Annotated in this window: 101 protein-coding genes (2 of these 101 only partly in view); 55 read left to right on the top strand and 46 right to left on the bottom strand. The window is 61.3% G+C overall.

The features are described 5' to 3' along the window. Both E1573_RS09965 and E1573_RS09960 read right to left on the bottom strand, forming a co-directional pair. Positions 1-600: the 5' portion of a universal stress protein gene (locus E1573_RS09965; protein ID WP_133213082.1), read on the bottom strand. It extends 297 nt beyond the left edge of the window; the window shows 600 of its 897 coding nt (coding positions 1-600); the start codon lies at positions 598-600; its stop codon lies beyond the left edge, outside the window. 105 nt (positions 601-705) lie between these two features. Next, the gene (locus tag E1573_RS09960; protein ID WP_133213080.1) at positions 706-2100 is read right to left on the bottom strand and encodes an aldehyde dehydrogenase family protein; all 1395 of its coding nucleotides are present in this window, start codon (positions 2098-2100) and stop codon (positions 706-708) included. 103 nt (positions 2101-2203) lie between these two features. On the opposite strand from E1573_RS09960, the gene E1573_RS09955 reads away from it, so the two are divergent. The 3 genes from E1573_RS09955 to E1573_RS09945 all read left to right on the top strand — a co-directional run bounded on the left by E1573_RS09955 (position 2204) and on the right by E1573_RS09945 (position 4498). Next, positions 2204-3070: a LysR family transcriptional regulator gene (locus E1573_RS09955; protein ID WP_133213078.1), complete on the top strand. Its 867-nt coding sequence runs from the start codon at positions 2204-2206 to the stop codon at positions 3068-3070. 96 nt (positions 3071-3166) lie between these two features. After that, complete coding sequence (locus E1573_RS09950) at positions 3167-3535, top strand: DUF3302 domain-containing protein (RefSeq protein ID WP_133213076.1); 369 nt, start codon at positions 3167-3169, stop codon at positions 3533-3535. A gap of 3 nt (positions 3536-3538) precedes the next feature. Beyond that, positions 3539-4498, top strand: coding sequence for an HlyD family secretion protein (locus E1573_RS09945; RefSeq protein WP_133213074.1), 960 nt, complete (start codon positions 3539-3541; stop codon positions 4496-4498). A 34-nt stretch (positions 4499-4532) separates the two neighbouring features. Here E1573_RS09945 and E1573_RS09940 read toward each other — a convergent pair whose 3' ends face one another. The 5 genes from E1573_RS09940 to E1573_RS09920 are packed head-to-tail and all read right to left on the bottom strand — an operon-like array spanning position 4533 to position 9100. Continuing rightward, positions 4533-5633 (bottom strand): AI-2E family transporter, encoded by a 1101-nt coding sequence (locus E1573_RS09940; RefSeq protein ID WP_133213072.1) that lies wholly within the window; start codon positions 5631-5633, stop codon positions 4533-4535. Between the two features lie 27 nt (positions 5634-5660). Then, a complete protein-coding gene (locus tag E1573_RS09935; protein ID WP_133213070.1) occupies positions 5661-6209 on the bottom strand; it encodes a membrane integrity-associated transporter subunit PqiC in 549 nt (182 codons plus the stop codon). A 17-nt stretch (positions 6210-6226) separates the two neighbouring features. Continuing rightward, entirely contained in the window at positions 6227-7879 is a 1653-nt protein-coding gene (locus E1573_RS09930; protein ID WP_133213068.1) for an intermembrane transport protein PqiB, read from the bottom strand. Further along, positions 7860-8504, bottom strand: a complete 645-nt coding sequence (locus E1573_RS09925; RefSeq protein ID WP_133213066.1) for a paraquat-inducible protein A — start codon at positions 8502-8504, stop codon at positions 7860-7862. Before E1573_RS09925 ends, E1573_RS09930 begins: the two co-directional genes overlap by 20 nt. After that, on the bottom strand, positions 8501-9100 hold the full coding sequence (locus tag E1573_RS09920) for a paraquat-inducible protein A (RefSeq protein WP_133213065.1): 600 nt from the start codon (positions 9098-9100) through the stop codon (positions 8501-8503). Before E1573_RS09920 ends, E1573_RS09925 begins: the two co-directional genes overlap by 4 nt. Positions 9101-9341: 241 nt before the next feature. Here E1573_RS09920 and E1573_RS09915 point away from each other — a divergent pair, with 241 nt between their 5' ends. From E1573_RS09915 to E1573_RS09900, 4 genes are read left to right on the top strand one after another with little or no spacing between them, the layout of a single operon-like run. Further along, the gene (locus tag E1573_RS09915; RefSeq protein ID WP_133213064.1) at positions 9342-10259 is read left to right on the top strand and encodes an aldo/keto reductase; all 918 of its coding nucleotides are present in this window, start codon (positions 9342-9344) and stop codon (positions 10257-10259) included. A 6-nt stretch (positions 10260-10265) separates the two neighbouring features. Further along, entirely contained in the window at positions 10266-11528 is a 1263-nt protein-coding gene (locus E1573_RS09910) for an NTP/NDP exchange transporter (RefSeq protein ID WP_133213062.1), read from the top strand. Between the two features lie 23 nt (positions 11529-11551). Further along, complete coding sequence (locus E1573_RS09905; RefSeq protein ID WP_371925147.1) at positions 11552-11764, top strand: hypothetical protein; 213 nt, start codon at positions 11552-11554, stop codon at positions 11762-11764. A gap of 23 nt (positions 11765-11787) precedes the next feature. Continuing rightward, entirely contained in the window at positions 11788-12000 is a 213-nt protein-coding gene (locus tag E1573_RS09900; protein WP_371925146.1) for a hypothetical protein, read from the top strand. A gap of 92 nt (positions 12001-12092) precedes the next feature. On the opposite strand, the gene E1573_RS09895 is transcribed toward E1573_RS09900, so the two are convergent. Beyond that, a complete protein-coding gene (locus tag E1573_RS09895; RefSeq protein WP_133213060.1) occupies positions 12093-13097 on the bottom strand; it encodes an AraC family transcriptional regulator in 1005 nt (334 codons plus the stop codon). 185 nt (positions 13098-13282) lie between these two features. Between E1573_RS09895 and E1573_RS09890 the strand changes: the two genes are divergently transcribed. Continuing rightward, positions 13283-14929: a fatty acid--CoA ligase gene (locus tag E1573_RS09890; RefSeq protein ID WP_133213058.1), complete on the top strand. Its 1647-nt coding sequence runs from the start codon at positions 13283-13285 to the stop codon at positions 14927-14929. A gap of 12 nt (positions 14930-14941) precedes the next feature. Here the strand turns inward: E1573_RS09890 and prpR are convergent, their stop codons facing one another. The 6 genes from prpR to E1573_RS09860 form a co-directional block, all read right to left on the bottom strand. Then, a complete protein-coding gene (prpR, locus tag E1573_RS09885) occupies positions 14942-16897 on the bottom strand; it encodes a propionate catabolism operon regulatory protein PrpR (protein WP_133213056.1) in 1956 nt (651 codons plus the stop codon). 79 nt (positions 16898-16976) lie between these two features. Continuing rightward, positions 16977-17747, bottom strand: coding sequence for an SDR family NAD(P)-dependent oxidoreductase (locus E1573_RS09880; RefSeq protein WP_133213054.1), 771 nt, complete (start codon positions 17745-17747; stop codon positions 16977-16979). 16 nt (positions 17748-17763) lie between these two features. Further along, a complete protein-coding gene (locus tag E1573_RS09875; protein WP_133213052.1) occupies positions 17764-18948 on the bottom strand; it encodes an acetyl-CoA C-acyltransferase in 1185 nt (394 codons plus the stop codon). Positions 18949-18962: 14 nt separating this feature from the next. Continuing rightward, positions 18963-21068, bottom strand: coding sequence for a 3-hydroxyacyl-CoA dehydrogenase NAD-binding domain-containing protein (locus tag E1573_RS09870; protein WP_133213050.1), 2106 nt, complete (start codon positions 21066-21068; stop codon positions 18963-18965). A gap of 35 nt (positions 21069-21103) precedes the next feature. After that, positions 21104-22891 (bottom strand): acyl-CoA dehydrogenase C-terminal domain-containing protein, encoded by a 1788-nt coding sequence (locus E1573_RS09865; RefSeq protein WP_133213048.1) that lies wholly within the window; start codon positions 22889-22891, stop codon positions 21104-21106. A gap of 111 nt (positions 22892-23002) precedes the next feature. Further along, positions 23003-25657, bottom strand: coding sequence for a LuxR C-terminal-related transcriptional regulator (locus E1573_RS09860; protein ID WP_177494574.1), 2655 nt, complete (start codon positions 25655-25657; stop codon positions 23003-23005). A 295-nt stretch (positions 25658-25952) separates the two neighbouring features. Here E1573_RS09860 and E1573_RS09855 point away from each other — a divergent pair, with 295 nt between their 5' ends. From E1573_RS09855 to E1573_RS09790, 14 genes are all read left to right on the top strand, one after another. Next, positions 25953-27014, top strand: coding sequence for a phosphotransferase family protein (locus tag E1573_RS09855; protein ID WP_133213046.1), 1062 nt, complete (start codon positions 25953-25955; stop codon positions 27012-27014). Then, positions 27011-27385: a DUF6285 domain-containing protein gene (locus E1573_RS09850; protein ID WP_133213044.1), complete on the top strand. Its 375-nt coding sequence runs from the start codon at positions 27011-27013 to the stop codon at positions 27383-27385. The genes E1573_RS09855 and E1573_RS09850 overlap by 4 nt, the downstream gene beginning before the upstream one ends. Then, positions 27378-28097, top strand: a complete 720-nt coding sequence (locus E1573_RS09845) for a histidine phosphatase family protein (RefSeq protein ID WP_133213042.1) — start codon at positions 27378-27380, stop codon at positions 28095-28097. The genes E1573_RS09850 and E1573_RS09845 overlap by 8 nt, the downstream gene beginning before the upstream one ends. Before the next feature lie 28 nt (positions 28098-28125). Next, positions 28126-29298 (top strand): acyl-CoA dehydrogenase family protein, encoded by a 1173-nt coding sequence (locus E1573_RS09840; protein WP_133213040.1) that lies wholly within the window; start codon positions 28126-28128, stop codon positions 29296-29298. Between the two features lie 126 nt (positions 29299-29424). Continuing rightward, complete coding sequence (locus E1573_RS09835; RefSeq protein ID WP_133213038.1) at positions 29425-30546, top strand: muconate cycloisomerase family protein; 1122 nt, start codon at positions 29425-29427, stop codon at positions 30544-30546. 14 nt (positions 30547-30560) lie between these two features. Next, positions 30561-30851 carry a muconolactone Delta-isomerase gene (gene catC, locus E1573_RS09830; RefSeq protein WP_133213036.1) on the top strand — a complete coding sequence of 97 codons (291 nt, stop codon included), beginning with the start codon at positions 30561-30563 and terminating at the stop codon, positions 30849-30851. A 34-nt stretch (positions 30852-30885) separates the two neighbouring features. Continuing rightward, on the top strand, positions 30886-31821 hold the full coding sequence (gene catA / locus E1573_RS09825) for a catechol 1,2-dioxygenase (RefSeq protein WP_133213034.1): 936 nt from the start codon (positions 30886-30888) through the stop codon (positions 31819-31821). 444 nt (positions 31822-32265) lie between these two features. Next, the gene (gene iacA / locus E1573_RS09820) at positions 32266-33438 is read left to right on the top strand and encodes an indole-3-acetate monooxygenase (protein WP_133213032.1); all 1173 of its coding nucleotides are present in this window, start codon (positions 32266-32268) and stop codon (positions 33436-33438) included. A gap of 17 nt (positions 33439-33455) precedes the next feature. Further along, the gene (locus E1573_RS09815; protein ID WP_133213030.1) at positions 33456-33818 is read left to right on the top strand and encodes an IacB protein; all 363 of its coding nucleotides are present in this window, start codon (positions 33456-33458) and stop codon (positions 33816-33818) included. A 124-nt stretch (positions 33819-33942) separates the two neighbouring features. Beyond that, positions 33943-35217: a Rieske 2Fe-2S domain-containing protein gene (locus E1573_RS09810; RefSeq protein ID WP_133213028.1), complete on the top strand. Its 1275-nt coding sequence runs from the start codon at positions 33943-33945 to the stop codon at positions 35215-35217. 14 nt (positions 35218-35231) lie between these two features. Next, positions 35232-35708, top strand: coding sequence for an aromatic-ring-hydroxylating dioxygenase subunit beta (locus tag E1573_RS09805; protein ID WP_133213026.1), 477 nt, complete (start codon positions 35232-35234; stop codon positions 35706-35708). Between the two features lie 12 nt (positions 35709-35720). Then, positions 35721-36461 (top strand): SDR family NAD(P)-dependent oxidoreductase, encoded by a 741-nt coding sequence (locus E1573_RS09800; protein WP_133213024.1) that lies wholly within the window; start codon positions 35721-35723, stop codon positions 36459-36461. A gap of 51 nt (positions 36462-36512) precedes the next feature. Next, the gene (locus E1573_RS09795; RefSeq protein WP_133213022.1) at positions 36513-37472 is read left to right on the top strand and encodes a PDR/VanB family oxidoreductase; all 960 of its coding nucleotides are present in this window, start codon (positions 36513-36515) and stop codon (positions 37470-37472) included. An 11-nt stretch (positions 37473-37483) separates the two neighbouring features. Further along, a complete protein-coding gene (locus E1573_RS09790; protein WP_133213020.1) occupies positions 37484-37981 on the top strand; it encodes a flavin reductase in 498 nt (165 codons plus the stop codon). 52 nt (positions 37982-38033) lie between these two features. On the opposite strand, the gene E1573_RS09785 is transcribed toward E1573_RS09790, so the two are convergent. Continuing rightward, a complete protein-coding gene (locus E1573_RS09785) occupies positions 38034-38510 on the bottom strand; it encodes a MarR family winged helix-turn-helix transcriptional regulator (RefSeq protein WP_133213018.1) in 477 nt (158 codons plus the stop codon). A gap of 119 nt (positions 38511-38629) precedes the next feature. Between E1573_RS09785 and E1573_RS09780 the strand changes: the two genes are divergently transcribed. From E1573_RS09780 to E1573_RS09755, 6 genes are all read left to right on the top strand, one after another. Next, positions 38630-39754: an amidase gene (locus E1573_RS09780; protein WP_133213016.1), complete on the top strand. Its 1125-nt coding sequence runs from the start codon at positions 38630-38632 to the stop codon at positions 39752-39754. Then, on the top strand, positions 39751-40263 hold the full coding sequence (locus tag E1573_RS09775) for a nuclear transport factor 2 family protein (RefSeq protein WP_133213014.1): 513 nt from the start codon (positions 39751-39753) through the stop codon (positions 40261-40263). The genes E1573_RS09780 and E1573_RS09775 overlap by 4 nt, the downstream gene beginning before the upstream one ends. A 151-nt stretch (positions 40264-40414) precedes the next feature. After that, a complete protein-coding gene (locus tag E1573_RS09770; protein WP_133213012.1) occupies positions 40415-42322 on the top strand; it encodes a sigma-54-dependent Fis family transcriptional regulator in 1908 nt (635 codons plus the stop codon). Positions 42323-42332: 10 nt separating this feature from the next. After that, entirely contained in the window at positions 42333-44066 is a 1734-nt protein-coding gene (locus E1573_RS09765) for an ABC transporter ATP-binding protein (protein ID WP_133213010.1), read from the top strand. Beyond that, positions 44056-44736: a S8 family serine peptidase gene (locus tag E1573_RS09760; RefSeq protein WP_133213008.1), complete on the top strand. Its 681-nt coding sequence runs from the start codon at positions 44056-44058 to the stop codon at positions 44734-44736. The genes E1573_RS09765 and E1573_RS09760 overlap by 11 nt, the downstream gene beginning before the upstream one ends. After that, complete coding sequence (locus E1573_RS09755) at positions 44729-46033, top strand: NAD(P)/FAD-dependent oxidoreductase (protein ID WP_133213006.1); 1305 nt, start codon at positions 44729-44731, stop codon at positions 46031-46033. The genes E1573_RS09760 and E1573_RS09755 overlap by 8 nt, the downstream gene beginning before the upstream one ends. Before the next feature lie 69 nt (positions 46034-46102). On the opposite strand, the gene E1573_RS09750 is transcribed toward E1573_RS09755, so the two are convergent. After that, complete coding sequence (locus E1573_RS09750; protein ID WP_133213004.1) at positions 46103-47422, bottom strand: hypothetical protein; 1320 nt, start codon at positions 47420-47422, stop codon at positions 46103-46105. Between the two features lie 118 nt (positions 47423-47540). Next, positions 47541-49034, bottom strand: coding sequence for an aldehyde dehydrogenase (locus E1573_RS09745; protein WP_133213002.1), 1494 nt, complete (start codon positions 49032-49034; stop codon positions 47541-47543). A gap of 323 nt (positions 49035-49357) precedes the next feature. Here E1573_RS09745 and ccsA point away from each other — a divergent pair, with 323 nt between their 5' ends. The 6 genes from ccsA to E1573_RS09715 all read left to right on the top strand — a co-directional run bounded on the left by ccsA (position 49358) and on the right by E1573_RS09715 (position 58132). After that, entirely contained in the window at positions 49358-51547 is a 2190-nt protein-coding gene (gene ccsA / locus E1573_RS09740; RefSeq protein WP_256659508.1) for a cytochrome c biogenesis protein CcsA, read from the top strand. Between the two features lie 240 nt (positions 51548-51787). Then, positions 51788-53305: a quinohemoprotein amine dehydrogenase subunit alpha gene (peaA, locus tag E1573_RS09735; RefSeq protein ID WP_133213346.1), complete on the top strand. Its 1518-nt coding sequence runs from the start codon at positions 51788-51790 to the stop codon at positions 53303-53305. Between the two features lie 73 nt (positions 53306-53378). Then, on the top strand, positions 53379-54809 hold the full coding sequence (gene peaB / locus E1573_RS09730; protein WP_133213000.1) for a quinohemoprotein amine dehydrogenase maturation protein: 1431 nt from the start codon (positions 53379-53381) through the stop codon (positions 54807-54809). Between the two features lies 1 nt (position 54810). Beyond that, a complete protein-coding gene (gene qhpC, locus E1573_RS09725) occupies positions 54811-55134 on the top strand; it encodes a quinohemoprotein amine dehydrogenase subunit gamma (protein ID WP_133212998.1) in 324 nt (107 codons plus the stop codon). A 31-nt stretch (positions 55135-55165) separates the two neighbouring features. Continuing rightward, a complete protein-coding gene (gene peaD, locus E1573_RS09720) occupies positions 55166-56323 on the top strand; it encodes a quinohemoprotein amine dehydrogenase subunit beta (RefSeq protein ID WP_256659507.1) in 1158 nt (385 codons plus the stop codon). Positions 56324-56464: 141 nt separating this feature from the next. Beyond that, positions 56465-58132, top strand: a complete 1668-nt coding sequence (locus E1573_RS09715) for an AMP-binding protein (protein WP_133212996.1) — start codon at positions 56465-56467, stop codon at positions 58130-58132. Positions 58133-59580: 1448 nt separating this feature from the next. Here the strand turns inward: E1573_RS09715 and E1573_RS09705 are convergent. The 5 genes from E1573_RS09705 to E1573_RS09685 form a co-directional block, all read right to left on the bottom strand. Continuing rightward, complete coding sequence (locus tag E1573_RS09705; RefSeq protein WP_133212992.1) at positions 59581-59829, bottom strand: hypothetical protein; 249 nt, start codon at positions 59827-59829, stop codon at positions 59581-59583. Positions 59830-59882: 53 nt separating this feature from the next. Further along, entirely contained in the window at positions 59883-61631 is a 1749-nt protein-coding gene (locus E1573_RS09700; RefSeq protein WP_133212990.1) for a ShlB/FhaC/HecB family hemolysin secretion/activation protein, read from the bottom strand. Between the two features lie 2 nt (positions 61632-61633). After that, positions 61634-65629, bottom strand: a complete 3996-nt coding sequence (locus tag E1573_RS09695; protein ID WP_133212988.1) for an MBG domain-containing protein — start codon at positions 65627-65629, stop codon at positions 61634-61636. Between the two features lie 101 nt (positions 65630-65730). Further along, positions 65731-67419 carry a response regulator gene (locus tag E1573_RS09690; protein WP_133212986.1) on the bottom strand — a complete coding sequence of 563 codons (1689 nt, stop codon included), beginning with the start codon at positions 67417-67419 and terminating at the stop codon, positions 65731-65733. A 70-nt stretch (positions 67420-67489) separates the two neighbouring features. Beyond that, positions 67490-67693: an ESPR-type extended signal peptide-containing protein gene (locus tag E1573_RS09685; protein WP_133212984.1), complete on the bottom strand. Its 204-nt coding sequence runs from the start codon at positions 67691-67693 to the stop codon at positions 67490-67492. A 1100-nt stretch (positions 67694-68793) separates the two neighbouring features. Here E1573_RS09685 and E1573_RS09680 point away from each other — a divergent pair. From E1573_RS09680 to E1573_RS09645, 8 genes are all read left to right on the top strand, one after another. Further along, positions 68794-70113: an NAD(P)/FAD-dependent oxidoreductase gene (locus E1573_RS09680; protein WP_133212982.1), complete on the top strand. Its 1320-nt coding sequence runs from the start codon at positions 68794-68796 to the stop codon at positions 70111-70113. Further along, positions 70113-70523, top strand: coding sequence for a RidA family protein (locus tag E1573_RS09675; protein ID WP_007924833.1), 411 nt, complete (start codon positions 70113-70115; stop codon positions 70521-70523). Before E1573_RS09680 ends, E1573_RS09675 begins: the two co-directional genes overlap by 1 nt. A 10-nt stretch (positions 70524-70533) precedes the next feature. Then, a complete protein-coding gene (locus E1573_RS09670; protein ID WP_133212980.1) occupies positions 70534-71208 on the top strand; it encodes a DUF1028 domain-containing protein in 675 nt (224 codons plus the stop codon). After that, entirely contained in the window at positions 71201-72361 is a 1161-nt protein-coding gene (gene argE / locus E1573_RS09665) for an acetylornithine deacetylase (protein ID WP_133212978.1), read from the top strand. The genes E1573_RS09670 and argE overlap by 8 nt, the downstream gene beginning before the upstream one ends. A 20-nt stretch (positions 72362-72381) precedes the next feature. Continuing rightward, positions 72382-73875, top strand: coding sequence for an aldehyde dehydrogenase (locus tag E1573_RS09660; RefSeq protein WP_133212976.1), 1494 nt, complete (start codon positions 72382-72384; stop codon positions 73873-73875). 117 nt (positions 73876-73992) lie between these two features. Further along, positions 73993-75432: an APC family permease gene (locus E1573_RS09655; RefSeq protein ID WP_133212974.1), complete on the top strand. Its 1440-nt coding sequence runs from the start codon at positions 73993-73995 to the stop codon at positions 75430-75432. Further along, the gene (locus E1573_RS09650; protein ID WP_133212972.1) at positions 75429-76811 is read left to right on the top strand and encodes an aspartate aminotransferase family protein; all 1383 of its coding nucleotides are present in this window, start codon (positions 75429-75431) and stop codon (positions 76809-76811) included. Before E1573_RS09655 ends, E1573_RS09650 begins: the two co-directional genes overlap by 4 nt. A 51-nt stretch (positions 76812-76862) precedes the next feature. Further along, positions 76863-77903, top strand: a complete 1041-nt coding sequence (locus E1573_RS09645) for an ABC transporter substrate-binding protein (RefSeq protein ID WP_133212970.1) — start codon at positions 76863-76865, stop codon at positions 77901-77903. Positions 77904-78100: 197 nt separating this feature from the next. Here E1573_RS09645 and E1573_RS09640 read toward each other — a convergent pair whose 3' ends face one another. Both E1573_RS09640 and E1573_RS09635 read right to left on the bottom strand, forming a co-directional pair. Continuing rightward, complete coding sequence (locus E1573_RS09640) at positions 78101-79009, bottom strand: LysR family transcriptional regulator (protein ID WP_133212968.1); 909 nt, start codon at positions 79007-79009, stop codon at positions 78101-78103. A 116-nt stretch (positions 79010-79125) separates the two neighbouring features. After that, the gene (locus E1573_RS09635) at positions 79126-79833 is read right to left on the bottom strand and encodes an MgtC/SapB family protein (RefSeq protein WP_133212966.1); all 708 of its coding nucleotides are present in this window, start codon (positions 79831-79833) and stop codon (positions 79126-79128) included. 468 nt (positions 79834-80301) lie between these two features. On the opposite strand from E1573_RS09635, the gene E1573_RS09630 reads away from it, so the two are divergent. From E1573_RS09630 to E1573_RS09615, 4 genes are all read left to right on the top strand, one after another. After that, positions 80302-82449: an FUSC family protein gene (locus E1573_RS09630; protein ID WP_133212964.1), complete on the top strand. Its 2148-nt coding sequence runs from the start codon at positions 80302-80304 to the stop codon at positions 82447-82449. Continuing rightward, the gene (locus E1573_RS09625; protein ID WP_133212962.1) at positions 82439-82639 is read left to right on the top strand and encodes a DUF1656 domain-containing protein; all 201 of its coding nucleotides are present in this window, start codon (positions 82439-82441) and stop codon (positions 82637-82639) included. The genes E1573_RS09630 and E1573_RS09625 overlap by 11 nt, the downstream gene beginning before the upstream one ends. Positions 82640-82643: 4 nt before the next feature. Next, on the top strand, positions 82644-83594 hold the full coding sequence (locus E1573_RS09620) for an HlyD family secretion protein (protein ID WP_133212960.1): 951 nt from the start codon (positions 82644-82646) through the stop codon (positions 83592-83594). 81 nt (positions 83595-83675) lie between these two features. Then, the gene (locus E1573_RS09615; protein WP_133212958.1) at positions 83676-84140 is read left to right on the top strand and encodes a sterol desaturase family protein; all 465 of its coding nucleotides are present in this window, start codon (positions 83676-83678) and stop codon (positions 84138-84140) included. A 62-nt stretch (positions 84141-84202) separates the two neighbouring features. On the opposite strand, the gene E1573_RS09610 is transcribed toward E1573_RS09615, so the two are convergent. From E1573_RS09610 to E1573_RS09595, 4 genes are all read right to left on the bottom strand, one after another. Continuing rightward, positions 84203-84712: a GNAT family N-acetyltransferase gene (locus tag E1573_RS09610; protein WP_133213342.1), complete on the bottom strand. Its 510-nt coding sequence runs from the start codon at positions 84710-84712 to the stop codon at positions 84203-84205. Positions 84713-84792: 80 nt separating this feature from the next. Further along, positions 84793-87393 carry a bifunctional aconitate hydratase 2/2-methylisocitrate dehydratase gene (gene acnB / locus E1573_RS09605; RefSeq protein WP_133212956.1) on the bottom strand — a complete coding sequence of 867 codons (2601 nt, stop codon included), beginning with the start codon at positions 87391-87393 and terminating at the stop codon, positions 84793-84795. A gap of 339 nt (positions 87394-87732) precedes the next feature. After that, positions 87733-88146 (bottom strand): cupin domain-containing protein, encoded by a 414-nt coding sequence (locus E1573_RS09600; protein ID WP_133212954.1) that lies wholly within the window; start codon positions 88144-88146, stop codon positions 87733-87735. Between the two features lie 29 nt (positions 88147-88175). Further along, positions 88176-88937 carry an SDR family oxidoreductase gene (locus E1573_RS09595; RefSeq protein WP_133212952.1) on the bottom strand — a complete coding sequence of 254 codons (762 nt, stop codon included), beginning with the start codon at positions 88935-88937 and terminating at the stop codon, positions 88176-88178. Positions 88938-89143: 206 nt separating this feature from the next. Here E1573_RS09595 and E1573_RS09590 point away from each other — a divergent pair, with 206 nt between their 5' ends. Further along, on the top strand, positions 89144-90721 hold the full coding sequence (locus E1573_RS09590) for a winged helix-turn-helix domain-containing tetratricopeptide repeat protein (RefSeq protein ID WP_133212950.1): 1578 nt from the start codon (positions 89144-89146) through the stop codon (positions 90719-90721). 69 nt (positions 90722-90790) lie between these two features. Here E1573_RS09590 and E1573_RS09585 read toward each other — a convergent pair whose 3' ends face one another. Both E1573_RS09585 and E1573_RS09580 read right to left on the bottom strand, forming a co-directional pair. Continuing rightward, positions 90791-91666, bottom strand: coding sequence for a universal stress protein (locus E1573_RS09585; RefSeq protein ID WP_133212948.1), 876 nt, complete (start codon positions 91664-91666; stop codon positions 90791-90793). Positions 91667-91700: 34 nt separating this feature from the next. Then, complete coding sequence (locus E1573_RS09580; protein WP_133212946.1) at positions 91701-92270, bottom strand: GNAT family N-acetyltransferase; 570 nt, start codon at positions 92268-92270, stop codon at positions 91701-91703. Positions 92271-92468: 198 nt separating this feature from the next. On the opposite strand from E1573_RS09580, the gene E1573_RS09575 reads away from it, so the two are divergent. Next, on the top strand, positions 92469-93824 hold the full coding sequence (locus tag E1573_RS09575; RefSeq protein WP_133212944.1) for a DUF1214 domain-containing protein: 1356 nt from the start codon (positions 92469-92471) through the stop codon (positions 93822-93824). 56 nt (positions 93825-93880) lie between these two features. Beyond that, positions 93881-94918 (top strand): DUF1254 domain-containing protein, encoded by a 1038-nt coding sequence (locus E1573_RS09570; RefSeq protein WP_133212942.1) that lies wholly within the window; start codon positions 93881-93883, stop codon positions 94916-94918. A gap of 74 nt (positions 94919-94992) precedes the next feature. On the opposite strand, the gene E1573_RS09565 is transcribed toward E1573_RS09570, so the two are convergent. Further along, entirely contained in the window at positions 94993-95337 is a 345-nt protein-coding gene (locus tag E1573_RS09565) for an MmcQ/YjbR family DNA-binding protein (protein WP_371925154.1), read from the bottom strand. A 7-nt stretch (positions 95338-95344) separates the two neighbouring features. Further along, positions 95345-96253 (bottom strand): LysR substrate-binding domain-containing protein, encoded by a 909-nt coding sequence (locus E1573_RS09560; protein ID WP_133212938.1) that lies wholly within the window; start codon positions 96251-96253, stop codon positions 95345-95347. 128 nt (positions 96254-96381) lie between these two features. On the opposite strand from E1573_RS09560, the gene E1573_RS09555 reads away from it, so the two are divergent. Together E1573_RS09555 and E1573_RS09550 are read left to right on the top strand one after the other, a co-directional pair. Beyond that, on the top strand, positions 96382-96993 hold the full coding sequence (locus E1573_RS09555; protein WP_133212936.1) for an FMN-dependent NADH-azoreductase: 612 nt from the start codon (positions 96382-96384) through the stop codon (positions 96991-96993). 140 nt (positions 96994-97133) lie between these two features. Next, positions 97134-98165: a dienelactone hydrolase gene (locus tag E1573_RS09550; protein WP_165957316.1), complete on the top strand. Its 1032-nt coding sequence runs from the start codon at positions 97134-97136 to the stop codon at positions 98163-98165. On the opposite strand, the gene E1573_RS09545 is transcribed toward E1573_RS09550, so the two are convergent. The 3 genes from E1573_RS09545 to E1573_RS26700 form a co-directional block, all read right to left on the bottom strand. Beyond that, positions 98159-99349 (bottom strand): MFS transporter, encoded by a 1191-nt coding sequence (locus E1573_RS09545; RefSeq protein ID WP_133212934.1) that lies wholly within the window; start codon positions 99347-99349, stop codon positions 98159-98161. The genes E1573_RS09550 and E1573_RS09545 overlap by 7 nt on opposite strands. 149 nt (positions 99350-99498) lie before the next feature. Continuing rightward, positions 99499-101085 (bottom strand): ABC-F family ATPase, encoded by a 1587-nt coding sequence (locus E1573_RS09540; RefSeq protein ID WP_133212932.1) that lies wholly within the window; start codon positions 101083-101085, stop codon positions 99499-99501. A 388-nt stretch (positions 101086-101473) separates the two neighbouring features. Further along, complete coding sequence (locus tag E1573_RS26700; RefSeq protein ID WP_165957315.1) at positions 101474-101626, bottom strand: hypothetical protein; 153 nt, start codon at positions 101624-101626, stop codon at positions 101474-101476. 192 nt (positions 101627-101818) lie between these two features. Here E1573_RS26700 and E1573_RS09535 point away from each other — a divergent pair, with 192 nt between their 5' ends. After that, entirely contained in the window at positions 101819-102247 is a 429-nt protein-coding gene (locus E1573_RS09535; RefSeq protein WP_133212930.1) for a molybdopterin-binding protein, read from the top strand. Between the two features lie 66 nt (positions 102248-102313). Here the strand turns inward: E1573_RS09535 and E1573_RS09530 are convergent, their stop codons facing one another. Continuing rightward, a complete protein-coding gene (locus E1573_RS09530; protein WP_133213338.1) occupies positions 102314-102598 on the bottom strand; it encodes a hypothetical protein in 285 nt (94 codons plus the stop codon). 57 nt (positions 102599-102655) lie between these two features. Further along, a complete protein-coding gene (locus E1573_RS09525) occupies positions 102656-103174 on the bottom strand; it encodes a DUF3016 domain-containing protein (protein WP_133212928.1) in 519 nt (172 codons plus the stop codon). A gap of 77 nt (positions 103175-103251) precedes the next feature. On the opposite strand from E1573_RS09525, the gene E1573_RS09520 reads away from it, so the two are divergent. The 3 genes from E1573_RS09520 (at position 103252) to E1573_RS09510 (ending at position 105066) form a co-directional block, all read left to right on the top strand. Continuing rightward, the gene (locus E1573_RS09520; protein WP_133212926.1) at positions 103252-103947 is read left to right on the top strand and encodes a metallophosphoesterase; all 696 of its coding nucleotides are present in this window, start codon (positions 103252-103254) and stop codon (positions 103945-103947) included. A gap of 100 nt (positions 103948-104047) precedes the next feature. Continuing rightward, positions 104048-104674, top strand: a complete 627-nt coding sequence (locus E1573_RS09515) for a LysE family translocator (RefSeq protein WP_133212924.1) — start codon at positions 104048-104050, stop codon at positions 104672-104674. A gap of 131 nt (positions 104675-104805) precedes the next feature. After that, positions 104806-105066, top strand: coding sequence for a DUF1652 domain-containing protein (locus E1573_RS09510; protein ID WP_133212922.1), 261 nt, complete (start codon positions 104806-104808; stop codon positions 105064-105066). On the opposite strand, the gene E1573_RS09505 is transcribed toward E1573_RS09510, so the two are convergent. The 9 genes from E1573_RS09505 to E1573_RS09465 form a co-directional block, all read right to left on the bottom strand. Then, a complete protein-coding gene (locus E1573_RS09505) occupies positions 105063-105338 on the bottom strand; it encodes a peptidylprolyl isomerase (RefSeq protein WP_133212920.1) in 276 nt (91 codons plus the stop codon). The genes E1573_RS09510 and E1573_RS09505 overlap by 4 nt on opposite strands. Before the next feature lie 35 nt (positions 105339-105373). Further along, on the bottom strand, positions 105374-107335 hold the full coding sequence (locus tag E1573_RS09500) for an acetoacetate--CoA ligase (RefSeq protein ID WP_133212918.1): 1962 nt from the start codon (positions 107333-107335) through the stop codon (positions 105374-105376). A gap of 89 nt (positions 107336-107424) precedes the next feature. After that, positions 107425-108195, bottom strand: a complete 771-nt coding sequence (gene hbdH, locus E1573_RS09495; RefSeq protein WP_133212916.1) for a 3-hydroxybutyrate dehydrogenase — start codon at positions 108193-108195, stop codon at positions 107425-107427. Between the two features lie 10 nt (positions 108196-108205). Beyond that, positions 108206-109597, bottom strand: a complete 1392-nt coding sequence (locus E1573_RS09490; protein WP_133212914.1) for a GntP family permease — start codon at positions 109595-109597, stop codon at positions 108206-108208. 223 nt (positions 109598-109820) lie between these two features. Continuing rightward, positions 109821-111212, bottom strand: coding sequence for a sigma-54-dependent Fis family transcriptional regulator (locus tag E1573_RS09485; protein ID WP_133212912.1), 1392 nt, complete (start codon positions 111210-111212; stop codon positions 109821-109823). A gap of 30 nt (positions 111213-111242) precedes the next feature. Then, positions 111243-112265, bottom strand: coding sequence for an ABC transporter permease (locus E1573_RS09480; RefSeq protein WP_133212910.1), 1023 nt, complete (start codon positions 112263-112265; stop codon positions 111243-111245). Beyond that, positions 112265-113323, bottom strand: a complete 1059-nt coding sequence (locus tag E1573_RS09475; RefSeq protein WP_133212908.1) for a microcin C ABC transporter permease YejB — start codon at positions 113321-113323, stop codon at positions 112265-112267. Before E1573_RS09475 ends, E1573_RS09480 begins: the two co-directional genes overlap by 1 nt. Then, positions 113320-115167, bottom strand: a complete 1848-nt coding sequence (locus tag E1573_RS09470; RefSeq protein WP_133213336.1) for an extracellular solute-binding protein — start codon at positions 115165-115167, stop codon at positions 113320-113322. Before E1573_RS09470 ends, E1573_RS09475 begins: the two co-directional genes overlap by 4 nt. A gap of 27 nt (positions 115168-115194) precedes the next feature. Beyond that, a protein-coding gene (locus E1573_RS09465) for a peptidylprolyl isomerase (protein WP_133212906.1) crosses the window boundary here: on the bottom strand, positions 115195-115343 show its 3' portion. The gene runs 133 nt beyond the window's last position; only the last 149 of its 282 coding nucleotides appear in the window; its start codon lies beyond the right edge, outside the window — the gene reads right to left on this strand; its stop codon occupies positions 115195-115197.

Raw genomic sequence — 115343 nt, 5'->3', positions numbered from 1 at the left:
CATGTGCGTCTGTGCGCTGTCGCAGACATGCAGCAAGTGCAGTTCGGCATTGCATTGGCGTGCCAGGTCGCTGGCAGCCTGGATCACCGTTTCGTTGAGGTCGTTGTGCGGGTGTTCGGGGTGGGTCGGATCAACGGCGGCCACCACGATACGTGGCAACGGGCAGTGCACCGCTGAAACAAAGTGCATCGGGCACGGGCACTCACGCAACAGTTGCCAGTCCAGTGGGGTGAACAGCAGGCGCTTGAAGGCCGCTTCGTGCTGCACGTCCTTGATCAGCAGGTCGGGTTCGATGTCGTTGACCTGGGCCAGAATGGCGCCCACCGGGTCGCGGGTCAGGACCACGTCGGTGCTGACCCGGATACCGTTTTCATGCAGCAGGGTAGCTTCGTCGGCGAGCCACTGACGGCTGTCTTCGACACGGGACTGGTTGCGGTGCTCGTCGCCGCTGATGAGGCCGAGGGTATCGAGTTCCTCAACCACCGCGCTGACATGCAAGGTGGCACCAGTGGCATGCGCCAGGGCGGCGGCGCGTTCCAGTGCCGGGGTGTGGCGCATATCGGCGCCGACGATCAGGAACAGGCGTTGGTACTGGCTCATGGTGCACCTCCGGTCGCGTTGCCTTGCCAGCCCCCGAGCTAGAGTTTAGCCCATCGCCTGCAACGCTTGCGCCGCCAACGCCTGCCTGAACTGACCGCCGGTCACTCAGCCACGGCGGTCCAGCCACACGGTTTGCGCGTTGCAGAACTCACGCACACCAAAGTGCGACAGCTCACGGCCAAAGCCGCTCTTTTTCACCCCGCCGAAGGTCACGCGAGGATCAGAGGCGCAGACGCCGTTGATGAACACACCGCCGGTGTCCAGTTCCTTGGTCAGTTGAGCGGCCAGCTCCAGGTTTTGGGTGTAAATGGTCGAGGCCAGACCGAACTCGCTGTCATTGGCCAGCGCCAGGGCGTGGCCGGCATCGCGGGCGGTAATGATCGAGGCCACTGGCCCGAACAGCTCCTGGCGGAACGAGGTCATCTGATCGGTGACATCGGCCAGTACGGTCGGGGCGTAGTAGTTACCCGCGCCTTCGACCTTGTGGCCGCCGAGCAGTAGCGTCGCGCCTTCGGCCAGGGTGGCCTGGACCTGCTCATCAAGCTCGTCGCGCAGGTCGAAGCGGGCCATCGGGCCGAGGTAGGTCTGCTCCGACAGTGGATTACCCATCACCAGTTGGCGGGTGGCTTCGACGAACTTCTCGGTAAACGCCTGTACGATGCCTTGTTCAACGATCAGGCGCTTGGCGGCGGCGCAGACTTGCCCGGTGTTGGCGAAACGGCCAATCACCGCCGCTCGCACCGCTTCGTCGAGGTTGGCGTCGTTGAGGACGATGAACGGGTCGGAGCCACCCAGTTCCAGTACACATTTCTTCAGCGCCGCACCTGCCTGAGCGCCGATGGCCATGCCGGCACGCACGCTGCCGGTCAGGGTCACGGCGGCGATGCGCGGGTCTTTGATGGCCTGGGAGACACCGTCGGGGGTGACGTTGATGAGTTCGAACACACCTGTCGGCAGCCCGGCCTGTTTGATCACGTCGAGCAACAGGTAGGCGCTGCCCATGACGTTAGGGGCGTGCTTGAGCACGTAAGTGTTGCCGGCGATCAGTGCAGGCACCGCGCCGCGCAGCACCTGCCAGACCGGGAAGTTCCACGGCATCACCGCCAGAATCGGGCCCAGCGGACGGTATTCGATGCGTGCGGTGCCATTGTCGACCAGGGTCGATTCGGCATTGAGCATGCCTGGGCCCTGGGCTGCGTACCATTCGCACAACTGTGCACATTTTTCGACTTCACCACGGGCCTGAGCCAACGGCTTGCCCATCTCCAGGGTGATCATCTGCGCCATGGCTGCGGCGTTGTTGCGGATCGCAGTGGCCAGGCCGAGGATCAGTTGCGCGCGGTCCTTGACGGCGGTACGGCGCCACTTGGCGTAACCGGCCGTAGCGCGGGTCAGCGCCGCATCAAGCTCGGCCTCGGACTGGTAGGGATAATGGCCGATGGCTTCGCCGTTGGCGGGGTTGATCGACACAGCGTGAGTGTGGCTGGAGAACGCGGTCATGACACTGTCCTGCAAGGAGAGGGGAATGGCGCCAGCGTAGAGGGCTGTGCGTTTTGTGGAAACTGAATAATAATGAGCCTTTCATTCACGTTTGGAGAATGCTGTGGACCTGGTTCAGCTGGAGATCTTCAAAGCCGTGGCCGAGCACGGCAGCATCAGTGTCGCCGCCCAGCATATCCATCGGGTGCCGTCGAACCTGACCACCCGCATCAAGCAATTGGAAAGCGACCTTGGCGTCGAGTTATTCATTCGCGAGAAAAGTCGGCTGCGGCTGTCGCCGGCCGGCTGGAATTTTCTCGACTACACCCGGCGCATCCTTGCCCTGGTTGAAGAAGCGCGCTTGACCGTCGCCGGTGAAGAGCCACAGGGGCCGTTTTCCCTCGGCTCGTTGGAGAGCACTGCGGCCGTGCGCATTCCGGCGCTGCTGGCGGCGTATAACCAGCAATACAGCAAGGTCGAGCTAGACCTGTCTACCGGGCCGTCCGGGGCGATGATCGAAGGGGTATTGTCCGGGCGGCTGGTGGCGGCCTTCGTCGACGGCCCGGTGCTGCACCCGACCCTGGACGGCGTTCCGGTGTTCGAGGAGGAAATGGTGCTGATTGCACCCCTGAACCACGCGCCGATCAGCCGTGCCCAGGATGTCAATGGCGAGAACATTTATGCCTTTCGCGCCAACTGTTCCTACCGCCACCATTTTGAACGTTGGTTCAGCACCGATGCGGCGGTGCCGGGCAAAATCTATGAGATGGAGTCTTACCACGGCATGCTCGCCTGTGTCAGCGCCGGTGCCGGCCTGGCCTTGATGCCACGCAGCATGCTCGAAAGTATGCCTGGCTGCGCTACTGTGAGTGTCTGGCCGTTGTCGCAAGACTTCCGCTACTTGAACACCTGGCTGGTATGGCGGCGTGGGACGGTGTCGCAGAGCCTGTCGAGTTTTGTTCAGTTGCTGGAGGCCCGTCGGCAGGCATAGCGCGGCAGCCTGGCTGCGCTGAAAATCGCAGTGAGCGAGCATGGATTGACTAGACTTTGAGCACCATCTCCTCACTCTCTGCGATCTGGAGCAGCCATGCTTGATTACTTTGCATTAGGCGTGTTGATCTTCGCTGGTCTGGTGCTGTTCTACGGCATCATCGTGCTGCACGACATCCCCTATGAAATCGCTGTTCATCGTAACCACCCCCATCAGGACGCCATTCATGCCACCGGCTGGGTGAGCCTGTTCACCTTGCATGCACTTTGGCCGTTCCTGTGGATCTGGGCCATGCTCTACCGCGAAGATCGTGGTTGGGGTATCGGTAGCAGCGGCCAGCTCCACCAGACTTCGATAAACGAGCTGCAGGTTCAATTGCTTGAGCTGCAGCAGCGGGTCGCCCACCTGGAGGCTATCCAGAGCAAAGCCGGCGAGCCCCGGCATGACGCAGGCGGGGGAATCTAATCCATGGACCTGCTGCTGATTCTGACCTACGCCGCGATCTGCATTGCCATCTTCAAGATCTTCCGTATCCCCCTGAACAAATGGACCGTACCGACTGCGGTGCTGGGCGGGGTGGTATTGATTGGTGCGCTGATCTTTACCATGAACTACAACCACCCCTATTCGGAAGTCGCACGATCGTATTTCGTCTCGGTACCGGTGATTCCGGTGGTGACCGGCAAGGTCATCGAAGTGCCGGTGCAGGGCAACCAGCCGCTGGAGAAGGGTGATGTGTTGTTCCGCATCGATCCCGCACCGTTCGAGTACAAGCTGCAGTCGCTCAAGGCGCAGCACCTGGCCGCCAAGGGTGACCTGTACCGGATCAACGAGCTGATCAAGCGTAATTTTGGTACTCGCCGCGAACTGGAGTCGGCGATTGCCCGCGTCGATGACCTGCAGGCGCAGATCGACAACGCCCAGTTCGAACTCGACAACACCGTGGTGCGCGCGCCGAGCAAAGGCTTCGTGACTCATGTTTCGCTGCGCGCCGGGATGATGGCCACCAGGCTGCCACTACGGCCGTCGATGGTGTTCATCCCACAGGAAAGCCATTACTTCGCCGCCTGGATGCGTCAGAACAGTTTGCTGCGCCTGGTGGCGGGCGATGAGGCTGAAGTGGCCTTTGATGGCATTCCCGGCAAGGTGTTCAAGGGGCAGGTCAAGAGTGTCATTACGGTGATTGCCGAAGGCCAGATACAGCCCTCCGGCAATTTGATCGGCTATACCGGCTCACCGCCGGCGGGGCGAGTGCCGGTGATCATCGAAATCACCGACCCCGACTTTGTCCAGTACAGCGCACAGATGCCTGGCGGTGCTTACGGCCAAGCGGCCGTTTACAGCAAGCATTTCGAACATGTCGGCGTAATGCGCAAGATTCTCCTGCGCATGGCTGCCTGGATGAACTACATCTTCCCGTTCCATTGATAGCGGCAAGCGCTGAGCGCAGGTCTACCTGCGTTCAGTGCTGCTCAGGGCCTGGTGCGGCCTCTTCAGGCGGCTGGGCCACCCAGGACATGAACAGCTCATAACCCACCGCCAACAACACCGGGCCGATAAACAGGCCGATAATGCCGTTGGTCAACATGCCGCCCAATGCGCCAATCAACACCACCGGCATCGGTACGGCAACGCCACGGCCGAGCAACAGCGGTTTGAGGACGTTGTCCGACAGCCCGGCGAGGATCGTCCAGATGGCGAAAATGATGGTGCTGACGCCAACACCGTCATGGGCGAACACATAGATCACCACCGGCAAGGTGATCAGCAACACTGGCAGTTGGGTGATGCCCAGCAGCAACACCATCAGCGCCAGCACGCCAGCTCCGGGCACACCCATGACCACCAGACCGATACCGATCAGCAGCATCTGGATGAAGGCAATCCCGACAACGCCCTGCGCCACGGCGCGGATGGTCGAGGTGCACAGCTCGGCCAGTTGCGGACCACGTTCGGGGCCTGAGATGCGCGTGGCGATGGCCACACCGGTACGTTGACCATTGGCACCGTTGGCCATGATCAGGCCCGCGACGATCAATGCCACGATGAACACCAGGATTCCTGTACCGACGCCTGCCAATTGGGTGAGCAGGGTTTTGCTCACGCCTTTCAAGTGCGGTGCAACTTGAGACAAGGCCCAGCTCAGGTCGGTGCTGGCGTGGTTCCAGATGCCGTACAACAACCCACCGATCACCGGCCACTCTTGTATGCTCGCCGGTGGCGGCGGGATTTCGATGGCCTGGTTCTCAAAGGTGTGGATGCCCAGCTTGACCGAATCGGCCACCGAGGCGCCAAGCAGGCTCAGAGGCCCGATCAGGCAGGCCAGGCCGATCAGCACCAGGATGATCGACGCCCAGCCGGGGCGGCCACCCAGCCAACCACCGATGCGCTGGTTCAACGGGTACAGGGTAATGGCCAGAATCACTGCCCAGAGCATCAGGCTGAGGAACGGCTGAAAGATTTCAAAGCAGAACATCACCAGCACCGCAATGAGGCCGGCGCGGATCAGCACGTCGAGCAATGCCCTGGTACTGCCCAGTTGAAGGGGTCTTGGATCGTTCATACAGGTTGCCCTCGCTCAGGGGATTGCTTAATGCCCGGTAGGGCAGGTGCGGCTTCCGTTTCGCGCGGCCTGATTGACCTGCTCGGTAAAGCGCTTGAGGTTTTGCTGGTGGGCGATTACCAGTTCCTCAATGGTCGCGCCGGCCGGGGTCTGGATCACGCTACGGCAGGTCAACATGGGAATGTCGCTGCCATTGGCGCCACGCAGGCGCCATTGTGCGTCAAACAGCGCGTACTGCCCCGGTACCGAGTCAAAACGTTGCACGTCAACCCGCAGTCCCAGCCGCGAGGGCGTGCTGGCGCTGAACTGGTTGACCAGTGCGTTCTGCAGTTCATCGGCAAGGCTGGCCCCCCACCATTCGGTTTCCAGGATGGCCAGGCTGCTGTTGCTCTGGCGCACCACCATCTGCGGTCTATCGACCTGGGGCGGTACGCTGATGCGTTCGAGCTGGATATCGACGCTGCTGGACGGCGCAGGTTGTTGCGGGATCAAGGTGTGGTAGTGGATCGGATCGCTGCGGCACGCCGCCAGCAGCAACGCCAGGCCCAACAGGGCGATTTTTGAAACGGGCGCCATAGTCAGTGCTCCTGCGGTCATTCGCGCGAAGGGGACAGGTTATCGGCCGGTGCATCCTTGGGTCTGCCACGCAGCAAGGACTCAGGGTTGCGGCCCAGGTAATCGGCCAGCTCGCGCAGTGAACGCGACATACGCCCCAGCTCGTCCAGGGTCTGGGTCAATTGCTCACGCTGCGGTGAGTCGTCGGCCAGGGTCGAATTGGCGCTTTGCAAGGTTTTGCTGACTTCCTGCAGGGTGCCCTGAACCCCCGGCAAGGTCCGGCTGTTGAACTGGGCAAGGCCCTTGCGCAGCTCTACCAGGTTGGCATCGAGGTTGTTGGCAATGCGCTCGATCGGCAGGCGGTTGATGCGCTCGACCATGGCCTGGAACTGTTCCTGCAACTGTTCCAGGCTGCCCGGTACGGTGGGGATGCTGATGGGGCGTGCTGTCGGGTCGAAGGCCACTTTCGGCGCTTTCGGGTCGAAATCCAGCGAGATGTACAACTGCCCTGTCAGCAGGTTGCCGCTGCGCGCCTGAGCGCGCAGGCCGCTCTCGACAAACATGCCCAGGACTCTGACCGCACGCTCTTCATCGTTGGGGTCATGGTCGAGCGCTTTGAGCAGCTTGGTATGGGCTTTACCCAGGCGCTGAGGGTAAATGACGATGCCGACATTGAGCGGGAAGTTGCGTTTCTCGGCGTCGAAATCCAGGTTGACCGACACCACTTCACCAATCTCCACGCCCTGAAATTCTACCGGCGCGCCCGGTTTCAGGCCGCGCAGCGATTCATCGAAGCGCAGGGCCAGGTACTGTGGGCGGCCTTTCGGGGGTGCCAGAGCGGTCTTCTCATCCTCGAACAGCTCGAAGACGTTGTCTTCTGCCGCGACCTGGTCATCGGGGTTGTACTGCGGGGCACGGAAGGCAATCCCACCCACCAGCAAGGACGACAGCGATTCGGTACGCACGGCAAAACCGTTGGCGCCGGCCTCAAGGTCAATGCCGCTGGCATTCCAGAAACGGGTGTTGTTGGTCACGAATGCATCGTTGGGCGACTGCACGAACACTTCGATGTCGACACTTTTACCGTCTTTGGCCAACTGGTAAGACACCACTTGGCCTACCGAGATCTTGCGGTAATACACCGGCGAACCTATGCCCAGCGAACCCAGGTCGCTGGTGCGCAGGGTGAAGCGCTTGCCGGGTTCGCCATAGGTAATCGGTGGTGGCATCTCGAGGCCGGTGAAAGATTTGGCGCGGGTACGCGACTGCCCGGCATCGGCACCGATAAAGTCACCGGAGAGGAGTGTGTCGATTCCGGAAATACCGCCAGCACCAATACGTGCACGTACCACCCAGAACGTTGAATCTTCGCGGGTGAAGTTTTCTGCCTGTTTGTTCAACTTGACCGTTGCCGTCACGCTTTTCTGATCTTCGCTCAACTCCACAGTGGTGACATGGCCGATCACCACGTTACGGTACTTGACCTCGGTTTTATTAGCCGTCAGGCCTTCACCTGTCTTGAACGAAATCTGGATGGTGGGCCCCCGTTGCATCCAGTCGTGAACCACCAGCGAAATACCGACCAGTACCGCGATAATCGGCACGATCCACACCAGTGACACGCTGAAGCGTCGGGTTTTGACAGTTGATGCGCCTGGCACCGGCGGCTCTTCAGTGGCTGCTGACTTCATCCGTGCGCTCCTCGGGTTGACGGCTTTCCCAGATCATTCGGGGGTCGAAACTCATGGCGGCGAGCATGGTGAACACCACCACCAGGCCAAAAAACAGAATGCCCGGGCGCGGCTCGATGTCGCCCAAAGCCTGAAACTTGACCAGCGCCGCGACCAGGGCCACGACAATTACATCGAGCATCGACCAGTAGCCGATCAACTCGACGAAGCGGTAGAGCTTGGAACGCTCTTTCTGCGCCCAGTCACTGCCGCGTTGCACGGTCACCAGCAGCATGCCCAGGGCCACGAACTTGGTGGCCGGCACGGCGATGCTGGCGATGAAGATGATCAGGGCAATGTCCCAGGCACCGTGCGACCAGAACTCGATCACACCGCTCATGATGGTGCTGTCGTCGCCACTGCCGAGCATCTTGGTGTTCATCACCGGGAGCAGGTTGGCCGGTATGTAGAACACCAGCGCCGCAATCAAGTAAGCCCAGGTACGGGCCAGCGCATTCGGTTTACGTGCATGCATCGGCGCGCCGCAGCGATCGCAATAATGAATGTCGTGGCTGGCGTCACAGGCCTTGCCGCAGGCGTGACAGAGCATCAGCTTGAGCTCGGAAGCCAGAGGCGGGCGGTTCATGGCAGGGTGTCCCACAATTCGCGGATGTCGCGGCCTGCGACACGGATAATCACCAGGCTCAAGGCCGCCAGGGCGATCAGGCCGATGCCGGGAAGTACATCGAGCAGGCCGGCCAGTTTAAACACCGCGACCATGGCGCCGAGCAGGCAGACCTCCAGCATGCTCCAGGGGCGTAGGGTTTCCAGCCAGCGCATGCACAGGCGAAACCCCGGTGATCGCTGACCGGTCAGGGCGAAGCACAGCACCCAGATCAGCAGCAGTAACTGGAAAACCGGCGCGATGATGATCGAGATCGCCGCCACCAGGGCAATAAAGGTGATTGGGCCGCTGGCCAGCGCGCGTACCGAGTCCCAGAGGGTGGCGCTGTTGGACAGGCCTTTGAGGCTGATACTCATCACTGGATAAAAGTTGGCCAGCAGCCACAGTACCAGGGCGGTAAAGCTCAACGCCAGGCGCTGTTGCAAGGTCATGCCGTTATAACGCTGCAGCACGGCACCGCAACGCTGGCACATGGCCTTTTGGTGTTTGGCCAACGGCACTTTGTGGTAAACGCAGTCGCAATGTTCGCAGATGATCAGCTGATCGGTATTCAGCATGGTGCGGGCTCAGGCTGCGGCGGAGACTACGTCAATATAGTCGGCGGCAGCGCAGGGCCACGGATTTTTTCACCCGAAGCCGGTAGGAGCGGGCTTGCCCCGCGATTGCGGCTTATCTGTCTCATCGCATCGCGGGGCAAGCCCGCTCCTACTTACATATGCAGTAACGATTGCCGGGGCAGGTAGCAGCACCCAGGGCTAAGCTTTTTCTTTGGTCCGCAAGCTATCCAGGAGCACTGCCATGCTCATGCGTCGTGAATTTCTCACCGCCAGTGCCGCACTCGCTGCCGGGCTCGGCTGCCTGAGCCTGGCTGGTCCGGGGTTTGCCCAGGCCAGCACGATGCTCACACGCAAGATTCCCTCGAGCGGCGAGGCATTGGCGGTCATCGGCGCCGGCACTTCCGGCAGTTTCGAAGTCGACGCCGGTTCGCCGCAGTACCAACAGCTCAAGCAGGTGCTCAAGGTGTTTTTCGAGGGCGGCGGCCAGGTGATCGACACCTCGCCCAACTATAGCGGCGCCGATGCCGTGCTGGGCCAGTTGCTGGAGGAGGGCGGTTGGCGCAGCAAGACCTTCCTCGCTACCAAGATCGCTGCGGACAGCCGCGATGCTGCCCAAGCGCAGTGGGCTGGCACCTTGCGCAGCCTGCGCACCGACAAGGTCGAGTTGTTGCAAGTGCATAACCTGCGCGATTGGCAGCGCCAGCTCCCCTACGCCCGTGAGCTGAAGGCACAGGGGCTGACCCGTTATGTCGGGGTGACTCATTACGTGGACGGCGGCCTGGATGAACTGGAGCGGATCCTGCGCCAGGAGCCTCTGGACTTCATCCAGATACATTATTCGGTCAACGCACCTGCTGCGGCCCGCACGGTCTTGCCACTGGCCCAGGACAAGGGCGTGGCGGTGCTGATCAACCGCGCGTTCGACGACGGCCGGTTGTTTGCCAAAGTCAAAGACCAAGCGCTACCCGCGTGGGCGGCGCAAGCGGGCATCAGTAGCTGGGCACAGCTGTTCCTCAAGTTCGCCATCAGCCACCCGGCAGTGACGGCGGTCATTCCGGCCACCAGCCGTCCGGAGCGGCAACTCGACCAGCTCAAGGCGGGTAGCGGTCCCTTGCTCAGCGACGCCCAGCGCAGGCAGTTGATCGAGCAGTTCGCCTGAGCGGCCATGGCAATTCAGAGTAAGCGCCTGTTTAACATCCGTGCCGGTGAAATGCCGATCGTGGTGGCCGGGCTGAGTTTGTTTTTCCTGCTGTTTGCCGGCTATTTCATGCTGCGCCCAGTCCGCGAAACCATGGGGGTGGCAGGCGGGGTCGAGAATCTGCAGTGGCTGTTCACCGGCACCTTTGTGCTGACCCTGATCGCCTTGCCGCTGTTTGGCTGGCTGGCCTCGAAAGTCCAGCGACGGCGTATCTTGCCCTGGACCTACGGCTTTCTGGCCAGCAACCTGTTGCTGTTCGCGGCGTTGTTTGCGCGATGGCCCGACAACCTGTGGAGTGCGCGGGCCTTTTACATCTGGCTGTCGATGTTCAACCTGTTGAGTATTTCCCTGGCCTGGAGTGTGCTGGCTGATGTGCTCTCCAGCGAGCAGGCCAAGCGCCTGTTTGGCCTGTTGGCGGCCGGCGCAAGCCTGGGCGGGCTGGTCGGGCCGTTGCTGGGCACGCTACTGGTCGGGGTGATCGGCCATGCCGGCCTGGTGCTGCTTGCCACCCTGTGCTTGTTGGGGTGCGTGGTTGCTGCAAGTGGGTTGCAGCGTTTCAGGGATCGGCATCCGCTGCCCGCCGATACCGAGCTGCCGCGTTCGCGGCCCTTGGGTGGTAATCCGTTCTCGGGGGCCAGTGAGGTGTTTCGGTCCCCGTATTTGTTAGGTATTGCGCTGTTTGTGGTGTTGCTGGCCAGTGTCAGCACGTTCTTGTATTTCGAGCAGGCCCGGCTGGTGGCTGAGCATTTCACCAGCCGTACCGAGCAGACCCAGGTGTTTGGCCTGATCGACAGTGTGGTGCAGTTTCTGTCGATCCTGACGCAGGTGTTCATCACCGGGCATCTGGCGCGCAAGCTTGGGGTCGGGATTTTGTTGGTGGCGGTGCCGTTGCTGATGGTTGTCGGTTTTCTCTGGTTGGCGCTGGCGCCGTTGTTTGCAGTGTTTGTGGTGGTAATGGTGTTGCGTCGGGTGGGGGAATACGCGTTGGTGCGGCCTGGACGCGAGATGCTCTATACCGTGGTGGAGCCGGAGCATAAGTACAAAGCCAAGAACTTTACCGATACGGTGGTGTACCGCGGTGGTGATGCACTCAGTGGTTGGGTCAAGCGTGGGCTGGACCTGATCGGCGATCACCCGGCGTTGGCGATGTTCATCGGCGCTGCAATTGCCTTGGTCTGGGGGCTGACGGGGGCGTGGCTGGGCCATGTGCAACGCCGCCGCGAAGGCTAGCCAGCCTTGCTGTAGGAGCGGGCTTGCCCCGCGACTGCGCTTTGTCAGGTAAAACGCAATCGCGGGGCAAGCCCGCTCCTACCCTGGTGAGTGCACTCAGTGGTTGGGTCAAGCGTGGGCTGGACCTGATCGGCGATCATCCGGCGTTGGCGATGTTCATCGGCTCTGCAATTGCCTTGGTTTGGGGGCTGACGGGGGCGTGGCTGGGCCATGTGCAGCGCCGCCGCGAAGGCTAGCCAGCCTTGCTGTAGGAGCGGGCTTGCCCCGCGACTGCGCTTTGTCAGGTAAAACGCAATCGCGGGGCAAGCCCGCTCCTACCCTGGTGAGTGCACTCAGTGGTTGGGTCAAGCGTGGGCTGGACCTGATCGGCGAGCACCCGGCGTTGGCGATGTTCATCGGTGCTGCAATTGCCTTGGTTTGGGGGCTGATGGGGGCGTGGCTGGGCCATGTGCAGCGCCGCCGCGAAGTCTAGCCAGCCTTGCTGTAGGAGCGGGCTTGCCCCGCGACTGCGCTTTGTCAGGTAAAACGCAATCGCGGGGCAAGCCCGCTCCTACCCTGGTGAGGTCACGGGCGCTGCTGTTCAGCGCGCCACACGGCAGGTGATTTACCGAACTGGGCATTGAACCAGCGGGTAAATGAGCTGGGCATCGAATAGCCGAGCATGTCGGAAATTCTGCCCAGTGAATATCCCGGATTGCGCAGGTAGCGCACCACGAGGTCGCGGCGAACACCGTTGAGCAGTTCGCTGAAACTGCTGCCGTCGGCCTCCAGGCGCCGTTGCAGGGTGCGCACATTCAAGCCCTGGCTCTGGGCAATCTGCTCAGGCGTGGCTTTACCCATGGGCAACAGCAGGTAAATCGCTTTGCGCACTTCGAACGATAGCGAATGCTCGTTCTTGCCCCTGAGCGACTCCAGGTAGCGCTCGGCATGCCGCGCCAGGGCTTCGTTACCCAGCGGGTTGGCAGCGTCCAGATTGGCGGCGGGGCAGGCAATGCCATTGAATTCGCAGCCAAACTCCACCTTGCAGCCGAATACCCGGCGGTGCACCGACAAGTCAGCTGGTGCCTCGTGGGTAAAGCAGACATACAGCGGGTGCCAGTGCGCGCCCAGCAACGCCGCACAAAAGCGATGGACAATGCCAATCACCAGTTCGATGGACTGGCGGTTCTGGGTGCCGGTCTCGGTGATCAGTTCCTGGCGGATGATCACTGTCTTGTTGGTTTCTTCAATGAAGATCGCCACACAGTCATTGAGCAAATGCCGGTACTGCACGATCACGTTGAGCGCGTCGCGCAGGGTGTGTTGATGGCTGAGCAGCAGGCTGACTTCGCCAAAGTCAGCCAAATGACGCAATTCGGCCATGCGCAGCCCGAGGGTTTCACAGCGGCTGAGCTGCGCTGTGTGTTCCAGCAATTCGACGGCAGTGTGGGCGGGGATATGCTGCTTGTTGTCGCTGACAATCGCCGGGTTCAAGCCAGCTTCGCGCAACAGTTGGTCGCCATCGAGCTGCAAATGGCGAGCCACTTCCAGGTAGTTGGTCAGCACGGCGGAACGGGCAAGTAAAGTCATGGCGCAGGTCGCCTCCATTTGCTGACAACTGACATCAAGCACGCACGGGAGCAACGTTATAGTCTGTTCACAGGGCGATCTGAAGCGTGCGTCATCAAATGAGAAATGGATGGCGCTGAAAGTGAAGCGCAGCGCTGGGGCGAAACTTACTGTGAGGGCATCGACCAGAAGCAGGAAGTCCTTCCGTGGTGACAACAAAAATAATTCCACCGGCGCACAATGCCTATAGCTACCCATTACTGATCAAAAGCCTGTTGCTCTCTGGCGCCCGCAATGCCCCGGAACAGGAAATCGTCTATGGCAACCGGCTGCGCTACAGCTATCGCACGCTCAATGAGCGCATCCGCCGCTTGGCCAACGCGTTGACCGAGGCCGGGGTGAAGGCCGGTGACACGGTGGCAGTGATGGACTGGGACAGCCATCGCTACCTGGAATGCTTCTTTGCCATACCCATGATCGGTGCAGTGCTGCACACCGTGAACATTCGCCTGTCGCCGGAACAGATCATTTACACCATGAACCACGCCGAAGACGATCTGGTGTTGGTGCATGATGACTTCTTGCCGATGATCGAGCCGATTGCCGATCAACTCAGCACCGTCAAAGGTTACATCCAGCTCAGTGACGACGGCGCGGCGGCAACCGGCCTGCCGGTGCTGGGCGAATACGAGAATCTGCTGGCCCAGGCGGGCTGCCAGTTCGACTTCCCGGATTTCGATGAGCAGTCGGTGGCCACGCTGTTCTATACCTCGGGCACCACTGGCAATCCCAAAGGCGTGTACTTTTCTCACCGCCAGTTGGTGCTGCACACCCTCAACGCAGTGGGCACCCTGGGGGCCTACACCGGGTTGCCGTTGCTGCGCTCGGACGATGTCTACATGCCCATCACGCCGATGTTCCATGTGCACGCCTGGGGGGTGCCGTACGTTGCAACCTTGATGGGAATCAAGCAGGTCTACCCAGGGCGCTACGAGCCCAACAACCTGGTCAAACTGTTCCGTGAAGAGAAGGTCAGTTTTTCCCATTGCGTGCCGACCATCCTGCAAATGATCATCGACAGCGATGAAGCCGCCACAACGGACCTCAGCGGCTGGAAAATGTTGCTCGGTGGCAGTGCCTTGACCCATGGCCTGGCCAGTCAGGCCACGGCGCGGGGCATGCAGATTCATTGCGGCTACGGCATGTCGGAAACTTGCCCGATGCTGTGCAGCACCTTACTGCGCGAAGCCGACTTCCAACGCCCGGCACTGGAGCAGGTGGCGGCGCGGATCAAGACCGGCGTACCGGGGGCGATGGTGGACTTGAGAATCGTCGATGCCAACGGCCAGGCTCTGCCCCACGATGGCACCGCGCAGGGTGAAATCGTCGTCCGCGCGCCGTGGTTGACCCAGGGTTACCTGAAGGAGCCTGAGCAGGGTGAGCAGCTCTGGGAAGACGGTTGGCTGCACACGGGTGACATTGCCTCTATCGACGCCCTGGGTGTGGTGGAAATCAAAGACCGGATCAAAGACGTGATCAAGACCGGTGGCGAATGGATCAGCTCGTTGGAACTGGAGACCCTGATCAGTGAGCACCCGGCGGTTGCTTCGGTAGCAGTCGTCGGCGTGCCTGACCCGCAATGGGGCGAGCGCCCGGTGGCCTTGGTGATCTGCACGGCGACTGAGCAGGTGGACGCCAGCGCGCTGAAAGCCCATTTGCATCAATACGTGGAAAGCGGGCGGATCAACAAGTGGGCGATTCCGCGAGAGATCCGCTTCGTAGCTGACATTCCCAAGACCAGTGTCGGCAAGATCAACAAGAAGCTGATCCGCGAAAACGAACTGTCCCTGTAAGCCATCAAGGCCTCACTGATGCAGTGAGGCCTTGGCCTTGTTGTCACGCAGGCGCCGCCATAGCGTCGTGCGACTGACACCCAGACGGCGCGCCGCTTCATTCAAATCACCCTGGCAGTTGCTGACCACCTGACGTGCGTGCGCTTGCTCGGCGGCCTTGCCGTGGTGGCGCAGAAGATCGGGCGCGCAGTCGGGTACAACCGTGCTCACCGACGCGGGTTCGAACAGCTCGGGGAACAGCGTGCTCAGGCTGATGGCCGCCTCGTTGCCCTGCAACTGCGCAGCACACACCGCAGCTCGCTCGACAATGTTTTCCAGCTCGCGAATATTGCCGGGCCAGGCGTGTCGCTGCAGGTAGGGCATCAACGGTTGCAGTACTTGCGAGCTGGCACCGGTATGGCGTGCGAACAAGGCGGTGGCTAACAAGGCGATGTCCTGCTGGCGCTCGCGCAGGGGGGGCACCACCAAGCGCAGGATGTTCAGGCGATAGTACAGGTCCTGGCGGAAATCCCCTTGCTCGGTGCGCGTGCGCAGGTCGCAGTGGGTGGCGGCGATTACCCGGATATCCACCGGCGTTGGTTCGCTGGCGCCCAGGCGCAGCACCTCGCGCTCTTGCAGCACGCGCAGCAGACGGGTTTGCAGAGAAACCGGCATGTCACCGATTTCATCCAGAAACAAGGTGCCGGTGTGGGCACTTTCAATCAGGCCAACCCGGCCGCCCTTGCGCGAACCGGTGAACGCGCCTTCTTCATAGCCAAACAGCTCGCTCTCCAGCAGCGATGCCGGAAAGGCTGCGCAGTTGATGGCAACAAAGGGGGCGTGCTGGCGGGCGCCGGCGTTGTGCATGCTTTGCGCAAGCAGTTCCTTGCCGGTGCCACTTTCACCGGTGATCAACACCGTCGAGTCGGTTTGTGCGTAGCGGCGGGCCAGTTGCACTGTGGTGCGAAATGCTGGGGCGTCGCCGAGGATCTGCTCGAAGCGATAGCGTGCGGTGAATTGGCGCGGCCGGGCCTGGATGCGGATCCTTCGCTCGGTACGCTGAATCACATTGGTTTCCTGGCAGGTGATCACCAGGCCATCGGTTACGCCGCCCTCGATGATCGGTGTCAGGCTGGCCGCGAGGGCTCTACCGCCGACGTTGATCAGTTGGTTGTCTTCCTGCTCTGCGTGCGGTTGCACAGCGGCAGACAAGCCTGGCATGACGACGTTGATGGCTTTGCCCAGCGCCCAGTCAGCACTGACCTCAAGCAACGCGGCCATCTTCGGGTTGATTGACTGCACCAGACCGTCGGCGTCCAGGGCAATCACCCCGTCAGAGAGGTTGCGCAGTACGGCGTTGAGGCGTTGTTGCTGAAGCAGGCTTTGCGCGCGGCTGCGGCACAGCGACAAGGCATTGTCGAGGGTACGGCGGATGCTGTCGGTGTTGAGTGCCAGCAGCCCCTGAACCCCAGCCTCGGCTGCCAGTTGCACGATGGTCGAGGACCCGACAATGACCTGGTAGCCGTCGTTGGCCAGGCACTGCACCTGCTGCCGGGCCTCTTCGAAGGAGGTGTAGGTGGCTTCGCGCACCTCCACAGTGAACAGCGAGCGTATCGCCGCCAGTTCCGGATGGGCCTGGCGAAAGCTCAAGATACCGACTTTAGTGGCTTTGGACTTGGCCAGGTCGAGGGCGCGAATCAGGTCGAATTCGCCCATGTGAATCGACAGCACAGAGGTCGAGAGGTGATGGCGCAAATAGTCGGCGGTGGCACCGGAGCAAATGATCATGTCGGCGCGCTGGTCGCGTTCAAGCGCGCGAGCGGTGTCCAGTAGCTGTGCCAGCGGGGTATCGACAATCTCGATATGTGCGCGTTGTTGGTAGTCAGCGGCCACCTGCTCGATGATGCGCGCCATCGGGCCTGGCCCATGCGTGTGGCGACGGTGGGTGAGGAGGGCGATGATGCGGGGCTGGTAGGGCGTTTCAGGCATGCGGGGTTCCCTTTGCGCGGTCTAGTCTGTTCGCGGCGCAAGGCCGCTCCCACGGTTCAGTAGGAGCGGCCTTGCGGGGTTACAGTGGGTTGACCAGATGGCCGCCGTCCACCGCGAGAATGCTGCCGGTCATGAATGCGCCAGCCTCGCTGGCCAGTAGCAACATCGGCCCGTTGAGTTCATCCAGTTGGCCCAGGCGTCGCATAGGCACCCGTTCGCGAATGTAACCTTGACCGGCCTCACTGTCGAAGTAGTCATCGTTCATCTCGGTCTTGAAGTAGCCAGGGGCGATGGCGTTGACGCGGATGCCGTAGCGGGCCAGTTCCAGCGCCATGGCCTTGGTCAGTTGCACCACCCCGGCTTTGGCGGTGCAGTAGTGGCTCAGGCCCTGGCCCACGCGCAACCCGAGAATCGAGGCGATGTTGATGATACTGCCGCCGCGTGCGCCTTTGATCAGGCGCTGGCTGGCGCACTGGGCGACGCGAAACACGCCGTCGAGGTTGGTCGAGAGCATGCGCTGCCAGTCGTCTTCGGACAGTTCGGTAAAACGCCCCGGGTCGCCGATGCCGGCGTTGTTGATCACCACATCGATGCTGCCAAAACGTTCCTGGGCCAGGTCGAAGGCCTGTTCGACGGTGTCACGCCGGGTTACGTCGAGGGCTACGGCGAGCACTTCGCCGTGGCCTTGCAACGTGCTGGCCAGTTGTTCAAGGCGTTCGACGCGGCGTGCGCCAACCACCACGTTGGCACCGGCGTAATAGGCGACGCGGGCGAAATGGGCGCCGAGACCGCTTGAGGCACCGGTAACCAGAACGGTCTTGCCGTTCAGTGAAAAGCCATTGTCGAGCATTGTGCTTACCTTTCGTTCAGAGCACTTCAAACAGGCCTGCAGCACCCATGCCGCCGCCGACGCACATGGTCACGACCACGTACTTCACGCCACGCCGTTTGCCTTCGAGCAAGGCATGGCCGACCATCCGTGCGCCGCTCATGCCGTATGGATGGCCAATGGCAATGGCGCCGCCGTTGACGTTCAGGCGCTCAGGGTCGATGCCCAGCGCCTGTTGGCAGTACAACACCTGGCAGGCGAACGCTTCGTTGAGTTCCCACAAGCCAATGTCATCCACCTTGAGGCCGTGTTGCTTGAGCAGTTTGGGCACCGCCAGCACTGGGCCGATGCCCATTTCTTCGGGGGCCAGGCCCGCCACTGCGATGCCGCGGTACAGGCCCAGCGGCGCAAGGTTACGTTGCTCGGCCAGGCGCGCGTCCATCAGTACGCAGGCACTGGCACCGTCGGACAGTTGGCTGGCGTTGCCAGCGGTGATGCAGCCGCCGTCGATCACCGGTTTCAGTCCGCTCAGGTCTTGAAGTTGGGTCTGTGGGCGATTGCCTTCGTCCTGGCTCAGGGTGACCTGTTCCAGGCGTTCTTCGCCGCTGGCCTTATCGACCACCTTCTTGATGGCCGTGACCGGCACGATTTCGTCCGCGAACAGCCCGGCGTGCTGAGCCGCCGCTGTGCGTTGCTGCGAGGTCAGGGCGTAGGCGTCCTGGGCTTCGCGGCTGATGGCGTAGCGGCGCGCGACAATTTCCGCGGTTTGCAGCATCGGCATGTAGGCGTGGGCCGCGTAGCGCTCGACTTGTTCGTCGCGCTCGGCCATGGCCCAGTCCATGTTACGGGCTTGCACCAGGCTGATGTGTTCCTGGCCGGCACCGATGGTCACCTGCATGCCGTCGACCATGATCTGTTTGGCCGCCGTGGCGATGGCCATCAGGCCTGAGGCGCATTGACGGTCCAGGGTCTGGCCGCTGACGCTGTTGGGCAGGCCGCTGGCCAGTGCAGCCATGCGCCCCAGGTTCCAGCCGGCAGTGCCACTGGGCATGGCAGTGCCCATGACCAGGTCGTCGATTTCATCGGCTTCAATGCCGGCGCGGATCACCGCGGCACGAATGGCATGGCTGGCCATGCTCGGTGATTTGAGGTGGTTGAAGGCACCGCGAAAGGCTTTGGCAATCGGGGTGCGCGCGGTGGAGAGAATAACGGCTTCGCGCATGTCGGGCTCCTTGCTTAGCGTTGGGCGATAAGGGTGTGTTGCCGGGCAACCAGGCGTTCGAGCAAGGGCGCCGACTGCAACCACATCTGGCCGTAGGCACCCAGTGCCTCGCGGTAATGCTCGATACCGGCCAGCACGGCGTTCAGGCCCAGGTGTTCGGCATAGTGCAGCGGGCCACCGCGCCAGGCCGGGAAGCCGTAACCGTTGGTCCATACCAGGTCGACGTCGCCGCTGCGCAAGGCAATGCCTTCGTCCAGCAGCTGCAGGCCTTCGTTGATCAACATGAACAGGCAACGGTCATGGATTTCCTGATCGCTGATCGAGCGTCGTTCGATGCCCAGTTCAGCGGCCAGACGTTCGGCAATCTCCACCACTTCCGGGTCGTCCAGACGTTCGCGGCCTTCATAGCGGTAAAAACCACGGCCGCTTTTCTGACCATGACGGCCAAGGCTGCAGAGTTCATCGGCCAGGCGGAAATAGCTGGGGTCATGGGCGATGTATTCACTGCGTGCCTGACGCACCTGGTAACCGATATCGATGCCGGCCAGGTCGTACATGGCAAACACCCCCATGGCCAGGCCAATGCCGGTCAATACGCCGTCAACCTGGGCAGGCGTTGCACCTTCCAGCACCAGGCGATGAGCTTCACGGGCGTAAGGTTCGAGCATGCGGTTGCCGATAAAGCCGAAGCACACGCCCGACACCACCGGCAACTTGTCGATGCGTTTGGCGATGTTCAAGGTGGTGGCCAGCACGTCTGCTGCGGTGGCCGCGCCGCGCACCACTTCGAGCAAGCGCATGACGTTGGCCGGGCTGAAGAAGTGCAGGCCGACCACATCTTGCGGGCGGCGGGTGACGGCGGCGATCTGATCGACATCCAGCGTCGAGGTGTTGCTGGCGAGGATCGCGCCGGGTTTGCACACCTCATCCAGGGTACGGAACACCTGCTGTTTGACTTCGAGGTTTTCGAACACGGCTTCGATCACCAGGTCGGCGTCGGCCAGGTCGGCATAGTCCAGGGTACCGTGCAGCAGCGCCATGCGCTGCTCAAGCTGAGCTTCAGTGATCTTGCCGCGCTGGCGGCTGCTCTCATAGTTTTTACGGATCTGCGCCAGGCCGCGGTCGAGGGCCTGCGGCGACAGCTCCAGCAGGGTCACGGCAATGCCGGCATTGACGAAGTTCATGGCGATGCCGCCACCCATGGTGCCGGCACCGACAACCGCCACGCGGTTAATGGGGCGCAGCGGTGTACTGCGGTCGATACCGGGGATTTTCAATGCTTCATTTTTGGCGAAGAACTGGTGACGCAAGGCCAGGGCTTGAGGGCTTTGCAGCGCCTTACGAAACAGCGCCTGCTCATAGGCCAGCCCCTCGGACAGGTTGAGTTCGCAGGCGGCGCGTACTGCGTCGAGCACCATTTGTGGGGCGAGTTGCCCCGGCTTGCGTGCCGTCAGTTGCGCTTGCTGAGCCTGGAAGAAGTCTGCCGACGGTGCTTGGGCCGGCGCAGGTCGGTGGCGCCGGGCAGGCGATTGGTCTGCCAGCAGTTGGCGGGCGAAGCCACAGGCGCTTTCCAGCAGCGCATGCCGTTGTTCGACCAGGCAGTCGATCAGCCCCAGCTCATGGCCGCGTTGCGCGCTGATCGGCTGGCCGCCCAGCATCATGTCCAGCGCGGCCTCGACGCCAATCAGGCGTGGCAGCCGCTGCGTCCCGCCAGCACCGGGGATGACCCCGAGGGTGACTTCGGGCAAACCCAGGCGCGCGCTGGTCACCGCGACCCGGTGGCTGCATACCAGCGCCAGCTCCAGCCCGCCGCCCAAGGCCACGCCATCAATGGCAGCGACCAGCGGTTTGTCGATCTGTGCCAGTTCCGGCAGCAAGTCCGGCAGGGACGGTGTTTGCCAGGTCAAGGGGCTGCCGAATTCGCTGATGTCGGCGCCGGCGCTGAACGGCAGGTCGAGGCCATACAGCACAATAGCGCGCACGTGCGGGTCATTGGCCGCCGTGCTGCAAGCCTCGGCCAGGGCCTGGCGCAGGGCGTGGCCCAAGGCATTGACGGGGGCGTTGGCCAGGCCGATCAAGGCCAGTTCCTGGTCGCGGTGGTAGTCGATCAACGGCGTCATGAGGTACCTCGTATCAGTAAGGTTGCAGGCAAGGTTCAGCGGGCGAAGGCGCTGTCGCTGATGCTCATCAGGTTGGCGCTACCGCTCTCGATCAGGGTGCGGTGCAGCGAAGCGCGAGGTAGCAGGCGTTGCAGGTAGAAACGTGCAGTTTCACGCTTGCCCTGGTAGAAGGCCTGCTCGGCGCTGCCGCTTGCCAGCGCCTGTTCGGCGACACAGGCGGCGCGCAGCCAGTGGTAACCGAGCACCACGTAACCGCTGAGCATCAGGTAATCGAAGGCACTGGCGTTCACCAGATGGCTGTCGTGGGGGTGGCGCGCCTGCAGCTCGGCGCTGACTTCGCGCCAGGCTTCTACTTGCGCGAGCAGCGGTTGGGCCAGGTCCTTCGGCACGTGGCTTGCGGTGGCGAAGTGCTGAATTTCATCGAGCAGTTGCGCCAAGGCCTGGCCGTTGTCGGCGAACACCTTGCGGGTTAGCAGGTCGATGCCCTGAATGGTGTTGGTGCCTTCGTAGATCGTGGTAATACGCACATCGCGGGCGATCTGTTCCATTCCCGACTCGTGGATGTAGCCGTGGCCGCCGAGCACCTGAATGCCCAACTGCGCCGCCTCGTTACCGGCTTCGCTGAGAAAACCCTTGGCAATCGGCGTGAGCAGCGCCAGGCGCCGGGCGGCAGCGTCTTGCACTGCCGGGGTGGCACCGTGGTGCAGACGATCGACGTCCTGGGCGCAGGCGTAGGTGAGCATGCGCCCCCCTTCGGCGAAGGCTTTTTGTGTGAGCAGCATCCGCCGGACGTCAGCATGGCCGATGATCGGGTCGGCCGGCTGTTCAGGGTGCAGGCGCGGGTTGGCGCGCATTTGCACGCGCTCACGGGCGTAGTGCAGAGCGCCCTGGAAGGCTGCCTCGGCGTGGGCCTGGGCTTGTTGCGCGACGGCCAGGCGCGACTCGTTGATAAAGGTGAACATGGCGTTCATGCCGCGGTGCGCTTCACCGAGCAAATGGCCACAGGCGTCGTCGAAGTGCAGCACACAGGTGGCATTGCCATGAATGCCCATTTTCGCTTCGATGGCGCCGCAGGTTACCCCGTTCGCGGCACCCGGCTGCCCCTCGGGGCTGAGCTGACGCTTGCTGACGGCAAACAGGGAAATCCCTTTGACACCCGGCGCTGCACCTTCGATGCGGGCCAGTACCAGGTGCACAATGTTCTCGGCCAGATCGTGTTCACCGGCGGAAATGAACATCTTGCTGCCGCTGATCCGGTAGCTGCCATCGGCCTGCGGCACGGCGCGGGTGCGCAGCAAGCCCAGGTCAGAGCCGCAGTGTGGCTCGGTCAGGCACATGGTACCGGTCCAGCGCCCGGCCATCAGTGCGGGCAGCAAGCGCTGTTTGAGCGTGGTATCGGCGTGGGCGCTGAGGGTACTGATGGCACCGCCGGTGAGGTTGGTGTACATGCTCCAGGCGTGGTTGGCACTGCAGAGCATTTCATGAATGACGAAACCCAGGGTTGGCGGCAGGCCCTGGCCACCGTAGGTGGGGTCTTTGTCCAGGCCCAGCCAGCCGTTGGCGGCATACTGGTTGAAGGCTGCGGAAAATCCCGGCGGGGTCGTCACCTTGCCATCTTGCAGACGGCAGCCGTGTACATCGCCCACAGCGTTCAAGGGTGACAGTTGCTGCTCGGCAAACTTGGCGCCTTCTTCGGCAATGGCATCGAACGTGCTGGGATCGAGTGCTTCGCAATCGACCAGTTGCTGATAGTGGCTGCTCAGGTCGAGCATTTCGTGGGCGACGAAGGCAATGTCGCGAAGGGGGGCCTGGTAGGCGGGCATGCGGCGCTCCGGGGTGGATTGACGATGCCCTGTTGTAACAACTGATGGTGTGTGTGGCGTCCACCCCCCCGGTTGATTGGAGGGTGGAAATTGCCGGGGTGGAGGTGGAGGTCAGTCCAGCAGGCCGAGTGTCTGGGCCATGCGCCGGGCGCTGTCGCGATCGGCAACATCCAGCTTGCGGAACAGGTTGTTGATATGAGTTTTGACGGTGCTGAGGCTGATGAACAGGGCTTCGGCGATCTGTTGGTTGGTTTGCCCGCGGGCCAGCCGCTGGAGCACCGCCAGCTCGCGCTTGGACAGCGGGACGATCAGCGCCGGGTGAGCCTGCTCCTTGCTCGCCAGCAGGCGCCCGAACAGCTGATTGAGGCGTTCGCGCGATGGTGCAGGGGCAGTCAGCCGCAGTTGTTCACGGGCTTGGGGTTGCAGCAGCAGCTGCACCGATTCCAGCATGTCGTGCCCTTCGTAATGCAACAGCTGGCCAAACCCGTGTTCGCTGGCTAATTGCACGGCCTGTTCCAGGCAGCACAGCGCCGAGTCGCGGGCAGTGCTGTCGTGCGCCAGTGCGGTTTCCAGCATCAGCGTATCGAGCAACAGGCGGTGATTGCGCTGTGCCAGGGCTTGTTCCTTGAGGTTGGCGTGGATCTGCCAGGCTTTGCGATGCTGGCCCAGATGGCGCTGCACCCAGGCGTACGCCAGCCATTCTTCCGGCAGCAGGTATTCACCATAGCGGGCAAAGCAGCCATGCCATTCATCCAGCCAGAGCAGGAGAAAGGCCTGGTCATCGTCACGCAGCGCCAGGCGTACGCGCCAGGCGCTGGCTTGCCGGTACAACAGGAACAGGTTGTATTGGCGCGCCATACGCCTGACCTCGTCCCAGCGTGCTTTGGCCAACGGCGCTTCACCCAGCGCCCAATACAGGCAGGCCTGGTGATGGAAAACCCAGGCCAGTGCAGCGCAATGAGGAAAATCCAGCGCCAGCGTTTCGGCCTGGTTCAGACACTGGCGGGCCTGCTCCAGCTGATTGGCCTGCAGCAGTACCAGGCCTTTGCCCATGTGGTGGAACAGGGTGTAGAAAATCCCTGAGCTGCTGTGCTGGTCGTCGCTGGCCATGCTCAAAAAGCGTTGCCAGGCCGCTTCACCCTTGCCTTGGGCCAGCTCGATCTGCCCCAGCAGCAACTGCAACAGGTTGGTGTAGCCGCTCAAACCAAACGCTTGCAGTTCGCTCAGGGCCTGTCTGGCCTGGATCTCTGCCTCATCCAGGCTACCCAGGGCATACAGGCAACAGGCCCGGTCAAAGCGCAGCACCGAACTGGCTGCGTTGGCCTCGGGTATCTGTTGCAGGGCATGCTCAGCGATACGCAGGCTATGCATCAGGTTGCCACCGAGGTACGCCAGGCGGGTGCGCAAGAACGCCAGGGTTTGTTGCACCCGCTGCGGATGGCGCGCGGGGGCCTGTTGTCGCAGCAGGCCTTGTACCCGCCGCAGGCATTGGCGCAAATGCGCCACGTCATTGGTGACGATGACGATGGACGCCTCGGTGGTGGCCAGGGTCAGGCTGTCACTGCCGGCTTGCCCGGCCATTTCGGCGAGGAAGTCCACCAGGGTGTTGATCTTGCCCTCGCGCAGCAGCTCGAAGGCATGTTGATCGACGATCGACAGCATCGCCTCGAAATTTTTGGCGCGCACAAACTGGTGCAGGGCTTCGGTGAAGTGGCGGTGTTCCAGCAACCACTGCGCTGCCTGCTGATGCAACTGACGCAGTTGCTGTGGATTGCGCTGTTCCAGGCGCTGGCACAGGCAGGTGCGCAAAACCGGGTGATAGCGGTACTCGCGGTGCTCGCCCGGGCGGGTCTCGATGAACAGGTCCAGGCGTTGCAACTGTCGCAGCTGCTCGCGCACGTTCAGGCCAGCGCTGAGCCCTTGGGCCAGCTCCAGATCAAAGGCCTGCACCACCGAGGTTCGCTCAAGCAAACGCAGCAGCTCAGGTTTGAGCTGGCGCAGGCGTTCTTCCTCAAGAAACTGGCGGGCATGCGCGTAGGACTGCAAGGTGATCGCGCGCAAGTCGCTGGGCGCTTGGCCGCTGGTGGCAACCTGGCAATAGGCGTTGAGCCACAACAACACACCGCTGATCCAGCCTTCGCTGCCAGCGCGCAGTTGGTAAATCGCATCGGCGCTCAGCTGTACGTTCCGTTGCTCGGCTAACTGCCGGGTCTCATCACTGTCCAGCGCCAGGTCGTGGGCGTTGATCTGCACCAAGCGGGCATCGCGGCGCAGGTGTGCCAACGGCAACCGTGGCGGGCCTTCACTGGCGGCCAGCAGGCGCAGGTTGGCAAGCGGGTAGTGAAGCAATTGCTCAAGGTAGTGACAGGCCTGGGGTGACTGCAGCAGGTGCAGATCATCCAGCAGTAGATTGAGCGGTGCCGTCAGCTGTTCGAGGTGCTGCTGAATGTCGCGCCACAGGCACTGCGCGTCGCTGGTTGCGCCAGGGGGCGGCATGCCCAGCGCGGCCTGCAGGTGCACCAGCAGGCTTAATGGCTGGTTGTCGACGGCGCTCAGACGCAGCCAGGCGCTGCGTGCATCCTGACGGTGGGCGAACTGACTGAGCAGGGTGCTCTTACCGTAGCCCAGGGGCGCCTGCAGCAAAGTGAAGCAACCGGCGTCAACCGCCTGGGCCAGTCGCTCAAGCAAACGCCCGCGTGTCAGTGCACGGGCTGGCTCGGCGGGGAGGCGCAGTTGATAAGGCTGAAGCACGGGCAGGGCTATCACGTTCTGTTTCCTTGCAGGCAAGTACGAGCAGTCGAGCGCGCCCATCCTAGCCGAGAGCGGCTGCGTGGTGGGAATTTCTGCAAAAGGCGCAGGTGCGGGGTTCAAGGATGAAACACTGGTTCATACCTGCAACAGGCGTATTCAAAACTGCAACAACGAAAAGCCGCGGAATCAGCCAAAGGGTTGTTGTGGTTGGGTAACTCATTGTTATTGCTGGATTTATTCCTAGCGCTTGATGCGTGGCATTGATCTTGCTCCAGCACGGCAGCAATCAATCGGCCAGATCGAGTCAACTATGCCAAGTAACAATGCCGTGCGGCGTGACAACGCCCGAATCGATATCGCACAGGCCCATGAGGCACTGGCGGCCTACCTGAGCGAACAGCTCGGCGGTCAGCGGGTGGTCATTGAGCGAAGCGAGCGCCTGTCCGGTGGTGCCATTCAGGAAAACTGGCTGCTGGAGGTCAGGGTGGATGACAGCCCAACGCCGGGCCACCAGCGCTGGGTGCTACGCACCGATGCCGCCTCGGCGGTGGCGGCGAGCATGAGCCGTGAGCAGGAGTTTGCAGTGCTGCGCTGCGTGCATCAGGCCGGGGTCAAGGTACCCGAGCCCCTGTGGCTGTGCCTGGACCTGCAAGTCATTGGCCGAGAGTTCTTCGTCATGCAGGCGCTGAGCGGCAATGCCAGCGGCTTTGCCCTGAGCAACACGGCATTCACCGGAGCTCAGCGCAGTGCCCTGTGCCGGGCGCTGGGTGCCAACCTTGCGCGGCTGCATCAGGTTACACCGCCGCACGCCGGCCTGAGCTTCCTGCCCGCGCCGGTGAGTGATCCGGTGCAGGGCAGCGTCGAGCACTATCGAACCTTTCTCGATACCTTGCCGGAGCGCCATCCGGTGCTGGAGTGGGGCCTGCGCTGGTGCGAGTTGAACAAGCCTGCAGCCTTGGCGCCCTGCTTGATCCATCGTGACTACCGCAGCGGCAACTACCTGGTGGACAACGCGGAGCTGACTGGCGTGCTGGACTGGGAGTTCGCCGGCTGGGGTGATCCACGCGAAGACCTCGGCTGGTTCTCGGCACGCTGCTGGCGCTTTGCTCGACCCGACCTTGACGCGGGGGGCATCGGCGCACTGGACGACTTCCTGGCGGGTTACCGCACGGTCAGCGCGCTGGATTTGAATGCTGAAGCACTGCGCTTCTGGCAAGTAATGGCTCACTTGCGCTGGGCGGTTATCGCCCTGCAGCAATACCAGCGCCACCAGTCTGGCCAGCAGCGTTCGCTGGAACTGGTGCTGACCGGACGCCTGGTGCCCACCCTTGAGCTCGAAATTCTGGCCTTGACCCGAGGTACCTGCGCATGAACCCGTTGACGACCTGCGATCTGCTGGCCTGCGCCCGTGAGTTGCTGCTGTCCGAACTGCTGCCGGCACTGCCGCCGCAACAGCACTATGAAGCCCGGATGATCGCCAACGCGCTGGCCATTGCCGGGCGCGAAATCGAGCACTCGCCGGCCTGTGCCCAGGTGCAGGCCAGCGCCTTGAATAGCGTGTTGGCCCTGCAAGGCCAAGGGCCGTTGCCGGGGGTACAGGCGCAAGTGCTGGTCAGCGAGCAGATCCGCCAGGGGGAGTATGACGCCCCTGGCGCTGCGCAGCACAGCTTGCTGGCGGCACTGCAGTGCATCACCGAAGCACGTCTGAACATCAACAACCCCAAGGCGTTGCGTCATGAATGACATTTCGTTGGGCGGCCTGCGTCGCCGTCGTTGCTACTTGGTGCGCCATGGTCATGTGAGCTATTTCGATGCGGATGGGCGGCCCCTTGATCCGCGCAACGTACCCTTGTCGAGCAAAGGCCTTGCGCAGGCACAAGCACTGGGCCGGGCACTGAGCGAGGTGGCAATCGACCGCGCCGTGTGCTCGGACTACCCACGTGCCCGGCAAACCCTGGATCAATTGTTGGTCGGGCGTACACAGCCGGTAGCAATGCTCAGCGGCTGGCGCGAGATCCGTGCGGGACGCTTGCGTGATATCCCGGAGCACGCGCTGCAGCAGGAAGTGACGCAAGCCTACGCGCTGGCGGCGCAAGACGGCGCCACGTTTTTGCGGGGCGAAGGCTGGGAATCGTTCCAAGCGCGCATCCTCGCGCAATTGAACGCGCTGTTGGCTGACCCAGATTGGTCGAGCGCCTTGATCGTCAGCCATGACGCCGTCAATCGCATCCTCCTGGCATGGGCCACAGGCGCCGGCTTGCAGGGGCTTGCAGCCTTCGAGCAAGACCACGCCTGCCTCAATGTGCTGGACATCGACATGGACGGCCCGCGCGTGGTGCGCGCGTTGATCCGCACCCAGAACTTCACCCCCTACGACCCCGTCAAGACCGGCATCGGGCCGACCGTCATGGAGCACCTGTACAGCGCCATCGACCCGCGTCGGCTGCACGCCTGATTTGCCCCCGAATCCAAGGAACCTGAGCATGAATTTCGAACTCCCTGCCGAATTGCTGGCCCTGCAAGCCAAGGTTCGCCGTTTTATTGCCGAAGAAATCGTGCCCATGGAGCACGACCCGCGTCAGACCCCGCACGGCCCCAGCGCCGCGTTGCGTCAGGACCTGGTAGAAAAAGCCCGCGCCCACGGCCTGCTGACTCCGCACGCCTCCATAGCGATGGGCGGGCTGGGCCTGAGCCACATTGAAAAAGCGGTGATCTTCGAAGAAGCCGCCTATTCGCCGTTGGGGCCGATTGCCCTGAACATTCATGCACCTGACGAAGGCAACATCCACTTGCTGGAACTGGTGGCCACGCCGGAGCAGAAACAACGTTGGCTGTTGCCCATGGTTCAGGGGCATATCCGTTCCTGTTTTGCCATGACCGAGCCAAGCCCCGGTGCGGGCTCCGACCCTTCGATGTTAAGCACCACCGCAGTTCGTGATGGCGACGACTACCTGATCAACGGCCACAAGTGGTTCATCACCGGTGCCGAAGGCGCCAGCGTTGCAATCATCATGGCGCGCATGGAAGACGGCAGCGCGACCTTATTTATGACCGACACTGACCGGCCGGGCTTTATCCTCGAACGCATGATGGATTCGCTCGACAGCTGCTTTGCCGGTGGCCATGCCGTATTACGCCTGGAAAACCTGCGCATACCGGCCAGTGATGTGCTGGGTGAGGTGGGCAAGGGTTTCCGCTATGCACAGGTGCGCCTGGCACCGGCGCGCCTGACCCATTGCATGCGCTGGCTCGGCCAGGCACGTCGTGCTCATGAAGTGGCGTGCCACTATGCCAGTCAACGCCAATCGTTCGGCAAGGCACTGGGCGAACACCAAGGGGTGGGTTTCATGCTCGCCGACAACGAAATGGACCTGCACAGCACGCGCCTGACGATCTGGCATTGCGCCTGGATGCTCGATCAGGGCGAGCGCGGCAATGTGGAGTCGAGCATGGCCAAAGTCATCAGCTCGGAAAGCATCTGGCGGGTGATTGACCGTTGTGTGCAGGTGCTGGGCGGGCAGGGCGTTACCGGGGAAAGCATCGTTGAACGGATCTTCCGTGACGCGCGCAGCTTTCGTATTTATGACGGCCCCAACGAGGTACACCGCATGAGCCTGGCCAAAAAGGTATTGGCGCGGAGCGTCCATACCTCCTGAGTATAGTTGAATATTCAATTGATATTGGACGTAATTGAGGCGGTGTGCAAAGCTCGGCAAGGCTCATAAAAACAACAGTCCAGGCCATCAAACGGTGCCTGGACGCTTTGCCCTCGGAAGCTTGCCATGACACCTGCTGCGATCGAACGCATCGAAACCCTCATTGTCGATCTACCGACCATCCGCCCGCACAAGCTGGCCATGCACACCATGCAGGCGCAAACGCTGGTCATCATCCGCGTGCGTTGTGCCGATGGCGTAGAAGGCATCGGCGAATCCACTACCATCGGTGGCCTGGCCTACGGCTACGAAAGCCCGGAAAGCATCAAACAGAACATCGACTCGCATCTTGCCCCGGCACTGATCGGCATGGACGCGAGCAACATCAACGCCGCCATGCTCAAGCTGGAGAAGATTGCCAAGGGCAACACCTTCGCCAAATCCGGCCTTGAATCGGCACTGCTCGATGCCCACGGCAAGCGCCTGGGCTTACCGGTCAGCGAACTGCTCGGCGGCCGGGTACGCGACAGCCTGGAAGTGGCCTGGACCTTGGCCTCCGGTGACACCGCCCGCGACATCGGCGAAGCCGAACAGATGCTCGAACAGCGCCGGCACCGCATCTTCAAACTGAAGATTGGCGCCAACCCGGTCGACCGCGACCTGGCCCACGTGATTGCGATCAAAAAAGCCTTGGGCGAGCGCGCCAGTGTGCGCGTCGACGTCAACCAGTACTGGAACATTTCCCAGGCCGTGCGTGCTTGCCGGGTGCTGGGCGATAACGGTATCGATCTGATCGAGCAGCCCATCTCGCGCAACAACCGCGCCGGGCAAGTGCACCTGAATCAGGTCAGCACAGCTCCGATTATGGCGGACGAATCGATTGAAAGCGTGGAAGACGCGCTGAGCCTGGTGATCGACGGCGCAGCCAGCGTCTTCGCCTTGAAGATTGCCAAGAATGGCGGGCCGCGCGCGGTGTTGCGTACTGCCCAGATCGCCGAGGCCGCCGGTATTGCCCTGTATGGCGGCACCATGCTGGAGGGCAGCGTCGGCACGCTGGCTTCGGCGCATGCCTTTATTACCTTGAATCAGTTGACCTGGGGCACCGAGCTGTTCGGGCCGTTGCTGTTGACCGAAGAAATCGTCACCGAAGCGCCGGTGTATCGCGACTTCCACCTGCATGTACCCCGTACCCCAGGCTTGGGGCTGACGCTGGACGAAGAACGTCTGGCCCGCTTCGCTCGCCGTTGACAGAGGCAAACACCATGCTTTTCCACGTAAAGATGACGGTAAAACTCCCCCTCGACATGCCTGCCGACACCGCCGCTGCGCTCAAGGCGAACGAAAAGGCCCTGGCGCAACGCCTGCAGCAAGAAGGTACCTGGCGCCACTTGTGGCGCATTGCCGGGCACTACGCGAACTACAGCGTGTTCGATGTGCCGAGTGTTGAGGCGCTGCATGACACGCTGATGCAACTGCCGCTGTTCCCCTACATGGACATTGAGATCGATGGGCTGTGCCGCCATCCGTCCTCAATTCATGCTGACGATCGCTGATCACACCCAACAACAATAAAGTCAGGTGATACCTATGACCGTGAAAATTTCCCATACTGCTGACGTCCAGCGCTTCCTCAACGAAGTGGCCGGGATTGACAATGACCAAGGCAACCAGCGCTTCAAACAGATCATTCTGCGTATCCTCCAGGACACTGCGCGCCTGATCGAAGACCTTGAAATCAGCGAAGACGAGTTCTGGAAAGCCGTCGACTACCTCAACCGTATGGGCACCAATCAGGAAGCCGGCTTGCTGGTGGCCGGTCTGGGTATCGAGCACTTTCTCGATCTGCTGCAAGACGCCAAAGATGCGCAGGCCGGGTTGACCGGTGGCACCCCACGGACCATCGAAGGGCCGCTGTATGTCGCGGGTGCGCCGCTGTCTGAAGGTGAGGCGCGGATGGATGACGGCACCGATCCGGGTACCGCACTGTTTTTGCACGGGCGTGTGGTCGATGCCCAGGGCAATCCGATTGCCGGTGCCACGGTTGACGTGTGGCATGCCAGCACCCAAGGCACCTATTCCTACTTCGACGGCAGCCAGTCCGCGTACAACCTGCGTCGACGCATCCTCACCGACGCGCAGGGTGGCTATCGTGCGCGCAGCATTGTGCCGTGTGGCTATGGCTGCCCACCGAGTGGCACCACGCAAGAAGTGCTGAACCAGCTTGGCCGCCACGGCCAGCGTCCAGCGCATATCCATTTCTTTATCTCCGCGCCTGGCTACCGTCACCTGACCACGCAAATCAACTTCGAGGGTGATCAATACCTCTGGGACGACTTTGCCTATGCCACCCGTGATGGCCTGGTGGGGCGTCTGAACTTTATCGACGATGCGCAAGCGGCGCAGGCTCGCGGCCTGGATACCGGCTATTTTGCCGACCTGGAATTCAGCTTCCAGCTGCAGGAAGCCAAAGACGCCAGCGCCACCGAGCGCAGCCAGCGCCCGCGCGCCCTGCAAACCAACTGATCCCTCCCCAGTGGGAGCGGGCTTGCCCCGCGATAGCGGCGTGTCTGTCACACCGCATCGCGGGGCAAGCCCGCTCCTACAGCCATTGTGCAGCCCAGAATAATACGAGAAAAATCACCTGTTCCAAGGTGTGCTCTAGGTATTAAGTCAGCCTGTTTTCAAGAATAAATTCCAAGTAAACCAGTGGTTTAGTGATGTTTTGCGTGCATCGAACATGGTTTTCATCATCGGATAAATGGCGTTTTAATACGTGAAAAATCCATTGACTGTTCACGCAAACAGATGCACATTTACACCACGGCACCAAAACAAAAAAAGGTACTCGACCATGCCGACTCATCCCGCTTGTCCCTCTCTGTCTGACGTCTGTGCCCAGCTGTCAGCATCCGCAGCATCTCCATTTGCTCTTTGCCCTTAAACCGTGACTGAAGACGGAGTTTCTCTATGAATCCGCTTAGCGTATCGGACGCTCCTGCTGCGTCTGCGCTTGCCAGTGGTCCTGCCTTCGAAGCGCTGCTAGACGGTGTTCGGGACCGAGCCCGAAGTGGTGAGTTTGATCGCCAGCGTCATATCTCCCGTGACGTGATCGATGCCTTCAAGGCGTTGGGTGTGTACCGCGCACTGGTGCCAAAGCGCTTCGGTGGTAGCGAGTGCTCGCCGGCCGCGTTTTGCGAAATGATCGAGCGCATTTCCCATGCCGATGGCTCTGCCGGCTGGGTCGCCAGTTTTGGCATGAGCCCGGTGTACCTGGCGGCGTTACCGCTGGAGACCATCGCGCAGGTCTACGCCAACGGCCCGGACGTGGTGTTCGCTGGCGGGATCTTCCCGCCGCAACCGGCCGAAGTGGTGCCGGGTGGCTTCAAGGTCAAAGGCCGCTGGAAGTATTCCAGTGGCTCCATGGGCGCCGACATTGTCGGTGTCGGGATTGCCCCAAAGAACGGTGACGCCTTCGACCTGCCGCGCATTGCGGTGATGCCGCAGTCCAAGGTGCGTATCGATGAAACCTGGGAAACCGTCGGCCTGCTGGGTACTGGCAGCCATGACCTGGTGATCGACGATGTGGTGGTCCCGGAACAGTGGACCTTCGTGCGCGGTGGTGCGGCCAATCTGGACGAACCATTCTTCCGCTACCCCTCGCTGTCGTTCGCGACTCAGGTGCTGTCAGTGGTGGGGCTGGGTGTGGCGCGTGCGGCGCTGGATGAACTGGCCGGCATGGCCAGCGGCAGAATTTCGGTGACCGGTGCCCCGGCATTGGCCGACCGCCCGTTGGCGCAAGTCGATATTGCCAAGGCAGAGGCGGCATTGCGTTCGGCGCGGGCGTTCTTCTACGAAGCCATTGAGCAGGCCTGGGCTCATGTGCTGGCCGGCGATCCTGTACCGGCGGCTACCACCAACTTGCTGCGTCTGTCTTCAACCCACGCCACCCGTGTAGCCGCAGACGTTGCGCGCAGCGCGCAGATGCTCTCGGGCATGACCGGTGTGTACAACGAAAGCCCGCTGGCGCGCTGCGTCAATGATGCGCAGGTCGTCACCCAGCATGCGTTCATGGGCGATGTCACTTATCAGAATGCCGGAGCGATCTTCTTCGGCAAACAACCCCTTCCTGGCTATATCTGATTACTGAGGTTTTTAGCATGAGCGAGAAAAAAGCATTACGCGTGCTGTTCTGCATGGGTATCAACCAGAACTTCTTTGATGCACCGCGCGAAGAACAACTTCAAGTTTGGGCGGCCTTCAGTGAAATGTGGAATGGCATCCATGACCTGCCCGGTGTTGAAGTGCTGGGCAACATGGATGACGACCAAAGCATGGTCGGTCCATCCGATGGTTTCCCTTGGACCACGTACTTGCTGGCCGATGTGCCGAACATCGAAACCGTGCATGCCGCCTGCAACCTGTTCAGAACAACATCAGTGGGCGAGGGCACTTACAAGTTGTGGCGCTACGCCAAAGTTGAAGCACGTGTGGGCCGCGAGCTGATTATTCAACGTGCCTGATTGACGGCAACTTCGCCGCGCGTTGCTTGATAACGCATTTATAAAAACAAGTGTCCGCTGTTGCGACTGTGAAGTGCAGCAGAGGGTCAAGTGTTGCCGGAATTCGTCCCGGCAAGGAGATACCGTGAGCAATCTGATTCCCGCCGTAAACCTGGCGGTCGACCCCGCCGAGCTGGTGCAGGCTGATCGTGTCCATACTTCGTTGTATACCGACCCGGCGCTGTTCGATGCCGAACTGGAAAAGATTTTCTACAGCACGTGGGTGTGGGTCGCACACGAGAGCGAAGTGCCGGAAGCCGGCAACTACAAGACCACCTACGTCGGCAAGCAGCCGGTGATTGTGGTACGTGATCGTAAAAAGAACATCAACGTCTTGCTTAACCGCTGCCGCCACCGTGGCGCCACCGTGTGTGAGCACAAGAAGGGCAAGACCGCCAGTTTCGTCTGCCCTTACCACGGTTGGGGTTATGCCCTGGACGGTTCGCTGCGCGGTATTCCGCATCCGGAAAGCTACGGCGACTGCATCGACAAGGCTGAGCTGCCGCTGGTCAGCCTGCGGGTGGAAAGCTACGCCGGCATGGTGTTCGCCACCTTCAAAGACGACATCGAGCCGCTAAGCGACTTCCTCGGTGCGGCGAAAAAGTGGATGGACCTGTTCATGAAACAGGGCGCGGGCTACGGCATCAAGGTTCCTGGCGAGCATCGTTTCCGCTTCCCCGGTAACTGGAAGATCCAGCTGGAAAACACCACCGACGCCTACCACTTCCCGCTGGTGCACAAGAGCTTCCTGTCTTCGGTCGACGAACAGACCCTGGAGCTGTTCGACTTCGTCGAGGGGCCGGGCTACGTCGAAGACCTGGGCAACGGCCACAGCGTGATGGTGATGATCCCTGATCTGGTCGACCTGGAAGCCGATCTCGACAAACCGATCCCTGAGCGCTTCGAAGCCCTGGCCGCCGAGCTGCGTGACGAGGGCATCGAGGAACAACAAGTGCGCCGCATTGTGCGCGCTGTGGGTGGGTCGGGCTTCAACCTCAACCTGTTCCCCAACATTGCCTGTTCGATGGCGTTCTTCCGGGTACTGCAGCCGATTTCGGTCAACGAAACCGAAATTCATCACTCGGTGATCACCATGGACGGCGGCCCGGCAGCCGCCAACCGTTACCGCCTGCGCCTGCATGAGCACTTCCAGGGGCCGATGGGCTTTGGCACACCGGACGACTCCGAAGCCTGGGAGCGCGTGCAGAAAGGCGCCAATGCCGGTGAAGAGCTGTGGATCATGCTCAACCGTGGTTTGCCTGGCGAGAAGCGCAGTGAAGACGGTCTGGTGTCCGACGTGAGTGCCGAAACCGGCATGCGTGCGGCTTACCAGCAGTGGAAAAAGATGATGTCGGCTTGAGTGTGGAGAACCTTATGAACCTGCAATTGTTGCAAGAAGTCACCGCTTTCATCTGGCAGGAAGGCGACATGCTCGACCACGGCGAATACGACGCCTGGCTTGACCTGTGGACGGAGAAGGGCACCTACATCATTCCGATCAACCCGAAGGAAACCGACTTCGAAAACACCTTGAACTACGCCTATGACGACCATCATATGCGCAAGTTGCGGGTACAACGCCTGATTGGCGGCGAGTCGATCTCCACCAGCCCGCAGCCGCGCACCGTGCGCACGCTGTCGCGCTTTCGCGTGCTGGCCGATGACGGCATGAACCTCACTGTGCGTTGCGCACAGAACCTGCGCGAATTCCGCAAGGAAAGCCTCAAGCACTACAGCGCCGACCTGACCTACGAACTGGTTCGCGCCGACGGCAGCTTCAAGATCCAGCGCAAGCTGATCAGCCTGATCAACAGCGACGATACCCTCGCCGGTATCGGCTACATCCTTTAAAGGAGCCGTGCGATGAGCCAAGTGGCATTGGTTACTGGCGCCGGGCAAGGCCTGGGGCAGACGTTCTGCGCCCGGTTGCTGGCCGCAGGCTTTCAGGTGGTGGTCACCGACCGCAGCCTGGACGCGGCGCAAGCTTCGGCGAAACAGCTTGACCCGACTGGTGAACGCACCTTGGCGGTGCAGCTGGATGTGGGCAGCAAAGCGGATTTCGAGCAGGCGTTGAGCCAGGTGCTGGCGCGTTTTGGTGTGCTGCACGTGGTGATCAACAACGCGGCAGTGACCAAAACCACGCCACTGATGCAGATCAGCCCCGAAGAGTTCGATGCCGTGGTGGGCCTGAACCTGCGCAGTATCTTTCTGGGTTGCCAGGTGTTGGGCGCTTACCTGGCCGATGCTGGCTACGGGCGGATCATCAACATGGCCTCGCTTGCCGGGCAGAACGGCGGCACCGCCACTGGTGCGCACTATGCAGCGAGCAAGGGGGCGATTCTGACCCTGACCAAGATCTTCGCCAAAGAGTTCGCCAGCCGTGGGGTGACGGTCAATGCCATTGCCCCGGGGCCGATCGACTCGCCTGCCGTGCATGCCGCCGTACCGGCCGACAAGCGCGATGCACTGCGCGCCAACATCCCGGTGCAGCGCTTTGGCGATGCCGACTTTCTCGGTGATCTGATCGTGCAGTTGGCGCGCCCTGAAGCCTATTTCACAACCGGGGCCACCTGGGATGTGAACGGCGGCTTGTTCATGCGCTGAGCTGACACCGGGCCACTGCGGTGGCCCCTCTGACTACATGGAGCAATTGCCATGACTGAAGCACTTTTGAATGTGGTGGTGCGCAAGCGCGAACTGCAAGGGGACGGCGTTATCGTTCTCGACCTGGCCAGCGCCGACGGCGCGCCGCTGCCGGCGTTTGACGCCGGTGCACACGTCGATATTCACCTGGCCCCTGGCCTGGTGCGCCAGTACTCGCTGTGCAGCAACCCCGGCGACCTCAGCACGTACCGCTTGGGGATTCTCAAGGACCCGGCGTCGCGCGGTGGTTCGGTCGCCGCGCATGAGACCTTGAGCGAAGGCCAACAGGTGCAGATCAGTGCACCGCGTAACCTGTTTCCCTTGGTTGAACAGGCGCAGCGCACGCTGTTGCTGGGCGGCGGTATCGGTATCACGCCGATGATCGCCATGGCCTATACCCTGCATCAACGCGGTGAGCGCTTCGAATTGCACTATTGCGGGCGCGCCCGTCAGCGCAGTGCATTTCTTCAGGAACTGGGCAACGCACCGTTCGCCGCGCAGGTGGTCACCCACTTCGACGACGAAGCGGATGAGCAGAAACTCGACCTGGCGGCGGTGCTGGGGCGCGGTGAAGCCGGTGTGCACCTGTACACCTGCGGCCCTTCAGGTTTTATGGATTGGGTCATCAACGGCGCGCGCGAGCAAGGCTACGCCGAAGATCACATCCATAAGGAATACTTCCAGGTCGAAGTGGACGCGAGTGGTGCCAGCTTCGAAGTGGTCGCCGCGCGCAGTGGCAAAACCGTTGAAATTGCCGAGGGCCAGTCGATTCTCGATGCCTTGGCCAAGGTCGGTATCAAGATTGAGAAATCCTGCGAGCAGGGGGTGTGTGGCACCTGCCTGTGCGACGTGCTCGAAGGTGAGCCGGACCACCGTGATGTGTACCTGACCGACGAAGAAAAAGCCGGTAATGACCAGATTCTGGTGTGCTGCTCGCGCGCCAAGTCGAAAACACTCGTGCTGGACATTTGAGGAGAACGGGCATGGTTGACGTAACCAGCTTTCGCAATGCAATGGCGCTGTTGGGCGGCGCCGTATCGGTCATCACTACCGATGGTGTCGCCGGTCGCTTCGGTTTTACCGCCTCAGCGGTGTGCAGTGTCACTGACTCGCCACCCACCCTGTTGGTGTGCATGAACCGCGCCTCGCAGTCCAACGCGCAGTTTCAGGCCAACGCGGTGGTGTGCGTGAACGTGCTGGCCGGTTCACACCAGTCGCAGTCAGGTGCGTTCGCCAACAAGGCGCTGACCATGGACGAGCGCTTTGCAACGGCGTCCTGGACCACCTTGGAAAGCGGCGCGCCAGTGATGCTCGACGCGCTGGTGAACTTCGATTGCCGGATTGCCCAGGTACACGAAGTGGGCTCGCACAGCATCTTCTATTGTGAAGTTCAGGCTATTCGCCACGGCGGGGCAGAAGAAGGCCTGGTGTACTTCAACCGTGCCTACCACCGTCTGGGCGAATGCTCCAAGGCGTGCTGAACAGTAGGAGCGGGCTTGCCCCGCGATAACGGTTAGTCAGGGAACGGCTTCGCTAAAAGCTTTCCAGATTATGGAAAACGGTTTCGAGCGTGCGGTTGAAGCGCTCGACCTGGCTCTCGGTGAGGCCAGCGAAGCTGCGTTTGAACAGGTCGCTGGTGACGCCTTGCATACGTTCGATGGTCGCCAGGCCCAGCGGTGTAATGCAAACCTGGGTGACTCGGCCATCTTCGGTGCTGGGCGCGGTATCGACCAGGCCGTCTTCCTTCATGCGGTAAACGATCTTGGTGATGGTCGACAGCTTGGCGATGGCGTGGGTCGAAATCTCGGAAATGCTCGACTGGCCGTTCTGATTGAGGATCCACAACACGCGCCAGCGGGCGACGTCGAGGTCAACTTTTTTAAGCAGCCGTTCCATGTTCTGGGTGTATTGGCCGTGTACACGCGCCAACCAATAAAACGGAAAGTCCTCTTTACGGAAGTCTTCACTGGAAGGGTCGTAGCGGCTGTGGCGCTTCTTCGTCGGGCTCATAACTGACTGGCTGAGGTAAGTGAGTGCCAATAATAGACTTTTCCCGTAATGAGGACACCTGATGCAAAGCAATTTTTACCCCATCGGCGCTGCAGGCGTCTTTGCGAAGTGAGGTTTCAATGGCAATCGTGGTTGAGTCTTTGAACATAGGCGGCAGCGGTCCCAGTGTGATGGTAAAGGACACCATCGACATCGCAGGCCTGCCAACACGCGCCTCCAGCCGCGCCCTGGCGCAGGCCGAACCAGCCCGGCAGCATGCCGATGTAGTCAGCCGGGTACTGGCCGCCGGTTGCCGCATCACCGGTAAAACCAGCCTGCATGAGCTGGCCTTTGGTACCACCGGCATCAACCATTACACCGGCACGCCGATCAACCCGCGCTTTCCGGCACTGATTCCCGGCGGATCTTCCAGCGGTTCGGCAGCGGCGGTGGCGGCGGGGTTGGCCGATTTCAGCCTGGGTACCGACACCGGTGGTTCGGTGCGGGTGCCGGCCTGTTGCTGCGGGGTGTTCGGCTTCAAGCCCACTTTTGGTCGTGTCAGCCGTCAGGGCGTGATGCCGGCCGCGACCACGCTGGACTGCGTCGGGCCGTTTGCCGCCTCGTTACCGATGTTGATCCGCGCCATGGCGATCATTGACCCGAGCTTCACCCCTGCGAGCGCCCCGGCTGCGGTGAAGATAGGCGTGCTCAAGGTGCCAGCCAGCGAAGCGGTGAATGCGGCGGTACAGGCGGCGCTGAACGCCAGCGGCCAGCACCTTGAGACGGTTGAATGCGCAGACTTCGAAGCGGCCTACAGCGCCGGCATGGTGATCATCAACCGTGAAACTTTTGCCGCCTGCGGCCATTTGCTCGCCAGCGGCCTGGTCGGCGCTGATATTGCCGGGCGCTTGCAAGCGGCCGGGACCATGACCGACGCCGCTATCGCTGAAGCTGAGCACGTACGTGAGCGATTCACCACACAGGTCGATGCCGCTCTGCAACGCTGCGATGTTCTGGCGCTGCCCACCATGCCTGATTTCCCGCTGCGGGTTGAAGACGCCGCTGACACCCGTGCGGTGCTGGGCATGACTTCGCTGGTGCGTCCGTTCAACCTATCCGGGCATCCGGCGGTAACCGTGCCTTTGGCCAGCAAGCAAGGTCTACCCGTGGGCTTGCAACTGGTCGGCGCAAAAGGCGCGGACGAAGCCTTGCTGGCGGCCGCCACATTACTGCTGCAACGCATCAGCGGCGGAGCACAGTCATGAGCGACCTTCAGCAACTGGAAGCGCGCCTGCGTGTCTTCGAAGCGCAGCAGGCTGTGCGCGCCTGCATGAACCGTTACATGGCCCTGTGCGATGCGCTGGATGCCAACACGCCGCTGGAAGAACTGGCCGGTTTATTTACCCGTGATGCGGTGTGGGAGGGCAAGGGCGCCAAGTACGCAAAAAGCTTTGGTGGTTACCGGGGGCGCGAAGCGATTCGCGCCATGTTCGCCACCTACATGCAGCCGCCTGCGCACTTTGCCCTGAACGTGCATTTTCTCACCAGTGAACTGATCAGCGTGGACGCTGAACAGGCCAGCGGTAGCTGGATCATGTTGCAGACCAGTACCTTTGCCAACCAGACCTCGCACTTGAATGCGGCACGCCTGACCGTGCGTTTCGCGGTGGAAGAGGGCCAGTGGCGCATGGCGCACTTTCAGACCGAGAACCTGTTCGGACGGCCGATCAGTGCCTGGAACAGCGAAGCGCCATTGCCGGTACCCAGCCGCTGACCGTAGGAGCGGGCTTGCCCCGCGATAGCGATGTATCAGTCACATCGTATCGCGGGGCAAGCCCGCTCCTACCGATTTTGGTCCACCCGTGGGGTTTGTATTTAGAGTAAAGTCAGCGCTTACCCGGTCGTACTTCGCACTGGAGTGAGAGATGCCGCGACATATACCAATAATAAACGCCACCGACCCCGTGCAGACCTCGCGCATGGTCCGCCTGAAACTGATCAGCGAAGGCGCGTTGCCGCAAGGCATGCTGCGCGAAGAAATCGATGCCTCCTGGCGACGCAGCCTGGATCACGGCCTGAACTGCCTCGAAACCGAGCAGGTGGAGTTCAACGTCCGCCACCGTTTGCAGGAGCTGCTTGACGGCAACCGCCTGCTGATCGACGCCGCGACGCCGGAAATGGAATACCTGGTCGCCCGCCACGGGCACAGCGCAATCATCATCCTCGGCGATGCCCAGGCCAATATTCTTGCAATCGGCGGGCAAACCGACGACCTCAATCAGGTCGGCCTGCGTGACTTGCATCCCGGGAGTTGCTGGAGCGAGTCGAGCCGTGGCACCAATGCCATCGGCACGGCGGTAGTGGAGGGGCGCCCGACTTTGATCAACTGCGGCGAACATTATCTTGATCGTCTCAGCCCGTTTTCCTGTACATCGGTGCCGCTACGCGACCCCCTGGGGCATGTGATCGGCGTGCTTGACCTGACCCGCGAAGGGGTCATGGCGCAACCTCAGGACAACCTTTCAACCCTGATTCTCGCCGCCAGTAACATCGAGAGCCGGATGTTCGGCCTGTGTTACCCCGATCAGTTGGTACTGGCCTTTCACAACCGGCCGCAGTACTTGGGCAGTGCCTGGCACGGGCTGCTGGCCCTGAGCCTGGATGGCGAAGTATTGGCGGCCAACGAGCGTGCCTGCGAATTGTTACAACTGCAGCGCCCGGCCCTGATCGGCCGACGTTGCAGTGACCTGATGGGGGAGCGTACCTCGGCGTTCCTGACACGGCTGTGGTCTGATCGGGTGAGCAGCGTACAAACCGCCAAAGGTGAGTTCTTTTTCCGCGCCGTGCACCTGCCGCGCCGCGCCGGTATGGGCCCGGTGCAACCCACTGTTAAAGCGCTGCCGGCGGCGAAAACCGTAGAGCTGGAGTCACTGGCGGGGCGTGATGAGCGCCTGGCCAGGGCGCTGCGCATGGCGCGCCGCGGCTTGAACAACGATTTACCCGTGCTGTTGTTGGGCGAAACCGGTACCGGTAAGGAAGTGGTGGCGCGTGCCCTGCATCAGTCCAGCCCGCGTGCCGACAAGCCTTTCGTTGCAGTCAACTGCGCGGCTATTCCGGAAGGACTGATCGAGTCCGAACTGTTTGGCTACCGCGAGGGTGCTTTCACCGGCTCGCGGCGCGGAGGCATGGTCGGGCGTCTGGCCCAGGCCCACGGAGGCACGTTGTTCCTCGATGAAATCGGCGATATGCCGCTGGCCTTGCAAGCGCGTTTGCTCAGGGTGCTGCAGGAACGCCGGGTGGCGCCACTGGGTGGCGGTGACGAGCAGGACATTGACGTCGCAGTGATCTGTGCCACCCACCGTGACTTGAAACGGCTGGTGCTCGATCAACATTTTCGCGAAGACCTCTACTACCGCATCAATGGGGTGAGCCTGCAGCTACCGGCGCTGCGCGATCGTGAGGACCTCAATGAGGTGATCGACAGCCTGCTGAGCAAGTTCGGCGCTGAGCAGGTCAGCCTGGACAAGGGCTTGCGTGAGCTACTGGGCAATTTCGACTGGCCGGGCAACATCCGTCAATTGGAAATGGTCTTGCGCTCGGCCTTGGCCATGCGCGAGCCCGACGAGCACGTGCTGAGCATGGATCACCTCACCGATTGCCTGCTGGATGAACTCAGCGGCACTGCGCCAAACAGCGGCAGCATTCGTGAAAACGAGGTGGAGTTGATCCGTGGGGCGTTGGCTCGCCATCACGGCAATGTGTCGGCTGCTGCCGATGCCTTGGGGATCAGCCGCGCCACTCTGTATCGAAAACTCAAGCAACTGCGCGAATAAGGGGCGGTTAATGGCGGGTATTTTTCTCAGGCTGATCAACGCCTCTGACCCGGAGTTGATGCGCCACGCCCTGGCCTGGCTGTACGGCTTTGTACGCCCGCACTGGCGTGCGATTGCCACGCTGCTGGGGCTGTCGCTGGCCGCGTCGCTGCTGGTGCTGGCGCAACCCTGGCTGGTCAAGACCCTGATCGATCAGGGCTTGCTGGCCAAAGATTTCGACGTGCTCTGGCACATGGCGCTGATCATGATCGCGGTGGGGATCGTCGGCATGCTGCTGGGCGGGATCAACCGTTATCTGCACACGCGCCTGTCCGGGCGCATTCTGTTCGCCTTGCGCGATGACCTGTATCGCCATTTGCAGCAGCTGTCACCGGCATTCTATGGGCGCAAGCGCATCGGTGACATCCTGTCGCGGCTCGATGGCGATGTCGCCGAAATTCAACGCTTCGCCGTGGATTCATTGTTCTCGGCAGTGTCCAGCGTGATCGGGCTGATCGGCGCGGTAACCTTGATGCTGATGCTGTCTTGGCAGCTGTCGCTGTTGCTGGCGCTGTTGATCCCCGTCGAAGTGCTGTGGTTGCGCTGGATGCGGCGCAAAGTCGAACGCGAGGTGCGCAACCTGCGCGAACGCTCCGCCGATGTCTCATCGTTTCTGGTCGAGACCTTGCCGGCGATGAAGTTCATCCAGGCCGCCGGACAGCAGCGACGCGAGTCCGAGCGCCTCGATCACTTGGGCAAGGGCTATATGGGCCAGTTGTTGCGGGTCCAGGTCACTGAGTTCTTCACCCAGGCGGTGCCGGGCACACTCACCTCGTTGTGCCGCGCCTGTGCCTTTCTGGTGGGGGGCTACTGGGTGATTCAGGGCACCTGGCAACTCGGCGCATTGATCGCATTTTCTACCTATCTGGGCATGGCAGTCGGGCCGGTGCAGAGCCTGCTTGGCCTGTACGTGGCGGTGCAGCGCATGGCCGTCAGCCTCGGGCGGGTGATGGAGCTGCAGCAGGAACCGGTCACGGTACGCCCGCCAGCCGTGCCCGTATCACCGCCGCAAGGGCCAGGGGAACTGCGCCTTGAGGGCGTGCACTTTGCCCATGAACAGCGCCTGGGCATGGTGTTGGCTGGCGTTGACATTGCCATCCCTGCCGGTGTGAAAGTGGCCATCAGCGGCGCTTCCGGTGTTGGCAAGTCAACTCTGATCGATCTGTTGCAACGCTTCTATGACCCTGACCAGGGGCGCATTCTGCTCGATGGCGTGGATCTGCGTGCGCTCGACCTGTTGGCGTTGCGCAAGTGCATCGCCGTGGTCAGCCAGGACATTGTGCTGTTTCGCGGCACCCTGGCGCAGAACCTGGCCTATAGCGTACCGGAGGCCAGCCGCGAAGACCTCGAACGGGTGGTGCGCCTGACCCGCCTGGAGGCGTTGGTCGAAGCATTGCCACTGGGGCTGGACGGCATCCTCGGTGAGCGTGGGCAGCAGTTGTCGGGCGGACAGAAACAACGTATTGCCATTGCCCGCGCGTTGCTGCAGAACCCGCAGGTGCTGGTGCTCGACGAGGCCACCTCGGCGGTGGACGAAGCCACCGAACGCGAAGTGATCGCGGCAATCGACCAACTGTTTGCCGGGCGCACGCGCATATTGATCAGCCACCGTACCAGCACCCTGGCCGACGCCGACCTGCACCTGCATCTGGAGCAAGGGCGCTTGCAAGCGGTCTGGCAGGAGTCCATGCGCCATGGTGAGTAAAGTGCGTGTCGGGGTGATCGATTCGGGCTGTTCGGCACTGCAGGGCGCACGCCTGGACGGCGCCCGGCGTTTTTGGCTGGAGCAGGGCATGCTCTGTGAAGGTGAGCTGCAGGCCGACGCCCTGGGGCATGGCAGCGCTGTGCTTGCGCGGCTGCTGAGCCAGGTTGACGACGTGTCCGTGAGTATTGCCCAAGTGTTCGACAGCCGTGGCGCGACGTCGGTGTTGCAAGTCAGCGCGGCGTTGTTGTGGTTGGTAGAGCAAGGCGTGGATGTGATCAATCTCAGCCTGGGGCTGACCCAGGACCGCCCGGTGCTGCGCCAGGCCTGTGCACAGGCGCAGGCGGCGGGAGTGTTGCTGTGTGCCTCGAGCCCGGCGCGCGGCGGGCCGGTTTACCCGGCCAGTTACCCCGGCGTTGTGCGCATTACAGGTGATGCCCGCTGTGCCAACGGGCAATGGTCGTGGCTGAATACTGCACAGGCCGAATTCGGCGCCGCAGTGGGCGAGCAGGGCGGGCCAGCCGGGGCCAGCCTGGCGTGCGCAGCCTTGAGCGGGCAGATGTGTTCTTGGTTGCAAGCGCACCGCGGCGCCAGTCACGAACAACTGCTGGGGTACTTGCGTGACAACGCCACCTTCGTGGGGCCAGAGCGCCGAGGAGTCGAACATGTCTGAACCGCGTATTCTGATCCTCGGTGCTGGACCTGCAGGCGCCGCCACCGCCATCGGTTTGCGTCGTTTGGGTTATGCCGTCGACATCGTCGGCGACTGGCGCCGCTTCGATGCCGTGGAAGGTGTATCGCAACGGGTACTGGAGGGCCTGCGCCATGCCGGGCTGAGCCGTGCCCTGGAGCAGGCGGCAGTGCCTGCCCGACGCCGGGTGCACTGGAACGGTGTGAGCCAACAGCTTAATCAGGAATGCCTGTTGGATCGCCAACTGTTCGATCGGGCACTGCGCGATGATTTGCGTGATGCTGGTGTCGAGGTGATCGAAGGGCGGGTTCGCGAGGTTGACAGTGACGCACACGGCCACCGCGTGCGGCTGGATACCGGCGAGGTTCTGCTGGCAGAGTTTCTGGTCGAGGCCCGCGGGCGCCAGGCGCCACTGGCCAGCAATCGCTTGCGAGGCCCGGAGAGTGTCAGCCTGCTCAACCTGTGGCAAGGTGCCCCGGGCGAGCCTTTTTCGGCTGTGGAAAGCCTGCAAGATGGTTGGGCATGGATGGCGCGCCTGGCGGATGGGCGTTGTTATTGGCAGGTCAGCTTGGATGTGAGTAGCAGCCGGGTGCCAGCCAAGCCGCAATTGCCGGAATACTGTGCTCAACGGCGACGTCAGTCAGCACTGGTGGCTGAGCTATTCGGGGCCGATGCCTGGCAACCTGCAACGGTGCATGCGCGTAGCAGTACGGCGATCCTGGCGGGTGAATGCTCGGGCGACAATTGGCTACGGGTGGGCGATGCGGCGATGGCAGTGGACCCGCTGTCCGGCAATGGTATTTTCCAGTCGTTGTCGTCTGCGCTTCAGGCGCCGGCGGTTATCAATACTTTGCTGCGCCGGCCTGAACAACGGGCGTTGGCCCGGCGCTTTCATCAGGCGCGTATTGAGCAGCTGTTCCTGCGCTTTGCCCGTATTGGTCGGGACTTCTATGCCCAGGAACAGGACAAGGTCGCGCAACCGTTCTGGGCGCAGCGCCAGGCCTGGCCAGACCAGCAGCCTATTCATGTACCGAGTGATTTTCGCCAGTTGCAGGTGGTGCAGCGGCCAGTGGTGCGTGATGCGTTCATTGAGCCTGCCGAGGTGGTAGTGAGCCCCGATCAACCGTTGGGCGTCTGGCATTTGCAAGGTGTGCCGTTGGCGCCGCTGGTGCACGGCCTGCAAACGGGGCAAGGGCTGGATGAGCTGCTGAGGGGGCGCTCGGCAACAGAGCAATCAATGCTGCGTGGCTGGCTGGCCGCACAGGGCTACCCAGGGTAGGAGCGGGCTTGCCCCGCGATAGCGGTGTGTTAACCACATCGCCTCGCGGGGCAAGCCCGCTCCTACACGCTAAAAGAAGGTGCCGACCAGCAATTGCAAGTAGGTGTTGGTGTCGAGGCTGCCCAGTTGCAAACCGCCGTCTTCGGCGCTGCGTTCGGGTTTGTAGAAGCCGATCAGCGGGCTGATCAGCAGGTGGTCGTTGACCATCCATTCCACGTACAGGTCCAGCTCCCGCCCGCCCAGGTTGCCGCGGTCTTTGTCGAGCGTGGCGAAGTCAAAGTACAACGCACCCAGGGTCAGGTTCTCGCGAGGCGTTGCTTTCAGGCCGACATGATGGACCTGGCTGTTGCTGTTGAAGGGCCCGGCGTAGTTGGCGGCGACTTCACCCTGGAACCAGGTGCCATAGCCACGGCTGGCGCCGTAGAACAACGGGTCGAAGGTTTCCGAGAAGCGGCTGTAACGGTAGGTCGCGGTGGGGCTCCAGAGCACATCGGAGAAGGTCCAGGCGCTTTCCAGGTACCAGGCGTTTTCGCGGCCGCTGTCCTTGTCTTGGGTCACATATTCGCCGGCTACTTGCAGGTCTTTGATGCCCAGGCTGCTGCGTCCGCGCAGGCTGACCGTGTCCATGCCGTCGCGCTCGGTCAGGCCGAGGATCGAAGCGTAGCGCTGGTCAACGTCAAGGCCATGAATCCACGACAGGCCAACGGTTGTGGTTTCGCTGACGTGCTCAAGGTTGGCAATGGCCAGCTCGGTGTCGGCTTGATAATGGTTGTCAGACTTGAGCCACATCAGGTCGCCCCGTAGCCCATCGGCACCGCCCAGGCGCAGTACTGCTGTGCGGTCGAAGGCTTTGCGCGCGGCCAGGTAATAGGCGCCACCGCGGTTGAAGTTGGCGCCCAGGTCGACCTTGCCGAGGTTGACCGGGTCGCCCTGGATCAGGAAACCCTCTCCGAGGGTAAGCATCTGACGGCCGCCGGAAATGTCCACGCCATTCTCACCCAGCGCCGGGAACAGGCTGGCGGATCGCCAGCCCAGGTACGCATCTTCGACAGCAGTGCGGCGTTCGCTGCCAAGGGTCAGGCCGGCAGCGTCGCCGTCGCCCCACGTGGCCGAGCTGAGCAGGTTGAAGGCGCCATACAGGCTGCCTGTGTCGGCCAGGGTCTGGCTGGCACTCAGGCCGTACTTGACGTAGCCCTCGCGCCAGGCGCTGCTGCCGGGTTGGCGGCTGCTGCCAATGGCGTAACTTTCGTCGCTGTGAAACACCCCGAACAGCGCTTCGAGGTCAGCATTGAGCACGCTGCCGTTCTGGTTGTAGAGCTCATGGGCCTGGCTGCTGCCGGCCAGTAACGCCAAGGTCAGAGCCAGGCGCGTTCGAGGGGAAGGGGTCATCGGGGTGCTCCTTGTTGTTTTTATTGGTGTCGGACGCTGAAACTTCGAATAGCTGGCCACAGCCGTACCTGGCGCCAAATCGCCAAGGCGTTTACAGGTACGGTGTGCGGTGAGTGACTTAGAGCTTGATCAGCACCGACTTCAGTTCGGTGTAGTGCTCGATGGCTGCCGCGCCCATTTCGCGGCCAACGCCCGACAGCTTGTAGCCACCAAACGGCAGCGACGGGTCGAGGGCGCTGTGGCAATTGACCCATACCGAGCCCGACTTGATCCGCGGGATCATGCGGTGCACGGCCGCGAGGTCGTTGGACCAGATGCTGGCACCCAGGCCATAAGGGTTGTCGTTGGCCATACCAATCACTTCATCGATGTCATCAAACGGCATGGCTACCAGCACTGGGCCGAAGATTTCTTCCTGCACCAGCCGGTGGCGTTGGTCGACGTCAACGATAACCGTGGGCCTGACGAAATAGCCTGGGCCAAAGCCTTCGCCACCACAGGCAACGGTGGCACCGAGTTCACGGCCAAGGTTGATGTAGCCGGTGACGCGATCCTGTTGCTTGGCGGAAATCAGCGGGCCCATCTGCACCTTCGGGTCGAGGCCGTTACCGAGGGTCATGCCGTTGGCAATCGCGGCGATATCGGCCACCACGTTGTCAAAATGCTTGCGGTGTACGTACAGGCGCGAGCCGGCGCAGCACACCTGACCCTGGTTGAAGAAGATCGCCGTGGCGGCACCGGCAGCAGCTTCTTGCAGGTTGGCGTCGGGCATGACGATGGTCGGTGACTTACCCCCCAGTTCCAGGGTAACGCGGGTCATGTTTTCCATCGCTGCTTTGCCGATCTGCTTGCCGACCTCAGTGGAGCCGGTGAAGGTCAGCTTGTCGACGCCTGGGTGGCGGGTGAGGGCAGCGCCGGCGTTCAGGCCAGTGCCGGTGATGACATTGAACACGCCGTCCGGGTAACCGGCCTCTTGCACCAGTTCGGCCAGTTTCAATGCGGTCAGCGGGGTTTCGTCCGCCGGTTTGAGCACCACGGTGCAGCCGGTGGCCAACGCCGGGCCGAGCTTCCAGCAGGCCAGCAATAGCGGGAAGTTCCAGGCGACGATAGCGCCGACCACGCCGATCGCTTCGCGGCGGATGAAACCATGAAACTGGTCATTGGGCATCAAGGGCAGGGATGGCTCAACTGTGGTGCCTTCGATTTTGGTGGCCCAGCCAGCCATGTAGCGCAGGAAATCAATTGCCAGTTGCACGTCCATGACTTTCGCCACGGCAGCGCTTTTTCCGTTATTCAGGCACTCCAGCTCGGCCAGTTCCTGAGCATCGCGCTCCATCAGTTCGGCCAGGCGCCACAGCAGGTTTTGCCGCTCACGGGGGCGCATGCGGCTCCAGGGTGAGTCGTCGAATGCCTGGCGCGCTGCCTGTACGGCGCGATCGACATCCTGTGAATCTGCAGCAGGGACGTTACCCAGGATTTCACCCGTAGCCGGGTTGCGAAAATTCATGGTCTGGCCGCTTGCAGCGACTGACCACTGCCCGCCGATCAACATCTTCAGTGGTCGAGCGGTGAAGGCACGTGTTTGCGCAAGGATAGGTAGCTCATTGGACATGATGTCAGGGCTCTGTGGGGAGTGTTGCGCAGTCCCGACGCAACTGCCGTGCCAAACTTCTCCAGGCCCTCTAGGCCAGGGGTCTCCCGGAGGTGCAGCGTCCGAGTGCGCGGCCCGCAGGCGCTTGGACTGTAGCAGTTTGAGATGCATCAGACGCGTGATGAGACAGTGTCTCAGTCTGGCACTGGCTGTCGCAGAACAACACAGAATCGCTTAGTGACGCGTTTGCGCTTTCCACCTAACTACCTGTTTCAAAAGCATTAAATCAGCTTGGCACACAATTTGTCTGGTCGCTTGGATAACAACAAAAAGGAGATCCACTCGTGAGTGACCTACGATTCGATTCACGCTGGCGATGGGGGCTGGGGTTGTGCCTGTCTTGTGCGCTGCTCTGGTTCCTGCCACAAACCGGCAACCTGCTGTTGGTGCTGGTGGCCGTACTGATTGCGCTGGGCACACTGCGACCGTCGCGGCGCATTGTGCTCTGGCAGTTGGCCTTGATCATGCTCTTCGGCGCTTGTTTAAGCCTGATTCTGCACCTGCTGGCTGACCATTTCCATTTGCGCTACATCTGGCTCTACAGCAGTGCGGCGTTGCCGGCTTACCTGAAAATCGCCAATCTCTGGGGCGGGGACGAAGGTACGGTGCTCCTGCTAGCAACCATTTGCATGACCATCGGATTGCGCAACGCGTCGTTACCCGGGTGGGCCGGGCGCGCCAATGCTCTGGTTGCTGCCTGGTACGCACTGGCCGCCGCTTGGCTTGGGCCCTTCACCGCAACACCGTCGGACTGGCTTGCCGCTCAAACGAGCCAAGGCATGAATGCGCATTTGCAGACCATTTGGATGGCGTTTCATGCGCCGCTGATTCTTGCTGCTTACGCGTGGGCAATAGCCCCCGCCGGTGCCGCGCTCGATGGATTGGGGCGCGCCAGCGGCGCGTACGGGCGGATTGCGTCCACCTACAGCAGGCGCGCCTGGCTGGTACTGACCGCCGGTATCGGCATGGGCATGGTCTGGGCGCTTGAAGACTTTACCTTTGGTCAGCTCTGGCACTGGGACCCGGTACAAACGGCCGCCTTCGCGGTGTGGGCGATGCTTGGGGCTGTCTTGCATGGGGCTCGGCGCTGGCGCGCAATGGGCAACAATTGGCGACTGCTGCCGATACTGAGCCTGCTGACCGCAGCATTAGCTTGCATTGCCATGTCGGTGACGCGCAGCGAGGTCGTGGCCAGCTCGCACCGCTACATCGGTACGACTTCTTGGCTGAGCCATCTGGCATTGGCGGTCGTCATCCTTGGGTTGATGGTCGGCTATGCCTGGAAGGCGTTTACGCGATCAGTCCCGAGGGTGAAGAAGATACGCCGGTCGGCCTCTGACTGGGGCCTTGATCTCTCGATGTGGTTGTTTGCCGGTGCAGCATTGCTGGCAGTCGCTGCGCTACTCAGCGCGCATATTGGTGAGTGGCTGCAACTTGAGAAAGCCTCGGAGCTCAAACCCTTCTTCGAAACGCTGGTCACCTGGGCCACTGCTGAAGAGTTGGCGGGATTGCGCAGGGCGTTCGACCATTGGGATGTCAATGGTCACACGCTCGGCATATGGCTGACGCCGGTGATCATGTTGCTGGGCTTACTGGGGGGCTGGGTGTTTCTGCGCCGGTGCATGCGCACACGGATCGCCAGCGTCATCACCTTGGTCATGAGCCTGTGGGTGGCGCTGACCGCTTGGCGCGGTGCCTGGCTGACCTCGCGCTACACGGGGGAAGGGGTATTGTCGCAAAGCATTGTCGACGTGCTGCCCTGGCTGGATGCGGCCTTGCTCGCGGCAATGTTCTTGCTCTCAGCATGCGTGGCTTGGGGCGCATCAGTGCTGTGGCGCAGCCGCCGACTCGGAACGCTGCGCCACACAGGCCCTCTGGCATTGATTCATGGCGGGGCGGTGGTAGCCCTGATCGGCGGTCTGCTGGCAACTGCGCTCAACTCTTATATGCCGATCAATATTGCTTCCGCTTCTGCACCGCAGGAGTGGCATCGAGTAGCGGACCAGATGCAGGTACGCATTCTGCCCCTGAGCAGTGAGGCGAACTTCTCGGGTTACCAGGCGGTGGCCCAGGTGGAGTTACGCAGCGAGGGCCAGGTGGTCGCCGGGCAAGCCTTGTTTCAGGATCGGCGCGAATTGCCGCCGGGCTATCAGGGTCCGGTTCGGCAGCTGTGCGAGATACTTGATTACCGTTATGCACGTCACGTGGGCGACCCGGGTTATGTACTGCACCCCTTCATTGTGCGTGGCTGGGCGCAGGACCTGCAGGTATGGGTACCGGCTTCGCCACGGTTGATGCAGGTCGGCAGCCAAGCTGAAGGCAGCAGCCATGAGATTCAGGGGGTCGTTGTGATCCGGCGCTATCCGTTTGTATCGCTGGTCTGGGTTGGCTTGTCGGCGATGGTGCTTGGCATGCTCGCAATGCCAGGCCACGGTCATGCTTCCCGAAACGAGACACCGGTGTCTCAGAGTTAGACAGTGATCGCGAAATAAGACGCCGTCATGCGTGTGTAAAGCCAGCCTGTCCATGCCATTTATAAGTAACTAACTGTTATGTAAGAGAAAAAATATCTTGGCATGTGATGTGCTTTACATGATGCAGATGTGCTGAATAGCCCTTCGCCGGGCGCGGAAGATTTATAACAACAATACCGTGGAGGCTTGACCTTGAAGACAACACGACTCCGGCATTACCTGAGTGCTTGCACGCTGGCCATGATGGCCAGTGCGACATTGCAGCCTGCGTTTGCAAAGGATGGCCAGGCCATTCTCAACGCCAAGTGCATGGCCTGCCATACCCCTGAAGGCAATGATGCTTTGAGCCGGATCAGCCATCAGCGCAAAACACCCGAAGGGTGGTTGATGAGCATTGCGCGGATGCAATTGATGTACGGGCTGAAAATCAGCGATGAGGATCGCCGGTCGGTGGTCAAGTTCCTGGCCGACAAGCAAGGCCTGGCGCCCAGCGAAACTGAAGGCGTGCGCTACGCCATGGAGCGCCGTTTGAACACCGTCGAGAAGATCGACGAACCCCTCAACCAGATGTGTTCCCGTTGTCACTCAGGCGCGCGATTCGAGCTACAGCGTCGACCGCTCAAAGAATGGGAGCGTCTGGTGGACTTCCACCTTGGCCGCTGGCCATCGCTGGAATACCAATCGCTGTCCCGCGACCGCGACTGGTACGGTTTGGCACACAAAGAAGTCGCACCGCTGCTGGCGAAAAACTACCCATTGGAAAGCTCAGCCTGGAGCGAATGGCAGAAGAACAAACCCAAAGCTGAAGTCCTGCCCGGGCAATGGAGCTTCAGCGGCCACATGCTGGCCAAGGGTGATGTGCATGGAGTGATGACGGTGACTCAGGATGCCGGCGATACCTTCAAGGTCCAGGTCAAGGGGCAGTATGCCGACGGCACCCCGTTCAACGGCGAGGGCTCGGCGATTCTTTATAACGGTTATGAATGGCGCGCCAGCCTGCAGCTTGGGGATGTGCGTATGCGTCAGGTGTTTGCGGCCCTTAACGGCGAGATGAAAGGGCGTATGTTCGAAACCGAGCATGATGAGCGTGGTCTGGATTTCAGCGCAGTAAAAAATGACAACGCCAAGCTGCTGGCGGTGCAACCGGCTTTCATCAAGGCCGGGAGCGAAGCTGAGCTGACCTTGGTGGGCAGCGGCCTCTCCGGCACGCCGGATCTGGGTGCCGGTGTCGAAATCCTGAAAGTGCTGGAAAACACCCCGCAGAAACTGCGCGTCAAAGTCAAAGCTGCCGCTGATGCTGTGCCGGGCGCGCGCAGCGTGGTCCTGGGTTCGCTCAAAGGGGTTGACTTGGTGGTGTACAAAGACATCGACCAGGTCAAGGTAGTGCCTGAGTATTCCATTGCCCGGGTCGGTGAAAACGGCGGTGCAACACCTAAGGTGCAAGGCCGCTTTGAGGCTGAGGCCTGGGGCAAGGGCGCTGATGGTCAGCCTTACCGCATCGGTTATCTGCCGGCGAAATGGACGGTCGAGCCGTTCGATGAGCAAGCCAAGGAAGATGAAGATGTGAAGTTTGCCGGCGACATGCAGCCTGACGGCGTGTTCGTACCCGGTGGCGCCGGCCCGAACCCGCAACGCAAGATGATGACCAACAACGTTGGCAACCTGAAGGTGATCGCCCAACTGGAGGACGGCGGCATGAAAGGTGAAGGACAACTGATCGTCACGGTCCAGCGCTGGAACAATCCGCCGCTGCCATAACCGCTAGAGGCTCGGGCGGGGTTGCCCCGCCTGGAATCGTAACGACGATTTAGCACATTTCCGGGAGATCGCCATGGTCGCAATCTTGAATCTGGTCGAGCGTAACCTGCACGAAGTGCGGGTGGACGACGATCGCATGCTGTTCCACATTCCGAGTAGTTCGCTGTTCGCTACCGACGACGTGACCGGTGACATCATCGACGCCTTGCGCACGCAGAGCTGTACATCGGAAGACCTGGTGCAACGTTTGGCCGGGCGCTTCGCCGGGCAGGACGTCAACGAAACCTTGCGCGAACTGATCGCGCTTGAGCTGGTCAGCGATGGTTCACCGCTGACCCCCGAACTCGGTGTCAGCAGGGTAGAGCGGACGGCGCTCAATACTGTGGTACTGAACGTCAATACCGGCTGCAACCTCAGCTGTACCTACTGCTACAAGGAAGACCTGGACAAGCCTTCGGCCGGCAAGAAAATGAACGCGCAAACCGCTGAAGCTTCGGTGGAGATGCTGCTCAGGGAGTCGCCGGATGAGGAGCGCTACAGCGTGGTGTTCTTCGGCGGCGAGCCGTTGTCCAACCGACCGTTGATCGAGCACATGGTCGATTACTGCGAGCGTCGTTTTGCCGAAGCAGGCAAGCAGGTGGAATTCATCATGACCACCAACGCCACGTTGCTGACAGAAGAGATCATTGACTACCTCAATGCCCACCGCTTTGGCCTTTCGGTGAGTATTGACGGGCCGAAGACCGTGCACGACCGCAACCGCATTACCGTTGGTGGGCAAGGCACTTATGACGTGGTGCGGCGCAAGGTCGATTTGTTGCTGTCACGCTATCGCAGCCGTCCAGTCGGCGCACGGGTGACGCTGACCCGTGGCATCACGGATGTAGAGACGATCTGGAATCACCTGTTCAATGAGCTGGGATTTGCCGAAGTCGGCTTTGCCCCGGTCACCTCCGGTGATATGTCTGATTTCAACCTGACCAATGAAGAGCTGGTCGAGGTCTTTGCCAACATGAAGGCCTTGGGCCGGCGCTACCTGGAAGCTGCGCTGGAGCACCGCAATATCGGCTTCTCCAACCTGCATCAGTTGATCACCGACATCCATGAGGGGCAAAAGAAAGCGCTGCCCTGCGGTGCCGGGCTGAAAATGCTGGCGGTCGACCACAAGGGTGAACTGAATCTCTGTCACCGCTTCACCGGTTCGAGCATGCCGACCTTCGGCAACGTGCATGGCGGGGTGAAACAGGCTGAGTTGAACGACTTCCTCTCTCAGCGCCTGGACCGTACTGGTACCGGCTGTGACAGCTGTCATATCCGCAACTTGTGCTCCGGCGGTTGCTACCACGAGAGCTATGCCCGCTATGGCGACCCGACACATCCTACTTACCATTACTGCGAGCTGATGCGTGACTGGGTGGACTTCGGTATCGAGGTCTACAGCCGCATCATGGCCGTCAACCCGGCCTTCATCAGCAGTTACATCTCTCCGCGGAAGGCGCATTGACATGAAACATCTGAAGCCGCTCAACAATAAAGCATTGATTCTCGAACAAGCTGCTGCCGAAGATCGTCTAGAAGAAGTCGTGGCCATGAGCAGCGTAGCCGGATGCACGGCGACCACCGATCCAGGCTGGGAGGTGGACGTGTTCGGAGGGGTCGCTTCGCTCTGTCAGCCGATGGAGGCTGACCTCTACGGCTGTTCTGACCCATGCTGGTGGCCGGCACAGGTGCCGGACATGATGAGCACCTACCAGGATTGGAACAAGGACGGGCAGAGTTCCGGTGAAGGCTGGCGCAGCCTCAGCACCGTGTTCCCGAACGACAAGTGACCTGATGACAAGAATAAAAAAGGATACCGCTATGAAGCTTCAGTTCATCGGCCGTCTGGCTGCCACGAGCATGTGTCTGTTTGCCATCTGTACCGCTACCGCTGTCAGTCTGGCGTTCGGCGTGCCAAGCGTGGTCGCTGCCGAGAGTGGGCCTGCGCTCAAACCCGGTAGCGAATACCTGCTCGCCACCAATTACCCGAACAACTTGCATTTGATCGAGGTCGCAACCGACAAGGTCTACAAAACCTGCCAGATGCCTGATGCCTTCGGCCCTGGTGCTGCCCAGGTAGCACCGGACAAGAAGACCGCCTACGTGCTCAACAATCACTACGGCGATATCTATGGCATCGACTTGGACACCTGCAAGACGGTGTTCCATGCGCGTTTGGCATACAAGCCGGGCGAGCAGGCCAAGTCGATGCTGTCCCTGACGCTCAGCCCGGATGGTAAGGAGCTGTACACCGTTGCCAACCCTACGCAGATACTCAACGACCACTATGCGGTACAGGCGCCACGTTTGCAGGTGTACGCCACTGACGCTGGCCTCAATGCCCAGCCAGTGCGGACTTTTCCGGTTCCACGGCAGATTTCCATCATGCAGGCCGGGGACGACGGTAGCTTGTACATGGCCGGTCGCGACATCTACAAGCTTGATGTAAAGACCGGGCATTACAGCATCGCGTTGCCTACCGGCAGCTGGAAGCGCCCGCTCTACAGTGCGCCGGATTTGCTGTACATCTGGTCGCATCAAAGCCCGCTGCGAGATTTCTCGCTGCTCTATACCGCCGCGAAATTCAAGGACGACAAACAGGATCCGGCCACGGCTGACTATGTGTACGGTTTTGTCAGCGTCGATTTGGCCACAGGCAAGACGCAGACGCAGGATTTTGCTCCGTTGACGGAAGTCTATTTCACCGGCATGCGTTCGCCCAAAGACCCTAACCAGATGTTCAGCGTACTCAATCATCTGGCCAAGTTCGACATCAAGGAGCAGAAGCTGATCAAGAAGTCCAACCTGGCGCATTCCTACTACTGCATCAGCTTCAACAAAGCCGGCAGCAAGCTTTACCTGACCGGGACCTTCAATGACGTTGCAGTCTATGATCCAGAGAGCCTGGAACGGGTTGGCACCATCAATCTGCCGGGTGGTGACATGGTCACCGGTACTGCGCAGGTCTTTACACGCTAAACCTTTCCGCGCCAGGCAGCGGCGCGTTAGTGAGCAATAGCAAACTACCCGGCGCACTCCGGGTAGCTTGCTGTCTGAACTGTTTTGAGCGTCTGACGACAAGCCGTCGACGATAGCCCACAACAAGCATAAGGGGCATCTATGAATCACCTGAGCTATACCCAGGGGCGGCAGGACAAGGACTTGCTTGACATGACCATTGGTGCGGCGTTCGATGCCACTGTGGCCCGATTCGCCGCGCGCGAGGCGCTGGTCGTCCGTCACCAAGGGCTGCGTTACAGCTGGCAGCAGCTGTTCGATGAGGTTGAACGCCTTGCCCGCGCGTTGCTGGCGCTGGGCCTTGAACGTGGCGATCGCCTGGGAATCTGGGCACCCAACTGCGCGCAGTGGTGCATCACCCAATTCGCCAGCGCGAAAATCGGCGTCATCCTGGTCAACATCAATCCCGCTTACCGCAGTAACGAGCTGGCGTACGCACTGAGCCAGTCGGGTTGCCGCTGGGTCATCTGTGCCGATGCCTTCAAGACCTCGGACTACCACGCCATGCTACTGGAACTGGCGCCGGGTCTGGCGGCGTGCACGCCGGGCGAACTGGCATGCGAGCATCTGCCGGAGCTGCGCGGGGTGGTCAGCCTGGCCAGTGAACCGCCCGAGGGCTTTCTTGCCTGGCAGGCACTGTTGGCGCGGGCCGAGGAGGTCAGCCCGGCGACGCTGGCGGCGCGCCAGGCCAGCCTGCGCTGCGATGAGCCGATCAACATTCAGTACACCTCAGGCACCACCGGCTTTCCCAAAGGCGCGACCCTCAGTCACCACAACATCCTCAACAACGGCTACCTGGTCGGCGAAAGCCTTGGCCTGACCGAGCACGACCGCCTGGTGGTGCCGGTGCCGCTGTATCACTGCTTTGGCATGGTCATGGCCAACCTCGGCTGCATGACCCATGGCGCCACCTTGATTTACCCCGGCGATGCTTTCGATCCACTGACCACCCTGAGCGCCGTGGCTGAAGAACGGGCAACAGCGTTGTATGGGGTGCCGACCATGTTCATTGCCGAGCTCGATCACCCGCTGCGCCACACCTTCGACCTGTCCAGCCTGCGCACCGGGATCATGGCCGGGGCCAACTGCCCGATTGAAGTCATGCGCCGGGTCATTGATGAAATGCACATGAGCGAGGTGCAGATTGCCTATGGCATGACCGAAACCAGCCCGGTTTCGCTGCAGACCGGCCCGGATGATGACCTTGAGTTGCGAGTCACCACGGTTGGCCGTACTCAGCCACATCTACAGAGCAAGATCATCGACAGCGCTGGCAACTGTGTGCCGCGTGGCCAAGTAGGCGAGTTGTGTACGCGTGGCTATAGCGTGATGCTGGGCTACTGGAACAATCCGCAGGCCAGCGCCGAGAGCATCGACGCCGAGGGCTGGATGCACACCGGTGACCTGGCGAGCATGGACGAGCAGGGCTATGTGCGTATTGTCGGGCGCAGCAAGGACATGATCATTCGCGGTGGCGAGAACATTTATCCGCGTGAACTGGAGGAGTTTTTCTCGACGCATCCGGCAGTGGCTGATGTGCAGGTGATCGGGATTCCCTGCAGCCGCTACGGCGAAGAGATTGTCGCCTGGATCAGGCTGCACCCCGGTGAGGGCGTTGATGAAGCACAGTTGCGCGACTGGGCCAAGGCCCGCATCGCGCATTTCAAGGTGCCGCGCTATTTTCGCTTTGTGGAGCAGTTCCCGATGACCGTCACCGGCAAGGTACAGAAGTTTCGCATGCGCGAGATCAGCATCGAGGAGTTGCAGTAGGAGCGGGCTTGCCCCGCGATTGCGATTTGTGAGTTACATCGCAATCGCGGGGCAAGTCTGCTCTCATCAAACAAGTTATAAGATATTGATATCTAAGGTTATTCGCGGGGTCAGGGGAAAATAGAAAAACGTCGGTTGGCTTTGGCTTAGAGAGCTTATCCACTGGGTGGGGTGGATTTGCTGGCCCCTTCCGCCCTTACGGCGGGTCCCTTTTGTCTTGGCAAAAGGAACCAAAACCGTTGGCTCCTACATCCGGCCCTACGCTGCGCTCCGGGTCCCCTCGCTCCGGCGCCTTCCAGGCCCGCGCGGCCTACGACTTGCTTCGCCAAGTCTACATCTCGCGCCTTCGGCATAGCCGAAGGGTGCTGACGCACCTGGCCCTCCAGGCACCTCCACTCGGCCTCCTGAAGTCGCTAAGTTACGGGCAGCGCCTGTACTGGCGGTATCTTCGATAGCGGCAAGCTTGAAGCTCCAAGCTTGAAGCTTTTGTGGACTCGATAGTCCAGACGCTGCGGCTTGCGACTTCTGCTCTCATCAAACAAGTTATAAGATATTGATATCTAAGGTTATTCGCAGGGTCAGGGGAAAATAGAAAAACGTCGGTTGGCTTTGGCTTAGAGAGCTTATCCATTGGGTGGGGTGGATTTGCTGGCCCCTTCCGCCCTTACGGCGGGTCCCTTTTGTCTTGGCAAAAGGAACCAAAACCGTTGGCTCCTACATCCGGCCCTACGCTGCGCTCCGGGTCCCCTCCCTCCGGCGCCTTCCAGGCCCGCGCAGCCTACGACTTGCTTCGCCAAGTCTACATCTCGCGCCTTCGGCATAGCCGAAGGGTGCTGACGCACCTGGCCCTCCAGGCACCTCCACTCGGCCTCCTGAAGTCGCTAAGTTACGGGCAGCGACTGTACTGGCGGTATCTTCGATAGCGGCAAGCTTGAAGCTCCAAGCTTGAAGCTTGAAGCTTTTGTGGACTCGATAGTCCAGACGCTGCGGTTTGCGACTTCAGGAGGCCGAGTGGAGGTATTGCGTAGTGAGGTGACGGGCAGGAGCCCGTCAAGCGCTTCGGGCCATGGATGGCCCGTTAGCGCGGTCCTCGCGGGAGCAATGCCGGAGCGAGGGAACCCGGAGCGCAGCGTAGGGCCGGATGCAGGAGCGAGCGGTTTTGCCTACTTTGCCCAAGAGCAAAGTAGGCCGCCGTAAAGGCGGAAGGGGCCGGCAAGGCCGCCCCACCCAATGGATAAGCTCTCTAAGCCAAAGCCAAAGCCAAAGCCAAAGCCAAAACCCCGGCATTTTCGTTCTTGTCTTCTGAAGGCGGCAGGCCATACCCGGCCAGCCGCCATTTGCTTTTCAACATGTCAGTGCCACTGCAGACCTGAAGTCATGTGCTTAATGTTTGCTGCGCGACAGCGCAGCCCGGAGGACTGGGTGATCTCCCACAGAGGTCCCCAGCCCTATTGAGGCGTCGACAGGTAGCCCGCCGAACTTGGCACTACGAGCAGTTCGCCATTGCCGATGGCATTAGCGATCCGTTCGAGATCGTCAGCGTCCTCATTGATCAGCTCAACCAGGTTCATGGCGCGGTAGGCCAGCCTGGCAGTCGGGACCAGTTTGCTCATTTCCAGCAGCAGTTCGGCAGCCGCTTCGGCGTTGAACGAAGCGGTACGCACGGTATGCAACACGTAGCGGGTATTGAATTTCATCGGAGCATCTCCCCACCGTGCACAAGGCAGGCCTTGCGCACGGTCAAACAGGTTCAGAACAGCTTGAGGAAGTTGATGTACAGGCGCGGCGCTTTGCCGTTGTCGTCATCGAGCTCTTCGGCTGAGACTTTGTGGGTCAGGGGGAAGGCCAGCTCCGGCGAAATATAGGTGTCCTTGAACACTTGGAAGTGTACGCCCACACCCGCCGATGACAGGCTCTCGGTGCTGGTCCAGCTTGGGTCTTCGCTCCAGACCTTACCGAAGTCCCAATAGCCGTAGTACTGGGTAGGCACCGTCCAGTTGGCCAGGGTATGCAGGCGGTTGTACTGCAGTTCGGCCTTGGTGGCGAAGCCTCTGTCACCGGTGATCTCCGACGGGTCATAGCCACGGCCAAACTCGCTGCCACCAACGCCGAACTGCTCGGGGCTGAGCAGGGCCTGACCGAATGAAGTCTGGGCAGTCATCGCCAGGTACAGGTTCAGGCCCTCCATCAGGTGCGTGAGGTCTTGCATACGTTGCGCGTCGACCTGGAGTTTGGTGAAGTCGGTGCGACCGCCTTCGCGGGACGGGTTGGCGCGGCCTTCATTACTGGCACCGAGAATATCCAGGCCCTTGCTCAGCTCGGCTTTGAGCAGGTTCTTACCGCCATAGTTATCGGCAAAATCGTAGCTGGCCCCCAGGCGCAATGCGCGGATACGGTCGTCGCTGGACGGCGGATTGTCAGGGTCGTCCAGGTATTCCGATTTACCGTTGAAGTAGGTCAGCGCCAGTGAGGTCTTCAGGGTTTCGTCGCGCTGACGGATCCACGGCCGGGTAATGCGTACGGCCAGGGTGTCGCCCGAGCTGTTGGCATTGAGGAACGAGAAGGTGTCGGCATGCCCTTCGTTATGCTGGGCCAACACACTGAGCACGTCACCTTGGGCGCCGACCGGCAACTCGTACTGGCCTTCGAAGAAGGTCATCTTGTTGCCTTCGATCGACTTACCGGCGCGGATGCCCAGGTGATCGCCGTTGCCGCTGAGGTCATTGATGCCGAAACCACCGTAGGCCTGCCAGGGGCCGAAGTAGCGGCTGTCTCGGTTGTCAAAGCCAATGAAGCCCTCGTATTTGCGTTGCTCGTTCTGCACGGTGAGGTCGGTGCCGTTGGCCACTGGCGAGGCGGAGAGCACCGCGCGACTGTCGTTGCCGGACACATCGTTCATCAACAGCAGGTTGCGCTCCAGCGTTGCACTTTTGGGTGGTACCTCCTGGCGAATGTTATCGGCGTAGCGCTCCAGGGCTTTGTTACCGGGGCCTTTGAAACGCACTTCATTGACCTTGCCTTCGAATACCTGAATCAGCAACTGCCCACCCTCCAGACGCTGTTGGGGTACGTAGGCGCGCGCCAGCAGGAAGCCGGCCTTGCGGTAACGCTGGGTGATCTGAGCCGCTACCGCATTGACTTCGGCCAGGCTCACCTGGCGCCCTTGCAGGCTGCGGGCGAGCGGGTCGAAGGTACCGCTGGGATAACTGTCGGCCCCGCGAATCACCACGCGACTGACGTTGAAGCGCCGGGTATCACCGGGGGTTGCCTGCATCTCAGCAGGTTCTGGCCCGACGTCGGGTGTGACGATGGCGTCCGGTAACTGCAATGTGCCGGGCATTTGCAAGGTCGGGGTGCGGCTGCCATCGGGGTTGGGCAGCTCTACACGCCCAGGGTCAAGTTGGCCACGTGGCCCGGCATGCACTGCGCCGGTAACCAGCAGCAGTGCGGAACAGACGGCCAGCGTCACGGCCTTGAGGTGGCTAGGAAAGCGTTTCATGATTATTTCTCTCCCTTGGCAGGGCTGCTGATGTCGTGAGGTATGACGCTGCGGTTCCAGTCGGGAACGATGAAGCGGCCGTCTTTGAGCAGGCCGTTGGCGTAGGTCAGCACGTCGCTGAGTTCCGGGGTGGTACTGACTTTGTCGCCGTAAGCGCGCGGCTTGCAGATCAGTTGCACGGCATAGGTGCGGATCACGGCGGGCGATACCGAGTAGTTGGCAGACACCGCTGATGGCGACTCCAGCGCCGTGCAACGCACGTTGCCTGGGGCCTGGGCCTGCACCGGAGCAGGGCGCTGCGGTACGGCCGGGTCGGTCGGCTCGATCACCGGGCCGCTGATGGTCAGCGTGCCGTCCTGGAACACCACGTTGTAGTTGGCGCCGGCAGTGAACTGCTGACCTTGGCCGATGCCATAGGCACCCGGTGCCTCGCCGGCGTCGCGGGTCAGGTTGCCTTGGGCGATGTCGGCACTGTCGCCGTTTTTCATGCCACTGACCGAATAGGTCAGGCGTGGGTCAGGCTGGCCTTGTTGCTTGCTCTTGTCGTCGGCCTTGACCAGCAACTGTGCCGGGGTGATCTGCAGGTTGCCGTCGCGGAACACCAGGGTGTAGTTGTGGCTGCTCAGGGCCAGGTTGCCTTGACCGATGGCGTAGCCTTCGGGGCGCACGTTCTCGCCACTTTCGCGTTGCAGCGCGCGGCCATTGAGAACCGCCGCAGCACTGTCGCCGTTCTTCAGGCCGCTGACCGAGTAGGTCAATGCGGGGTCGGCGCTGCCGTAAGTCTTGGTTTTGTCATGAGCGTTGACCACCAGCGGGGCAGGGGTGATGTGCAACAGGTCTGACTGGTAGCTGATCCGGTAGTTGCCGGAGAGACTGCCGACACTGCCCTGGCCGATGGCGTAGTCACCGACATTCGCACCGGGCGCACGATTGAGTGCGCCAGCCACCAAGGTACCGGCTTGTTCGCCGAATTTCTGGCCGCTGACCTGGTAGGTCAAGGCTGGGTCGGCGTTGCCATACACCTTGGTTTTTTCGTCTGCTTTGACGACCAGCTCGGCGGGCGAGACGGTCAGGGTACCGGCGTTGTTTTCCAGCCCGTAGCGGCCTTGGGCGCGGGCGTCCTGGTTGACCTGGTTAGTAATGGCATAGCCGCCGGGTTTAACGTCACTCTGCGCTGTGGCCTGGGTAGTGGGTGTGCCTACCTGAGTGCCGCTGCGGCCGAGTTGCTGATTGACATAATCGTCGACCCCCTTCACGGCCTGGGCGTTGGCGTTGTACTCGGTACGAGCGCTCAGTGCCGGGTTGTTGTCACCGTACTCGCGTGTTGCGTCGTTCGCAGTGACGGTGACCTTGGCAGGCGCGGCGCTGTTGATGATCACACCAGGCTCGTTGGTTTTATCCACCGTTTCGTAAAAATGTACCCGGGCACGTTCCAGTGTCTGCTCGCCGCTTTGCAGGGACGGGCCATTGGCGTCTGCTTTTTGCAGCCAAGGGGTGTCGTTGATCAGGTTGGCAATCAGCGCTTGTACGCTGTCGTATTTGCCGCCAAGGTTGACCACCAGTTGCTGGCTGCTGCCATTCTGAGCGTTGTGCTGGATTTCTTTCTGGTCGGTTGCGCCAGGGGCGTAGGCGTACGACTCCACCCCCCAACCGGGTTCATGCAGCGTAGAAACCACTTGCAAGCCGCCGTTGGCACCGAAGGCGAAACCGACCGGGGCAGTGGTAACTACCGGCGAGCCACCGGGGTCGGTGCGGGTCACTTTGACCAAGTTGCTGTCGCTGGCATCGGGAGTGATCTTCCAGGCCACCCCGGCACTGTCGGTAAAGCTCAGGCCGTTGACCAGGTAGTCCGAGCTGTCGAGGTAGTTGAGCAGCACGGCCGGATCAAGTTCGCGGTAACCGCCTTTGCCGTCGGACGTGACGAAGCCGGTGGCTTCGAACACCAGATAGTCAAAGCTTGCGCCATTTTCTGCCTTCAGGTTGATCGTCTGGGTGCCTGCGCCGTAGGTTACGTTGGGGTCGGCAACCACGTCTTGATAACCGCGGTATTCCAGTTGCTGGGCGGTGACGCCCGTCAACTGCTCATTGGAATAAGGTGAGGCAACCGTTCCGGTGTGAGTGACGCCGCTGGCGTTGGTCTGGTTGAAACGGAACACGCCGTTGCTGGCCTTGCCGGCCAGGGTACCGGCATAGTTGAGGTTGCTTTCCATGCGCACACTGGCGCCTTCCAGCGCGACCTTATCGCCCATCAGTGCGGTGCCGGGTTGCTGGACGATCGAGGCAACGTTGGAGGTTTTCAGCCAGGCGATGCCCTGGCCTACGTCGATGATTGCGCGCTGGCCGTAATCGGCGCCGGTGTTGTTCAGGCGAATGTCGCCGGTGGCCGCGATGAACAGGTTGCCGTCCTTGAGCAGTATCGGGGCATTGATGTACACCGATCCGCTGGTACTGGACAGGTCTGTGCCGCTGTAGCCTTTGCCTTGTTGCGGATTGCCGGCGGCGATCAGCGCCAGGGTGTGTTTGCCATTACCGTCCTGGCCGATGTTGGTGGCGATGATTGCCGTGTTGACGTTGATCCGTTCACTGGCCGACACCTCGACGTTACCACTGGCCAGGCCGTTGACGATGGCCTGGGCAGACACGTTCCACAGGTCGGCGGTGCTTGGGCCCTGGGCGACTCCGCCCGTGACACCAGTGCCCGGATCGGCGCTGGCATCGGCCACAATGTTCACGGTTACCGGGTCAAGCAGCCATTTTCCGGCAACTTTGCCAGAGGTATCGACCTTGGCATCATTCGTCACTTGCAGTTGCTTGCCGGACGTTTCGACGACACCGCCGCGTGCCACGCCTTTGGCGCTGGCGCTACCGGCGAAGCGGGTCTGGCCGTCGGACCAGACCACCACTTGGCCTCCGTTGGTTTTGCCATCGGCCTTGAGCTGAGCGCCTTTGGCCACCGTGGTACGCGTGGCCGCCGGTTCACTGCCTTTACCTTGCAGGCTGCCACCGACCAACACCTTACCGCCCGCACCCTGGCTGCCGGAGGCATCAAGGCGGGCGCTGCTGGCCAGATTGACCTCGTCGCCGAGGGCTTTGACGGTACCGCCCGTGGCGCCTTTGGCGCTGAGTGTGCCGCTGACGTTGGTCTGCGCGGCACTGCCCAGGACAATGGTGCCGCCTTGCTCATTGACCGCGTCGGCAACCACATTGCCGCCAACGTTGATCACCGAATCGAGGTGGCGGGCGGCGCGTTCGGCGCTCATGGCCACCACGCCGTTACCCACATCGATCTGGCCGCTGTTATGAACGCCGCCTTTGACGTCGGCGTTGACGCTATCGCGACCGCCGGGTTCACCGCCTACGGCAATACTCAGCAGGCCATCACCGTGAAAGTCCAGGGTGGCCTGCGGGCCGGTGGCCAACTGAGCGGTGCCTTTGCGCGCCTGAATCACACCGTGGTTTTCAACCTGGGCGCCCAGCAGGGCGACCATGCCGTTGTCGTGCACGGTGATGCGCCCTTCGTTGCGCACCAGGCCTTTGAGCTGGATGTCCAGTTTGCCGTTGGCGGCAAATTCTTTGGCCTGTTTGTCGGTGACAAAACCGGCGCTGGCCACCAGGGCGCTGGTCGACACGTGAGCGTTAGGGCCGAGCCAGACCCCATTAGGGTTGACCAGAATCAACTGGCCGTTGGAGGTGATCGTGCCGTAGATCTTCGACGGATCGCCGCCGATCACTCGGTTTAACGTAACCGAACGGCCATCGGGTTGTTTGAAGGTGATGCGGTTGTCGGGGCCGACATTGAAGCGCTGCCAGTCGATGGCGGTCCGTGGCCCGGACGTGTTGACTTCCATGTTCGGGCCGCTTTGGCTGATGCTGGCCGCACCGCTGACCACCTGGCCGCCTTGTGGAAGGCTGCCGGCACTTGCGGTAGTGGCCAAGGCAATGGCGATGCAAAGACAGCTCAGTCGCAGTCCGTGGCCGCCCGGTGCACGATGTTTCATTGCAATTCTCCCAGAGGATTTATCTGGGAGACATCATTGGCCTTCGTACCCGTGCGGGATAAGCGTGCAATCCTGAAAACGCTTGTAGTGCGTTCCTGAACCTACAGTGGGTGGTGAGTGGCCGTGGGTATCTGTAACTGCAGGGTGATCTCCAGGGCTTGCTGGTCGGTGATCCTCAATGCCAGCTCGGCATTCAATAGCTGAGCCAGTTGCTGTGCCAGTTGCCAGCGGATGCTCTGAGCGTCGCCGCCGGGCAGGGCGCTCAAGGCACCGACGATGCGCAGATGCCAAGGGATCTTCTGGTCGCTGTGCGGTGGCGACTCGATATAAATATCCAGGCTGGCAGCGCCCAGGCTTTTGCCATGGAGCAGCAAAATGCGCAGCAGCTGTACATACCGTTCGGCATCTATCCAGCCCCAGCACGACGCCACGGCGCAGTGCAAACGGTAGTCGGGCAAGCTGCCGGCGGGCGCCTGATCGAGCAGGGTCTGCGTCAGGTTACGCAAGTCACTGACATAGGAAATCGGTGAAGCCAGCCCCTGTTCCAGACGTACCAGTTCGGCCAACATTTCGACACCTTCTTGCAGGCGCAAGATCAGCGCCATGCGCGCGTCGTCGGGTTCGTGGCGTTGACCGGTGTTGGGAATCGCTTTGAGGTTGGCAATGGTAAGCGCCATCCCGGCGCAATACTCGATAAGGTACTGGCCGCGGCGTTTGCGCAGGGTTTGCGCATAGGTCAGTTGTTCTTGCAGGTTTTCCAGCGCTCTGTGCTGTTCGCCGATATCCACTGATGTGCAGAGCATCCCCACCAGGTCGCCATCCGCACTGATGACAGGCACACCACTGCTCTTGACCACACGCTGTTCGTCCTTGACCCTGATGGCCAAAACCAGCATGTACGGAATGCGCTGTTGCACCGCTGCGCTGTAGGTTTTATAGGCGTATTCATAGTGTTCCAGCTCCACCATACCGGCATCCACCGGCCGGCTACCAACCAAGTCTGCGGCGCTGCAACCGAAGTAGTTAGCGAATGCCTGGTTCGCCGCCAGAATCCGTGCACTGGCGTCGCGCAGGCACACCGGATAGGGAATCTGGTCGAACAGGGTGTTGAACTGTTGATCACTAGAGCTGGTATGCGTCTCCGACGTGCTGATGTGTGCATTGGAGGCACTGACCAGACCGTGTTGCGCTGCCAAGCGCAGCAGCTCCACCAGTGAATGGGTATTGGTTTTTTCCAGTAGCCTTGCCTTGTAGGTACTGACGGTGCGGTCGCTGATGGCCAGCTCGCCGGCAATGTCCTTGACCCGCATGCCATCGGCCAGGTAGTGCAGCACGGTGATCTCGCGTGCGGTAAAGCGCTCGTTGAAACCCTCAACAGTATCACCGGCCACGCTTTCGGCCTTCATGGCGCTGGCATTGAAGTAGGTTTTTCCGCTGACCACTTTGGCGACGGCATCGGCCAGCGTGCTCAGCGAGTCGTACTTGCTGACGAAACCCAGGGCGCCGGCAGTCATGCACAGGTGTTCGTAGACCTCCGACGGAAAGGCGGTAAACACCAGAACGCGAGTACTGCGTGGGGGCACGCTCAAGCGGCGGATCACATCCAACCCGCCCAGCCGCGGAATGTCCAGATCGAGCACCACCAGATCAGGCAGGGTGCGACGAACCAGCGCCAGGCCCTCAACACCGTTCGAAGCAATCCCGATGATGGTGTGACCGCTGCGTTCAAGCTCGGCCGCGATACCTGCCTGGCTGCTGGGCTGCTGGTCGATAATTGCAACGGTGCTCATTGGCGGATCCTTGCTCGTGTGCTCAGACAGCAAGGATAGCCGGTGTCAGCGTATATTCCGGGGCAGTGGCTCAGTCACCTGAACGGCGTGTATGGCGCTGTTCCTGGGCTTGCATCACCCATACGAGGTTTTTTTCTTCCTCTTGTTGCAGTGCAGTCAGGAGGGCATTGCCTGCGGCCCGGGCTTTCGCCTTGTGTGTCGCGTGGCTGAGCCTTGAAGCGACCTGGCGGGCCCGCCGGGTGGTGTTGCGGATGACCTCAATGCAGCGGTTCATGAGCCTTCGTCTCCGGTTTCAGTGCACTGCTCGATGCGCCAGGTTTGCCAGCGCATGGTCTCGGGCAGGCTGTGCGGCCTATCGTTGCACCGCGCGAGCAGCGAAAAAATCAGGGAGTCACGAAAGTGCTGTAGTGCGTGCACTACATGCGATTAGTGAGGCAGCGCCGTTGTTGTCAGCTGCTATATCAATCATTCAGAAAAAATATTGGAGGGAGTACGATGACAGTTGTATATATGCTGCTGGTTATCGCCTTGCCTCTGGGGCTTCACAGGAGTGGAGGTGTGACTTTGCAAGCCAGTATGGACAGCCCGAAATTTATAGTTAAGCACTCCTGGCCAGGAGGGATTTAATTATGGGTATCCACAACGTATCAAGACAACTTCAAACTTGTAAGTTAGCTACCGAATGCAGTTGGTGGTTGCTGTTGGTCTGGCTTTTATTTACACCCGTCGCGTATTCGGGAGACTGCATTCAGCTGTGTGAGGGCGGGAAAAAAATGTGCCTGGATGCCTGCGCATCCTCGCCCAACAAGGCCGCAAATTGCAGCAGCGCCTGCTACAGCGTCTATGATTGCCCAACAAAATGCGCCAACAAGAAAATACCGGGTGGCACTACATCCCAGTCGACACCACCGAGTGCAGTCAGCCAATGCAGTAGCAACTGTGCTCAGCAATTTTCTCAGTGTTTCTCCAGCTGCCAAGGAAATACTTCGTGTTACGACGCCTGCAGCCAAACAGTAAAAAGCTGCAATAACGGTTGTACCGGGCTGTTGAATAAAACGACCTCTTCAACCAGTGGCTCTACACCATCGCAGGGGCAGTCCACCACGCAGGATGTCCTCAATAAAGTAGATGCCTTGAATGATGCAGTTCAGGGAATATTCGGCACCGGAAAATAACGGTGTGGGAGCGGGCTTGCCCCGCGATTGCGGTTTGTCAGACTCATCGCATCGCGGGGCAAGCCCGCTCCTACCGGGACAGTTTTTTGCTTGCCAGCAACCACAAAAATCATAATTTCGCCTTTCCCTACCTTTGCACAGAATGCGCCCAACACCCACCCACGGTGATCCCCGTGGGAAAACTCAGTAGGGCGCAGCGATGACAAACAATAAAACCGTAATAGACACGCTTGTAGTGGGTGCCGGGCAAGCCGGTGTGGCCATGAGCGAACACTTGAGCCGACTCGGCGTGCCGCACCTGGTTCTGGAACGTAACCGTATTGCCGAAGCCTGGCGCAGTGGCCGCTGGGATTCGCTGGTGGCCAACGGCCCGGCCTGGCACGACCGCTTCCCTGGCCTTGAGTTCGAAGGCCTGGACCCGGACGCCTTCGCCAGTAAAGACCAGGTAGCCGACTACTTCGAAGCCTACGCAAAGAAATTCAACGCTCCGGTACGCACCGGCGTTGAGGTCACCCAAGTGCAGCGCAATGTCGGGCGTCCGGGTTTCACCGTGGAAACCTCCGAAGGCGTCATCGAGGCCAGCAATGTGGTGGTTGCCACTGGCCCGTTCCAGCGCCCACTGATTCCTGCTATCGCTCCGGTCGACAGCACCGTTACCCAGATGCACTCCGCGCACTACCGCAACCCTGAGCAGTTGGCCGAAGGCGCGGTGCTGGTGGTGGGGGCTGGTTCCTCCGGTGTACAGATCGCCGATGAATTGCAGCGCGCCGGCAAGCAAGTCTACCTCTCAGTAGGCGCCCACGACCGTCCGCCGCGCGCTTACCGCAACCGTGACTTCTGCTGGTGGTTGGGCGTGCTCGGCCTATGGGATGCCGAGGGTGTGCAGCCGGGTAAAGAGCACGTCACCATCGCCGTCAGTGGTGCCCGGGGTGGCCATACCGTGGATTTTCGCCGCCTGGCGCAACAGGGCGTGACGCTGGTCGGCCTGACCAAGGCGTTCAACAACAGCGTGGTGAGCTTTCAACCGGACCTGGCCGAGAACATCGCCCGTGGCGACGAGAACTACCTGGCCTTGCTCGATGCCGCCGATGCCTACGTAACCGCCAACGGCCTGGACCTGCCGCTGGAGCCGGAAGCGCGCATCATGCTGCCCGACCCTGAGTGCATCCGCGCGCCGATCCTTGAGCTGGACTTGGTCAAGGCGGGGGTCACCACGGTCATCTGGGCCACTGGCTACTCGGTCGATTACGACTGGTTGAAGGTCAATGCCTTCAAGCCCGACGGCAAGCCGCAGCATCAGCGTGGAGTGTCCAGTGAAGCGGGCATCTACTTTGTCGGCCTGCCGTGGCTGGCCCGCCGCGGCTCGGCGTTTATCTGGGGTGTGTGGCACGACGCCCGGCATATCAGCGAACACATCATCAAGCAGCGCGCCTACTTCAACTACCGCGATGCCGTGCAACGCCAGGCCGAGCAGCCTGAAACCCGTCTTCAATCCGCCAGCCTCATGGGAGCCCGCTGATGCCTACTCATACCCGCATTCGTATGTTCAACACCAAAGACACTTACCCGAACCAGTCGCTGGACAACGACCTGTGCCAGGCGGTGCGTGCCGGTAACACCGTGTATGTGCGCGGTCAGGTCGGTACCGATTTCAACGGTCAACTGGTGGGCTTGGGCGATCCACGGGCGCAAGCCGAGCAGGCCATGCGCAACGTCAAGCAACTGCTGGAAGAGGCGGGCAGCGACCTGAGCCACATCGTCAAGACCACCACCTACCTGATCGATCCGCGCTACCGCGAGCCGGTCTATCAGGAGGTGGGCAAATGGCTCAAGGGCGTATTCCCGATTTCCACCGGCCTGGTGGTCAGTGCCCTGGGGCAGCCGCAGTGGCTGATGGAAATAGACGTGATTGCAGTGATCCCTGAATAAGGAACGTGCCATGACTTTTTCCATCGTCGGCCGCTGCGCCGAAACCGGTCAGTTGGGGATTGCCATCAGCTCATCGAGTATCGCCGTGGGCGCCCGTTGCCCGTGGTTGCGCTCGGGTGTGGGGGCGGTGTCGAGCCAGAACATCACGTTGCCGGCCCTGGGCCCGCAGGTGCTCGATGCCTTGGGTGAAGGGTTGGCTCCGCATCAGGCCCTGGACCATGCGCTGACCCGCAATGGCTACAGCCAATATCGCCAGGTGGCGACGATCGATGCCCAAGGCCGTACGGCCGTGTTCAGCGGCAACCACACCCTGGGCACTCACAACGCCCTGGCGGGTGAGCAATGTGTCGCGGCGGGCAACCTGTTGGCCAACCGAGCGGTAATCGAGCGGATGGTTGAAGCGTTCGAACAGAGTGAGGGGTGTCTCGCATCGCGTTTGCTCCTCGCGCTGCAAGCCGGGCAAGACGCTGGCGGTGAAGCCGGGGCGGTGCATTCGGCGGCGCTGTCGGTGGTTGGCGATCTGCTCTGGCCGATTGTGGACTTGCGCGTTGACTGGGCCGAAGAAAACCCCATCGGTGAATTGCACAAGCTCTGGGAAGCTTATGCGCCGCAGTTGCAGGACTACCTGACCCGTGCGCTCAACCCTACTGTGGCGCCAAGCTACGGAGTGCCGGGCGATGAGTGAGCTGCGCAGCCGCGCCTTGCTGGCCAAGCTGATCGGCTTTGCCACGGTGAGCCGCGACTCGAACCTGCAACTGATTCAGTTCGTGCAGGACTACCTGCACGAACTGGGGGTGAGTTGCACGCTGATCTACAACGCCGAGCGCAGCAAAGCCAACCTGCTGGCCAGCATTGGCCCGGCGGTGGAGGGTGGCGTGGTGCTGTCGGGCCACACCGACGTGGTGCCGGTGGACGGTCAAGCCTGGAGCGTCGAGCCGTTTGCCCTCAGTGAGCAGGACGGCAAGCTGTATGGCCGTGGCACGGCGGACATGAAAGGCTACCTCGCTTCGGTACTGGCCGCCGTGCCGGTGTTTCTCGCCAGCCCACTGCGTCGCCCGGTGCACCTGGCGTTCTCGTATGACGAGGAAGTCGGCTGCCTCGGGGTGCGCAGCCTGCTGCAAGCCTTGCCACAGCACGTCGCCAAACCGGCCTTGTGCCTGATCGGCGAACCGACCGAGCTCAAGCCGGTGCTCGGCCACAAGGGCAAGCTGGCCATGCGCTGTCACGTCAAGGGTGCGCCTTGCCATTCAGCCTATGCGCCCTATGGCGTCAATGCGATTGAACAGGCCGCGCGGCTGATGACTCGCCTGAGTGAGATCGGCCAGCGCCTGGCCGCCCCCGAACACCATGACCAACGCTTCGATCCGGCATTTTCCACGGTGCAGGTCGGGCTGATCGAGGGGGGCACGGCGCTGAACATCGTGCCGCAAGACTGCCGTTTCGACTTCGAGGTACGTGCTTTGCCAGCGTTCGAACCGCAGGCGGTGGTCGACGAACTGCAAACCTACGCCGAGCAGACGCTGCTACCGGCCATGCAAGCGGTCAAGGCTGACACGGCGATTCGTTTTGAACCTATTTCGGCTTATCCCGGCCTGGCCACCGCGCCCGAAAGCGCAGCGGCGCAGTGGGTTGCGCAACTGTGCGGCAGCGACGCCTTCAGCACTGTGGCCTTTGGCACCGAAGGCGGGCTGTTTGCTCAGGCCGGTATCCCGGCGGTGATCTGCGGGCCGGGCAGCATGGAGCAAGGCCACAAGCCTGACGAGTTCGTCAGCGTCGAGCAAATGGCCGCCTGTGATCGCTTGATGGACCGGCTGGCAGCCGCTCTTTCCACACACTGATAACAACAAAAGAGTCTGCGATGAACACTTTCAACGACTGGACAACCCGTGCACAGCAACAGCGCTTGATCGATAGCGCATTGATCGATGGCAAGCCGTGCGTGGCGCAGAACGATGCGCGTTTTGAGGTCGTCAACCCGGCCACCAATCAGGTACTGGCCCGCGTGGTGGCTTGCGGTCAGGCTGAAGTCGACCAGGCGGTGAGCAGCGCCCGCCGTGCGTTCGAACAGGGGCCTTGGGCCAGAATGGCACCCGGTGAGCGCAAGGCGGTTTTGTTGCGCCTGGCGCAACTGATGCTGGAACACCGCGACGAACTGGCCTTGCTCGACTCACTGAGCATGGGCAAACCGGTGATGGATGCTTGGAACATCGATGTGCCGGGCGCTGCCCACGTGTTCGCCTGGTACGGCGAAAGCCTCGACAAGCTCTACGACCAGGTTGCCCCCACCGCGAGCAACGCGCTGGCGACCATTACCCGTGTACCGCTGGGCGTCATCGGCGCGGTGGTGCCGTGGAACTTCCCGCTGGACATGGCCGCCTGGAAGCTGGCCCCGGCCCTGGCGGCGGGCAACAGTGTGGTGCTGAAACCGGCCGAACAATCACCGTTTTCCGCCCTGCGCCTGGCAGAGCTGGCCCTGCAAGCCGGGATCCCGGCGGGTGTCCTCAATGTGGTGCCGGGGCTGGGCGAGAATGCCGGTCGCGCCCTGGGCCTGCACATGGACGTGGATGCCCTGGTGTTCACCGGCTCCACCGAAGTGGGCAAGTACTTCATGCAGTACGCGGCGCAGTCGAACCTCAAACAAGTGTGGCTGGAGTGCGGCGGCAAGAGCCCGAACCTGGTATTTGCCGACTGCCAGGACCTCGATCTGGCCGCCGAGAAAGCCGCGTTTGGCATCTTCTTCAATCAGGGTGAAGTGTGTTCGGCCAATTCACGTTTGCTGGTCGAGCGTTCAATCGCTGATGACTTCGTCCAGCGCCTGATCGACAAGGCCAGCCAATGGCAGCCCGGCAACCCATTGAACCCGGCCAGCCGCGCCGGGGCGATTGTCGATGCGCGCCAAACCCAACGGATCATGCAGTACATCGAGCAAGCCCAGGGCGAGGGCGCGCGTCTGGTGTGCGGCGGCCGGCAACGAAGCTTCGACGGCTCGGACAACTTCATCGAGCCGACGATTTTCACCGGGGTGACCGCTGACATGACCCTGGCCCGCGAAGAAGTGTTCGGCCCGGTGCTGGCGGTCAGCGTGTTCGATGACGAAGCCCAGGCAGTGGCGATGGCCAATGACCATATCTATGGCCTGGCGGCATCGGTGTGGACCGACGACTTGAACCGCGCACACCGCGTGGCGCGCAGGCTTAACGCCGGCACGGTGTCGGTCAATACCGTGGATGCGCTGGACGTCACGGTGCCGTTTGGCGGGGGCAAGCAGTCCGGGTTCGGCCGCGACTTGTCGCTGCATTCTTTTGATAAGTACACGCAGTTGAAAACCACCTGGATTCAGTTGCGCGGGTGAGCGCTGCCATCGCGGGGCAAGCCCGCTCCCACAGACTCTCAACCTGTGGGAGCGGGCTCGCCCCGCGAAGCAGGCAACGCGGTTCTTGCACATAAAACTAAAAAAGCGGAGCAACCGATGAACAGTAATGCAAGCGTGTCCACCGGCGCCGTGGCGCCACCTGAAAGTCGCAAGAAGCTGGGCCTGACCGCGCTGTTGGCAGTGGCGATCGGCCTGGTGGTGTCGCAGGGCGTGATGGTGCTGATGTTACAGGGCGTCGGCATTGCCGGACCGGGCTTTATTGTGCCGCTGGCACTGGCCTGGTTGCTGGCCTTGAGTTATGCCTGCTCGTTCTCCGAGCTGGCCTTGATGATCCCGCGGGCAGGCAGCCTGAGCAGCTACACGGAAGTGGCGATCGGGCAGTTCCCGGCGATTCTGGCGACCTTTTCCGGCTATGTAGTGGTGGCGATGTTTGCCCTGTCGGCAGAGCTGCTGTTGATGGAGTTCATCATCGACAAGGTTTACCCGCACTCACTGCCACCGCTGACCGTGGCCCTTGGGGTACTGGGCCTGTTCACCGTGCTCAACCTGTTCAACATCGACATCTTTGCCCGGTTGCAGACGGCGCTGGCGGTGATCATGGTAGTGGTGCTGCTGGTCATGGGCCTGAGTGCGATGAGCAGCGATATTGCTTCGCCTAATCCGGGCCTGTTCGATGGCGCCAACTGGAACCCCTTGGGGCTGGGCGTGATCGCCCTGACGGCGATGGCGGTGTGGGGGTTTGTCGGTGCTGAGTTCGTTTGCCCGCTGGTCGAGGAAACCCGCCGCCCGCAACGCAACATTCCCGGCTCGATGATGATCGGCTTGACCGTGATTTTCGTGATCATCGCCCTGTATTGTCTGGGTGCATTGCTCACCGTGCCGCAGGCAGAACTGGCCAGCAACGGCCTGCCACATTACCTGTTTGCCACCACGGTGTTTGGTGAAGCCGGCCAGGTATTCCTGGTGACCGCAGCGATAACCGCCACCTGCAGCACCCTCAACAGCTCACTGGCCGCCATTCCACGCATGTTGCTGGGCATGGCCCGCAACGGCCAGGCTTTCGGCTTGCTCAAGCTGCAAGGCAAACGCACGGGTGCACCTTGGGTGGCCGTACTGTTCGTCTCGGCGATCACCGGCTTGCCGTTGCTGCTGATGCACGACCATCCCGATGCCATCAACCAGTTGCTGCTGGCCGCCGCGCTGGCCTGGCTGCTCGCTTACATCATCACCCACATCAATGTGATCGCATTGCGTCGCCGTTACCCCCAAGTCGCGCGGCCATTCCGCACGCCGTTCTACCCGCTGCCGCAGCTGTTCGGCATCGCCGGCATGCTCTTTGCGATCTGGCACGTTTCGCCTAGCCCGGACATGACCTTCGCCATTTTCGCCTATGCCGGCCTGGTCCTGCTGGTGGTGTCGATCATCGCCGTGCTGTGGATCAAGTGTGTGATGCGCAAACCCCTGTTCAAACCTGAGCCGCTGGCCGCGGTACTGGCCACCCTCAACGATAAAAACCCGCAAGGAGACTCGCAATGACCGCTCAAGTGAAAACCGACCGTAGCACCAGTGATTATCAAGCCCTGGATGCCGCGCACCACATTCATGCGTTTCTCGACCAGAAAGCCCTGAATGAGGAAGGCCCACGAGTGATCGTGCGTGGCGAAGGCCTGGCGCTTTGGGACAACGACGGCAAGCGCTACCTGGACGGCATGTCGGGCCTGTGGTGCACCAACCTCGGCTACGGTCGCAAAGATCTGGCGGCCGCAGCCAGCCAGCAACTGGAGCAACTGCCGTACTACAACATGTTCTTCCACACCACCCACCCGGCGGTGGTGGAACTGTCGGAGTTGCTGTTCAGTCTGCTGCCCGGCCATTACAGCCACGCGATCTACACCAACTCCGGCTCTGAAGCCAACGAGGTGTTGATCCGTACGGTACGCCGCTACTGGCAGATTCTCGGCCAGCCGCAGAAGAAAATCATGATTGGCCGCTGGAACGGCTACCACGGCTCTACCCTGGGCGCCACGGCGCTGGGCGGCATGAAGTTTATGCATGACATGGGTGGGGTGATTCCCGATGTTGCGCACATCGACGAGCCGTACTGGTTCGCCCATGAAGGTGACCTGACGCCCGCCGAATTCGGCCTGCGTGCAGCCCGACAGCTGGAAGAGAAGATTCTCGAACTGGGTGCCGAGAACGTTGCGGCCTTTGTCGCCGAGCCGTTCCAGGGCGCCGGTGGGATGATTTTCCCGCCAGAAAGCTACTGGCCAGAAATCCAACGTATCTGCCGCAAGTACGATGTGTTGCTGTGCGCCGATGAAGTGATCGGTGGGTTTGGCCGCACCGGTGAATGGTTCGCTCACCAGCATTTCGGTTTCGAACCCGACACCCTGTCGATCGCCAAGGGCCTGACCAGCGGCTACATCCCCATGGGCGGTTTGATTCTGTCCAAGCGCATGGCGCAGGTGCTGGTGGAGCAGGGCGGGGTGTTCGCTCACGGCCTGACCTATTCCGGGCACCCAGTGGCCGCCGCGGTGGCGATCGCCAACCTCAAGGCCCTGCGCGACGAAGGCATTGTCACCCAGGTCAAGCAAGACACCGGGCCGTACCTGCAACGGTGCCTGCGCGAAGTGTTCGGTAACCACCCGCTGATTGGTGAAGTACAAGGCACCGGCCTGGTTGCTGCGTTGCAGTTCGCCGAAGACAAATCCACGCGTAAACGCTTTGCCAACGAAAACGACATGGCCTGGCGCTGCCGCACCATCGGCTTTGAAGAAGGCCTGATCATTCGCTCGACCCTGGGCCGGATGATCATGGCTCCGGCGCTGGTTGCCGGCAAAGCCGAGATCGACGAACTGGTCGACAAGACCCGTATCGCCGTAGACCGCACAGCACGCGAGTACGGCGTGCTGTAAGCCCCTGCGCCGGCTCGCAGGGGCGGGCCGGCCTTCTTGAGGAACAGATCCATGTCCAGATCCTTGCGTTGCAGTGTTCCCTTTGCCCTGGCCTTGCTGTGCGGTGCTGTACAAGCCGCGCCCCAGAGCCTGACCGTGATTTCTTTTGGCGGCGCGACCAAACAGGCCCAGGACAAGGCCTATTTTCAACCTTTCAACGCCAGCGGCGCAGGACGCGTGGTTGCCGGTGAATACAACGGTGAACTGTCGAAAATCAAAGCCATGGTCGATGTTGGCCATACCAGTTGGGACGTGGTTGAAGTTGAAAGCCCCGAGTTGCTGCGCGGTTGTGATGAAGGCCTGTTCGAACGCCTGGACCCGGCACGCTTTGGCGATGCGGCGCAGTTTGTACCGGGTACATTGAGCGAGTGTGGTGTCGCGACGTACGTGTGGTCGATGGTCATGGCTTACGATCACGACAAACTGGCCAAGGCGCCGACGTCCTGGGCCGACTTCTGGAACGTCAGCGAATACCCTGGTAAACGCGGCTTGCGCAAGGGCGCCAAGTACACCCTGGAAATCGCCTTGCTCGCCGATGGCGTCAAACCAGAGCAGTTGTACCAAGTGCTGGCGACCCCGGAAGGTGTGAGCCGTGCCTTTGCCAAGCTGGACCAGATCAAAGGCAACATCCAGTGGTGGGAGGCCGGCGCACAACCGGCGCAGTGGCTGATTGCCGGCGACGTGGTGATGAGCGCGGCGTACAACGGGCGGATCGCCTCGGCGCAAAAGGAAGGGATGAAGCTGGGCATTGTCTGGCCGCAGAGCCTGTACGACCCGGAATACTGGGCGGTGGTCAAAGGCACGCCGAACAAAGCCTTGGCGGAAGACTTCATTGCTTTTGCCAGCCAGCCCCAGGCGCAGAAAGTGTTCTCTGAAGAGATCCCCTACGGCCCGGTGCACCGCGATGCCCTGAAGCTATTGCCTGAGGCTGTGCAACAGCAACTGCCAACGGCGCAGGCCAACCTTGCCCAAGCACAGGCGGTGGATGCAGCGTTCTGGGTGGATCACGGCGAAGAGCTGGAACAACGCTTCAACGCCTGGGCCGCACGGTAGGAGCGGGCTTGCCCCGCGATAGCGGTTTACCTGACACACCGCCGTCGCGGGGCAAGCCCGCTCCCACAGATTTACTTCAGCCTGCTCTTTGCAGTACTCGACAAATAGGCTTCAACGCCTGGGCTGCGCGGTAGGAGCGGGCTTGCCCCGCGATAGTGGTTTAACTGACACACCGCTATCGCGGGGCAAGCCCGCTCCTACAGCCAGGCGGTGAACTGCTCTTTGCAGTACTCGACAAACAACTGCGCAGGCTTGGTCAGTTGCGCACGTTTCAACCAACCGGCCACCAAGCCTGAGCCGGTGACATCCTCCAGCAATTCCACACACACCAGGGGCTGGCCGTCATAGGTGCTGGTGGTCAGCGGTCGGGTCACTAATACGGCAAAGCCAAAGCCCTGGCCAACCATGCCTCTTACCATCTCGATCGACGGCGAGCTGAAGACGATGTTCGGGCTCAGGCCAAGCTCTTCGAAAATGCTCACGAAATAGGTGCGGCTGGGCTGCACATCAAGCAGGATCATCGGCTCCAGTGCCAGGTCTCGCAGCGACACCTGGGCCTGTTCGGCAAAGCGGTGGCCGACGGGTAACAAGGCATAGGGACGCTGTGGCGCCATGAGTGCTTCGGTCTCGATGGTACTGTCGAGGTCATGGTCGTAGAAAATCGCCAGATCGAAGCGCCCGCCAGTCAGGCCTTGCACCAGCTCTTGCTGCTCACCATCCTGCAGGCGGATTTCCACACCGGGGAAGCGCTCGCGAAAGCCTTTGATCAGGCGCGGCAGGTAAAGCGGGGCAACAGTCTCGAAGCAACCAATGTCGATCTGCCCGCAGACCACATCGTTGTCGGCCAGGGCGTTCTGTTCGAACTCCCGGGCCATGCGCAGCAGTTCCTGGGCTTTACGGTAGAAACGTGCGCCACCCGGGGTCAGCGACACCCCCTGGGCGTGATGGCGGATGAACAGCTGCACGCCGAAGCTGTCTTCCAGGCCTTTGATTGCCGTTGAAATCGACGGTTGCGCAATGTACAGCTTGCGCGACGCCTCAGCGACGCTGCCGCACTCTACGGTGGTGACGAAATACTTCAACTGACGCAAGGTATAGGACGCCACAGTGCACCTCTGGCTGATTGTTTTACTACAGGGTACCCCGTTGGCGCCCGGCGGCTGCAGCGGATTTTGCTGGGCATTGAGCATATTTTCGCTGCGTAGCCGCCAATCTGTGAGGGCTAGTCGCTTGCCAGTTCGTGTACCTGCCAACGTACCGAGCTGACACCTTTTTCCAGACTGACCCGGCTGACCAGGCGCTCCAGCTGTGTTGGTGCATCCGGGTTGCCGAGCAATTCGGCGCGCACTTCCAGTTTCGCCGGGTTGGCCAGATCCTCGCTGTGCAGCGATTGCAGGCGCAGGCCGCCGCTGCCCAAGCTGTGCAACATCAGGCTGCGGACCTGAATTTCGTCTTCGGCACGACAGGTGATGCGCACTTCAAAGCGCTGTTCGGCCTCTGTGGCCGGCAGCACCTCCTGCAGGTTCAGGCGCTGGGCGATGTCGCGCAGCAAGATGTTGGCGCACAACACCACGCAGGTGCCCACCGCCGCTTCCAGCAGCAGGCCCATGCTGCACAGTACGCCAATGGCCGCCGTGCACCACAACGTTGCCGCAGTGTTCAAACCACGCACATTCAGACCGTCACGCATGATCACGCCACCACCGAGAAAGCCGATACCCGAGACCACATAGGCGGCGATCCGTGACGCATCGGTAGCAGCCATGCCCGGTACCGCCTGGGTCATTAACACGAACAGGCAGGCACCGGTGCTGACCAGGGCATTGGTGCGCAGGCCGGTGAGGCGCTGGCGCAGTTGACGTTCAGCGCCGATCAGCGCACCCAGTACCAGCGCGACACTCACGCGCAGGAGAAATATTTTCCAATCCATGACAAACCTCAAATCCACGGCGCAAGGCCGCAACGCATCGAACAACTGTCGATGCCGGGATCAATGAAAGGATTGCGCAGGCTCTCAAACCGTGACCACGAACACTGTGGGCAAGGCGTGCAGGAAGAAACAAGGGGGCGTGATCCACTGGGGATACGAAGCGCCACTGACTACCCGATACGGCAGGGCAGTGGCAGAGGAAGTCTGCTGAACTAGCGTGCCGTTCGAACCTGTCGCAATCGTCTAGAGCAACTGTCCAATGCAGGACTCCTGTATAGGCATGCAAAAATGCGGGCGAGAAACTAACGTTGAAAGGCGGCAGGGTCAAGGTTGTTTTCATGACAATGGCCGCAAAGCGCTTGCGCAGCATGACTGTTCCGGATTTGCAACGCTGTAGCGTGTGAATGCCGCTACCGCTGCACGGCCGGTGCCGTTAAGGTGAAGCTTCACCCGTGGTGAGGGAGCGCAATGCAACCACTGATCAACTACTTCAAAATGGTGCTGCACCCGGGGCCAGACACCTTTTATTTCGCCCTGCGCACCATCGTTGCCTGTTTGCTGACCCTGTACCTGGCGTTCATTTTCGACCTCGACCAACCCAAGTGGTCGATCATGGCAGTGTTCATCGTTAGCCAGCCCCTGGGCGGCATGACCTTGCAGCGCAGTTTCGCGCAAGTGGTCGGGACCACGGTGGGCGCCGCCGTTGCGGTGTTGATCATGGCGCTGTTCCCGCAGGCGCCTTTGCCATTCATCGTCACCCTGGCGCTGTGGCTGGCGCTGTGTACGGCCGGGGGCACCTTGTTGCGCTACACCAGCTCTCACGCTTTCGTGCTCAGCGGGTTTACCGCCGTGGTCGTGGCGATGCTGGCGATCCCCGAGCAGGACAACACCTTGATGCTGGCCATCACCCGGGTTACCGAGACCTTACTGGCGGTGGCATGTGTTTGCGCCGTCAGCCTGCTCAGTGCGCGGCCTCAGGCGGTCACCAGGGGTTACTTTGGCAAAGTCGACAATCTGATCAAGCTGATGGCCACGCATGCCGCTGCTGCCATCCGTGGCGAGGAAACCGCAGCAAGCTTCAGCCAGCGGCAAATGCAGATTCTCGGTGAAATCAGCGCCCTGGAAGGGTTGCGCCGCCACCTTTATTTCGATGCCCCGCACCTGCGCGGGGCTAACGGGCTGGTGCAATTGTTGGGCAACCAATTGGTGCTGCTCAGCTCACGCCTTACCGTGCTGCGCAACCAGAAACGGATGATTGCCGAACGCTGGCAGGGTGCATATCCGGACTTCATCAACCAACTGCTTACTGACGAGCTGGCCTTTCTCGATCAACTGGCGCAGCAGGGGCGGGCCATGCCAGCCAGTGCCCGAGAACACTTCAGCGCCCTACAGAAGCGCTTTGACCAGGCCGCCTTGCAGGCCGAACAACTGGCGCCCGACTTGCCACCAACGCTGCGCTCGCTGGCCTGGGCGCTGCGTTGGGAACAAGCCAGGCTGCTGGAGCAGCTGGGCGAGATGCTTGAATTGAGCGACGCCATTCAGGACGGCCGCGCTGGCGATTGTCTGTACCGTAAAGCGCGTGAAAACCCCCTGCACCTGGATTTTCGCCTGGCGGCGATGAATGCCAGCCGCGCCTTCATTGCGCTGCTGGTGGGCGGGTTGATCTGGATCGAGACCGCTTGGGACGGTGCCCGCGCCGGGGTGATTCTGGTGGGTATCCTGTGTTCGCTGATGGCAACCTTCCCGCGTCCGCTGATGGCCGCACAAAACTACATGCGCGGCTTGGGCATGGCTGTGCTGGTCTCGGCGTTGTACCAGTTCTGGCTGATTCCCCAGGTGGTCGATTTCGAGATGCTCGCGCTGCTGCTGTTGCCGCTGCTGTATGTGGTTGCAGTGGGGCTGTCGACACCGATGACTGCCGGGATCGGCATGGGCCTGGGGTTGTCGAGCTTTTTGCTGTTCGGACCGCAGAACATCGGTGCCTGGCAGAACACCGCTATTCAGTGGTTTGAGTTTGCTGGTGCTTACCTTTGCGGTGGGGTGCTGTCGCTGCTGGTGTATGCCTGGCTGTTTCCATTCAACCCGCAGTTGCGCATCGAACGGCTGTTCCGCGAGACCCGTGAGCAGGTTTACGCCTTGCTCAAAGGGCCATCTTCCGATGAGCGTCAGTTTGCCTTCGAGAGCCGTATGGTTGACCGCCTGACCCTGATTCTGGGCCTGTTGCCGGCCACGCAGGATGCTCGTTCCAAAGCGCTGTTCGAGGTCAACCTGGCATGCATGGCGCTTGGCGTGGCCTTGCGCCAATTGCAGGAGCAAAGCCGGGCCAACCGATTGCTCTCAGACACCACCCGCGAGCGCCTGGAACAGGTGTTACGCAACACCGGCCGTTATGTGGCCGGGCGTACCCAAGGGCAACTGTCGGTGTTGCTCGACACGCTGACAACGCTCGGCGAAGCACTCGATGCACTGCACAGCGCGCAGTTCCAGGCTGAGCCCGAGCAGTTGCGTTCGCTGTTTCGTATCCGGGTCGCGTTGCTGGTGATTGCCGGTTTCCTGCGCCACTACAGCACTTACCTTGACCCTGCTGAAGAAGGAGCGTCCGTCCTTGCCCATTGATTTTGAGGTGGGTGGCGTTTACCTGCCGCCCATTGCCCAGGCCTTATTGCTGGCCATGCCGCTGTTGTTCGCGCTGCTGTGGGTGTTGCAGCGCCTGGGCGTGATGCAGCGGGTGTGGCACCCGGCCTTGTTCGAAGGGGCGCTGTACAGCTGCATTTGCGCCTTGATCATCCTGTACATGGGGAGCTGAAACGGTGAAGAAATTTGTTGCTCAGGCCTCGACCCTGGCAATCGTGGCATTGGCGCTGGTCTTGGGCTGGTTCGCCTGGGAGCATTACACCCGCGCGCCCTGGACCCGCGACGCCCGGGTCAGGGCCGATGTCGTGACGCTCTCGGCGGATGTCTCCGGGCGTATCACCGAACTGCGGGTTGAAGACAACCAGCACGTTAACAAAGGCGATTTGCTGCTGGAAATCGATCCCGCACGCTACGCCCTGGCTGTTGAGCATGCGCGTCGGGCGGTGGAAGTGGCTGAGGCCAACGAAGGCCTGGCCCGGGCCCAGATCGTTTCCAGCCAGGCCCTGCTCAAGCAGCGTCAGAGTGAAGAACAACGGCGCCGGACCCTGAAGCAAGGCTTTGCGATTTCCGGAGAAGAGTGGGAAAAATCCAGTACTGATGTGGCTGTCGCCCAGGCTGACCTGATGCGCGGTCAGTCTGACCTGAGCCTGGCCCAGGCCAACAGCCGCCTGGCCAGCGCTGCATTGACCCAGGCCGAGCTGGACTTGCAGCGCACCCGTATCTACGCCCCGGTCAGCGGCTATGTGACCAACCTGCTGACCCGCCAAGGAGACTATGCCAGCAGTGGCGTGGCCTTGCTGGCGCTGGTCGACAGCGCCTCGTTCTACGTCAGTGGCTATTTCGAAGAAACCAAACTGCCGCGTATCCATCCCGGTAGCCCGGTGCAGATCGCCCTGATGAGCGGTGAACGTTTCGACGGCAAAGTACAGAGCATCGCGTACGCGATTACCGACCGCGAAAACGCCCCGGGCAGCCGCCTGCTGGCCAACGTCAACCCCAGCTATACCTGGGTCAAACTGGCCCAGCGAGTCCCGGTGCGCATCGAGATCGACCCGAACTACGCCGGCAAGGACAACCTGCGCGCCGGCACCACCGCAACGGTGACCGTGCGCGAAACCGCGCCCTGATGAAAAGCGCTGGGGTGGTGGCGGGCTTGGTGGTAGGCTTTTGCGCCTTCTTGCCAACCCTGCGCCGGGCCGTTCGCTGCGATGATCCTCAACCTTGCTGTTTTTCTCTGCACCCTGACGGCCATGGAGGGTGTCGGCTACCTGGCGCATCGCTACATCATGCACGGCTGGGGCTGGTTCCTGCACCGCTCGCACCATGAGCCACACCTCGGCGCGCTGGAAACCAACGACGTCTACTTGCTGGCCCTGGCCCTGATCGCCTTCGCACTGGTCGCCATCGGCCGCGCTGGACACGCGCCATTGCAGTGGGTCGGGGCAGGGGTGGCGGCGTTCGGCGTACTCTACGTGATCATTCACGACGGTATCGTGCACCGGCACTGGCCGTTCAAGCCACGGCCACGCAACCGCTACCTCAAGCGTTTGTACAAGGCACACCTACTGCACCATGCGCTCAAAGGCCGCGACAACAGTGTGTCGTTCGGCTTTCTCTATGCACCGCCAATGCATCGTTTGAAGCAGCAATTGCGTAAACGCCGCAGCCGTTAGGTGCGGGTTTGCCCCGCGATACGCTATGACGAGCGGGTTGCTGTCGCGGGGCAAGCCCGCTCCTACAGATCCAGGCGCATGGCGCAGCGGTCGCTCAGGCCGTGGGCCTGCTCAGCGGCTAGTTGGCGTTGCAGAAATTCGCTGCAAAGCTGAGGGTCGAGCCTTTCGAAACCCAAGCGGGTATAGAAGGGGGCATTCCAGGGAACGCAGGTAAAGGTGGTCAAGGTCAGGCCGGTAAAACCGTTTGCCCGCGCCCAGGTACTGGCTGTTGTGATCAATCGGCGACCGTGGCCCTGGCCTTGCGCAGCCTGTGCCACCGACAACTCGACGATGTGCCAGTCGTCACCGCAGGCCTGGCCACACAGAAAACCTTGGGGACGATTGTCAGCATCTACCAGCACCCAGGTGCCGGAGCCGGCGATGAACGCGCGATGCTGTGCAACGCTGAGCACGTCTTGGCTGGCGATCCAGTGTAAAACCTCGCTTTGCAAAAAGGCTTGCGCGGCAGAACGCTCGACTTCCGGGAGCAGGTCAGCGTCATCATTGTGGGCGGGGCGAATGGTGAAGGGCATGGCGCGGTTATCCAGTACATCGACGCGCCTATTCAAGGCCTTGACCAGACGCCCGTCAAGGCCTTGTCGCAGCGTGCCGCTTATGCCGGAACTACCGCAATCCTGGCACTGGCAGCCGCTTCACGGAACTCGGCCATCTGGTCGAAGCTCAGGTAGCGGTAAACGTCAGCAGCCATGCTGTCGATGTTCTTCGCGTATTCCATGTACTCTTCGACGGTTGGCAGTTTGCCGAGGATCGAGGCAACCGCTGCCAGCTCGGCAGAGGCCAGGTAGACGTTGGTGGCGTCACCCAGGCGGTTGGGGAAGTTACGGGTCGAAGTGGAGACCACGGTCGAACCGGTCTGTACGCGTGCCTGGTTACCCATGCACAGCGAGCAGCCTGGCATTTCCATGCGCGCACCGGCGCGACCATAGATGCCGTAGTAGCCTTCTTCGGTCAGTTGGTGAGCGTCCATCTTGGTTGGCGGAGCCAGCCACAGACGGGTAGGGATGCCACCTTTGACCTTGTCCAGCAGCTTACCGGCAGCGCGGAAGTGACCGATGTTGGTCATGCACGAACCGATGAACACTTCGTCGATCTTCTCACCCTGTACGGTCGACAGCAGGCGTGCGTCGTCCGGGTCGTTCGGTGCGCAGAGCACCGGCTCTTTGATCTGGGCCAGGTCAATCTCGATAATTTCGGCGTATTCGGCGTCCTTGTCGGCTTCCAGCAGAACCGGGTTGGCCAGCCAGGCTTCCATCGCCTGAGCGCGACGCTCCAGGGTGCGTGGGTCGCCGTAGCCTTCGCTGATCATCCAGCGCAGCAGGGTAATGTTCGACTGCAAGTACTCGGCAATGGCCTTTTCTGGCAGCTTGATGGTGCAGCCAGCAGCAGAGCGTTCAGCCGAGGCGTCAGACAGTTCGAAGGCTTGCTCGACAGTCAGTTCGTCCAGGCCTTCGATTTCCAGGATGCGGCCAGAGAAGGCGTTGATCTTGCCTTTCTTCTCAACGGTCAGCAGGCCTTGCTGGATGGCGTAGTAAGGGATGGCGTGGACCAGGTCACGCAGGGTGATGCCTGGTTGCAGTTTGCCCTTGAAGCGCACCAGTACCGACTCCGGCATGTCCAGCGGCATAACGCCAGTGGCTGCGGCGAAGGCGACCAGGCCGGAACCGGCCGGGAAGGAGATGCCGATCGGGAAACGGGTGTGCGAGTCACCACCGGTACCTACGGTGTCCGGCAGCAGCATGCGGTTCAACCAGCTATGGATGATGCCGTCGCCCACCTTGAGTGAAACACCACCCCGGTTGCGCATGAAGTCTGGCAGGGTGTGGTGAGTGTTGACATCGACAGGCTTAGGGTAGGCTGCGGTGTGGCAGAACGACTGCATGACCAGGTCAGCAGAGAAGCCCAGGCAGGCCAGGTCTTTCAGTTCGTCACGGGTCATTGGACCGGTGGTGTCCTGAGAACCGACGGTGGTCATTTTCGGTTCGCAGTAGGTGCCCGGACGAATGCCCGTTACCCCGCAGGCCTTACCGACCATCTTCTGCGCCAGGCTGTAACCTTTGCCGGTATCGGCCGGCGCCTGCGGCATATGGAACAACGACGAAGGTGGCAGGCCGAGTTCGGCGCGGGCTTTCTCAGTCAGGCCGCGGCCAACGATCAGCGGAATACGGCCGCCGGCCCGGACTTCGTCGAGCAGCACCGGAGTCTTGAGTGCAAAGGTGCTGATGACCTCTTCGCTTCCGTGTTTGCAGACTTTGCCTGCATACGGGTACACATCGATGACATCGCCCATGTGCAGATCGGCGACATCGAACTCAATCGGCAGGGCGCCGGCGTCTTCCATGGTGTTGTAGAAGATCGGGGCAATCTTGTTGCCGAAGCAGAAACCACCGCCACGCTTGTTCGGCACGTACGGAAGGTCGTCGCCGAAGAACCACAGCACCGAGTTGGTCGCGGATTTACGCGAGGAGCCCGTGCCGACCACATCGCCGACGTAAACGATCGGCATGCCTTGCTCGCGCATGGCCTGGATCTGACGCATCGGGCCGGTGACGCCTTGCTCGTCGGGGACGATGCCGTCGCGTGCCATCTTCAGCATGGCCAGGGCGTGCAGCGGAATGTCCGGACGCGACCAGGCATCGGGCGCCGGGGAGAGGTCGTCGGTGTTGGTTTCGCCGGTGACCTTGAAGACCCGCAGGCTGATTTTTTCGGCCAATGCCGGGCGGCTGTTGAACCATTCGCCATCGGCCCAGGATTGCACCACCGCTTTGGCCTGGGCATTACCTGCCCGGGCTTTTTCGGCGACATCGTGGAAGGCGTCGAACATCAGCAGGGTGTGTTTCAGCTGCTCGGCGGCAACCGCTGCCAGCTCAGGGTGATCCAGTAGCTCGACCAGGGTGACGATGTTGTAGCCGCCCTGCATGGTGCCCAACAGTTCCACTGCACGCGTGCTGTCGATCAACGGCGAGCGGGTTTCGCCCTTGGCCAGCGCCGCAAGGAAACCGGCCTTCACGTAGGCCGCTTCGTCTACCCCGGCAGGGACACGGTGGGTGATCAGTTCGACAAGGGTGGTTTCCTGACCGGCCGGTGGCTGTTTGAGCAGCTCGACCAGAGCGGCGGTTTGCTCGGCATTCAAGGCGAGTGGGGGCAGGCCTTTTGCGGCGCGTTCCTGAACGTGGTGGGCATAGGCTTCGAGCACTGGCGATCTCCTGTAGAGCACGTGGCAACGTGCGCGGGCAAGGCTTGGACGTTAAAAGCAGGAGCAGATGTTCGGCCAATGAGAGTGACCGCTCCAAAGACCGCCGAAAGCAGCCTGCCCCTGCGAAATCTGTAAGGTGCGTATTATGTTTATTGTTGACACATTAATCGCTTGCGGCAGGAATATACGGGTGAAAGAAGTCTTTTGCAAAATAATTGTCAACACATTGCGCTGATCGTCCCTCGCCAGTAGGCGCGGGCTTGCCCTGCGATGCGGTTTGTCAGACGGATCGCATCGCGGGGCAAGCCCGCTCCTACGGCAAGCCTGTTCCAACTGTGGTTATGGCTTGACTGGGGTCACCAGGTCTTTTTCTTCCGTGTTGAGAACGAATACAGCCAACAGCCGTGCGGGCTGGGTATCGCTGGCATTGGCGCTGACGGCATGGAACGAGCCGGGCTCTTCGACGAAGTTTTCCCCGGCCTTGTAGATTTTTTCGGGTTCGTCGTTAACCCGGATGCGTACCGCGCCTTCCAGTACCGTGGCATAGATGAAGGCTGATTTGGGGTGGGTATGGGCCGGTGATGCGCCACCCGGCGCATACTCCACCAGTACACCGCGCAGGCTCTTACCTGGCACGTTCGGCAGGGTGCGGTCGAACACCAGGGTGACTTTGCCCGGTGTCGGCTCGGCGGCCGAGGCGGTGGTGATGGACAGTACGGCGAAGGCCGCCGCCAGAAGGAATCGAGTCATGATTGCGCTACTCCTACAAGTACAGGGGAGAATCAGCGAGCTGCTTGGGCCGCCGAGCGGGCAAGCCAGTCTTCAAAGTGGATTGCACCCAGGCGCGGATGCTCACCGGGGGTCAGCGACCGGTCGTTGAGTACGTCGCCGAAGTAACGTGCGTGTACATCCGCTACCACCGTGCGGCTGTCATGAGTGGCACGGAAAAAGCGCCGTACCAGCTCATCCAGTGGCATGGCTTCGGGGCCGGCGATTTCCAGTGTGCCGTTGAGCGGTGTGGCCAGCGCGACATCCGTCAGCGCCGCAGCGACATCGTCGGAGGCGATGGGCTGGATCAAAGCAGGCGACAGGTGGACTTCATCCCCGACGAGCGACGACTCGGCAATGCCCCCGACAAACTCGAAGAACTGGGTCGCTCGCACCAGGCTATAGGGCTGACCGCTGGCCTTGATCAGCGCTTCTTGCTCGACCTTGGCGCGGAAGTAGCCGTTGGCGGGCGAACGCTCACAAGCGACGATTGACAGGGCAATGTGATGGCCCACGCCAGCAGCAGCTTCGGCTGCCAGCAGGTTGCGTGTGGAGGTCTGGAAGAACTCAAGCACTGCTTGGTCCTCCCATGATGGCGCGTTGGCGACATCAACCACGACATCGGCGCCATCCATGGCTGCGGCCAGGCCCTCACGGGTGATGCTGTTGACCCCGGTGGCGGGTGAGGCGGCGAGTGCCTGGTGGCCACGCGCGGTGAGGTTCTTGACCAATTTCGAACCAATGAGGCCAGTGCCTCCAATGACGACGATTTTCATTTCAACACTCCGTTAAGGGGCGGCAAGCATTGCCGTCCGGGTAGGTCCAGAGTGCCGTTTTGTTGGCGCCGGGTCTTTGCACTGGGCTTGGCTTTTCCTTCACGCACGCCTGCTTTTTCGTCCAAAGCTGCCGTATGATCATCAGTTGATAGTGATTATCGCCACGGACAGGGAGGCCCAGGGCACTCTGCCAGGGGATACTGACCTTGCCATTCGCGTTTGAAGACTACGTGCTCGACCAAGAGCGCCGGGAATTGACCTGGCGAGGCCAGGCTGTGGCCGTCGGGCCGCAGGTGTTCGACTTGCTGCTGCAACTGCTAATCCATAATGATCGTGTGGTCAGCAAGGAAGAGCTGCTTGACGCGGTGTGGGGCGCGCGTATCGTTTCCGAGTCGACCATTACCAGCCACATCAATGCAGTGCGCAAAGCCATTGGTGACAGCGGTGAAGAGCAGCGCCTGGTGCGTACCGTGGCACGCAAGGGCTACCGCTTCGTCGGCCTGATCAGGCACAGCGACAGCCCCGGCGTTGTGGTGGTTGCAAGCGAATCGGGTGACAAGGCGATGGAAGAGCCCGCGCTGCTGCTCCCCGAGAAGCCATCAATCATCGTGCTGCCGTTTCAGAATCTCAGCGGCGATGCCGAGCAAGACTATTTCGCTGACGGCATCGTCGAAGACATCATCACCGCGTTGTCGCGCCTCCGCTGGCTGTTTGTCATTGCCCGCAACTCCAGCTTTACCTACAAGGGCAGGGCGGTAGATGTTCAGGGCGTAGGGCAGGCGCTGGGGGTGCGTTATGTGCTCGAAGGCAGCATCCGTAAATCCGGCAACAAAGTGCGCATCACCGGGCAACTGATCGACGCCAGCCGTGGCATGCACATCTGGGCGGAACGTTTCGAAGGTCTGCTCGATAACATCTTCGAACTGCAGGACCGCATTGCCGAAAGTGTCGTCGGCGCCATTGCACCGCAGCTGGAACGAGCAGAAATCGAGCGGGCCAAGGGCAAACCCACCGACAGCCTGGATGCCTACGACTACTTCCTGCGCGGCACGGCAAAGTTGCACCAGGGTAATCAGCAGGCCATGGAGCAGGCGCTGGAGTTGTTCTACCGGGCGATTGAACTTGATCCAGAGTATGCCTCTGCCTACGGCATGGCTGCCTGGTGCCACTTCTGGCGCAAAATCAATGGCTGGATGATCGACCGCCCCAGGGAAGTTGCCGAAGGCGCGCGCCTGGCGCGGCTGGCGGTGGAATTGGGGCGTGACGACGCCGTAGCACTCACCCGCGGTGGCCATGCGCTGGCCCATCTGGTTGGTGATGTCGATAGCGGCATCGCCTTGCTCGACCGGGCCCGGCTGCTCAACCCCAACCTGGCCCCGTCCTGGTTCCTGGGTGGCATATTGAGGGCACTGCGCGGTGAAACCGATGCCGCCATCGACAACCTCAACCATGCCGTGCGCCTGAGCCCTCTGGACCCGGAGATGTTCCGTATGCAAGTGGGCATGGCCCTGGCGCATTTTTTCGCCGGACGCTTCGACATCGCTTCGGCCTGGGCGGAAAAGGCCCTGGGCAATTTGCCAAGCCTGTTGCCGGCCGTGGCCTTGCTCGCGGCCAGCCAAGCGCACAGCGGGCAGTTGGACAAAGCGCGCGTTACGGTTCAGCGCTTGCAAGCATTGGACCCTGACTTCAGGGTCGGTAATCTGCAGCACTGGTTGCCCCTACAGCGGGCGCAAGACCTTGAGCGGTTCGCTGACGGGCTGAGGTTGGCGGGCTTGCCCGAGTAGGGCAGGTGGGGTGAGACCAGGGGCCGTCAGGTTACGGCACCCTGGCGCTAGGGTTGCGAAGCCGGAAAGTTACAGAGACACCAACACATCACAGCGCGATTCGCTGAGGACGTACTTGGTGATGCTGCCCACCAACAGCTCTTCCAGCGCGCTTTCGCCTTGTTTACCGATGACGATCAGATCGCAGTCCAGATCCTGTTCCTGCTCGACGATTTTCCACGCAGGGTCGCCCTGGAGCACCAGCTGTTTGGCATCGGGCAAATCACAGGTGTCGCTGAGCGCCGCTAGCTGTTCTACCGCATCTTTCTTGATGACATTGCGGTAGTGCTTGAGGGTGTCAGGGTCGACATTGGCCAGGCGCATGCTCGATTCGAAGGGCGCTTCAAACACGTGCAGCAGGATGATATCGGCCTGAGGTGCGACAGACTTGGCCAGCTCGATGGTGCGCAGCGACGAGGCCGAGAAATCGACCGGCACCAATACGCGGCGGTATTCGTTGCGCGGCGGCTGCTTGACCACCAGGGTAGAGCAGAGCATGCGGCTGAGCATGCGTTGAACGGTCGAGCCCAATAGCAGATGGCGTACGCGGCTTTGTCCCTTTGCCCCGCAGACCAGCAGATCGGTGCGACGGTCCTGCACTTCACGGGTTATTTCGGTGACCACGCGACCGGCCATGACCTGTACGCCCGAGGCCGCGCCATACTCATCGAACAGATGCGTTGCCAGTTCGTGCGTGTGCTTTTTACCGGCATCGACGCTGCGCTGCAGTAAATCGTCATTCGGCGCGACAATCTGCTTGAGGCGTTCGAACGGCGCCGAGTTGGCAACATAGAGCAGGTCCAGCTTGGCGTTCAGCTCTTTGCTCAACAGTGCCGCACGCTCCGCCGCGTGGCGAGCCGGGGCAGACAGGTCAGTGGCAACCAGGATGTGGTTCAACGGGGGCATAGCGATCTCCTTATTCAGTACCGAGCAGTGCGTGTCACCTCAAGGCGAGGCGATGGACCACCCGACAGGCATCATCGGGATCACGCGCGGTCGAGAAGCCGAAGGCACGCGCCAGGTCGTGCATGTAGGTGTTGGCGGCGTCTTCAATGGAATACATGTCTTTATAGCCATGATCGCGTGCGTGGTCGATCAAGTGGCTAAGCAGCAAAGGCCCAAGGCCGCGGTGGCGCCACTGATCATCAACAGTCAGTGCACACTCGCATTCGTCGGGCGAAGCACCGGCAGCATAGCGGCTGATGCCGACTTCCTGCAGTTCGCCATCGACATGGGCCAGGGCGACATAGGCCATATGCTGCTGATCGATGGTCATCAGCTGATCAAGCATGGCCTTGCCGGGTTCGTTGATCTGACACAGAAAGCGAAAGTGCCGCGATTCGGGGGACAGCCGCATGATGAAGGCTTTTTCGCGTTCGCGGTCTTCAGCACGCAACGGTCGGATCAATACGTGGCCGCCGTCTTTAAGGGGTTCAATCCAGTGCTCGCCTGATTCGTGAGCAAAAGCACCGGCAGAGGGTGGCTGTGAGGTGGATTGAGTCAGTGCCATGGGATTCACTCCGTGGAAAGGGAGAAGTACGTAAAGCACACTATCTATCTACGCCTGTAGGCATTTTCCGGCTTGATACAGGTCAAGCCGAAGGCGTTTCGATTGACCAACCCCACTCCAAAGGAGCGGTACAGGTTCAGGGCGAATGGTGCTTAAGCTGCCGGTGCTTCAGCGAATGGATCACTATGGAGAATAATAATGAGACCCCCATCACGCTTTACGCTGGCCAAACGCGCGCTGACTATTGCTTGCCTGGCGGCGCTCTTGCCGCCAACGGCTGCTCAGGCCGTGCAGGCGCCTGTGGTATCGCAGGCACAGGGCTTTGCCGATCAAGACGTCAGCGACGCCTACCTCTACCTGCTCGGGCGGCTGTTGGTGCTGCGCCAGCAGCAGTTGGATTTCCAGGAAGGGATGCGCTGGAATGAGCTGGTGCACCGCAAGCCCGGTGCTGTGGAATGGCCTAACCCCAACCTCGATGTCGCCTATTCAGAGGCTTGGTTAGCACTGGATGCGCGCAGTTGCACCTTGGTCAGTGTGCCGAAGATCGAAGGGCGCTACTACACGGTGCAGTTTCTCAATGGTTGGGGGGAAACCCTGGCCAACATCAATGAGCGCGCGCTACCTGAGCATCCCTATGGCGAATTCGCCGTGTGCCAGAAGGGCGCTGACGTCGCCTTGCCAGACGGGGTGAAGCGCATTGACCTGCCGGTCTCCACCGCGCGGGTACTGTCGCGGGTGGAATTAGGGGCGGACTGGAAGCAAGCCGAACAACTGCAGCAGCAGTTCACCCTGCGCGCCACGGGTACCCCGGTGACCGAAGCCATACCCGCCACGCCGATCTTCGCGCTGCCTAAACCGCCGGGTGTCGAGGCCTTCGACAGTGCCGAACTCGCGTTGCGCGAACCCGATCTGAATCCCGGCATGCAGGCATTGCAGGCAAAGGTGCGGGCAATTGCGGCAGCGATCAGCGACCCGGCAGCACGCGCTGCGGTCGATAAGCAGATCAAAGGCCACGCCTATCCGGCCCTGGCCAAGGCGATCGTCACCATCGGCCCTGGCACGCTGCACAATGGCTGGGTGCGCCCGGCAGTTTCCGGAAGCTATGGCGCTGACTACCTGACCCGCACCCTGGTGGACTACGGTGGCATCTGGGCCAACACCCAACAGGAAGTGCACTACTTCCGTGGTGCGGCGCTGGATAACGGTGAGCTGCTCGATGGCAGCGCCAGTTACTCAATGACCTTTCCAGCCGATCAATTACCGGCGAAGTATGCCCGTTACTTCTGGTCGATCACTGCTACCGATGCCAAACAGTTTCGCGTTCTGCCTAATCCGCAGGGGCGGTTTTTGCTCAATAACCAGTCAAACCTGAGCTACAACCCCGATGGCTCGCTGACCTTGTATTTCGGGCCGCAAGCACCGGCCAATGGCGCTGAAACCAACTGGTTGCCGACGGTCGCCGGGCAACCGTTCAAGCTGATGTTCCGCTACTACGGTGCAAAAGGGCTGGTTGCCGACGGCAACTACTTCCCGCCAGCGCTGGTCAAGCGCTGAAGCCATTCAAGGCTGTGGCAAGCGCTGCGGCCTAACCGTGTAAAAGGATAAGAATAATGATTGCGTTGAAACCACTGGTGGCGGCTATCGCCGTGTATTGCGCTTACCTGCCTGTTGCCCATAGCCAAACGCTGCCCGCCGAGGCGGTCACGGTAACCGTCGATAACTTCACTCGCGCCGAAACCGACCGCTACTTCAGCCTGACGGCCAAACGCGGTGGCTTTGGCACCTTCTCGCACTGGCGCGACTTGATCCCGGTCGATCGCCCGACGGTCATCCGCCCCAATCGCGATACCCTGTACTCCACTGCCGTATTTGACATGAAGGCAGGCCCGGTGAGCGTGACCCTGCCCGACGCCGGAGGCCGTTTCATGTCGCTGGTAATGATCGATGAGGATCATCAGGTGCTGGGCGTGCACTATGGCGCCGGGGAATACCGCCTCAACCCGGCGGATGTCGACACTCGCTATGTGATGTTTGGTGTGCGTACGCTGATCAACCCAGCCGACCCGCAAGACCTGCAGAAGATTGCCGCGCTGCAGGATGCAATCGTCGCGAAACAGGAGAATGGCCCGGGCCAGTTCCAGGTACCGAATTGGGACGAAACCAGCCGTGCCCAGATTCGCCAAACGTTGTTTGCCCTGGGCGCGACCCTGCCTGATTCGCGCGGCATGTTCGGCAAACATGGCGAGGTTGATCCGGTGCGCCACTTGATCGGCAGTGCTATGGCCTGGGGCGGCAACCCGGAGAAAGACGCTTATTACCAAGTGGTTACACCGCCGCACAATGACGGCAAAACCGCCTACCAGCTGAAGGTTGCCGACGTACCCAAAGGCGCCTTCTGGTCAGTCAGCGTGTATGACGCGCAAGGGCAATTTCGCAAAAACCCGCAGGGTGCCTATGCCCTGAATAATCTGAACGCGCAAAAAGCCGAAGACGGCAGCGTTTCGGTGCGCTTCGGCGATTGCAAGCCAGGGGTGGCCAACTGCTTGCCGATCATGCCGGGTTGGAACTACATGGTGCGCTTCTATCAGCCGGCCAAAGCCGTGCTCGATGGCACCTGGAAGCTACCTGAGGCCCAGCCAGCATCCTAAACCCCCCGGTAGGTGCGGGCTTGCCCTGCTATTGCGATATGGGCACTCTGGCTCCCTCCGGGTCAGCAGGAACCTTAAATCAGCAGCCCGGGCTGTAGGCGCTTGGGCAGGCGCCTGACCACCAGTTGGTGAGAGCGCTGCAGCAGCTCGCAGAGTGCCTCGCGGCCCATCGGGTAGGGCGGTGCCATGCTGATCCAGTGCGCCCGCGCCAGGTACGGCGCCGGGCGCACGCCGGGGTGGTCGACATAGCCGAGGAACAGATCACTGTCGACCTTGAATGACAGGCCCGCGCCGGCCAGGTCCAGCACCGCGAACATCTTGTTGCCCGCAATCGAGAACACTCGCACACCGCCCCATTTGTAGTCTTCCCGTGCGCCGGGCAGGCTCAGGCAGAACGCTGCGACCTGCGTTTCGTTCATCGTGTGCTTAGACATACCGCTCCCCACAGTCTGCAAATGCCGTCACCAAATGATCGATCCAGACCCGCACCGCCGGTAGCAGGCCGCGCCGATGAGGGTACACCGCTTGCAGGTATCCACCGGGCAGCGACCAGTCTGGCAGCAGCCGCACCAGTTCGCCACGGGCCAGTTCCTCCTCACAGTGCATGATTGGCAGTGCAGTGAAGCCCAGGCCGGCCATCGCTGCCGTCTTGCGCACGACAAAGTCGTCAATCGCCAGACGCGCTTCCAAAGCCACTTCTCGTTTGTGTCCGCGGGCATCGAGCAAGCGCAGATGCACCAGGCGGTCGGCATCCACCGCACCCAGCACCGGTAAACCGGCTAAATCCTCGGGAGTGCGCGGGGCATGTTCAGCGGCAAAAGCCGGGGAGGTCACCAGGTACATCTGCGCCTGACGCAGGCGCCGAGTGACCAGGGCCGGGTCTTCATCTCCCAGGTCACGTACCCGTAGGGCCACATCGATACCTTCGGTGATCAGGTCGACCCGGCGGTTGAGCAGCACCATGTCCAGCTGCACCTGCGGGTATTGCTCAAGAAACTGGCTGATCACCGACGGCATCAGGGTATGCGCCAGGCTGACGGGGCAAGACACACGCAAGCGTCCGCGCGGCTCACTGGTCATACTGGCAACGGCTTCGTCAGCCATTTCCGCTTCCAGCAGCATGGCCTGGCAATGGCGCAGGTAACGTTCGCCGACGGCAGTCAGCTTCAGTTGCCGGGTGGTACGTTGCAGCAGGCGCGTACCCAAGCGCTCTTCCAGTTCGGCGATACGCCGTGACAGGCGCGACTTGGGGATCCCTAGCTGACGTCCGGCGGCGGCAAAACCACCGGCTTCGACCACTCGGGCGAAGTAGAAAAGGTCGTTGAGGTCTTGCATGGCAATCACCATTGTCCTGTCAGTAGGACAAACTAACGCATTTTTACTCACTTATCAGCCATTCGCTGCGCAGGTAGGATTCTCTCCATCGTGATCGCCCCGATGCGGTCTTCAATCAGGAGAGTCCCATGAAACTGTTGCATATCGATTCGAGCATCCTGGGCGACAATTCCGCCTCCCGCCAGCTGAGCCGCAATGTGGTCGATGCCTGGAAAGCCGCCGATCCGTCGGTGGAAGTCGTCTACCGTGACCTGGCTGCCGATGCTATCAGCCACTTCTCCGCAGCCACCCTGGTTGCTGCTGGCACCCCCGAAGCGATGCGTGACGCCGCGCAGCAGCACGAAGCTCAACTGAGCAGCGAAACCCTGCAAGAGTTTCTTGAGGCCGATGCGGTGGTGATCGGTGCGCCAATGTACAACTTCACCATTCCGACTCAGCTCAAGGCCTGGATCGACCGCATTGCGGTGGCCGGTAAGACCTTCCGTTACACCGAAGCCGGCCCTGAAGGCCTGTGTGGTGACAAGAAGGTGATCCTGGTGTCCACCGCCGGTGGTCTGCACGCTGGCCAGCCGACAGGTGCCGGTCATGAAGACTTCCTCAAGGTGTTCCTCGATTTCATCGGCATCACTGACCTGGAAATCGTTCGCGCCCACGGCCTGGCTTACGGTGATGAGCCGCGTGCCAACGCCATGAGCGCTGCTCGAGCGCAGATCAGCAACGAGTTGTTCGCCGCCGCGTGATCCGCGCCAACGCGTGACCAGAACCGACAGTAGGCCAGGTCTGCTGTCGGTTTTTTCATTGAGCTTTCATCCCGCTCATTGCGCCCGGCCTTATGCTGGAGCGATTCCCGGCCTTCCTCCCGCCGGGCAGGGTGAAGCCGATGCGCAAATGGGCGATGCTGTGGCTGCTGTGCTGGTTAGGCATGATCAGTTGGGCACACGCCGAGCCTGTGCAGCACTGGAGTGTGGGTTTGCACCGACTGGTGTTCGCTGACCCATTGGATGGGCGCCCGGTACACGCGCTCGCGTTTTATCCCGCCCAAGGTCCCGAGCGCACCAGTCGCATCGAGGGTTATCGGGTTGAAGCCAGTGAAGGGGCCGCCATTGTCAAGGGGCGCTACCCGCTATTGATGCTCTCCCATGGCAATACCGGCACGCCGCTGGCCCTGCATGATCTGGCCAGTGCCTTGGCGCGTCGTGGGTTCGTGGTAGTGGCCGTGACCCATCCGGGTGACAACAGCCGTGACCACAGCCGTCTGGGGACCCTGAGCAACCTGTACGGGCGGCCATTGCAGATCAGTGCGGCGATCAGCGCGACCCTGGCCGACCCGTTTCTGGCACCGTACGTCAAGGGCGAGCAGGTCGGTATGATCGGCTACTCCGCCGGCGGAGAAACCGCGTTGATGCTTGCCGGGGCCGAGCCCGACCTCGAACGCTTGCGCCGGTATTGCCTGGAACGGCCACTGGATGCCGATGCCTGCAAAACCAATGGTGTGCTGATTGCTGACCGTGCCGACCTCAGCGCCGAAGCAGATCCACGCATTCACGCCTTGCTGCTGATGGCGCCGTCAAGTTTGATGTTCGGTCGCCACGCCTTGGCCCGGGTCAAGGTACCGACGTTGATCTACAGCGGCGACAACGACCAGTTATTGGCCATCGACAAGAACGCCCAGGCCCTGGCGCGCAAGTTGCCGATTACCCCCAATTACCGCTTGTTGGCCGGCGCCGGGCATTTCGTGTTCATGGCCCCGTGTGACGACGAGCAACGTGAGCACATGGCGGCGCTGTGCAATGACCCCGATGGGGTAGACCGCGAAAATATTCACTTGTCGTTGCAAGCCGAAGCTGCGCACTTTTTTACGCGTGCACTCGGCCGGCCCAGCCCTGTCAGGCTCGACACGGCTGATCAATAACCGGCTGCGCGGCGCGCCAGTAGCAGGGTCAGGCCCACGCCCGCCAGTGACAACAAGGCCGCGATGCAGAAAATCCAGGCATAACCCAGGTGCAAGGCCACCGCGCCCATCAACGGCCCGGCGATGGCCAGGGCAAGGTCAAAGAACACCGCATAAGCCCCCAGCCCTGCGCCGCGGCTGGACACCGGCACCTGCTTGATGGCTTCCACGCCCAGCGCCGGGTACACCAATGACAAGCCAAAACCGGTCAACCCGGCGCCGATCAAGGCCACCACCGGGTTGGGCGCCAACCACAGCAGGGTCAAGCCCAAAGCCTCGGTGCTCATGCAGACAATTGCCACCGGGTAGCCACCGAACCGGCTGACCGCATTGACGAACAACAAGCGCGAGAGAATGAAGCACACGCCAGAAGCACTCAGGCACCACGCCGCGCCTTGCCAGCCTTGCTCCAGGTAGTACAGAGTGACGAACGTCGAGAGCGTGCCGTAGCCGATCGACGCCAATGTCAGGCCAGTACCACAGGGTGCGACCCGAGCGAACGCCGCCCAGAACGGCAGGCGCTCACCCGCGACCACCGGCAGCGATGGTTTGTTGCGCAGTACCAGCAAAGCCAGGGCGGCCAGCATGACCAGCACCGGCCCCAGCGTGGCGAAGTTCAGCTGGTCCACCAGGATCACCCCCAAGGGGGCGCCGAGGGCGATCGCGCCGTAAGAGGCAATACCGTTCCAGGCAATTACCCGCGCGGTGTGCTCGGCGCCCATCGCACCGATGCCCCAACTCAACGAAGCGACACCGATCAGGCCTTGGGCGACGCCCAGAAACAAGCGCCCGGCAAGCAGAAGCAGCAGGCTTAACAGCGGCAGTTCAAGCGTCAGCGTCGAAACGAAGGTCAGCACCCCGCAAAGGGCAATACCGATCAACCCGTAGATGATGGCCTGCTTGGTGCCTTTGGTGTCTGCCACACGCCCAGCGTACGGCCGGCTCAGCAGCGTGGCCAGGTACTGCAGGCCAATGGTCAACCCGGCAACGACCGCACTGAACCCCAATTGGTCATGCACATAACCTGGTAGCACCGCGATTGGCAGACCGATGCAGAGAAAGGCAACAAAGGTGTAGAAGACGATCGAAAGGATCTGCAGGGTGATGGAGTGGGTACTGGCGGGTAGGGGTTGTAACGCGGACATGGGCTCGTTCGCTGGCGGGCGGTGGGCGAGGGTCCATAATCGCTGGGTGCGAGAATAAAAGGAAGCAGGCTAACGATTTTTAATGCAATCGCGGGACAAGCCCGCTCCCACAGAGGTCCGGTGGGAGCGGGCTTGCCCCGCGACGGTTTTTAAACGATTACGCCCTGACTGCGCAGGTAATCGTCATAAGTACCGCTGAAGTCCACGACACCGGTTGGGCTCAATTCGATGATGCGTGTGGCCAGCGACGACACGAACTCACGGTCGTGGCTGACGAAAATCAGCGTGCCCGGGTAGTTCTCCAGCGCCAGGTTGAGCGCCTCGATCGACTCCATGTCGAGGTGGTTGGTCGGCTCGTCCATTACCAGCACGTTGGGCTTTTGCAGGATCAGCTTGCCGAACAGCATGCGGCCTTGCTCACCACCGGAGATCACCTTGACCGACTTGAGGATCTCGTCGTTGGAGAACAACATGCGGCCCAGGGTGCCGCGGATCATCTGCTCACCTTGAGTCCACTGGCCCATCCAGTCGAACAGGCTCACGTCTTCTTCAAAGTCGTGGGCGTGGTCTTGAGCGTAATAGCCCAGTTCGGCGCTTTCGGTCCACTTCACTTCACCGGCATCCGGGGTCAGCTCGCCGACCAGGGTACGCAGCAGGGTGGTTTTACCGATACCGTTCGGGCCGATGATCGCGACGCGCTCGCCAGCTTCGACGGTGAAGCTGAAGTTCTTGAACAGGGTCTTGTCTTCAAAGCCCTTGGACAGTTTCTCGATGGTCACCGCCTGGCGGTGCAGCTTCTTGGTCTGATCGAAACGGATGAATGGGCTGACCCGGCTCGACGGTTTGACCTCGGCCAGCTGGATCTTGTCGATCTGTTTGGCGCGGGAGGTGGCCTGTTTGGCTTTCGAGGCGTTGGCCGAGAAGCGGCTGACGAAGGTTTGCAGTTCAGCGATCTGCGCTTTCTTCTTGGCGTTGTCGGCCAGCAGTTGCTCACGCGACTGGGTTGCAGCAGTCATGTACTCGTCGTAGTTGCCCGGGAACAGGCGCAGCTCGCCGTAGTCCAGGTCAGCCATGTGCGTGCACACGCTGTTAAGGAAGTGACGGTCGTGGGAAATGATGATCATGGTGCTGTTACGCGCCGTGAGAATGCTTTCCAGCCAGCGGATGGTATTGATGTCCAGGTGGTTGGTCGGCTCGTCGAGCAGCAGCACTTCAGGGTCGGAGAACAGCGCCTGGGCCAGCAGCACACGCAGCTTCCAGCCTGGCGCGACTTCGGTCATCGGGCCGAAATGCTGCTCCAGCGGAATACCCAGGCCAAGCAGCAGTTCACCGGCGCGGGATTCGGCGGTGTAGCCGTCCATCTCGGCAAACTCGGTTTCCAGTTCGGCAACGGCCATGCCGTCTTCTTCGGTCATTTCCGGCAACGAGTAGATGCGATCGCGCTCGGCCTTGACCCGCCACAGCTCCTCGTGGCCCATGATCACGGTGTCGATCACGGTGAATTCTTCGTAGGCGAACTGGTCTTGGCGCAGTTTACCCAGGCGCACGTTCGGCTCAAGCATGACCTGGCCGGCAGACGGCTCCAGGTCGCCGCCGAGGATTTTCATGAAGGTCGACTTGCCGCAGCCGTTGGCGCCGATCAGGCCGTAGCGGTTACCGTTGTTGAACTTGACCGAGACGTTCTCGAACAACGGCTTGGCGCCGAACTGCATGGTGATGTTAGCGGTGGAGATCAAAGGGGTTACCTATCAATTGCTTGCGTCGCTGGCATTGCGGCATACGCCGACAGCAGCATGTGCATGCTGTGGCCGAGCGGTCGGGAGAAAAATGCGGGGGTTGAGGCCAGACATTGCGCGCATTGTCGCATAGTCAGGGTTGCAGTTGTATGGTGACGGGCGACGAATCTGACGTTGGGCGGGCTTGCTGTAGGAGCGGGCTTGCCCCGCGATTGCGGTCTTTCAGTCACATCGCATCGCGGGGCAAGCCCGCTTCTGCCGGTACGGTGGCAACCCCGGGGCTGTCAGAAATGAATGATTTCAAAGTAGCATCACCCTGGTATTCCTACAGGGTGGGGCAAACGATGCATGGAGCCGGGATGTTAGGAGACCTGTTGGTCCTGGGTTTTTACATGATCGGGGCGGTGGTCTGGATGTACTTCTGGTTGTTGTGCGTGGCCCATAGAACCGCATTGTTCGGGCAGATGAACGGGCTGAAGTGGCTGTTGCTCGGCGGCTCATGTGCCGTTACCAGCGCGATTGGTTTGTACTTGGCGGCCATCGAGACGTTCCATCGGGACAATGCTGATTGGTGGCTGGTACTGGCTTCGATGGCTATACCTATGCTTGGGATTCAAGGTGTCCGTCTGAAGCTTCGTTGAGGCATTTGCCTTTCGCTGTAGTTGTTTTTATACAACGCCTGAAATGACTATGCGCCGAAAACCTAACCCTGAAGTCAAGATAAGGGCGCATCATGAAAGTCAGTGCACGCAACGTATTCAAAGGTCAGGTCAGCAGTGTGCAGCCGGGCGCTGTCAACGCTGAGGTCAGCCTGCAGCTACCTGGCGGCGAGCAGTTGGTGGCTGTCGTGACCATGGAAAGTGTCAAGAACCTCGGTATTGCCGTAGGCAAAGAGGCTGTTGCGCTGGTCAAAGCGCCTTGGGTGATGCTGATGACCGAGTCGAGTGACATTCGGCTGTCTGCACGTAATTGCCTGCAAGGCACCGTGCTCAGCGTCAACGACGGTGCGGTCAATGCCGAAGTGGTCATCGAGTTGGCAGGTGGTACGAAAATCTATTCGATCGTCACGCGTGATGCGGTAGCCGAGCTGGGCTTGGCAGCGGGTGTAAGTGCCACGGCGGTGATCAAGGCGTCACACATTATTCTCGGTGTGCCGGCCTGACACATCGGGCATCGTGATCAAGCTGCGGGGCCTGCTCGGCCCCGTAGCAAGCGTAATCAGTAACGGTCAAACATAGGCCTGGCCATGAAAGCCCCGGGGCAAACGTTGCAAACCGGGCATTTCAGTCAAGCGAGCGATCCAGGCCGAGCGCCAGTCGACGATGCCGTGTTGTGCTTTGGCCTTGCGGGCGGCGCGGCGGGCGGCGTTGCGTTGTTCACGACGGGCGTCCTTGTACGCATCCGTGTTGCGACAGTTGCGGCACTTGACGCGGTTGAGTTCGCGGGTCGAAATCAGGTTGTTGCCGTGGCGGCCGCACGCCAGGTGGCCGGCGACCTTGAAGTGAGTGACCATTGGCATTGCCCTCTGTTCGGTTCACACAGGTTCAGACTGCCGCCGTTGCTGTTGAGTTCAGGATGAAGTGTGCTGCGCAACGGCGAACTGTTTACGAAACCACTCTTCAAGCATGGCTTTCTCTGCATAGAGGCGGTCGCTGGTGGCCCGGCGGCCAGGGCGCTGCAGATAAAGCTTGTCTGACAGGTGCGCATCCGCCTGGCTGAGCGGCTGACCTTGTTGCGACAGTACGTAATGCAAGTCGATACTGGGCCAGGTGATATCGCGCATGAAACGCACGGTATACGCCTGTGGGTGCCAAGGCTCGTAACGACCGGCCAGGTCGATGTCGCGGATGTCGATGCGCAGCGTCTGACCAGCGGGCAGATAGCGCTTGCCGAGGGTCTGCAGGTAGTTGCGCAGCTCGTCCATCACATAGGCGTCGGCCCCGCGTTCATAACCGTTGCTGTCCAGACTGGCATCACGGAAGTGTTCGGGGTTGTCGTAGATGACTTCAACCGGGGCAGCGGGCGGCGATTGAGCGAAACTGCCCGGCGTCAGCAGGCACAGGGCGAAAAAGGTCAGGGCAGGGCGCATGATTCACCTCCAGGTGCAGCTATCTGCACTATTTTTATTGTACGCCTGCCAAGGTGGGCGGGGCAGGAGGGAGTAGCGTGATCAGGATCGAGCGGTTCGCTGTCAATGCACGGGGTCGCGACTACGCCGTGGGCGATATCCACGGCCATTTCCAGCGCCTGCAGGCGCAGTTGTCGGCAATTGGCTTCAATCCGGCAGTCGATCGTTTGTTCAGCGTTGGCGACCTGGTCGACCGCGGCCCGGAGTGCATGCAAGCGCTGGAGTGGTTGGCGCAACCATGGTTCCACGCCGTGCAAGGCAACCACGAAGCGCTGGCGGTGACCCATGTCAGCGGTGGCTGGCTGGATTATGGCCAGTACCGAGCTGCCGGAGGGGGCTGGTTTCTTGATCTGCCCACTGACGAACAGGCACGCTTTGCCGAGCGTTTTGCCGATATGCCGTTAGCCCTGGTGGTCGACACGCTCGACGGCCCGGTCGGTTTGCTGCATGCCGATTGCCCTTGCGCCAGTTGGTCAGAGTTGTGCGAACAGTTGCAGGGGCCAGCACCCGAGGCGCTGCAGGAGTATTGCCAATGGTCACGCCGGCGGTTGTATGAGGATGATGATCGGCCGATTGCCGGCCTGCGTGCGTTGATCGTCGGGCACACGCCGTTGCACGATGTTCGAGTGCTGGGGAACATCTGGCACATCGATACCGGCGGCTGGTCCCGTGGCCGCTTCAGTTTACTGGCGCTCGATACCCTCAGCGTGGCGAATGCGGCCGTTACGCAGTGACCAGAGGCTGGGCCAGGCATACAGTTATTCCGCTCAGCTGTACCTTGACCCACAGGCGCGGTAAGCGGAATCTTCCAGCTCACGCTGCTGGAGCTGCATCATGGACCTGTCGTTACTTGCCCTGTTCGTACCTGCCTGCTTTGCCCTGAACATGGCACCGGGCCCGAACAATCTGTTGTCGCTGAACAATGCCAGCCGCTATGGCTTGCGCACGGCCTGTGTAGCGGGCGTTGGTCGGCTGTTGGCGTTCGCCGCCATGATCATGCTCGCCGCCATGGGGCTGGCCGTGGTGCTGTATACCAGTGAATACCTGTTCCTGAGCATCAAGCTGCTGGGCGCGGCCTACCTGTTCTACATTGCCTGGCAGTTGTGGCGGGCGCCGGTGGCGGTAGCCCCGGTCAAGCGCGAGTGCCGGACAAGTACCCTGCGTCTGGCGCGTCAGGAGTTTCTGGTGGCCGCCGGTAATCCCAAGGCGATATTGATCTTTACTGCGTTCTTGCCGCAGTTTGTTCAGGTGTCGAGCCCGGTGCCGGTGTCTGAGCAATTCGCCTGGCTGGGTGGCTTGTTTCTGCTGCTGGAGTGGGCTGCGATTGCTCTCTATGGCTGGTTGGGCGCATACCTGCAGCGCTGGTTCAATCAGCCGGCATCACGGCGTGTGTTCAATCGGGCCAGCGCGACGTTACTTGCCTGCGCAGGGTTGGGGTTGCTGGCAGCTCGTCGCGCTTGAGTTCCGGGGTGGTGGGCCAATGCACGGGTGCTTATAGAGAAAGGGTCTGAGACGCGTGGGTAAATGACCTAGGCTTATGGCTGGACCGGGCACACGGGACCGTTGTCCGCCACTTGCCAAGGAGATGACCCATGCTCTCGACGTTGGAGTTGCGCAACATCATAGAAAGCAGTTTCTTGCCAACCCGCTGCCAGTGCACGCTGGCGCCGGATCGTTCGTTGACGGTCAAGGTATTTGACCGCAGCTGCGAACGGGTCGACTTGCTGGTTACCGGTATTTGCGCCGAACAACTGACCAGCAGCCGCGCGATTTCCAACCTGATCATCGGCCTGCGCAATGACCTGGCCGATCAGCGCCAGCAGCGTGCCGGTCGACGCAGCGACAGCCTTTAATCGCGGTAGAACACCTGCACCAGGTGATAGCCGAACTTGCTCTTGATCGGGCCGTGCACCACCCGCAATGGTTTCTTGAAAATGACCTGGTCGATGGCGCCGACCATCTGCCCCGGGCGCACTTCGCCCAGGTCACCACCACGCTTGCCGGACGGGCAAGTGGAGAATTTTTTGGCCAGCACATCGAACGCTTCGCCTTTGGCGATACGTTGCTTGAGCTGTTCGGCCTCTTCAGCGGTCTTGACCAGAATGTGCCGGGCCTGTGCTTTCATCTAACGGTACCTTCGCAAAGCGCTAAAACCGCGCATTATGCCTGAACACGCAGCTCCGGGCGGTCTCGAAATTGTTCGAGGGCTTCGGGGTTGGCCAGGGCGTCGGTGTTTTTCACCGGTTCGCCGTGCACCACATTACGTATCGCCAGTTCGACGATCTTGCCGCTGATGGTCCGCGGTATGTCGCTCACAGCGGCAATCACCGCCGGCACATGGCGGGGGCTGGTATTGCGGCGGATGACCTGACGGATCCGTTGCTGCAGCGCTTCATCCAATGCCAGGCCCTCGCGCAGGCGCACGAACAACACCACGCGCACATCGTTTTGCCAGCGTTGGCCGATGGCAACACTTTCCAGTACCTCGTCGATGCTGTCGACCTGCCGGTAGATTTCTGCAGTACCAATGCGTACCCCTCCAGGATTGAGCACCGCATCGGAACGACCGTGAATCAGCAGGCCGCCTTCGGGTGTCTGTTCGGCATAGTCGCCTTGCGCCCAGACGCCCGGGAACTGGCTGAAGTAGGCCGTATGGAAACGCTCAGCCTGCGGGTCGTTCCAGAAGCCCAGCGGCATGGCTGGAAAATGCCGGGTACAGACCAACTCGCCTTTCTCACCGATCAGGGCATGGCCGTTGTCGTCCCAGACTTCTACTGCCATACCCAGGCTTTTGCATTGGATTTCGCCACGTCGTACGGGCAACAGCGGGTTGCCGATCACAAAGCAGGAGCAAATATCGGTACCGCCCGACATTGAGGCCAGGCACAGGTCCGATTTGAATTCGCGGTACACGTAGTCGTAGCTTTCGGGCGACAAGGGGGAACCGGTGGACAGCAACAGCTTGAGGGAATCCAGGCGGTGGCTAAGGCGTGGCTGGAAATGCGCGTGCTCCAGTGCTGTCAGGTACTTGGCACTGGTGCCAAAGGCGTTGATTCGCTCGCTGTCGATCAGGCCGAGCAAGCGCTCGGGGCCGGGGTGAAAAGGCGAGCCGTCATACAGCACCAGCGTAGCGCCGACCGCCAGGCCGCTGACCAACCAGTTCCACATCATCCAGCCGCAAGTGGTGTAGTAGAACAGCACATCGTCCGCGCCCAGGTCGTTGTGCAGGCCGTGTTCTTTCAAGTGTTGCAACAGCACGCCGCCAGCACTGTGGACGATGCACTTGGGTACACCTGTGGTACCGCTGGAGTAAAGAATGTACAGCGGGTGATTGAACGGAAGTGGGGTGAATTGCGGCACGCCACCGGGTGTATAGAAGCTGTCCCACAGACTGATGCGGGCCGTGCTGTGAAACGCCTCTGTGCGGGTTTGAGCGCGACAGTAAGGCACCACCAGTAAGTGCTCCAGGCTGGGTAGCTGGGCCAGCACCTCATTGATTTTGTCGACCTGATCGATGGACTTGCCCGCATACTGATAACCGCCACACACCATTAGCAGCTTGGGTTCAATCTGGCCAAACCGGTCGATGATGCCGTGGGTGCCGAACTCCGGTGAAGAACACGACCAGATTGCGCCGAGGCTGGTGCAGGCCAGCATGGCCACTAGGGTATGCCAGCTGTTGGGCATGACCGCGGCGACGCGGTCACCGACGCCAATGCCAGCGGCCTGGAAACTGCGTTGCAACCCGGCGACGTGCTCGGCCAGCTCGGCATGGCTGAGCACCTGGCGTTCGCCGTCTTCGCGCACGGTAATCACTGCTGGCTGTGCGTCGCGGCGCCTGAGCAGGTGTTCGGCGAAGTTGAGCGTGGCACCGCTGAACCAGCGCGCATCGGGCATACGCAGGCCTTCAGTGAGGGCCTCGGTTGCAGATTGATGCCACAGTACCTGGAAGAAATCGGCGAGGGTCTGCCAGAACGCCGCACGCTGGTCGATGCTCCAGCGGTGCAATTGTTCGTAGTCGGCCAGTGCCAAACCATGCTTGCGGTTCACCTCACGGCGAAAGGCATCCATGCGACTGGCCTGAATGCGCGCCTCGCTCGGGCGCCAGAGCACTTCGTTCATGCACATCCCTCCGAACGGTAGGGGCGGGCTTGCCCCGCAATTGCAGTGTATCCGCTACATCCTGTCGCGGCGCAAGCCCGCTCCCGCAGTTACTGGGCCAGCCAGCCGCCATCAATGTTCCAGGCAGCACCTCGCACCTGGCTGCCCGCTTCGCTACACAGGAACAATACCAGCTCACCCAGGTGTTCGGGAGTGACGAAGGCCAGTGAAGGCTGCTTCTCCGCCAGCAGATCGTGCTGCGCCTGTTGTGCATCGATGCCACTGGCGGCGCGGTCATCAATCTGTTTTTGCACCAGCGGCGTCAGCACCCAGCCCGGGCAAATGGCGTTGCAGGTGATGTTGCTGGTGGCCGTTTCAAGGCCCACTACTTTGGTTAGCCCGACCACACCGTGCTTGGCCGCCACATAGGCCGCCTTGCCGGTCGAGCCTACCTGGCCATGCACCGAGGCGATGTTGATGATCCGCCCCCAGTTGCGCTGACGCATACCCGGCAATGCCAGGCGTGTGCCATGGAACACGGCAGAAAGGTTAACGGCGATGATTGCGTCCCAGCGTTCCACCGGAAAGGCTTCGACCGCCGCGACATGCTGAATGCCGGCGTTGTTGACCAGAATGTCGACGCCACCGAATTCGCGCTCGGCGTAGGCGAACAGGTCTTCGATCTGCGCCACATCGCCGAGGTCAGCCGGGTGATGCCCGACCCGCGTACCGTGGCGGGCCACCTCGGCGATCGCTGCACTGGCGTCGCCGAAGCCATTGAGAATCAGGTTCGCGCCCGCTCGCGCCAGCACGTGGGCGATACCCAGGCCGATGCCACTGGTGGAGCCGGTCACCACAGCTGTTTTGCCATTGAGTTGCATAAGATGCTCCTTAGACGATACCGGTAGCGTAGAAGGTGGCGATCACCACAAACACCGCCAGGGTTTTGATCAGGGTAATACCGAAGATATCTTTGTAGGCTTCCCGGTGGGTCAGGCCCGTGACCGCCAGCAAGGTGATGACCGCGCCGTTGTGCGGGAGGGTGTCCATGCCACCGCTGGCCATGGCGGCGACGCGGTGCAGCACTTCAAGGGGAATGTTGGCAGCATTGGCGGCGGCGATGAAGCTGTCGGACATCGCCGCCAGGGCGATACTCATGCCCCCGGAGGCAGAGCCGGTGATACCGGCCAGCAAGGTCACGGTGATCGCTTCGTTGACCAGCGGATTAGGGATGGCGCGCAGCGCATCGGCAAGTACCAGAAAACCAGGTAACGATGCGATTACCGCGCCGAAACCGTATTCGGAAGCCGTGTTCATGGCCGCCAGCAGGGCACCGCTGACTGCGCTTTTGCTGCCTTCTGCCAGGCGGCTCTTGATGGCGCCAAAGCCCGCCACCAACACCAGCAAGATGCCCAACAGCAGCGCCGCTTCAACGGCCCAGATCGCGGTGAGCTTGGCAATGTCGGTCTGTACCGGCGCACTCATGCCGGGGAGGCTAAGGCTGTGGGTTTTGCCATACCAGGCCGGAATCCAGTGGGTGAACAGCAGGTTCATCACGCCCACCAGCAGCAATGGCGAGAGTGCCAGCAACGGGTTGGGCAGTTTCAGGTCGGCGGCCGTTTCCGGTTCATTGCGCAGGTCGGTGCCATAGCCTTCCCCGGCGCGCTGAGCTTTGTTGCGCTGGCGTTGCAGGTAGAGCATGCCGGTGCAGAACACGAACAGCGTGCCGATCAGGCCCAACCAAGGGGCGGCCCAGGCGGTGGTGTTGAAGAAGGTGCTGGGGATGATGTTCTGGATCTGTGGGGTACCGGGCAAGGCATCCATGGTGAAGGAAAACGCCCCCAGGGCGATGGTCGCCGGGATCAGGCGCTTGGGGATGTTGCTCTGGCGGAACATCTCGGCGGCAAACGGGTAGACCGCAAACACCACCACGAACAGCGAAACACCGCCATAGGTGAGCAGTGCGCACACCAACACGATCACTAGCATGGCCTGGCGGGTGCCGAGCAGGCGAATGGCGGCTGCGACGATCGAACGGGAGAACCCGGACAGTTCAATCAGCTTGCCGAATACCGCGCCGAGCAGGAACACCGGAAAATACAGTTTGATAAAGCCGACCATCTTCTCCATGAACACGCCGGTGAAGGCGGGTGCCACGGCTGAAGGATCGGTGAGCAGGACGGCGCCGAGGGCGGCGATCGGGGCGAAGAGGATAACGCTGTAACCACGGTAAGCAGCCAGCATCAGCAGCGCGAGGGCTGCCAGGGCGATGATCACACTCATCGAGTGTCTCCTTGGGTGCATCTTGTTTTTGTTGGGTTGCAGGAGATAGCGAGAACCGTGCCAAGGTTCTAAGTTATTGAAATATATGGATATTGTTTGTTTTGAGAAATATCTGATCTCTATTTTGAGACTGCTGGTCGCGGGGCAAGCCCGCTCCTACCGACCCACTGTGGGAGCGGGCTTGCCCCGCGACAACAATCTCAAAACAGAAACACAAGTCTCGTTATTGAGACGCAAGCCCAAGCGCCACCAACTTCTTATACAAGGTAGACCGCCCCAGCCCCAGTTGCCGTGCGGCTTCCGGCACGTTGCCGGCACAGCGCGCCAAGGCGTCGCTCAACAACTGCCGCTCAAACTCGGCACAGGCCTGTCGGTAGTTCAGTTGCGGTGTTTGTGCCTGCACCGGCGCCAGGTTGCCCAGTGCCGCGTGTAAGTCCCTGGCACTCAGGCGCGACTGATCCGCCAGCAAGGTGGCGCGTTCCAGCACATTGCGCAGCTCACGGATATTGCCTGGCCAGGCATGCCGGGCAAGCAAGGCTTGAGCATCGTCCTCCAGCTCATGCTGGCTGCCCAACTCTTCGAGGATGGCTTCGCTGAGCGCCGGCAGGTCTTCAAGGCGCTCGCGCAGCGGTGGGACCTGGATTGGCAGAACGTTGAGCCGGTAATACAAGTCGGCGCGAAACTCGCCGCGGGCCATGGCGGCGTTGAGGTCGGTGGAGGTCGCGGCAATGATACGCACGTCGCTGCGCATCATTTGGTTGGAACCGACCGGCTCGTATTCTTTTTCCTGCAGCACACGCAGCAACTTGCTTTGCAGCGGCAGAGGCATGTCGCCGATTTCGTCGAGAAACAGGGTGCCGCCCTCGGCCAGTTGCAGTTTGCCGGGGCGGCCTTTGCGATCGGCGCCGGTGTAGGCGCCCGGTGCGGTGCCGAAAAACTCCGCTTCCAGCAGGGTTTCCGGAATGGCAGCGCTGTTAATGCTGACAAACGCCTTGTGCGCCCGGGAAGAGGCGGCATGGATGGCATGGGCCAGCAGTTCTTTGCCGGTACCGGTTTCACCGAGCAACAACACCGCCGAGTCGCTGCTGGCACCGCGCCGGGCCCGGCGCTTGACCTCCAGGCTGGCGGCGCTGGTACCAATGAACTGGGCAAAGCTGTATTTGGCTTGGCGTGCCTTGAGCAGTGACCGAGTCGAGGCCAGTTCCTGCTGCATACTGGCATAGCGCTTGAGCAGCGGCGAAAGGCTGCGCAGTTCATCGAACAGGGCAAAACCGATTGCGCCGATCAACGCGCCATCAGCGTCGTGGACCGGCAGGCGCATGACCACCAGCGGTTCTTTCGGGGTGTCGAGCATGTCGAGCAGGATCGGTCGGCCGTTGTTCACCACCTCGCGCATCAGGCTGCCGGGAATCACGCTTTCGCAGGGCTGGCCGATGACGCTGGCAGCATCGTCAAGGCCAAAGCGCCGGGCGTAGCGCTCGTTCATCCAGACGATTCGGGCATCGCGGTCGACAATAAGGGTGCCTTCACTGGACTGCTCGATGATCTCGAACAGCGAACGGATCGCCAGTTGGCGTACCTGCTGATAATCCTTGAGGCTGTCACTGGCAGGCATGCGCCGCTCCCTGAAGATCAAAGGGGGCGATTATGCCCGTGGATCGAAGGCTTCGCGCAAGGCATCGCCAATGAACACCAGCAGCGAAAGAATCAAGGCCAGGGCGAAAAACGCAGTAAAGCCCAGCCACGGCGCCTGCAGGTTCTGTTTGCCCTGATTGACCAGTTCCCCGAGCGAGGCACTGCCGGCGGGCATGCCGAAGCCGAGAAAGTCCAGGGCGGTGAGAGTGGTGATGGCCCCGGTCAGAATGAATGGCAGGTAGGTAAGTGTGGCGTTCATGGCATTGGGCAGGATGTGCCGCAGGATCACGCCGCTGTCGCGCAGGCCGAGCGCCCGTGCGGCCTGGACGTATTCGAGGTTGCGCCCACGCAGGAATTCGGCACGTACCACATCCACCAACGCCAGCCAGGAAAACAGCGCCATGATCCCCAGCAGCCACCAGAAATTGGGCTCGACAAAACCGCTGAGGATGATCAGCAGGTACAGTACCGGCAAGCCCGACCACACCTCCAGCAAGCGTTGCCCGATCAGGTCGACCCAACCGCCGTGGTAGCCCTGCAAGGCACCTGCAGCAATGCCAATCAGGGTGCTGATGATCGTCAAGGCCAGGGCAAACAGAATCGACACACGGGTGCCGTACAGCACACGGGCCAGCACATCGCGCGCCTGATCATCGGTGCCCAGCCAGTTGACTGCAGACGGCGGGCTGGGGGTGGGCTGCTGCAGGTCGTAGTTAGGGGTGTCGGCGCTGAAGGGAATAGGCGCGAACAGCATCCAGCCGCCCTGATCCTTGATCAACTGCTGCACGTATTGGCTGCGGTAATCCGGCTGAAACGGCAGTTGGCCGCCGAAGGTCTGTTCGGTGTAGCGGGTGAATGCGGGGAAATACAGCTGGCCTTTGTAGCCCATCAGCAATGGCTTGTCGTTGGCCACCAGTTCGGCCCCCAGGCTGAGGATCAGCAGTGCAACGAACAACCACAGCGAAATCCAGCCACGGCGGTTGCGCCGGAAACGCTGCAGGCGCCGACGTGATACAGGCGACAGGCTGAACATCAGTGGGCCCTCGTGGCAAAGTCGATCCGCGGATCGACCAGGGTGTAGCACAGGTCGCCGACCAGGCGGATCAACAAGCCGAACAGGGTGAAGATGAACAGCGAGCCGAACACCACCGGGTAGTCTCGCGAGACGGCCGCTTCGTAGCTCATGCGCCCCAGGCCATCGAGGGAGAAGATCACTTCAATCAGCAATGAACCGGCAAAAAACACGCTGATCAACGCCTGCGGAATACCCGCCACCACCAACAAAATGGCGTTGCGAAACACATGGCCGTACAGCACGCGTCGGTCGCTCAGGCCCTTGGCCCGGGCGGTGATGACGTACTGGCGGGTGATTTCGTTGAGAAAGGCGTTTTTGGTCAACAAGGTCAGGGTAGCAAAGCCTCCGATCACCAACGCGCCGACCGGCAGCACCAAGTGCCAGAAGTAATCGGCCAACTTGCCCAACAGGCTCAATTGATCGAAGTTTTCCGAGACCAGGCCGCGCACCGGGAACCAGTTCAGCGAGGTGCCACCGGCAAACACCACAATCAGCAACAAGGCAAACAGAAACGAGGGCAGGGCATAGCCAATGACGATCAGGCTGCTGCTCCAGGCATCGAATGCCGAGCCGTGGTGTACAGCCTTGCGGATACCCAAGGGAATCGACACCAGGTAAGTGATCAAGGTGGCCCAGAAACCCAGCGACAGGGTGACGGGCATTTTTTCCAGAATCAGGTCGGTAACCTTGGCGCCGCGGAAAAAGCTGCTGCCGAAATCCAAGCGTGCGTATTGGCCCAGCATCAGCCATAAGCGCTCCGGTGCAGACTTGTCGAAACCATACTGGCGTTTGATGTCTTCGATCAGCTTGGGGTCCAGGCCACGGCTGGCCCGGGAACCGCTGTGCACGGTCTCGACACTGGCCCCAGGCGCACTGCCACCAATGCCCTGCAAACGCGCGATGGCTTGCTCCACCGGCCCACCGGGGGCGGCCTGCACGATGACGAAGTTGACCAGCAGAATGATCAGCAGGGTGGGGATGATCAACAGCAAGCGGCGCAGGATGTAGGCGGTCATGGCTGCTCCTTCACGCGCTCGGACATCTGCACGTTGGTCAGTGCTGAGGGGCTGACTTCCCACCAGCTGTCCAGGCCTTCATCGTTGCTTGGCTGCACCTTCGGCAGGCCGAAGCGGTTCCACCACACGGTCGAGGTGCCAGGTGGGTAATAGTTGGGAATCCAGTAGTAGTTCCAGCTCAGTACGCGGTCCAGAGCGTGGGCGTAGCGGAGCATGCCGGCTTTGCTGTCGGCCTTGACCAGGCCGTCGAGCAGGCGGTCCACGGCCGGGTCCTGCAGCACCATGTAGTTGTTCGAGCCCGGGTCGTTGGCCGCTGCCGAGCCAAAGAAGTTGTACAGCTCAAGCCCGGGCGAAGGCGACACCGGGTAACCGGTGACAATCAGGTCATAGTCGCGGGCCATCAGGCGGTTGACGTACTGCGAGGCATCGATGCGGCGGATATCCAGGGTGATACCGATCTGCGCCAGCGTACGTTTCCAGGGCAGCAACAGGCGTTCGAAGCCGGCCTGGCCATTGAGGAAGGTGAACCGCAGGGGTTCGCCTTCGGCATTCACCAGTTGGTCGCCTTGCGGCCTCCAGCCCGCCGATTCGAGCAGGGCCAGGGCCTGTAGCTGTTTGTCACGTATCAGCCCCGAACCATCGGTTTGCGGCGCTTGGAAAACCTGAGTGAACACTTCCTCTGGTATCTGGCCGCGCAGTGGTTCAAGCAGTTCGAGTTCTTGCGCATCGGGCAAGGCGCGTGCAGCCAGCGTGCTGTTGGAGAAGAAACTCTGCTGGCGGATGTACAGGTTGCGCATCATCTGCCGGTTGCTCCACTCGAAGTCCCACAGCAAAGCCAGCGCCTGGCGCACGCGGCGGTCTTTGAACACCGGGCGTTGCAGGTTGAAGACAAAACCCTGGGCCGGTTGTGGGGCGTCTTTGGCCAGGTGCGCGCGTTGCAGGCGGCCATCGTCCAGCGCCGGGCTGTTGTAGCCAATCGAATAGCCGGTGGCAGAAAACTCGCGGTTGTAGTCAAAGCCGCCGCCCCGCAATACCTGGCGTGCCACCTCGGTGTCGCCGAAATACTCGATGCTCAGACGGTCGAAGTTGTAGCGCCCACGGCTCACCGGCAGGTCGCGCGCCCACCAGTCTGGGTTGCGTTCAAAGGTGATACTGCGACCGTTGTCGATTCGCCCGATACGGTACGGGCCACTGCCCAGCGGCGCTTCGAAACCGCCGCCGTTGGCAAAGTCGCGGTCTTTCCACCAGTGCTCTGGCAGCACCGGCAGGCTGGCCAAGTCCAGTGGCAAGGTGCGGTTCTGGTTACTCTTGAAATCAAAGCGAACCTGGCGCGGGCCCTCGATCTCGACCCGCTCGACATCGGCAAACTGGGTGCGGTATTTGAGGCTGCCTTCGCGCATCAGCAAGTCGAAGGTGTAGCGCACATCTTCAGCGCGAATCGGCTGACCATCGGCAAAGCGTGCACGTGGATCGAGGTAGAAGCGTAACCAGCGCCCGTCGGGGGCGCGCTCCAGACGCTGAGCGACCAGGCCATAGACCGTGTAGGGCTCATCCTGGGCGCGGATGGCTAATGGTGCATACAACCACCCGTCGACCTCGGCAACGCCGATGCCCTTGTCGATATAAGGCAGCACATGATCGAACTGGCCGATTTCGATGGCAGAACGGCGCAGGCTGCCGCCCTTGGGCGCGGTCGGGTTGACGTACTGGAAGTGCTGGAAACTGGCAGGGTATCGCGACGGCTCACCATAGACGGTCAGCGCATGCCCGGGCGCTGCACGCAGGCCCGGGCAGGTCAGCAGCAAGAAAGCCAGTAACAGGCCAGGTGACTTCACCCGGCGCATCATGGCCGCACGCTGCATCGGCAGGACTCAGTCCTGGCGGCTGGTGACTTCCAGCAGGTGGTAACCGAACTGAGTTTTGACCGGGCCTTGCACCACGTTCAAGGGGGCGCTGAATACCACGGTGTCGAACTCTTTGACCATTTGCCCCGGGCCGAACGAACCCAGATCACCACCTT

Origin of the sequence: Pseudomonas sp. H9 (genome assembly GCF_004353925.1) — a bacterium.
Classification (GTDB): Bacteria; Pseudomonadota; Gammaproteobacteria; order Pseudomonadales; family Pseudomonadaceae; genus Aquipseudomonas.
This window is presented reverse-complemented; position numbering and strand designations above follow the sequence as displayed.

What these genes read in the sequence shown, in the direction of transcription:
- E1573_RS09960 (WP_133213080.1), bottom strand. Translation starts at nt 2,100, where the DNA reads ATGACCGCGTTCTCCAGCCACACTCACGCTGTGTCGATCAACCCCGCC.
- E1573_RS09950 (WP_133213076.1), top strand. Translation starts at nt 3,167, where the DNA reads ATGCTTGATTACTTTGCATTAGGCGTGTTGATCTTCGCTGGTCTGGTG.
- E1573_RS09945 (WP_133213074.1), top strand. Translation starts at nt 3,539, where the DNA reads ATGGACCTGCTGCTGATTCTGACCTACGCCGCGATCTGCATTGCCATC.
- E1573_RS09940 (WP_133213072.1), bottom strand. Translation starts at nt 5,633, where the DNA reads ATGAACGATCCAAGACCCCTTCAACTGGGCAGTACCAGGGCATTGCTC.
- E1573_RS09935 (WP_133213070.1), bottom strand. Translation starts at nt 6,209, where the DNA reads ATGGCGCCCGTTTCAAAAATCGCCCTGTTGGGCCTGGCGTTGCTGCTG.
- E1573_RS09930 (WP_133213068.1), bottom strand. Translation starts at nt 7,879, where the DNA reads ATGAAGTCAGCAGCCACTGAAGAGCCGCCGGTGCCAGGCGCATCAACT.
- E1573_RS09925 (WP_133213066.1), bottom strand. Translation starts at nt 8,504, where the DNA reads ATGAACCGCCCGCCTCTGGCTTCCGAGCTCAAGCTGATGCTCTGTCAC.
- E1573_RS09920 (WP_133213065.1), bottom strand. Translation starts at nt 9,100, where the DNA reads ATGCTGAATACCGATCAGCTGATCATCTGCGAACATTGCGACTGCGTT.
- E1573_RS09915 (WP_133213064.1), top strand. Translation starts at nt 9,342, where the DNA reads ATGCTCATGCGTCGTGAATTTCTCACCGCCAGTGCCGCACTCGCTGCC.
- E1573_RS09910 (WP_133213062.1), top strand. Translation starts at nt 10,266, where the DNA reads ATGGCAATTCAGAGTAAGCGCCTGTTTAACATCCGTGCCGGTGAAATG.
- E1573_RS09895 (WP_133213060.1), bottom strand. Translation starts at nt 13,097, where the DNA reads ATGACTTTACTTGCCCGTTCCGCCGTGCTGACCAACTACCTGGAAGTG.
- prpR (WP_133213056.1), bottom strand. Translation starts at nt 16,897, where the DNA reads ATGCCTGAAACGCCCTACCAGCCCCGCATCATCGCCCTCCTCACCCAC.
- E1573_RS09880 (WP_133213054.1), bottom strand. Translation starts at nt 17,747, where the DNA reads ATGCTCGACAATGGCTTTTCACTGAACGGCAAGACCGTTCTGGTTACC.
- E1573_RS09875 (WP_133213052.1), bottom strand. Translation starts at nt 18,948, where the DNA reads ATGCGCGAAGCCGTTATTCTCTCCACCGCGCGCACCCCGATTGCCAAA.
- E1573_RS09870 (WP_133213050.1), bottom strand. Translation starts at nt 21,068, where the DNA reads ATGACGCCGTTGATCGACTACCACCGCGACCAGGAACTGGCCTTGATC.
- E1573_RS09865 (WP_133213048.1), bottom strand. Translation starts at nt 22,891, where the DNA reads ATGCCCGCCTACCAGGCCCCCCTTCGCGACATTGCCTTCGTCGCCCAC.
- E1573_RS09855 (WP_133213046.1), top strand. Translation starts at nt 25,953, where the DNA reads ATGCCAAGTAACAATGCCGTGCGGCGTGACAACGCCCGAATCGATATC.
- E1573_RS09850 (WP_133213044.1), top strand. Translation starts at nt 27,011, where the DNA reads ATGAACCCGTTGACGACCTGCGATCTGCTGGCCTGCGCCCGTGAGTTG.
- E1573_RS09845 (WP_133213042.1), top strand. Translation starts at nt 27,378, where the DNA reads ATGAATGACATTTCGTTGGGCGGCCTGCGTCGCCGTCGTTGCTACTTG.
- E1573_RS09840 (WP_133213040.1), top strand. Translation starts at nt 28,126, where the DNA reads ATGAATTTCGAACTCCCTGCCGAATTGCTGGCCCTGCAAGCCAAGGTT.
- E1573_RS09835 (WP_133213038.1), top strand. Translation starts at nt 29,425, where the DNA reads ATGACACCTGCTGCGATCGAACGCATCGAAACCCTCATTGTCGATCTA.
- catC (WP_133213036.1), top strand. Translation starts at nt 30,561, where the DNA reads ATGCTTTTCCACGTAAAGATGACGGTAAAACTCCCCCTCGACATGCCT.
- catA (WP_133213034.1), top strand. Translation starts at nt 30,886, where the DNA reads ATGACCGTGAAAATTTCCCATACTGCTGACGTCCAGCGCTTCCTCAAC.
- iacA (WP_133213032.1), top strand. Translation starts at nt 32,266, where the DNA reads ATGAATCCGCTTAGCGTATCGGACGCTCCTGCTGCGTCTGCGCTTGCC.
- E1573_RS09815 (WP_133213030.1), top strand. Translation starts at nt 33,456, where the DNA reads ATGAGCGAGAAAAAAGCATTACGCGTGCTGTTCTGCATGGGTATCAAC.
- E1573_RS09805 (WP_133213026.1), top strand. Translation starts at nt 35,232, where the DNA reads ATGAACCTGCAATTGTTGCAAGAAGTCACCGCTTTCATCTGGCAGGAA.
- E1573_RS09800 (WP_133213024.1), top strand. Translation starts at nt 35,721, where the DNA reads ATGAGCCAAGTGGCATTGGTTACTGGCGCCGGGCAAGGCCTGGGGCAG.
- E1573_RS09795 (WP_133213022.1), top strand. Translation starts at nt 36,513, where the DNA reads ATGACTGAAGCACTTTTGAATGTGGTGGTGCGCAAGCGCGAACTGCAA.
- E1573_RS09790 (WP_133213020.1), top strand. Translation starts at nt 37,484, where the DNA reads ATGGTTGACGTAACCAGCTTTCGCAATGCAATGGCGCTGTTGGGCGGC.
- E1573_RS09785 (WP_133213018.1), bottom strand. Translation starts at nt 38,510, where the DNA reads ATGAGCCCGACGAAGAAGCGCCACAGCCGCTACGACCCTTCCAGTGAA.
- E1573_RS09780 (WP_133213016.1), top strand. Translation starts at nt 38,630, where the DNA reads ATGGCAATCGTGGTTGAGTCTTTGAACATAGGCGGCAGCGGTCCCAGT.
- E1573_RS09775 (WP_133213014.1), top strand. Translation starts at nt 39,751, where the DNA reads ATGAGCGACCTTCAGCAACTGGAAGCGCGCCTGCGTGTCTTCGAAGCG.
- E1573_RS09770 (WP_133213012.1), top strand. Translation starts at nt 40,415, where the DNA reads ATGCCGCGACATATACCAATAATAAACGCCACCGACCCCGTGCAGACC.
- E1573_RS09765 (WP_133213010.1), top strand. Translation starts at nt 42,333, where the DNA reads ATGGCGGGTATTTTTCTCAGGCTGATCAACGCCTCTGACCCGGAGTTG.
- E1573_RS09760 (WP_133213008.1), top strand. Translation starts at nt 44,056, where the DNA reads ATGGTGAGTAAAGTGCGTGTCGGGGTGATCGATTCGGGCTGTTCGGCA.
- E1573_RS09755 (WP_133213006.1), top strand. Translation starts at nt 44,729, where the DNA reads ATGTCTGAACCGCGTATTCTGATCCTCGGTGCTGGACCTGCAGGCGCC.
- E1573_RS09750 (WP_133213004.1), bottom strand. Translation starts at nt 47,422, where the DNA reads ATGACCCCTTCCCCTCGAACGCGCCTGGCTCTGACCTTGGCGTTACTG.
- E1573_RS09745 (WP_133213002.1), bottom strand. Translation starts at nt 49,034, where the DNA reads ATGTCCAATGAGCTACCTATCCTTGCGCAAACACGTGCCTTCACCGCT.
- peaA (WP_133213346.1), top strand. Translation starts at nt 51,788, where the DNA reads ATGATGGCCAGTGCGACATTGCAGCCTGCGTTTGCAAAGGATGGCCAG.
- peaB (WP_133213000.1), top strand. Translation starts at nt 53,379, where the DNA reads ATGGTCGCAATCTTGAATCTGGTCGAGCGTAACCTGCACGAAGTGCGG.
- qhpC (WP_133212998.1), top strand. Translation starts at nt 54,811, where the DNA reads ATGAAACATCTGAAGCCGCTCAACAATAAAGCATTGATTCTCGAACAA.
- peaD (WP_256659507.1), top strand. Translation starts at nt 55,166, where the DNA reads ATGAAGCTTCAGTTCATCGGCCGTCTGGCTGCCACGAGCATGTGTCTG.
- E1573_RS09715 (WP_133212996.1), top strand. Translation starts at nt 56,465, where the DNA reads ATGAATCACCTGAGCTATACCCAGGGGCGGCAGGACAAGGACTTGCTT.
- E1573_RS09705 (WP_133212992.1), bottom strand. Translation starts at nt 59,829, where the DNA reads ATGAAATTCAATACCCGCTACGTGTTGCATACCGTGCGTACCGCTTCG.
- E1573_RS09700 (WP_133212990.1), bottom strand. Translation starts at nt 61,631, where the DNA reads ATGAAACGCTTTCCTAGCCACCTCAAGGCCGTGACGCTGGCCGTCTGT.
- E1573_RS09695 (WP_133212988.1), bottom strand. Translation starts at nt 65,629, where the DNA reads ATGAAACATCGTGCACCGGGCGGCCACGGACTGCGACTGAGCTGTCTT.
- E1573_RS09690 (WP_133212986.1), bottom strand. Translation starts at nt 67,419, where the DNA reads ATGAGCACCGTTGCAATTATCGACCAGCAGCCCAGCAGCCAGGCAGGT.
- E1573_RS09685 (WP_133212984.1), bottom strand. Translation starts at nt 67,693, where the DNA reads ATGAACCGCTGCATTGAGGTCATCCGCAACACCACCCGGCGGGCCCGC.
- E1573_RS09680 (WP_133212982.1), top strand. Translation starts at nt 68,794, where the DNA reads ATGACAAACAATAAAACCGTAATAGACACGCTTGTAGTGGGTGCCGGG.
- E1573_RS09675 (WP_007924833.1), top strand. Translation starts at nt 70,113, where the DNA reads ATGCCTACTCATACCCGCATTCGTATGTTCAACACCAAAGACACTTAC.
- E1573_RS09670 (WP_133212980.1), top strand. Translation starts at nt 70,534, where the DNA reads ATGACTTTTTCCATCGTCGGCCGCTGCGCCGAAACCGGTCAGTTGGGG.
- argE (WP_133212978.1), top strand. Translation starts at nt 71,201, where the DNA reads ATGAGTGAGCTGCGCAGCCGCGCCTTGCTGGCCAAGCTGATCGGCTTT.
- E1573_RS09660 (WP_133212976.1), top strand. Translation starts at nt 72,382, where the DNA reads ATGAACACTTTCAACGACTGGACAACCCGTGCACAGCAACAGCGCTTG.
- E1573_RS09655 (WP_133212974.1), top strand. Translation starts at nt 73,993, where the DNA reads ATGAACAGTAATGCAAGCGTGTCCACCGGCGCCGTGGCGCCACCTGAA.
- E1573_RS09650 (WP_133212972.1), top strand. Translation starts at nt 75,429, where the DNA reads ATGACCGCTCAAGTGAAAACCGACCGTAGCACCAGTGATTATCAAGCC.
- E1573_RS09645 (WP_133212970.1), top strand. Translation starts at nt 76,863, where the DNA reads ATGTCCAGATCCTTGCGTTGCAGTGTTCCCTTTGCCCTGGCCTTGCTG.
- E1573_RS09635 (WP_133212966.1), bottom strand. Translation starts at nt 79,833, where the DNA reads ATGGATTGGAAAATATTTCTCCTGCGCGTGAGTGTCGCGCTGGTACTG.
- E1573_RS09630 (WP_133212964.1), top strand. Translation starts at nt 80,302, where the DNA reads ATGCAACCACTGATCAACTACTTCAAAATGGTGCTGCACCCGGGGCCA.
- E1573_RS09615 (WP_133212958.1), top strand. Translation starts at nt 83,676, where the DNA reads ATGATCCTCAACCTTGCTGTTTTTCTCTGCACCCTGACGGCCATGGAG.
- E1573_RS09610 (WP_133213342.1), bottom strand. Translation starts at nt 84,712, where the DNA reads ATGCCCTTCACCATTCGCCCCGCCCACAATGATGACGCTGACCTGCTC.
- E1573_RS09595 (WP_133212952.1), bottom strand. Translation starts at nt 88,937, where the DNA reads ATGAAAATCGTCGTCATTGGAGGCACTGGCCTCATTGGTTCGAAATTG.
- E1573_RS09585 (WP_133212948.1), bottom strand. Translation starts at nt 91,666, where the DNA reads ATGCCCCCGTTGAACCACATCCTGGTTGCCACTGACCTGTCTGCCCCG.
- E1573_RS09580 (WP_133212946.1), bottom strand. Translation starts at nt 92,270, where the DNA reads ATGGCACTGACTCAATCCACCTCACAGCCACCCTCTGCCGGTGCTTTT.
- E1573_RS09575 (WP_133212944.1), top strand. Translation starts at nt 92,469, where the DNA reads ATGAGACCCCCATCACGCTTTACGCTGGCCAAACGCGCGCTGACTATT.
- E1573_RS09570 (WP_133212942.1), top strand. Translation starts at nt 93,881, where the DNA reads ATGATTGCGTTGAAACCACTGGTGGCGGCTATCGCCGTGTATTGCGCT.
- E1573_RS09565 (WP_371925154.1), bottom strand. Translation starts at nt 95,337, where the DNA reads ATGAACGAAACGCAGGTCGCAGCGTTCTGCCTGAGCCTGCCCGGCGCA.
- E1573_RS09560 (WP_133212938.1), bottom strand. Translation starts at nt 96,253, where the DNA reads ATGCAAGACCTCAACGACCTTTTCTACTTCGCCCGAGTGGTCGAAGCC.
- E1573_RS09555 (WP_133212936.1), top strand. Translation starts at nt 96,382, where the DNA reads ATGAAACTGTTGCATATCGATTCGAGCATCCTGGGCGACAATTCCGCC.
- E1573_RS09550 (WP_165957316.1), top strand. Translation starts at nt 97,134, where the DNA reads ATGCGCAAATGGGCGATGCTGTGGCTGCTGTGCTGGTTAGGCATGATC.
- E1573_RS09545 (WP_133212934.1), bottom strand. Translation starts at nt 99,349, where the DNA reads ATGTCCGCGTTACAACCCCTACCCGCCAGTACCCACTCCATCACCCTG.
- E1573_RS26700 (WP_165957315.1), bottom strand. Translation starts at nt 101,626, where the DNA reads ATGGCCGCCAAGTACAAACCAATCGCGCTGGTAACGGCACATGAGCCG.
- E1573_RS09535 (WP_133212930.1), top strand. Translation starts at nt 101,819, where the DNA reads ATGAAAGTCAGTGCACGCAACGTATTCAAAGGTCAGGTCAGCAGTGTG.
- E1573_RS09530 (WP_133213338.1), bottom strand. Translation starts at nt 102,598, where the DNA reads ATGGTCACTCACTTCAAGGTCGCCGGCCACCTGGCGTGCGGCCGCCAC.
- E1573_RS09525 (WP_133212928.1), bottom strand. Translation starts at nt 103,174, where the DNA reads ATGCGCCCTGCCCTGACCTTTTTCGCCCTGTGCCTGCTGACGCCGGGC.
- E1573_RS09515 (WP_133212924.1), top strand. Translation starts at nt 104,048, where the DNA reads ATGGACCTGTCGTTACTTGCCCTGTTCGTACCTGCCTGCTTTGCCCTG.
- E1573_RS09510 (WP_133212922.1), top strand. Translation starts at nt 104,806, where the DNA reads ATGCTCTCGACGTTGGAGTTGCGCAACATCATAGAAAGCAGTTTCTTG.
- E1573_RS09505 (WP_133212920.1), bottom strand. Translation starts at nt 105,338, where the DNA reads ATGAAAGCACAGGCCCGGCACATTCTGGTCAAGACCGCTGAAGAGGCC.
- E1573_RS09500 (WP_133212918.1), bottom strand. Translation starts at nt 107,335, where the DNA reads ATGAACGAAGTGCTCTGGCGCCCGAGCGAGGCGCGCATTCAGGCCAGT.
- hbdH (WP_133212916.1), bottom strand. Translation starts at nt 108,195, where the DNA reads ATGCAACTCAATGGCAAAACAGCTGTGGTGACCGGCTCCACCAGTGGC.
- E1573_RS09490 (WP_133212914.1), bottom strand. Translation starts at nt 109,597, where the DNA reads ATGAGTGTGATCATCGCCCTGGCAGCCCTCGCGCTGCTGATGCTGGCT.
- E1573_RS09485 (WP_133212912.1), bottom strand. Translation starts at nt 111,212, where the DNA reads ATGCCTGCCAGTGACAGCCTCAAGGATTATCAGCAGGTACGCCAACTG.
- E1573_RS09480 (WP_133212910.1), bottom strand. Translation starts at nt 112,265, where the DNA reads ATGTTCAGCCTGTCGCCTGTATCACGTCGGCGCCTGCAGCGTTTCCGG.
- E1573_RS09475 (WP_133212908.1), bottom strand. Translation starts at nt 113,323, where the DNA reads ATGACCGCCTACATCCTGCGCCGCTTGCTGTTGATCATCCCCACCCTG.
- E1573_RS09470 (WP_133213336.1), bottom strand. Translation starts at nt 115,167, where the DNA reads ATGCGCCGGGTGAAGTCACCTGGCCTGTTACTGGCTTTCTTGCTGCTG.